119 protein-coding genes, 1 tRNA gene and 1 pseudogene (2 of these 121 only partly in view) are annotated in these 111,840 nt (G+C 71.2%); 60 read left to right on the top strand and 61 right to left on the bottom strand.

Features of this window, described 5'->3' with window-relative positions:
• From pyrE to OQ02_RS02445, 5 genes are all read left to right on the top strand, one after another.
• Nucleotides 1–38, top strand: partial view of an orotate phosphoribosyltransferase gene (pyrE, locus tag OQ02_RS02465; RefSeq protein ID WP_033436492.1) — the end only. 517 nt of this gene lie to the left of the window's left edge; the window shows 38 of its 555 coding nt (coding positions 518–555); the start codon falls outside the window, past its left edge; its stop codon occupies nt 36–38.
• Between the two features lies 1 nt (nt 39).
• Nucleotides 40–729, top strand: coding sequence for a hypothetical protein (locus OQ02_RS02460; protein ID WP_033436491.1), 690 nt, complete (start codon nt 40–42; stop codon nt 727–729).
• Nucleotides 730–806: 77 nt separating this feature from the next.
• Nucleotides 807–1,196 carry a DUF2784 domain-containing protein gene (locus OQ02_RS02455; protein ID WP_033436490.1) on the top strand — a complete coding sequence of 130 codons (390 nt, stop codon included), beginning with the start codon at nt 807–809 and terminating at the stop codon, nt 1,194–1,196.
• A gap of 36 nt (nt 1,197–1,232) precedes the next feature.
• Nucleotides 1,233–1,925 (top strand): TrmH family RNA methyltransferase, encoded by a 693-nt coding sequence (locus OQ02_RS02450; protein WP_033436489.1) that lies wholly within the window; start codon nt 1,233–1,235, stop codon nt 1,923–1,925.
• Nucleotides 1,926–1,950: 25 nt separating this feature from the next.
• Nucleotides 1,951–3,030: a glycoside hydrolase family 76 protein gene (locus OQ02_RS02445; protein ID WP_033436488.1), complete on the top strand. Its 1,080-nt coding sequence runs from the start codon at nt 1,951–1,953 to the stop codon at nt 3,028–3,030.
• Here the strand turns inward: OQ02_RS02445 and OQ02_RS02440 are convergent.
• A complete protein-coding gene (locus OQ02_RS02440) occupies nt 3,011–3,781 on the bottom strand; it encodes a sugar phosphate isomerase/epimerase family protein (protein ID WP_033436487.1) in 771 nt (256 codons plus the stop codon). The two genes, OQ02_RS02445 and OQ02_RS02440, sit on opposite strands and share 20 nt — an antisense overlap.
• 28 nt (nt 3,782–3,809) lie before the next feature.
• Nucleotides 3,810–4,766: a LacI family DNA-binding transcriptional regulator gene (locus tag OQ02_RS02435; protein WP_033436486.1), complete on the bottom strand. Its 957-nt coding sequence runs from the start codon at nt 4,764–4,766 to the stop codon at nt 3,810–3,812.
• Nucleotides 4,767–4,843: 77 nt separating this feature from the next.
• On the opposite strand from OQ02_RS02435, the gene OQ02_RS02430 reads away from it, so the two are divergent.
• Entirely contained in the window at nt 4,844–5,665 is an 822-nt protein-coding gene (locus tag OQ02_RS02430; RefSeq protein ID WP_033436485.1) for a PfkB family carbohydrate kinase, read from the top strand.
• Nucleotides 5,647–6,282, top strand: a complete 636-nt coding sequence (locus OQ02_RS02425; RefSeq protein ID WP_231499837.1) for a nucleoside/nucleotide kinase family protein — start codon at nt 5,647–5,649, stop codon at nt 6,280–6,282. The genes OQ02_RS02430 and OQ02_RS02425 overlap by 19 nt, the downstream gene beginning before the upstream one ends.
• 39 nt (nt 6,283–6,321) lie before the next feature.
• Here the strand turns inward: OQ02_RS02425 and OQ02_RS02420 are convergent, their stop codons facing one another.
• Nucleotides 6,322–6,993 carry a DedA family protein gene (locus tag OQ02_RS02420; RefSeq protein ID WP_033436483.1) on the bottom strand — a complete coding sequence of 224 codons (672 nt, stop codon included), beginning with the start codon at nt 6,991–6,993 and terminating at the stop codon, nt 6,322–6,324.
• A gap of 139 nt (nt 6,994–7,132) precedes the next feature.
• Here OQ02_RS02420 and OQ02_RS02415 point away from each other — a divergent pair, with 139 nt between their 5' ends.
• On the top strand, nt 7,133–8,512 hold the full coding sequence (locus OQ02_RS02415) for an FAD-binding oxidoreductase (protein WP_033436482.1): 1,380 nt from the start codon (nt 7,133–7,135) through the stop codon (nt 8,510–8,512).
• Here the strand turns inward: OQ02_RS02415 and OQ02_RS02410 are convergent.
• The 5 genes from OQ02_RS02410 to OQ02_RS02390 form a co-directional block, all read right to left on the bottom strand.
• On the bottom strand, nt 8,509–9,246 hold the full coding sequence (locus tag OQ02_RS02410; protein WP_033436481.1) for a DedA family protein: 738 nt from the start codon (nt 9,244–9,246) through the stop codon (nt 8,509–8,511). The genes OQ02_RS02415 and OQ02_RS02410 overlap by 4 nt on opposite strands.
• A 10-nt stretch (nt 9,247–9,256) precedes the next feature.
• Nucleotides 9,257–9,442, bottom strand: a complete 186-nt coding sequence (locus OQ02_RS02405) for a hypothetical protein (RefSeq protein ID WP_033436480.1) — start codon at nt 9,440–9,442, stop codon at nt 9,257–9,259.
• Between the two features lie 12 nt (nt 9,443–9,454).
• Nucleotides 9,455–10,639, bottom strand: coding sequence for an N-acetylglucosamine-6-phosphate deacetylase (gene nagA, locus OQ02_RS02400; RefSeq protein ID WP_033436479.1), 1,185 nt, complete (start codon nt 10,637–10,639; stop codon nt 9,455–9,457).
• On the bottom strand, nt 10,636–11,541 hold the full coding sequence (locus OQ02_RS02395; protein WP_033436478.1) for an ROK family protein: 906 nt from the start codon (nt 11,539–11,541) through the stop codon (nt 10,636–10,638). The genes nagA and OQ02_RS02395 overlap by 4 nt, the downstream gene beginning before the upstream one ends.
• A 225-nt stretch (nt 11,542–11,766) precedes the next feature.
• The gene (locus OQ02_RS02390; protein WP_051771554.1) at nt 11,767–12,345 is read right to left on the bottom strand and encodes a SigE family RNA polymerase sigma factor; all 579 of its coding nucleotides are present in this window, start codon (nt 12,343–12,345) and stop codon (nt 11,767–11,769) included.
• Between the two features lie 66 nt (nt 12,346–12,411).
• On the opposite strand from OQ02_RS02390, the gene OQ02_RS02385 reads away from it, so the two are divergent.
• Nucleotides 12,412–12,690, top strand: a complete 279-nt coding sequence (locus OQ02_RS02385) for a YciI family protein (protein ID WP_033436477.1) — start codon at nt 12,412–12,414, stop codon at nt 12,688–12,690.
• A 24-nt stretch (nt 12,691–12,714) separates the two neighbouring features.
• On the opposite strand, the gene OQ02_RS02380 is transcribed toward OQ02_RS02385, so the two are convergent.
• The 3 genes from OQ02_RS02380 to OQ02_RS02370 all read right to left on the bottom strand — a co-directional run bounded on the left by OQ02_RS02380 (nt 12,715) and on the right by OQ02_RS02370 (nt 14,995).
• Nucleotides 12,715–13,593 (bottom strand): SDR family oxidoreductase, encoded by an 879-nt coding sequence (locus OQ02_RS02380; protein WP_033436476.1) that lies wholly within the window; start codon nt 13,591–13,593, stop codon nt 12,715–12,717.
• A 71-nt stretch (nt 13,594–13,664) separates the two neighbouring features.
• Nucleotides 13,665–14,597 carry an aldo/keto reductase gene (locus tag OQ02_RS02375; protein WP_033436475.1) on the bottom strand — a complete coding sequence of 311 codons (933 nt, stop codon included), beginning with the start codon at nt 14,595–14,597 and terminating at the stop codon, nt 13,665–13,667.
• Nucleotides 14,598–14,710: 113 nt separating this feature from the next.
• Nucleotides 14,711–14,995 carry a DUF427 domain-containing protein gene (locus tag OQ02_RS02370; RefSeq protein WP_033436474.1) on the bottom strand — a complete coding sequence of 95 codons (285 nt, stop codon included), beginning with the start codon at nt 14,993–14,995 and terminating at the stop codon, nt 14,711–14,713.
• Nucleotides 14,996–15,089: 94 nt separating this feature from the next.
• Between OQ02_RS02370 and fbaA the strand changes: the two genes are divergently transcribed.
• Complete coding sequence (gene fbaA, locus OQ02_RS02365; protein ID WP_033436473.1) at nt 15,090–16,124, top strand: class II fructose-bisphosphate aldolase; 1,035 nt, start codon at nt 15,090–15,092, stop codon at nt 16,122–16,124.
• A gap of 61 nt (nt 16,125–16,185) precedes the next feature.
• Here the strand turns inward: fbaA and OQ02_RS02360 are convergent, their stop codons facing one another.
• Nucleotides 16,186–17,349 (bottom strand): serine hydrolase domain-containing protein, encoded by a 1,164-nt coding sequence (locus OQ02_RS02360; protein WP_033436472.1) that lies wholly within the window; start codon nt 17,347–17,349, stop codon nt 16,186–16,188.
• 62 nt (nt 17,350–17,411) lie between these two features.
• Nucleotides 17,412–18,530 carry a hypothetical protein gene (locus OQ02_RS02355; protein ID WP_033436471.1) on the bottom strand — a complete coding sequence of 373 codons (1,119 nt, stop codon included), beginning with the start codon at nt 18,528–18,530 and terminating at the stop codon, nt 17,412–17,414.
• Nucleotides 18,531–18,818: 288 nt separating this feature from the next.
• Between OQ02_RS02355 and OQ02_RS02350 the strand changes: the two genes are divergently transcribed.
• Together OQ02_RS02350 and OQ02_RS02345 are read left to right on the top strand one after the other, a co-directional pair.
• Entirely contained in the window at nt 18,819–19,226 is a 408-nt protein-coding gene (locus tag OQ02_RS02350) for a DUF3151 domain-containing protein (protein WP_033436470.1), read from the top strand.
• 13 nt (nt 19,227–19,239) lie between these two features.
• Nucleotides 19,240–20,304 (top strand): FUSC family protein, encoded by a 1,065-nt coding sequence (locus OQ02_RS02345; RefSeq protein WP_231499836.1) that lies wholly within the window; start codon nt 19,240–19,242, stop codon nt 20,302–20,304.
• A gap of 52 nt (nt 20,305–20,356) precedes the next feature.
• Here the strand turns inward: OQ02_RS02345 and OQ02_RS02340 are convergent, their stop codons facing one another.
• The 3 genes from OQ02_RS02340 to OQ02_RS02330 all read right to left on the bottom strand — a co-directional run bounded on the left by OQ02_RS02340 (nt 20,357) and on the right by OQ02_RS02330 (nt 22,006).
• The gene (locus tag OQ02_RS02340) at nt 20,357–20,605 is read right to left on the bottom strand and encodes a hypothetical protein (protein ID WP_033436469.1); all 249 of its coding nucleotides are present in this window, start codon (nt 20,603–20,605) and stop codon (nt 20,357–20,359) included.
• Between the two features lie 6 nt (nt 20,606–20,611).
• Nucleotides 20,612–21,268: an HNH endonuclease family protein gene (locus tag OQ02_RS02335; protein ID WP_033436468.1), complete on the bottom strand. Its 657-nt coding sequence runs from the start codon at nt 21,266–21,268 to the stop codon at nt 20,612–20,614.
• A gap of 108 nt (nt 21,269–21,376) precedes the next feature.
• Nucleotides 21,377–22,006 (bottom strand): hypothetical protein, encoded by a 630-nt coding sequence (locus OQ02_RS02330; protein ID WP_156076840.1) that lies wholly within the window; start codon nt 22,004–22,006, stop codon nt 21,377–21,379.
• Nucleotides 22,007–22,143: 137 nt separating this feature from the next.
• On the opposite strand from OQ02_RS02330, the gene OQ02_RS02325 reads away from it, so the two are divergent.
• Nucleotides 22,144–23,430 (top strand): adenylosuccinate synthase, encoded by a 1,287-nt coding sequence (locus tag OQ02_RS02325; RefSeq protein WP_033436467.1) that lies wholly within the window; start codon nt 22,144–22,146, stop codon nt 23,428–23,430.
• A gap of 366 nt (nt 23,431–23,796) precedes the next feature.
• Here the strand turns inward: OQ02_RS02325 and OQ02_RS02320 are convergent, their stop codons facing one another.
• Nucleotides 23,797–24,903, bottom strand: a complete 1,107-nt coding sequence (locus tag OQ02_RS02320) for a glycerophosphodiester phosphodiesterase (RefSeq protein ID WP_033436466.1) — start codon at nt 24,901–24,903, stop codon at nt 23,797–23,799.
• 124 nt (nt 24,904–25,027) lie between these two features.
• Nucleotides 25,028–26,581 (bottom strand): Na+/H+ antiporter, encoded by a 1,554-nt coding sequence (locus OQ02_RS02315; RefSeq protein ID WP_033436465.1) that lies wholly within the window; start codon nt 26,579–26,581, stop codon nt 25,028–25,030.
• A 28-nt stretch (nt 26,582–26,609) separates the two neighbouring features.
• Here OQ02_RS02315 and OQ02_RS02310 point away from each other — a divergent pair, with 28 nt between their 5' ends.
• From OQ02_RS02310 to OQ02_RS02250, 13 genes and pseudogenes are all read left to right on the top strand, one after another.
• Nucleotides 26,610–26,870 carry a UBP-type zinc finger domain-containing protein gene (locus tag OQ02_RS02310; protein ID WP_051771771.1) on the top strand — a complete coding sequence of 87 codons (261 nt, stop codon included), beginning with the start codon at nt 26,610–26,612 and terminating at the stop codon, nt 26,868–26,870.
• Between the two features lie 99 nt (nt 26,871–26,969).
• Nucleotides 26,970–28,967, top strand: a complete 1,998-nt coding sequence (locus OQ02_RS02305; RefSeq protein WP_033436947.1) for a TRAP transporter permease — start codon at nt 26,970–26,972, stop codon at nt 28,965–28,967.
• Nucleotides 28,948–29,940 (top strand): TAXI family TRAP transporter solute-binding subunit, encoded by a 993-nt coding sequence (locus OQ02_RS02300; RefSeq protein WP_033436464.1) that lies wholly within the window; start codon nt 28,948–28,950, stop codon nt 29,938–29,940. The genes OQ02_RS02305 and OQ02_RS02300 overlap by 20 nt, the downstream gene beginning before the upstream one ends.
• Before the next feature lie 28 nt (nt 29,941–29,968).
• The gene (gene purD / locus OQ02_RS02295) at nt 29,969–31,225 is read left to right on the top strand and encodes a phosphoribosylamine--glycine ligase (protein WP_033436463.1); all 1,257 of its coding nucleotides are present in this window, start codon (nt 29,969–29,971) and stop codon (nt 31,223–31,225) included.
• A 228-nt stretch (nt 31,226–31,453) separates the two neighbouring features.
• A complete protein-coding gene (locus OQ02_RS44680) occupies nt 31,454–31,870 on the top strand; it encodes a hypothetical protein (RefSeq protein ID WP_051771545.1) in 417 nt (138 codons plus the stop codon).
• On the top strand, nt 31,854–32,465 hold the full coding sequence (locus tag OQ02_RS44675) for a DUF3558 domain-containing protein (protein ID WP_033436462.1): 612 nt from the start codon (nt 31,854–31,856) through the stop codon (nt 32,463–32,465). Before OQ02_RS44680 ends, OQ02_RS44675 begins: the two co-directional genes overlap by 17 nt.
• 9 nt (nt 32,466–32,474) lie before the next feature.
• Complete coding sequence (locus tag OQ02_RS02280) at nt 32,475–33,758, top strand: PPE domain-containing protein (RefSeq protein WP_033436461.1); 1,284 nt, start codon at nt 32,475–32,477, stop codon at nt 33,756–33,758.
• 1 nt (nt 33,759) lies between these two features.
• On the top strand, nt 33,760–34,527 hold the full coding sequence (locus OQ02_RS02275; protein WP_033436460.1) for an ESX secretion-associated protein EspG: 768 nt from the start codon (nt 33,760–33,762) through the stop codon (nt 34,525–34,527).
• 104 nt (nt 34,528–34,631) lie between these two features.
• Nucleotides 34,632–35,198, top strand: a pseudogene (locus OQ02_RS47080) (ESX secretion-associated protein EspG); the annotation flags it as partial.
• A gap of 246 nt (nt 35,199–35,444) precedes the next feature.
• Nucleotides 35,445–35,699: a hypothetical protein gene (locus OQ02_RS45530; RefSeq protein WP_051771542.1), complete on the top strand. Its 255-nt coding sequence runs from the start codon at nt 35,445–35,447 to the stop codon at nt 35,697–35,699.
• 76 nt (nt 35,700–35,775) lie between these two features.
• Nucleotides 35,776–36,945: a pyridoxal phosphate-dependent aminotransferase gene (locus OQ02_RS02260; protein WP_033436459.1), complete on the top strand. Its 1,170-nt coding sequence runs from the start codon at nt 35,776–35,778 to the stop codon at nt 36,943–36,945.
• 67 nt (nt 36,946–37,012) lie between these two features.
• Entirely contained in the window at nt 37,013–37,186 is a 174-nt protein-coding gene (locus OQ02_RS44670; protein WP_033436458.1) for a hypothetical protein, read from the top strand.
• 70 nt (nt 37,187–37,256) lie between these two features.
• The gene (locus OQ02_RS02250) at nt 37,257–37,997 is read left to right on the top strand and encodes a potassium channel family protein (RefSeq protein ID WP_033436457.1); all 741 of its coding nucleotides are present in this window, start codon (nt 37,257–37,259) and stop codon (nt 37,995–37,997) included.
• Between the two features lie 4 nt (nt 37,998–38,001).
• Here the strand turns inward: OQ02_RS02250 and OQ02_RS02245 are convergent, their stop codons facing one another.
• On the bottom strand, nt 38,002–39,021 hold the full coding sequence (locus tag OQ02_RS02245; protein ID WP_033436456.1) for a threonine aldolase family protein: 1,020 nt from the start codon (nt 39,019–39,021) through the stop codon (nt 38,002–38,004).
• Nucleotides 39,022–39,174: 153 nt separating this feature from the next.
• Here OQ02_RS02245 and OQ02_RS02240 point away from each other — a divergent pair, with 153 nt between their 5' ends.
• From OQ02_RS02240 to purB, 7 genes are all read left to right on the top strand, one after another.
• Nucleotides 39,175–39,693: a SigE family RNA polymerase sigma factor gene (locus OQ02_RS02240; protein WP_033436455.1), complete on the top strand. Its 519-nt coding sequence runs from the start codon at nt 39,175–39,177 to the stop codon at nt 39,691–39,693.
• A gap of 14 nt (nt 39,694–39,707) precedes the next feature.
• Nucleotides 39,708–40,463: a hypothetical protein gene (locus OQ02_RS02235; RefSeq protein ID WP_033436454.1), complete on the top strand. Its 756-nt coding sequence runs from the start codon at nt 39,708–39,710 to the stop codon at nt 40,461–40,463.
• A gap of 96 nt (nt 40,464–40,559) precedes the next feature.
• A complete protein-coding gene (locus OQ02_RS02230) occupies nt 40,560–40,883 on the top strand; it encodes a DMT family transporter (protein ID WP_033436453.1) in 324 nt (107 codons plus the stop codon).
• 12 nt (nt 40,884–40,895) lie between these two features.
• Nucleotides 40,896–41,480 (top strand): TetR/AcrR family transcriptional regulator, encoded by a 585-nt coding sequence (locus OQ02_RS02225; RefSeq protein WP_033436452.1) that lies wholly within the window; start codon nt 40,896–40,898, stop codon nt 41,478–41,480.
• Nucleotides 41,481–41,525: 45 nt separating this feature from the next.
• Entirely contained in the window at nt 41,526–42,056 is a 531-nt protein-coding gene (locus OQ02_RS02220; protein ID WP_033436451.1) for an RNA polymerase sigma factor, read from the top strand.
• An 88-nt stretch (nt 42,057–42,144) separates the two neighbouring features.
• Nucleotides 42,145–42,936, top strand: a complete 792-nt coding sequence (locus OQ02_RS02215; RefSeq protein ID WP_033436450.1) for a hypothetical protein — start codon at nt 42,145–42,147, stop codon at nt 42,934–42,936.
• A 49-nt stretch (nt 42,937–42,985) separates the two neighbouring features.
• On the top strand, nt 42,986–44,419 hold the full coding sequence (purB, locus tag OQ02_RS02210; protein ID WP_033436449.1) for an adenylosuccinate lyase: 1,434 nt from the start codon (nt 42,986–42,988) through the stop codon (nt 44,417–44,419).
• Between the two features lie 343 nt (nt 44,420–44,762).
• Here purB and OQ02_RS02205 read toward each other — a convergent pair whose 3' ends face one another.
• From OQ02_RS02205 to OQ02_RS02190, 4 genes are all read right to left on the bottom strand, one after another.
• Nucleotides 44,763–45,203 carry a hypothetical protein gene (locus OQ02_RS02205; protein WP_033436448.1) on the bottom strand — a complete coding sequence of 147 codons (441 nt, stop codon included), beginning with the start codon at nt 45,201–45,203 and terminating at the stop codon, nt 44,763–44,765.
• 118 nt (nt 45,204–45,321) lie between these two features.
• Nucleotides 45,322–46,071: an amino acid ABC transporter ATP-binding protein gene (locus tag OQ02_RS02200; RefSeq protein WP_033436447.1), complete on the bottom strand. Its 750-nt coding sequence runs from the start codon at nt 46,069–46,071 to the stop codon at nt 45,322–45,324.
• A complete protein-coding gene (locus OQ02_RS02195; RefSeq protein WP_231499835.1) occupies nt 46,068–46,898 on the bottom strand; it encodes an amino acid ABC transporter permease in 831 nt (276 codons plus the stop codon). The genes OQ02_RS02200 and OQ02_RS02195 overlap by 4 nt, the downstream gene beginning before the upstream one ends.
• Nucleotides 46,895–47,749, bottom strand: a complete 855-nt coding sequence (locus OQ02_RS02190; RefSeq protein WP_033436446.1) for an ABC transporter substrate-binding protein — start codon at nt 47,747–47,749, stop codon at nt 46,895–46,897. The genes OQ02_RS02195 and OQ02_RS02190 overlap by 4 nt, the downstream gene beginning before the upstream one ends.
• 63 nt (nt 47,750–47,812) lie before the next feature.
• Between OQ02_RS02190 and OQ02_RS02185 the strand changes: the two genes are divergently transcribed.
• Together OQ02_RS02185 and OQ02_RS02180 are read left to right on the top strand one after the other, a co-directional pair.
• Nucleotides 47,813–48,703, top strand: a complete 891-nt coding sequence (locus tag OQ02_RS02185) for a phosphoribosylaminoimidazolesuccinocarboxamide synthase (protein WP_033436445.1) — start codon at nt 47,813–47,815, stop codon at nt 48,701–48,703.
• A gap of 107 nt (nt 48,704–48,810) precedes the next feature.
• Nucleotides 48,811–49,545, top strand: a complete 735-nt coding sequence (locus OQ02_RS02180; protein WP_033436444.1) for a DUF2334 domain-containing protein — start codon at nt 48,811–48,813, stop codon at nt 49,543–49,545.
• On the opposite strand, the gene OQ02_RS02175 is transcribed toward OQ02_RS02180, so the two are convergent.
• Both OQ02_RS02175 and OQ02_RS02170 read right to left on the bottom strand, forming a co-directional pair.
• Nucleotides 49,467–50,078 (bottom strand): MBL fold metallo-hydrolase, encoded by a 612-nt coding sequence (locus tag OQ02_RS02175; RefSeq protein ID WP_033436443.1) that lies wholly within the window; start codon nt 50,076–50,078, stop codon nt 49,467–49,469. The genes OQ02_RS02180 and OQ02_RS02175 overlap by 79 nt on opposite strands.
• A 50-nt stretch (nt 50,079–50,128) precedes the next feature.
• Nucleotides 50,129–51,100 (bottom strand): NAD-dependent epimerase/dehydratase family protein, encoded by a 972-nt coding sequence (locus tag OQ02_RS02170; RefSeq protein WP_033436942.1) that lies wholly within the window; start codon nt 51,098–51,100, stop codon nt 50,129–50,131.
• 150 nt (nt 51,101–51,250) lie between these two features.
• Between OQ02_RS02170 and OQ02_RS02165 the strand changes: the two genes are divergently transcribed.
• The 4 genes from OQ02_RS02165 to purL all read left to right on the top strand — a co-directional run bounded on the left by OQ02_RS02165 (nt 51,251) and on the right by purL (nt 55,187).
• Nucleotides 51,251–51,790 (top strand): hypothetical protein, encoded by a 540-nt coding sequence (locus OQ02_RS02165; protein WP_033436442.1) that lies wholly within the window; start codon nt 51,251–51,253, stop codon nt 51,788–51,790.
• A 228-nt stretch (nt 51,791–52,018) separates the two neighbouring features.
• Nucleotides 52,019–52,258: a phosphoribosylformylglycinamidine synthase subunit PurS gene (gene purS / locus OQ02_RS02160; RefSeq protein WP_033428368.1), complete on the top strand. Its 240-nt coding sequence runs from the start codon at nt 52,019–52,021 to the stop codon at nt 52,256–52,258.
• A complete protein-coding gene (purQ, locus tag OQ02_RS02155) occupies nt 52,255–52,926 on the top strand; it encodes a phosphoribosylformylglycinamidine synthase subunit PurQ (protein WP_033436441.1) in 672 nt (223 codons plus the stop codon). The genes purS and purQ overlap by 4 nt, the downstream gene beginning before the upstream one ends.
• A complete protein-coding gene (gene purL / locus OQ02_RS02150) occupies nt 52,926–55,187 on the top strand; it encodes a phosphoribosylformylglycinamidine synthase subunit PurL (RefSeq protein WP_033436440.1) in 2,262 nt (753 codons plus the stop codon). Before purQ ends, purL begins: the two co-directional genes overlap by 1 nt.
• 60 nt (nt 55,188–55,247) lie before the next feature.
• Here the strand turns inward: purL and OQ02_RS02145 are convergent, their stop codons facing one another.
• Nucleotides 55,248–56,042 carry a lysozyme gene (locus OQ02_RS02145; RefSeq protein ID WP_081915329.1) on the bottom strand — a complete coding sequence of 265 codons (795 nt, stop codon included), beginning with the start codon at nt 56,040–56,042 and terminating at the stop codon, nt 55,248–55,250.
• A 161-nt stretch (nt 56,043–56,203) separates the two neighbouring features.
• Nucleotides 56,204–57,058: an aldo/keto reductase gene (locus OQ02_RS02140; protein WP_033436439.1), complete on the bottom strand. Its 855-nt coding sequence runs from the start codon at nt 57,056–57,058 to the stop codon at nt 56,204–56,206.
• A 110-nt stretch (nt 57,059–57,168) separates the two neighbouring features.
• On the opposite strand from OQ02_RS02140, the gene OQ02_RS02135 reads away from it, so the two are divergent.
• Nucleotides 57,169–58,053, top strand: a complete 885-nt coding sequence (locus OQ02_RS02135) for a LysR family transcriptional regulator (RefSeq protein WP_033436438.1) — start codon at nt 57,169–57,171, stop codon at nt 58,051–58,053.
• Here OQ02_RS02135 and OQ02_RS02130 read toward each other — a convergent pair.
• Both OQ02_RS02130 and OQ02_RS02125 read right to left on the bottom strand, forming a co-directional pair.
• Nucleotides 57,997–58,977 (bottom strand): pentapeptide repeat-containing protein, encoded by a 981-nt coding sequence (locus OQ02_RS02130; RefSeq protein WP_051771539.1) that lies wholly within the window; start codon nt 58,975–58,977, stop codon nt 57,997–57,999. The two genes, OQ02_RS02135 and OQ02_RS02130, sit on opposite strands and share 57 nt — an antisense overlap.
• 1 nt (nt 58,978) lies before the next feature.
• Nucleotides 58,979–60,142, bottom strand: a complete 1,164-nt coding sequence (locus tag OQ02_RS02125; protein WP_442973565.1) for a pentapeptide repeat-containing protein — start codon at nt 60,140–60,142, stop codon at nt 58,979–58,981.
• 145 nt (nt 60,143–60,287) lie between these two features.
• On the opposite strand from OQ02_RS02125, the gene OQ02_RS02120 reads away from it, so the two are divergent.
• Together OQ02_RS02120 and OQ02_RS02115 are read left to right on the top strand one after the other, a co-directional pair.
• Nucleotides 60,288–61,109, top strand: a complete 822-nt coding sequence (locus OQ02_RS02120; protein WP_156076839.1) for an SAM-dependent methyltransferase — start codon at nt 60,288–60,290, stop codon at nt 61,107–61,109.
• An 84-nt stretch (nt 61,110–61,193) separates the two neighbouring features.
• Nucleotides 61,194–63,353, top strand: coding sequence for a putative bifunctional diguanylate cyclase/phosphodiesterase (locus OQ02_RS02115; protein WP_197043197.1), 2,160 nt, complete (start codon nt 61,194–61,196; stop codon nt 63,351–63,353).
• A gap of 27 nt (nt 63,354–63,380) precedes the next feature.
• On the opposite strand, the gene OQ02_RS02110 is transcribed toward OQ02_RS02115, so the two are convergent.
• Together OQ02_RS02110 and OQ02_RS02105 are read right to left on the bottom strand one after the other, a co-directional pair.
• Nucleotides 63,381–64,403, bottom strand: coding sequence for a glucose 1-dehydrogenase (locus tag OQ02_RS02110; protein WP_033436437.1), 1,023 nt, complete (start codon nt 64,401–64,403; stop codon nt 63,381–63,383).
• Nucleotides 64,400–66,247, bottom strand: a complete 1,848-nt coding sequence (locus OQ02_RS02105; RefSeq protein WP_033436436.1) for a glycoside hydrolase family 15 protein — start codon at nt 66,245–66,247, stop codon at nt 64,400–64,402. Before OQ02_RS02105 ends, OQ02_RS02110 begins: the two co-directional genes overlap by 4 nt.
• 120 nt (nt 66,248–66,367) lie before the next feature.
• On the opposite strand from OQ02_RS02105, the gene OQ02_RS40705 reads away from it, so the two are divergent.
• The 7 genes from OQ02_RS40705 to OQ02_RS02070 all read left to right on the top strand — a co-directional run bounded on the left by OQ02_RS40705 (nt 66,368) and on the right by OQ02_RS02070 (nt 70,866).
• Nucleotides 66,368–66,949, top strand: a complete 582-nt coding sequence (locus OQ02_RS40705; protein WP_051771536.1) for a DUF3558 domain-containing protein — start codon at nt 66,368–66,370, stop codon at nt 66,947–66,949.
• A gap of 104 nt (nt 66,950–67,053) precedes the next feature.
• On the top strand, nt 67,054–67,446 hold the full coding sequence (locus OQ02_RS02095; protein WP_033436435.1) for a hypothetical protein: 393 nt from the start codon (nt 67,054–67,056) through the stop codon (nt 67,444–67,446).
• An 83-nt stretch (nt 67,447–67,529) separates the two neighbouring features.
• Nucleotides 67,530–68,810 (top strand): PPE domain-containing protein, encoded by a 1,281-nt coding sequence (locus OQ02_RS02090; protein ID WP_033436434.1) that lies wholly within the window; start codon nt 67,530–67,532, stop codon nt 68,808–68,810.
• 73 nt (nt 68,811–68,883) lie between these two features.
• Nucleotides 68,884–69,690, top strand: a complete 807-nt coding sequence (locus tag OQ02_RS02085) for an ESX secretion-associated protein EspG (protein ID WP_033436433.1) — start codon at nt 68,884–68,886, stop codon at nt 69,688–69,690.
• Nucleotides 69,691–69,768: 78 nt separating this feature from the next.
• Entirely contained in the window at nt 69,769–70,116 is a 348-nt protein-coding gene (locus OQ02_RS02080) for a sterol carrier family protein (RefSeq protein ID WP_442973572.1), read from the top strand.
• A gap of 14 nt (nt 70,117–70,130) precedes the next feature.
• Nucleotides 70,131–70,472: a hypothetical protein gene (locus tag OQ02_RS02075; RefSeq protein ID WP_033436431.1), complete on the top strand. Its 342-nt coding sequence runs from the start codon at nt 70,131–70,133 to the stop codon at nt 70,470–70,472.
• Nucleotides 70,473–70,521: 49 nt separating this feature from the next.
• Nucleotides 70,522–70,866: a hypothetical protein gene (locus tag OQ02_RS02070; protein ID WP_033436430.1), complete on the top strand. Its 345-nt coding sequence runs from the start codon at nt 70,522–70,524 to the stop codon at nt 70,864–70,866.
• Nucleotides 70,867–70,870: 4 nt separating this feature from the next.
• On the opposite strand, the gene OQ02_RS02065 is transcribed toward OQ02_RS02070, so the two are convergent.
• The 5 genes from OQ02_RS02065 to clpB all read right to left on the bottom strand — a co-directional run bounded on the left by OQ02_RS02065 (nt 70,871) and on the right by clpB (nt 77,059).
• The gene (locus tag OQ02_RS02065; RefSeq protein WP_033436429.1) at nt 70,871–72,865 is read right to left on the bottom strand and encodes an alpha/beta hydrolase; all 1,995 of its coding nucleotides are present in this window, start codon (nt 72,863–72,865) and stop codon (nt 70,871–70,873) included.
• A complete protein-coding gene (locus tag OQ02_RS02060) occupies nt 72,862–73,167 on the bottom strand; it encodes a hypothetical protein (protein ID WP_231499834.1) in 306 nt (101 codons plus the stop codon). Before OQ02_RS02060 ends, OQ02_RS02065 begins: the two co-directional genes overlap by 4 nt.
• Nucleotides 73,168–73,285: 118 nt before the next feature.
• A complete protein-coding gene (locus OQ02_RS43525) occupies nt 73,286–73,537 on the bottom strand; it encodes a hypothetical protein (protein ID WP_156076838.1) in 252 nt (83 codons plus the stop codon).
• Between the two features lie 209 nt (nt 73,538–73,746).
• Entirely contained in the window at nt 73,747–74,391 is a 645-nt protein-coding gene (locus OQ02_RS02055) for a class I SAM-dependent DNA methyltransferase (protein ID WP_033436427.1), read from the bottom strand.
• Nucleotides 74,392–74,476: 85 nt separating this feature from the next.
• The gene (gene clpB, locus OQ02_RS02050) at nt 74,477–77,059 is read right to left on the bottom strand and encodes an ATP-dependent chaperone ClpB (protein ID WP_033436426.1); all 2,583 of its coding nucleotides are present in this window, start codon (nt 77,057–77,059) and stop codon (nt 74,477–74,479) included.
• Nucleotides 77,060–77,255: 196 nt separating this feature from the next.
• Here clpB and OQ02_RS02045 point away from each other — a divergent pair, with 196 nt between their 5' ends.
• Together OQ02_RS02045 and OQ02_RS02040 are read left to right on the top strand one after the other, a co-directional pair.
• Nucleotides 77,256–77,636: a VOC family protein gene (locus OQ02_RS02045; protein WP_033436425.1), complete on the top strand. Its 381-nt coding sequence runs from the start codon at nt 77,256–77,258 to the stop codon at nt 77,634–77,636.
• A 555-nt stretch (nt 77,637–78,191) separates the two neighbouring features.
• Nucleotides 78,192–79,295 carry an FAD-binding oxidoreductase gene (locus OQ02_RS02040; protein ID WP_033436424.1) on the top strand — a complete coding sequence of 368 codons (1,104 nt, stop codon included), beginning with the start codon at nt 78,192–78,194 and terminating at the stop codon, nt 79,293–79,295.
• A 368-nt stretch (nt 79,296–79,663) separates the two neighbouring features.
• Here OQ02_RS02040 and OQ02_RS02035 read toward each other — a convergent pair whose 3' ends face one another.
• The 5 genes from OQ02_RS02035 to dnaK form a co-directional block, all read right to left on the bottom strand.
• Entirely contained in the window at nt 79,664–80,341 is a 678-nt protein-coding gene (locus tag OQ02_RS02035) for an alpha/beta fold hydrolase (RefSeq protein WP_033436423.1), read from the bottom strand.
• Between the two features lie 119 nt (nt 80,342–80,460).
• Nucleotides 80,461–80,889, bottom strand: coding sequence for a heat shock protein transcriptional repressor HspR (locus OQ02_RS02030; RefSeq protein ID WP_033436422.1), 429 nt, complete (start codon nt 80,887–80,889; stop codon nt 80,461–80,463).
• Nucleotides 80,886–82,052, bottom strand: coding sequence for a molecular chaperone DnaJ (gene dnaJ, locus OQ02_RS02025; protein WP_033436421.1), 1,167 nt, complete (start codon nt 82,050–82,052; stop codon nt 80,886–80,888). Before dnaJ ends, OQ02_RS02030 begins: the two co-directional genes overlap by 4 nt.
• An 18-nt stretch (nt 82,053–82,070) precedes the next feature.
• Nucleotides 82,071–82,880 carry a nucleotide exchange factor GrpE gene (gene grpE / locus OQ02_RS02020; protein WP_033436420.1) on the bottom strand — a complete coding sequence of 270 codons (810 nt, stop codon included), beginning with the start codon at nt 82,878–82,880 and terminating at the stop codon, nt 82,071–82,073.
• Nucleotides 82,877–84,727, bottom strand: a complete 1,851-nt coding sequence (gene dnaK / locus OQ02_RS02015) for a molecular chaperone DnaK (RefSeq protein WP_033436419.1) — start codon at nt 84,725–84,727, stop codon at nt 82,877–82,879. The genes grpE and dnaK overlap by 4 nt, the downstream gene beginning before the upstream one ends.
• A gap of 167 nt (nt 84,728–84,894) precedes the next feature.
• Here dnaK and OQ02_RS43520 point away from each other — a divergent pair, with 167 nt between their 5' ends.
• Nucleotides 84,895–85,164: a hypothetical protein gene (locus tag OQ02_RS43520; protein WP_197043195.1), complete on the top strand. Its 270-nt coding sequence runs from the start codon at nt 84,895–84,897 to the stop codon at nt 85,162–85,164.
• A 105-nt stretch (nt 85,165–85,269) separates the two neighbouring features.
• Here the strand turns inward: OQ02_RS43520 and OQ02_RS02010 are convergent, their stop codons facing one another.
• The 4 genes from OQ02_RS02010 to OQ02_RS01995 all read right to left on the bottom strand — a co-directional run bounded on the left by OQ02_RS02010 (nt 85,270) and on the right by OQ02_RS01995 (nt 87,720).
• Nucleotides 85,270–86,061, bottom strand: a complete 792-nt coding sequence (locus OQ02_RS02010) for a DUF4097 family beta strand repeat-containing protein (RefSeq protein WP_197043194.1) — start codon at nt 86,059–86,061, stop codon at nt 85,270–85,272.
• 213 nt (nt 86,062–86,274) lie between these two features.
• Complete coding sequence (locus tag OQ02_RS02005) at nt 86,275–86,844, bottom strand: hypothetical protein (protein WP_033436418.1); 570 nt, start codon at nt 86,842–86,844, stop codon at nt 86,275–86,277.
• Nucleotides 86,845–86,867: 23 nt separating this feature from the next.
• Nucleotides 86,868–87,401 (bottom strand): TetR/AcrR family transcriptional regulator, encoded by a 534-nt coding sequence (locus tag OQ02_RS02000; RefSeq protein WP_033436417.1) that lies wholly within the window; start codon nt 87,399–87,401, stop codon nt 86,868–86,870.
• Nucleotides 87,388–87,720 carry a DMT family transporter gene (locus tag OQ02_RS01995; RefSeq protein ID WP_033436416.1) on the bottom strand — a complete coding sequence of 111 codons (333 nt, stop codon included), beginning with the start codon at nt 87,718–87,720 and terminating at the stop codon, nt 87,388–87,390. The genes OQ02_RS02000 and OQ02_RS01995 overlap by 14 nt, the downstream gene beginning before the upstream one ends.
• Before the next feature lie 139 nt (nt 87,721–87,859).
• Here OQ02_RS01995 and OQ02_RS01990 point away from each other — a divergent pair, with 139 nt between their 5' ends.
• The gene (locus tag OQ02_RS01990) at nt 87,860–90,133 is read left to right on the top strand and encodes a (Fe-S)-binding protein (RefSeq protein ID WP_033436415.1); all 2,274 of its coding nucleotides are present in this window, start codon (nt 87,860–87,862) and stop codon (nt 90,131–90,133) included.
• 98 nt (nt 90,134–90,231) lie between these two features.
• Here the strand turns inward: OQ02_RS01990 and OQ02_RS01985 are convergent, their stop codons facing one another.
• Nucleotides 90,232–90,609 (bottom strand): phage holin family protein, encoded by a 378-nt coding sequence (locus OQ02_RS01985; protein ID WP_033436414.1) that lies wholly within the window; start codon nt 90,607–90,609, stop codon nt 90,232–90,234.
• A 94-nt stretch (nt 90,610–90,703) separates the two neighbouring features.
• On the opposite strand from OQ02_RS01985, the gene OQ02_RS01980 reads away from it, so the two are divergent.
• Entirely contained in the window at nt 90,704–91,687 is a 984-nt protein-coding gene (locus OQ02_RS01980) for a cation diffusion facilitator family transporter (RefSeq protein WP_033436413.1), read from the top strand.
• Here OQ02_RS01980 and dcd read toward each other — a convergent pair.
• Nucleotides 91,684–92,265, bottom strand: coding sequence for a dCTP deaminase (gene dcd, locus OQ02_RS01975; protein WP_033436934.1), 582 nt, complete (start codon nt 92,263–92,265; stop codon nt 91,684–91,686). The genes OQ02_RS01980 and dcd overlap by 4 nt on opposite strands.
• Before the next feature lie 82 nt (nt 92,266–92,347).
• Between dcd and OQ02_RS01970 the strand changes: the two genes are divergently transcribed.
• Both OQ02_RS01970 and OQ02_RS01965 read left to right on the top strand, forming a co-directional pair.
• Nucleotides 92,348–92,418: transfer RNA gene (locus tag OQ02_RS01970), tRNA-Gly, on the top strand.
• Between the two features lie 146 nt (nt 92,419–92,564).
• Entirely contained in the window at nt 92,565–92,951 is a 387-nt protein-coding gene (locus OQ02_RS01965; protein ID WP_033436933.1) for a hypothetical protein, read from the top strand.
• A gap of 134 nt (nt 92,952–93,085) precedes the next feature.
• Here the strand turns inward: OQ02_RS01965 and OQ02_RS01960 are convergent, their stop codons facing one another.
• The 5 genes from OQ02_RS01960 to OQ02_RS01940 form a co-directional block, all read right to left on the bottom strand.
• The gene (locus tag OQ02_RS01960) at nt 93,086–93,484 is read right to left on the bottom strand and encodes a DUF5313 family protein (protein WP_033436412.1); all 399 of its coding nucleotides are present in this window, start codon (nt 93,482–93,484) and stop codon (nt 93,086–93,088) included.
• Nucleotides 93,481–93,930, bottom strand: coding sequence for a MarR family winged helix-turn-helix transcriptional regulator (locus OQ02_RS01955; protein ID WP_033436411.1), 450 nt, complete (start codon nt 93,928–93,930; stop codon nt 93,481–93,483). The genes OQ02_RS01960 and OQ02_RS01955 overlap by 4 nt, the downstream gene beginning before the upstream one ends.
• Before the next feature lie 57 nt (nt 93,931–93,987).
• Entirely contained in the window at nt 93,988–94,374 is a 387-nt protein-coding gene (locus OQ02_RS01950; protein WP_231499833.1) for a hypothetical protein, read from the bottom strand.
• A gap of 60 nt (nt 94,375–94,434) precedes the next feature.
• On the bottom strand, nt 94,435–95,247 hold the full coding sequence (locus OQ02_RS01945; protein WP_033436409.1) for a class I SAM-dependent methyltransferase: 813 nt from the start codon (nt 95,245–95,247) through the stop codon (nt 94,435–94,437).
• Between the two features lie 130 nt (nt 95,248–95,377).
• Nucleotides 95,378–96,892: a sodium:solute symporter family protein gene (locus OQ02_RS01940; protein WP_033436408.1), complete on the bottom strand. Its 1,515-nt coding sequence runs from the start codon at nt 96,890–96,892 to the stop codon at nt 95,378–95,380.
• 244 nt (nt 96,893–97,136) lie between these two features.
• Here OQ02_RS01940 and OQ02_RS01935 point away from each other — a divergent pair, with 244 nt between their 5' ends.
• Nucleotides 97,137–97,841 carry a response regulator transcription factor gene (locus OQ02_RS01935; protein WP_033436407.1) on the top strand — a complete coding sequence of 235 codons (705 nt, stop codon included), beginning with the start codon at nt 97,137–97,139 and terminating at the stop codon, nt 97,839–97,841.
• Between the two features lie 269 nt (nt 97,842–98,110).
• Nucleotides 98,111–99,949, top strand: a complete 1,839-nt coding sequence (locus tag OQ02_RS01930; RefSeq protein ID WP_033436932.1) for an acyl-CoA dehydrogenase — start codon at nt 98,111–98,113, stop codon at nt 99,947–99,949.
• A 77-nt stretch (nt 99,950–100,026) separates the two neighbouring features.
• Here the strand turns inward: OQ02_RS01930 and OQ02_RS01925 are convergent, their stop codons facing one another.
• The 7 genes from OQ02_RS01925 to OQ02_RS01895 all read right to left on the bottom strand — a co-directional run bounded on the left by OQ02_RS01925 (nt 100,027) and on the right by OQ02_RS01895 (nt 108,037).
• The gene (locus tag OQ02_RS01925; protein WP_063747003.1) at nt 100,027–100,836 is read right to left on the bottom strand and encodes a DUF1206 domain-containing protein; all 810 of its coding nucleotides are present in this window, start codon (nt 100,834–100,836) and stop codon (nt 100,027–100,029) included.
• 99 nt (nt 100,837–100,935) lie between these two features.
• Nucleotides 100,936–103,293: a VanW family protein gene (locus OQ02_RS01920; RefSeq protein WP_033436405.1), complete on the bottom strand. Its 2,358-nt coding sequence runs from the start codon at nt 103,291–103,293 to the stop codon at nt 100,936–100,938.
• A gap of 99 nt (nt 103,294–103,392) precedes the next feature.
• Nucleotides 103,393–103,686 carry a GroES family chaperonin gene (locus OQ02_RS01915; RefSeq protein WP_081915385.1) on the bottom strand — a complete coding sequence of 98 codons (294 nt, stop codon included), beginning with the start codon at nt 103,684–103,686 and terminating at the stop codon, nt 103,393–103,395.
• Nucleotides 103,687–103,722: 36 nt separating this feature from the next.
• Nucleotides 103,723–105,558: an NHL domain-containing thioredoxin family protein gene (locus OQ02_RS01910; protein ID WP_033436931.1), complete on the bottom strand. Its 1,836-nt coding sequence runs from the start codon at nt 105,556–105,558 to the stop codon at nt 103,723–103,725.
• Nucleotides 105,559–105,640: 82 nt separating this feature from the next.
• Nucleotides 105,641–106,018, bottom strand: a complete 378-nt coding sequence (locus OQ02_RS01905) for an NTP pyrophosphohydrolase (protein WP_033436403.1) — start codon at nt 106,016–106,018, stop codon at nt 105,641–105,643.
• A gap of 423 nt (nt 106,019–106,441) precedes the next feature.
• Nucleotides 106,442–106,588, bottom strand: coding sequence for a hypothetical protein (locus OQ02_RS44660; RefSeq protein WP_184926356.1), 147 nt, complete (start codon nt 106,586–106,588; stop codon nt 106,442–106,444).
• A 255-nt stretch (nt 106,589–106,843) separates the two neighbouring features.
• A complete protein-coding gene (locus OQ02_RS01895) occupies nt 106,844–108,037 on the bottom strand; it encodes an ATP-binding protein (RefSeq protein WP_033436401.1) in 1,194 nt (397 codons plus the stop codon).
• A 123-nt stretch (nt 108,038–108,160) separates the two neighbouring features.
• On the opposite strand from OQ02_RS01895, the gene OQ02_RS01890 reads away from it, so the two are divergent.
• A complete protein-coding gene (locus tag OQ02_RS01890) occupies nt 108,161–108,787 on the top strand; it encodes an SIMPL domain-containing protein (RefSeq protein WP_033436400.1) in 627 nt (208 codons plus the stop codon).
• A gap of 78 nt (nt 108,788–108,865) precedes the next feature.
• On the opposite strand, the gene OQ02_RS01885 is transcribed toward OQ02_RS01890, so the two are convergent.
• Both OQ02_RS01885 and OQ02_RS01880 read right to left on the bottom strand, forming a co-directional pair.
• A complete protein-coding gene (locus OQ02_RS01885; RefSeq protein WP_156076837.1) occupies nt 108,866–109,996 on the bottom strand; it encodes an OmpA family protein in 1,131 nt (376 codons plus the stop codon).
• Nucleotides 109,997–110,061: 65 nt separating this feature from the next.
• Nucleotides 110,062–111,330 (bottom strand): acetyl-CoA C-acetyltransferase, encoded by a 1,269-nt coding sequence (locus OQ02_RS01880; protein ID WP_033436398.1) that lies wholly within the window; start codon nt 111,328–111,330, stop codon nt 110,062–110,064.
• Nucleotides 111,331–111,417: 87 nt separating this feature from the next.
• Here OQ02_RS01880 and OQ02_RS01875 point away from each other — a divergent pair, with 87 nt between their 5' ends.
• On the top strand, nt 111,418–111,840 hold the beginning of the coding sequence (locus tag OQ02_RS01875; protein WP_033436930.1) for a 3-oxoacyl-ACP reductase. Its footprint extends 885 nt past the window's final position; 423 of the gene's 1,308 nt are visible here — the first part of the coding sequence; its start codon is at nt 111,418–111,420; its stop codon lies off the right edge, out of view.

Here is a 111,840-nt window from a genome sequence, read left to right as displayed (position 1 = left end):
GGTACCTGCTCGACCTCGCCGACCTGGGCCTGGCCTGACGTGCTCGCGCTGGTCCTGCTCCTGGTGATCATGGCGATCCTCGGTGCCGGGATCGCGGTGGGGCTGTCGCGCCGCAAGCGGAACCCGTTCACGAACCAGCAGTTCGTGAGCGAGTGGGAGCAGCGGATGCGGGCCCTGGAGGCATCCCTCGGCTGGCGGTTCGTGGCCGAGGACCAGGGGTTCCAGGAACGCGTGCCGCAGGTCGGCCGGATGCTGGAGGCCGACCGGAGCCGGGTGAAGTTCCAGCTCGTCGGCCACTGGCGCGGTGTGCCGGTGCTGGCCGTCGAGGTGGTGTTCCGCGCGGACAACGTGGTGACGTCGGAGTACCGGACCTACGCGGTGGTCGTGGTGCCGCGGCCGATGCCGGGGCCGTGGGTGCTGATCAGCCCGCGCAACGACACCGTGTGGGGCCTGTTCGAGCAGTTCGTGCCCAGCGGCGACCCGGCGTTCGACGAGCGCTACGAGGTGCGCCGGCGGAACCCGGCGTTCGCGTCGGCGCTGCTCGGCTCGGGCCTGCCGCAGGCGCTGCTGCACGACCCGCGGGCGAACGGGGTGGCGATCGCGTTCGACGAGCACAACCTCGCCGCCGCCGTGCCGGGCCCGCTGGTGCAGGCGCCGCTGGGCCACTTGGCCGACCTGCTGCTGGACGTGGCGGGCCGGGTGCCCTGGCAGGCACTGCCGCGCGGCTGACCGCTCCCTCGTCACACCCTCATATTTGAGGGGCATGTGATCGCTTGGCGGCCTACTCTGGGAACAGGGAGGTCGCTATGAACGCGCGCGCGTTGGCCGAGCTCGTCATGGTGGTTCACTTCGGGGTCCTGCTGTTCCTGGTCGTCGGCGGCTTCCTGGCCTGGCGGTGGCCGAAGCTGCTGCGCTTCCACCTGGCGATGGCGACCTGGGGCCTGCTGGTCGTGATGTTCCCGATCGCCTGCCCCCTCACCTGGCTGGAGAACACCCTGCGCACGGCCGCGGGCCGGCCACCGCTCGCGAGCGGCTTCATCGACACCTACATCGACGGCGTCCTGTACCCGGATTCCGCCGCGCGGCTGGTGCAGGTCGTGGTGGGGTTCGTCGTCGTCACGTCGTGGGTCGGTTACCACGTCAAGCGCCGCGCCGAGCAGAGCGCACCGGGCCACCGCGGCGCCGAGTCGGCCTGACTACGATCGCCCCGGTCTTCCAACGCCGGGGGTGACGTGGCCGAGCGAGTGATCCTCGAGGGGTTCCACGCGGTCAAGCACGCGGTCCGGTTCGGGGCCGCGGTCGGCCGGGTGGTGGTGCTGGACAAGGAGAAGGCGCTGGGCTTGGCCCGGTCGCACGCGCCCGACCTGGTCGGCGTGTTCGAGGAGCGGGCCGAGGTGGTGGACGCCGCCGGGTTCCTGCGGGTGGTCGGGCGGTCGCACCCGACGGGCGTCGGCGGGGTCGCCGAACGGCCGGGAACCCTCGACGTGGACCGGTCCGCGCCGTTGGTGCTGCTGGACAACCCGCGGAACCTGGGGAACTTCGGCGCGGTGATCCGGGTGGCCGCGGGGCTCGGCGCCGGCGGGGTCGTCTCGCTCGGCGACGTCGACCCGTGGCACCCGAACGTGCTGCGCGGCAGCGCGGGGCTGCACTTCGCGCTGCCGGTCGGCCGACTGGCGGGGATCGGGGACGTCGAGGGGACCGTGATCGCGTTCGACGCCGGCGGGCAGGAGCTGCGGGACGCGCGGATACCGGACGACGCGGTGCTGGCCTTCGGGTCGGAGCGGCACGGCCTGTCGGACGAGGTGCGGGCGCGGGCGGACCTGGTGGTGTCGTTGCCGATGCGGCCCAAGGTGTCCAGCTACAACCTGACCACCAGCGTCGCCATGGGCCTCTACCACTGGGAGCTGTTCCGGCGGGCTTCTTGAGCGATCCAGTGGGCAGGCTGGTGGCGTGACTACGCCGAAGCTCCACGCCGCCCGCGCGGGTGTCGCCGAACGTGCGGTCGAGTCCCGGCACCTGCGCCGGGTCTGGGGACTGCCGGGCACGGCCCTCGGCGTGGTCGGGTGGCCGGTCGACTGGCCTGGCCGGCTGCACGTCCGGTTCGGCTACTGGTGGCAGGCGCACCTGCTCGACTGCGTCCTCGACGCGCAGCTCCGCGCACCACGCGCGGCACGGGCGGCGCTGGTGAAGCGGCTCGTGCGCGGCATCCGGGTGCGCAACCTGGTCGGCTGGACCAACGACTACTACGACGACGTGGCGTGGCTCGGGCTCGCGCTGCTGCGCGCCGAGCGGGAAGCCGGGATCGCGAAGCCCAGGGCCGTCGCCGCCATCGCGGACCGGCTCCGCTCGGGCTGGACCGACCACGGCGGCGGCGGCATCTGGTGGAAGCGGAACGACGACTTCAAGAACGTACCGGCGAACGGCCCGGCGGCGATCCTGTTCGCCCGGCTCGGCGACCCGGCCGACCTCGGCCGCGCGAGGTCCGTCGTGGACTGGATCGAGGACAGCCTGGTGGACGGCGAGACCGGCCTGGCGTGGGACGGGCTGCACGTCCACCCCGACGGCTCGGTCCGGGAGATCGAGAAGAACACCTACACCTACTGCCAGGGCGTGCTGCTGGGCGCGTGCGTGGAGCTGGACTCCGCCCGCTACCGGGACGCGGCGGCGCGGATCGTCGGCGCGGTGGACAAGCACCTCGCCACCGACGGCGTCCTGCGCGGCCACGGCGGCGGTGACGGCGGCCTGTTCAGCGGCATCCTCACCCGGTACCTGGCCCAGGCGGCGCTGCGGCTCGACCGGCCGGAAGCGGCACGGGCGGCCGACATCGTGTTCAGCTCGGCCGAGGCGGTGTGGGCGAACCGGACCGCGGTGGTGGGCGGGCCGCTGTTCGGTCCGGAGTGGACGAAGCCGGCCGTCCGGCCCTCGCGCGGCGGACCGGAGCGGGACCTGTCCGTCCAGCTGGGCGGGTGGATGGCGTTGGAGGCCGCCGCCCTGCTGGAGCGCAGCGGGATCACGCCGCCGCGGCGCTGAGCCACCCCAGCAACGTCGCGGCGTCGGCCCGGAACGCCGCGGGCGAGTCGTCGGCGACGAACTCCAGCAACGCGAACCGGTCGACGCCGTCCCGGTCCAGCTCCCGCAGCAGGGGCGACCACAGGTCTTCGCGTGCGGCCAGCGGCAGCCGGTCGGACCAGCCGCCCGGACCCCACGAGAACACGTGCGCGGTCGTCAACGCGGGCAGCAGCGCCCGCACCTCCCGCACCGCGTCCGCCACGTCCTGCGCGCCGCCCGGCTGCCAGTACGGCACCACCGAACCGTGCCAGACCTCGGCGAACAGGCGCGTCGCGGAGTCCAGCGCGTCCGTCAACGTGTCCGGGTGGTACTCCAACGCCACGCGCACCCCCGCCGCCTCGGCCGCGTCCGCCGCCGCGCGGATCGCGTCGACCACGACAGCCCGCTGCCCGGCGGACGTGGTGGCCGACCCGGTGTTGCCCGCCCACACCCGGACCTGCGGCGCGCCCAGCTCCACGGCCGTCGCCAGCACCGCGTCCCACGCGGCCGGGTCCGTCACGCCCGCGCGGTAGTACGAGCCGTAGGAGGAGACGGTCAACCCGGCGTCCGCGCACCGCTGCCGCGCGTCCTTCGCCGCCACCAGGTCGTTCAGGGGGACGTGCACGTCACCGCCCCACTCGACGGCCTTGAGACGGCAGTCGAGCGCGAGCGCCACCACCTCGGGCACGGACAACGCGCGGAAAGTCACCGAGACCAGGCCGGGCAGCAGCACGCCGGCAACGCTACCCGTGACGAGGAGGTCAGTGGCAGCCGCAGGACCGGCGGTGCCGCAACGCCGGCGGCAGGCGGATCGTCTCCGGCGGCCGGGTCGGGTCCTCGATGCGCGCCAGCAGCAGCCGCACCGCCATCCGCCCGATCTCCTCCACCGGCTGCGCCATCGCGGTCAGCGGCGGGTCGACCAGCTCGGCCCACTCGACCTCGTCGTACGCCACCAGCGCCAGCTCCGACCCGATCCGCACGCCCCGCGCGCGAGCTGTCCGCAGCACGTCCATCAGCACCTGGTGGTCGCTCACCACCACGCCGGTGACGCGCCCGAGCAGCGGGTCGAGCGACGGCCGCACCAGCTCCTCGTCCCACGCCAACCCGGCCCGGCCGAGACCGAGCCGGTAGCCGAGCACGCGCTCGTCCGTGGTCGGCACGCCCGTCGGACCGCACACCAGGCCGATCCGCCGGTGCCCCAGCTCCGCGAGGTGCTTCACCAGCGTGGACGTGGCCTGCACGTTCTCCGGGCCGACCTGGTCGACCTCCTGCGCCACGGTGAGCCGGTCCACCAGCACGGTTGGCACGCCGAGCCGGCGCAGCTCGGGCAGCGCGGCCGAACCGGACGTCGGCGTGAGCAGCACACCGTCCACCCGGCGCGAGCGCAGCATCCGGACCGCCGCCTGCTCCGACTCGGCGGTGTCCCGGGTGTCGATCAGCACCAGCGTGTAGCCGGACCTGGTCGCCTCGCTCTCGATCGCGGCGATCAGCTCGGCGAAGTACGGGTGCGACACCAGCGACACCGCGAGGCCGAGCGACTTCGTGCCGCCCGTGACGAGCGAGCGCGCGATGGCGTCGCCGGTGTAGCCCGTCTCCTCGACGGCCTTCAGCACCCGTTCCCGGGTGGCGGTGGCGACCGACCTGGTCTCGTTGATCACGTGTGAGACCGTGGTGATGGAGACGCCGGCGAGACTGGCGACCTCCCGCATGGTGACCATGGACTCGTCCCCGTTCGGGCCGGCGCAAGCGATTGCGTGGGGACTTTACCTGGTAGGAGGGACGTGCCGTGGCTTCTGTGCTGTGTGTCGGGCTGACCACCGTGGACGTCAGCCAGCAGGTGGCGGAGTTCCCCGGGCCGGGGCAGAAGGTGCAGTCGCTTGGCGTGCACCTGGCTCCCGGCGGCCCGGCCGCGAACGCCGCCCGCGCCGTAGCCGCCCTCGGGCACCGCGCGGTGCTGCTGACCGCACTGGACGGTGAGCTGGGCGGGTTCGCGCGGTCCCGGCTGCACCCGGTGGAGGTGCACTCGGTCGGGGCCGGCCCGGCGTTGAGCATGGTCGTGGTGCGGGAGCGGGACGGCGAGCGGACCGTCGTCTCGCGCAACGCGGCGGAGTCCGGGCTCACCGGCGAGGTGGACCCGGCGCTGGTCGGAGCGGCCGACGTGGTGCTGGTGGACGGCCACCTCGGGCCGCTCGCCCTGCGAGCCGCCCACCTGGCGCGACGCGCGGGCGTGCCGGTGGTGCTGGACGCGGGCAGCTGGAAGCCCGTGCTGGACGACCTGCTGCCCCTGGTGGACGTCGCCGCGTGCTCGGCCTCCTTCGAGCTGTCCGAGGCCGAGGTGCACGACCGCGGCGTGCCGCTGGTGATCCGGACGAACGGACCGCGTCCCGTCACCTGGTCGCGCGGTGGTGCCACGGGCGCGCAACCGGTACCTGTTGTCGAGGCGCGCGACACCAACGGCGCGGGCGACGTGTGGCACGGCGCGCTGGCGGTCGCGGTCGCGCAGCGGATGGCGGTGGACGAAGCCGTCCGCTGGGCGAACGAGGTCGCCGCGGTGCGCGTGCGCCACACCGCGTTGGACTGGGTGGAGGAGCTGGGACGGTGGCAGGACAGCAGGTGAGGTTCGACGAGCTGGTCGAGCGCGCGCGGCGGCTGGTGGACACCGGTGAGCGCCGGCTGCTCGGCATCGGCGGCGCGCCGGGCTCGGGCAAGTCGACGTTGGCCCGCCGGCTGGTGGACGCGCTCGGCGAGGACGCCGTGCTGGTCGGGATGGACGGCTTCCACCTGGCACAGGCCGAGCTGGAACGGCTGGGCATCGCCGACCGGAAGGGCGCGCCGGACACGTTCGACATCCCCGGTTACGTCGACATGCTCGGCCGGTTGAAGGCGTGCGGGCCGGACGTCGTGTACGCGCCGGAGTTCCGCCGCGAGATCGAGGAGCCGATCGCCTGCGCGGTGCCGGTCGACCCCTCCGTGCCGCTGGTCGTCACCGAGGGCAACTACCTGCTGCTCCAGTACGACAAGTGGAAGCGCGTGCGGGTCGTGCTGGACGAGGCGTGGTTCCTGATGATCGACGAGGACCTGCGGGTGGCCCGGCTGATCGACCGGCACGTCCGCTACGGGCGGTCCGAGGAGGACGCCAGGGAACGCGTGATGCACGGGACGGACCACGTCAACGCGCTCATGGTGAACGCGTCGAAGTCCGCCGCCGACCTGCTGATCACGGAAGTGCTGTGACGTGCTGCGACGCCCGGCCGTGACGTGCTGTGACGCCCGTCAGCTCTGCCGGACGACGACCGCGTCCTCGTCCACCGGCTTCTTCATCTCCTGGCGGTAGCGGTAGAAGCCGTAGCCGGTGCCGCCGACGAAGAAGGCGATGCTGATGACCACGGCGGCCGTCTCCAGCCACGGCACGGCCGTCAGCAGCCCGGCGCCGTAGTAGCCGGCCAGGACCAGCGTCGGCACCCAGGCGATCGCGCCGAGGGTCGTGGCGAGCATGAACCGCTTCGGGTCCATCCGGGCCGCGCCGGCGATCATCGGCGCCAGCGTGCGCACCCACGGGATCCAGCGGGCCAGCACGATGGCCCAGAAGCCCCGCCGGTCCAGGAAGTCCCGGGCCTTCGCCAGGTTCTCCTTGTTGAGCACCTTGCCGCCGCGACGGGCGAGCAGTCGCGTCCCGGTGTGCCGGCCGATGTAGTAGCCGATCTGGTTGCCGACGACGGCCACGATGAGCGCGGCGAGCGACAGCAGCCAGGCCGACAGTTCACCGTCGTGCGACGCGAGCACCACACCGGCGGCGAACAGCAGCGAGTCACCCGGCAGGAACAGGCCGAAGATGAACGCGCACTCGAAGAAGATGAAGCTCAGCGTGATCAGCCACACGGCCAGCGGCCCTGCGGAATCCAGGTCGATGAACGCTGCTGCTTCGGTCGATGCGGACAACACCACAAGGGCAGCCTACGTGGGACCGCGGTGTCGACTGGGCGACATGGGGATAACGCGTTGCCGAAGCCTCGGCGTCGTGGCGCACCGTGCGGACCCGAACACGTACTGGAGTGATCGGCGGTTGCGGGGTTAGCGTGGGTGCATGGAGTCCCTGCTCGCCGAACTCCGCTCCGCCGTCGGCGCCGACGCGGTGCTGACCGACGTCGACGTCACCGCGAGCTACCGGCGCGACATGATGCCGCTGGCACCCCACGGGAGGCCGCTGGCCGTCGTGCTGCCGACGTCGACCGAGCAGGTGCAGGCGGTGGTCAGGGCGTGCGCGAAGGCCCGGACGCCGATCGTGCCGCGCGGGGCCGGCAGCGGCCTGTCCGGTGCGGCGAACGCCGTCGAGGGCTGCGTGGTCCTCGTGATGACGAAGATGAACGCCATCCTGGAGGTCGACCCGGACAACCGGCTGGCCGTGGTCGAGCCGGGGGTGGTGAACCTCCACCTGCGCGACGCGGTGGAGAAGCACGGGCTGTTCTACCCACCCGACCCGTCCAGCTACGACTGGTGCACGATCGGCGGGAACCTCTCCACCAACGCCGGCGGGCTGTGCTGCGTGAAGTACGGCGTGACCACCGACTCGGTGCTCGGGCTGGACGTGGTGCTCGCGGACGGCGAGCTGCTGCGGACCGGCCGGCGGACCGTCAAGGGCGTGGCCGGGTACGACCTGACCAAGCTGTTCGTCGGCAGCGAGGGCACCCTCGGCGTGATCACCCGCGCCACCCTGGCGCTGCGGCCGTTGCCGCAGGCCCCGGTGACGATGGTGGCCGCGTTCGGCAGCACGGCCGCCGCGGGTGTCGCGGTGAGCCGGGTGGTGACCGAGGGCATCGTGCCGTCGCTGATGGAGATCATGGACCGGACGTCCATCCTGGCCGTGGAGCAGTACCTCAAGACCGACCTGAACGCGGGCGCGGCGCTGCTGCTCTGCCAGTCGGACTCGGGCGGTGAGGCGGGGCGCCGGGAACTGGCGGCGATCGAGCAGGCGTGCGTGGCGGCGGGCGCGGACCTCGTCTACGCGACCGAGGACCTGGGCGAAGGCCGTGACCTGCTGACCGCGCGGCGGTCCGTGCTGACCGCGCTGGAGGTCTACGGCGCGTGGCTCACCGACGACGTGTGCGTGCCGCGGACCAGGATCGCCGACCTGATCGCCGGGTGCGAGCGGATCAGCGAGTCGGTCGGGCTGCGCATCGCCGTGGTCGGGCACGCCGGTGACGGCAACATGCACCCGACGATCGTCTACGACCCGTCGTCGGCGGACCAGTTCGCCGGTGCGCAGCGGGCGTTCGACGAGATCCTGGCGCTCGGGCTGGCGCTCGGCGGCACCATCACCGGCGAGCACGGCGTCGGCAAGATCAAGCGCGAGTGGCTGGCCAAGGAGATCGGGCCGGTCGGCCTGCGGGTCCACCGCGGGATCAAGCGCGCGTTGGACCCGGAGAACCTGTTCAACCCCGGCTCGATGTTCGAGCCGGACCGCTAGTCGATCCGCTTGATCTGCTGGGTCTCGTCCACCGCGGCGATGACCTGGGTGATGTCGGCCGCCTCCTGGGCGAGCAGCGACTTCTTCTCCCGCCGCGCCTTGATCACCTCGATGATGATCGGCACCACCGAGAGCAGCACGATCAGGATCAGCATCATCTCGAGGTTGTCGCGGACGAACTGGATCTGGCCGAGGAAGTAGCCCAGGACCGTGAGGCCCGCGGCCCACGCGACGCCGCCGATGAGCGAGTACGTGAAGTACTTGCGCGGGTCCATCCGGCCGACGCCCGCCATGGCGGTGATGAACGTCCGCACGATGGGCACGAACCGGGCCATCACGATCGCGCGGGCGCCGTACTTGTCGAAGAACTCGTGCGTCTTGTCGACGTACTCCTTCTTGAAGATCTTCGACTCGGGCTTGCTGAACAGCGCCGGGCCCGCCCGGTAGCCGATCCAGTAGCCGACCACGTTGCCCACCAGCGCGCACACCGTGAGCAGCAGGCACACCAGCCACAGCGGGTACTCCAGCAGCCCGGAGGCGACGAACAGCCCCGCGGTGAACAGCAGCGAGTCGCCGGGGAGGAAGAAGCCCACCAGCAGGCCGCACTCCGCGAAGATGATGAAGCACAACCCGATCAGCATGTAGGGCCCGAGCCCTTGGAGCAGGACCTGCGGGTCGAGCCAGTCCGGACCGAGGGCAACCGTGGAGGTGAGCGCGACCGTCACGGCGACCACGGTACAGGCCTCAACCGAGCGTGATTACCGCGACGACCGTGCCGGCCGCCAACCCCAGCAGCACCGCGAGCAGCAGCACCCACCCCGCGCCGAGCGACGGGCGGGCCTCGCGGACGGGCTGGTGGGGGTGCGCGCCGGAGCTGGTGGCCTGCGCGCGGAGGGCGTCGGCCACCAGCTTCTCGTGGTCATCGGGCACGTGGTCAGTCTGTCACTCTTTCGCCTGAACTCCCGCTCCACCGGCGGCCACCCACGCGCCGCGCGCCATGACCTCGCGCGGCTTCAACTCGGCGTCCAGCACCACGATGTCGGCCGCCAGACCCACCCGCAGCTCGCCGGTCGCGTCCTGGAGGCCGAGCAGCCGCGCCGGCCGGGTGGACGTGGCGTGCACGGCTTCCTCCACGGTGAGGCCGCACGACTGGACCGCGTTGCGGAAGGCGGCGTCCATCGTCAGCGTGCTGCCCGCGAGGGACGCGCCGCCGGCGAGCGTCGGCACGCCGTCCACCACCCGCACTTCGAGACCGCCGACGTCGTAGACGCCGTCGCCGACGCCCGCCGCCGCGATCGCGTCCGTGACCAGGACGGTCCGCCGCACGCCCGCGTGCCGCGCGGCCAGGCGGACCGCGGTCGGGTGCAGGTGCACCAGGTCGCAGATCAGCTCGACGGTGACGCGCTCGTCGTCCAGGAGCGCGCCGATCGGGCCGGGTTCGCGGTGGTGCAGGGGGCGCATCCCGTTGAACAGGTGGGTGGCGACGGTCGCGCCGGCCTCGACGGCCGGGCGGATCTGCGCCTCGGTGGCGTCGGTGTGGCCGATCGCGGCCAGGACGCCGCTGTCCACCAGGTGGCGGACCGCGTCGACGCCGTGTTCGAGCTCGGGCGCGACGGTGATCATCCGGACGGTGTCGTCGCCCGCGTCGAGCAGCCGGTCTATCGACGCCCGGTCCGGCGGGCACAGGATGGCCGGGTCGTGCGCGCCGCAGCGGGCGGCGGACAGGAACGGGCCTTCCAGGTGGATGCCGGCGACGACGCCGTCCCGCACGAGTTCGGTCAGCGCCTTGACCTGGTCGGCCAGTTCCGGGATCGGTCGGGACACCAGGCTGGCCAGCAGCGTGGTGGTGCCGTGCCGGCGGTGCGCGTTCGCCGCTTTGATCACCCGGGCCGGGTCGGCGCTGGTGAACGCCTCACCGCCGCCGCCGTGGCAGTGGATGTCCACGAAACCCGGTACCAGCCAGGCCCCGCCCACGTCCCGGGTCGGGCCGTCCGGCGCCACCCCGTCGCCGACGGCCGCGATCAGGCCGTCGCGCACCGCGACCCACCCCTGTTCGAGCACCCCGTCGGGCGTGACGACCCGACCACCGGTCAGGGTCACGTCCACGGGTCCACCCCACGTGCTCATCTGTCCTCCAGCATGTCGATGGCCAGCAGCGCGGCTCCGAGGCACCCGGCCTCGTCGCCCAACGCCGCCGGCCGCAGTTCCGGGCGTCGCTGGAACGTCGTCAGCTCGTCCAGTCGTCCACCCAGCGGGTCCGTCAGCAACGGACCCGCCAGTGCCAGGCCACCGCCCAGCACCACGGCCTCCGGTCCCAACAACGCGGCCAGCAGCAGGATGCCCTTCGCGAGCGCGTCCACGGCCTCGGTCCACACCGCCGCCGCGTCCGTGTCGCCCGAATCGAGCAGTCGGGCGACGTCCGCGGCGCCGTTGACGGGCCGGTTCGTGCGCCGGGTGTAGCGGCGGGCGATGGCCGCGCTGCTCGCCCTCGCCTCGACGCACCCCGTCTGCCCGCAGGCGCACGGGTCGCCGTGCCCGACGTCCACGTGCCCGATCTCGCCCGGCGCGGTGGAGATCCGGCCGTCCAGGACGAGCGCGGCGGCGATACCGGTGCCGATCGGCAGGATCACCGCGTTGCGCAGGCCCTTGGCGCTGCCCTGGCGGAGTTCGGCCAGGCCACCGGCGCGGACGTCCTGGCCGAAGGCGGTGGGCAGGTTCGTGGCCGCCTCCAGGCGTGTCCTGAACGGGTGGTTCCGCCAGCCCAGGTTCGCCGAGTAGACGCCGGTGCCGGCGGCTTCGTCCACGATGCCCGGCACGACCACGCCGATCGCGTCGACGGGGTGCTCGGAGGCGGCGCGCAGTTCGTCGACCAGGCCGGTGACGTCCTCGACCACGGCGTCCCCGCCGTGCCTGGTGGGACGTCGCTGCTGCTTCACCGGCCGCACCCCGGTGGGGGTGCCGGTGACCAGAGCGGCCTTGGTCTCGGTTCCGCCGACGTCGACGGCTATCACGTGTCTTGTGCGCGCCACGAGGACCGATAGTGCGGCATGCGACCGGCATTGGTCTATACCAAGTAGCGGATTGGGCTAGTCCAGTGAGGTCGCGCACGCCGTGGTAAGCGGTGCCGGAGACGTCCGGGCACGCCGGAGCGGGCGGTGCGTCGAGCGCGGGGAACACCGGACGAGGAACTGTCCGCAGCGCCCGCGTCCACGGCTGGGCGGCGCGGGGCAGGTGCTTGTGGGCCTACCGCTCGCTCAGCGACCGGCCATGATCTTCTGCAGGGCGTCCAGGGCCCGACTGGCGGTGCTCTTCACCGTGCCCTTGCTGATGCCGGTGGCCTCGGCGATCTCGGCTTCCGACAAGTCGCCGTAGTACCGCAGCACGAGCACCTCACGCTGCCTCGGCGGCAGCTGCGACAACGCCGCCACCACCGCCTGGTGCTCGGCGGTGAGCATGGCGAGGCTTTCCGCCGACCTGGCGTTGGCCACGTGCGGCGGGGTGTAGTCGCGGGCCGTCTTGCGCCGCCGGAGCACGCTGCGCGACCCGTTGACGACCGCCGTCCGCAGGTAGCCGACGGCCGCCTGCGCGTCCCGGAGGTTGGACCAGTTCCGGTGCAGGCCGGTGAACGCCTCCTGCACCACGTCCTCCGCCGTCGCCGGCTCGTCGACCAGCAGCAGCGCCAGCCTGACCAGCCGCATCCGGTGCTGGCGGTACAGGTCTTCCAAGGTCAGCGGGCCGGTCGGGGCCGGGGCCGCGCCGTCCTGGATGCGCAGGTTCGTCAGCGTGTCCTGGACACGCGCGATGCCACCGCTGTTCCCATCCGCACCGACCACGGAAGTGACGTTACCTCCTCGCCGGGTAGCTTCGGCGCGGCGCTGCACAACGGAGACGGGGTTTCGATGGCCAGGTTCGCGGTCGAGTTGGTTTACGGGGACGACGAGGACGCCCGGCTGGCGGTCCGGCCCGCGCACCGGGACTACCTGGCGACGCTGGTGGAACGGGGTGCGCTGCTCGTCTCGGGCCCCTACGCGGACCAGACCGGCGCCCTGCTGGTCTACGAGGCGGCGGACGAGGACGAGTTGCGCGAGATCCTCGCCGCCGACCCGTACACGTCCGCCGGCGTGATCGCCGAGACGCGCGTGCACGAGTGGCAGACGTTGCTGGGCACCTGGGTCTGACCAGCGGGGCCGGCCGGAGCCGGTCTAGGCGGCCGGGTCCGGGTCCTTCCTGACGGCGGCGGCGGCGGCACCGCCCGGTCCGACGAGGCCGGACGAATCGCGCTCCGCCATCTCGCGGTCGGCGGCGGGCAACGACTTGGGCGCCCGCCGTTCGACCGCCGCCGGGGTGAACGCCCGGAAGAACTTCAGGCCGCCGACCCAGCCCGGCACGTGCACCGCCTTGGACCGCCGGGTGATGGCCCGGACCACCGCCTTGCCGACGTCGGCGACCGGGTACTTCCGGCCCGCCAGTCCCGGCATGGCGCCGCGCAGCGGTCCGATCACCGGGTGCTTGTCGGCGCTGTCGACCATGTCGGTGGAGATCCACGAGAAGTACGCCACGCCGACGTCCACGCCCAGGTGCCGCACCTCGGCCCGCAGGCTGTCCGCGAACGCCTCGCAGCCCGCTTTCGCGGCGGAGTAGGCCGCGTTGCCCGGGATGTGCACGATCGCCGCCAGCGACGACACCACCATGCAGTAGCCCCGGCTCGCGATCAGGTGCGGCAGGCACGTCCGGACGGTCCGCCACACCCCGAGCAGGTTGACCTCGATGACCCGCTCGAACGCGGCCGGGTCCATCGAGCGGACGAAGCCCGTCGCGGCGATGCCCGCGTTGGCCAGGACGACGTCGATGCCCCCGTAGTGGTCGACCACCCCGTTCACGGCGGCCTCCAACGCCGCCCAGTCGGTGACGTCGGCCTCCCACGCCCTGCCGCCGCACTCCTCGGCGACCTCGCGCAGCCGATCGCCCTCCAGGCCGACCAGGGCGAGCTTCGCGCCCTTCGCGGCCAGGCGCCGCGCCACCTCCGCGCCGATGCCCCTCGCCGCGCCGGTGATCAGGACGACTTTGCCCGCAACGTCCACGGTGACCTCCTCAGGCTGCTGTGCCGGGAGGTCACCGTAACGCAACTTACCGCGAGTAAGCTACTGAAGAGTTAAATTCGGCTGGCGGTGGTCAGGGCCTCGACCTCGTCCGCCTTCAGCTCCAGGCTGAGGGCGGGCAGCAGGTCCGCGAGCTGGTCCGCCGTGCGCGCCGACGCGATGGGCGCGGCGACCGTCGGCTGCTCGGCCAGCCACGCCAGCGCGACCGCCGCCTGGGTGGTGCCGTGGTTGCCGGCGACCTCGTCCAGCGCGCCGAGGATGCGCAGGCCCCGTTCGTCCAGGTACTTCGAGGCGGCGGCGGCCCGCGCGCTCTCGACCTCGACGCCCGGCCGGTACTTGCCGGTCAGGAAGCCCTTCGCGAGGCCCCAGTACGGCGCGGAGGACAGGCCGTTGTCGGCGACCGCCCGGGACAGCTCGCCCTCGTAGGACCGGTCGACCAGGTTGTAGGCCTGCTGGAGCGCGACGAACCCGGCGAAGCCCTCGCGCTCGGCCACGGCGAGCGCGGACGTGAGGCGCTCGGCGGTGTAGTTGGACGCGGCGACGTGCCGGACCTTGCCCGCCCGCACCAGGCGGTCGAACGCGGCCAGGGTCTCCTCCTGCGGCGTGCCGGGGTCGTCCCGGTGCGCGTAGTAGAGGTCGATGTGGTCGACGCCCAGGCGGCGCAGGGAGTCCTCGGCGGAGCGCTCGATGGTGGCCGCCTTGAGGTCGTCCGCGCCGCGGAGCATGCCGACCTTCGTGGCGACGACGATCCCGTCGCGGTTGCCGCGGCTCGCGAGCCACTTGCCGATGATCGTCTCCGACTCGCCGCCGGAGTGGCCCTCGGCCCACGCCGAGTACGAGTCGGCGGTGTCCACGAAGTTGCCGCCGGCCCGCGCGTACCCGTCCAGCACGGCGAACGAGGTCTCCTGGTCGGCGGTCCACCCGAAGACGTTGCCACCCAGGCACAGGCGCGACACGTCGAGGTCGCTGGTTCCGAGTTTCGTCATGCCGCGAAGCTAGGTCCGGCGCCGCGCCGAGCCGAATGGAGCAGCCAGGACTAAATGCCGGCGCCGAGGTGCGGGCCGGCCGGGGTGAGGTCGGTCACAGGGTCCGGGGCCTCCTACTCGGAGACCTCGACGCCCTTCCAGAACGCGACGTGACCCTTGATGTTCGCCGCCGCCGGGCTGGGCTCCGGGTAGAACCACGCGGCGTCCGCGTTGTCCTCACCCTTCACGTGCAGCGTGTAGTAGCTAGCCGTGCCCTTCCAGGGGCAGACGGACGTGGTGTCCGAGGGCCTGAGGTACTGGGCGTGCACCGACTCCGGGGGGAAGTAGTGGTTCCCCTCCACCATCTCGGTCTTCTCACTCTCGGCGATGATCTCGCCGTTCCACCGCGCGGTCGCCATGGGACCACTATGCCGTTGATCGACTTCTCTCGCCGGGTGGTGCCCGTAGGATGCTGCCGACACCGCGTTCCGGGCACCCGAGGAGGACCCACCGATGCCCATCGCAACCCCCGAGGTCTACGCCGAGATGCTCGACCGCGCGAAGGCGAACGAGTTCGCCTACCCCGCGATCAACGTCACCTCGTCCGAGACCCTCAATGCGGCCCTGCGTGGTTTCGCAGAAGCCGAGAGCGACGGGATCATCCAGGTCTCGACCGGTGGTGCCGAGTTCGCCTCGGGCACCAAGGTCAAGGACATGGTGACCGGCGCGGTTGCGCTGGCGGAGTTCGCGCACGTGGTCGCCGAGAAGTACCCGGTGAACATCGCGCTGCACACCGACCACTGCCCCAAGGACAAGCTCGACGGCTACGTGCGCCCGCTCGTCGCGATCAGCCAGGAGCGGGTGGACCGCGGGCTCAACCCGCTGTTCCAGTCGCACATGTGGGACGGCTCGGCCGTGCCGCTCGACGAGAACCTGAAGATCGCGTCGGAGCTGCTGGACCTCACCGCCAAGGCGAAGATCATCCTCGAGATCGAGGTCGGTGTCGTCGGTGGCGAGGAGGACGGCGTCGCGCACGAGATCAACGACAAGCTGTACACCTCGCCCGAGGACTACCTGAAGACGGTGGACGCCCTCGGCGCCGGTGAGAAGGGCCGCTACCTGGTCGCGGCGACGTTCGGCAACGTGCACGGCGTGTACAAGCCGGGCAACGTGAAGCTGCGCCCGGAGATCCTGAAGCAGGGTCAGGACGTGGTGGCCGAGAAGCTGGGCCTGCCGGCCGGCTCCAAGCCGTTCGACCTGGTCTTCCACGGCGGCTCCGGCTCGCTGCTGGAGGAGATCCACGAGTCGCTGACGTACGGCGTGATCAAGATGAACATCGACACGGACACGCAGTACGCGTTCACCCGGCCGATCGTGAGTCACATGTTCTCGAACTACGACGGCGTGCTGAAGATCGACGGCGAGGTCGGCAACAAGAAGGCCTACGACCCGCGGTCCTACCTGAAGGCCGCCGAGCAGGGCATGGCCGCCCGCATCGCGCAGGCGTGCGAGCACCTGAAGTCGTCCGGCCGCATGATCGCGGGCTGACGAACGGTTCACGGCGAAGGCCTCCCCCCGGTGTTCCCGGAGGGAGGCCTTCCGCTTTTCGTCAGGAGTACATGCGGCAGACGGCGGCCTCGAAGAGAGCCTTTTCGGCTGCGGCGTTCTCGGGGGCGAAGAGTTTCATCCTCGTGGTGAGGACGGAGACGGTGCGGGTGCCGGTGCGGTCGGCGAAGTTGTAGCTGGAGTAGCCCGGCAGGCCGCCGGTGTGGCCCCAGACCGTGCCGCACGGGGTGCTGATCTCCATCACGCCGAGGCCGTAGCGGTCGGTGCCCTGGTCCTGCGGGACGGTCGAGAGCATGTCCCGCAACTGCTCCTGCGGGAGCAGCCGGCCGGAGAACAGGGCGGACTGGAAGCGCTGCCAGTCGCGGGCCGTCGACGTCATGCCGCCCGCCGCCCACGCCGGGCTGATGTCGATGCCGGTGACGTCCACGTGCTCGTCGTGCTCGGGACCGGCGAAACCGGTGCCCGGAGGCGTGCCGGGCGGCAGGTGCGGCGCCAGGTGCTCGGCGTCCGGCTCGTAGCCGTGCGCGTGGCGGCCGGGGAACGTCGCGTCGGTCGGCACGCGGGTGTCGGTGAGCCGGAGCGGCCGGAGGACGCGCTGCTCGACCAGGTCGGCGTAGGTCCGGCCGGACGCGCTCTCCAGGACCATGCCGGCGAGCGTGTAGTTCGTGTTGCTGTAGTCCCAGCGCTCGCCCGGTGCGAAGAGCGGCGGGTGCTCGGCGGCGACGGCGACCAGCTCGGCGGGCTGCCAGCGGTGCCGCTCCCGGCCGATGACGAGCGGCACCAACCTCGGGTCGTCGAGGAAGTCGTACAGGCCGCTGGTCTGCTTGAGCAGCATCTCGACGGTGATCGCACCGCCGTTCGGGACGGTGCCCGGCAGCCACTCCTCCACCGGGTCGGCCAGGGTCAGCGTGCCCTCCGCCACCAGCTGGAGGGCGATCGTCGCCGTCACCGTCTTCGTGTTCGAGGCCATCCGGAACTGGTCGGTCGGGCGCAGGCGGTGGTCCTGGGTGGTCCAGCGCGCCTGGCGGGCCAGCTCGGTGACCCGGCGCCCGTCGTCCACCCGGACGACGACCCCCGGCGCGCCCGCCGCGACCAGGCCGTCGGCGAGACCGGCGAGCCGGTCCGTCGCGGACGCCGTGACGGCGCCCGTGGTGAGCACCGCGGTGGCGGCGACGGCTGCCGTCGTGGTGCGCAGAAGTGTCCTCATCCGACTCCCCCGTTGGTTGATCCGAGGTGATCAATCCTTCGGGGAAGTCGGCTGCGGGTGAATCAGGCGGACACCAGTGACGGTGCGGGGGTCTTCCCCACCTTGACCCGGTCGGCCAGCAACCACAGGGCGGCGAGGACCACGAACGTCACGGCGGCCGACGGGTAGAGGATCGGCGGGGCGGCGTCCAACGCCTGCTGGGCCCGGATGCCGCCGTAACCGAGGCCGGTGACGGCAGCCGCACCGAGGATCGCGGCCACCGGCGCGGGCACCCGGCCCAGGTGGGCGGCGTCCACGGCGAAGCCGACGAGCACCAGGAACAGCGGCACGGCGGACAGCGGGAAGTCGGCGCCCGCGAGCAGCGGCCAGATTAGGCAGCGGTAGGCGACGTACCCGCCGGCGACCGCCGTCGCGGCCCACCTCATGCCGAGCGTGCGCCGTGCGAAGACCAGCACGAGGGCCGCCGCGACCAGGCCCCAGACCGGGTAGACCCAGTCCGGGATGGGCAGCGAGAACTGGACGATCGACTCGCGGTCGACCGGGCGGCCGATCTGGTCGGCGGCGAACTGGAGCAGGATCGGCTCGGCGTACGGGTCGCCGCGGTCCCACGAGGCGATCTCCAGCACGCCGTACTCCTGGTGCTGGTTCGGGAACCAGATGTTCTCCAGGAAGAAGAACCACAGCGCGGCCAGGCCGGGCACCCGCCACCGGCCCGCCGGGTACAGCTTGACCCACCCCCGGATCGCGCCGGCCAGCATGATCGCCGTGCCCAGGTACAGCAGGGCGTGCGACCCGCTCCACGACGTGATGTCCAGGCCGTTGATCCGGTGGTTGATCAGGTCGATGGGCAGCGCGACCAGGAAGACGCCGGTGCCCGCCTGCATCAGCCGCAACGCGGTCTTGTCCGCCCCGTAGCCGGTGTAGGTGTGGAACAGGGTCAACCCGACCACGATCACCGTGCCCAAGGTGTTGATCAGGTGCGGTGGCGCCAGTTCGTCGCGCAGCCACTTGAAGTGCCAGGCCACGTCCCACGACGAGCCGATCAGCTTCAGCAGCAGCCCGACCAGCCAGAGCTGGTAGAGCGCGGCGACGAGAGCCGGCGGCGTCTCGCGTCCCGGCTCGCCCCGCTCCCAGTACTGGTCGCGGAAACGCGCGACGCGTTCGGTTACCCCCGTGTTCACCCGCCCATGATGCGTCTCCTCGGAATCCCCTGGAAGGGTGACCCGCCCTGGTCTTTCCCTGAATGACCCCTAAGGGACGTTGATGACCAGGACATTTCCTCGTGGTTAATGCGAACGGGTGAGCTTCGTTGCCCTGAACGGCCGCACGCGGCAAGGTGCCGCCCTGAGAGTTCGCTGAGAACCCGAGGAGCACTTTCATGGGCAAGAAGGTCGTGGCCGGTGTCATCGTGACCGCGCTGGTGCTGGCGCTGTTCGCTGCCGTGGCCCGGGTCTTCCTAAGCTGACCACATGGACAACCTGCTCGGCCCCGAACCCACGTTGCTGCCAGACCGCCCGGAGGCGCAGGCCGCCGCCGAGGCGGGCACCGACCCGGCCAAGATCGTCCGCGCGTACCCCGACTTCAGCGAGGCCTGGGCGCTGCTCGCGGAGCGGGCGCTGCAGACCGGCGACCCGGTCGCCGCCTACGCGTACGCGCGCACCGGCTACCACCGCGGCCTCGACCAGCTGCGCCGCTCAGGCTGGAAGGGCCACGGCCCCGTGCCGTGGTCCCACCGCCCCAACCAGGGTTTCCTCCGCGCGCTCGCGGCCCTGGCGCGCGCGGCCGACGAGATCGGCGAGGCCGAGGAGCACGAGCGCTGCAAGAAGTTCCTCGGCGACAGCGACCCCTCGGCACCCGCCGCCCTCGGTCTGAGCTGACCGGGTGGGAGCCGTGCGCGACGAGGTCGCGCGCAGGCTGAAGCGGTGGCGGAGCACGGCCTTGCCGATCGGCCAGGCCGCGCTCGCCGCCGGTCTGTCCTGGTTGGTCGCCACCGACGTGGTCGGCCACGCGCACCCGTTCTTCGCGCCGATCGCCGCCGTCGTCTGCCTCGGCGTGTCACTGGGGCAGCGGCTGCGGCGCGTCGTCGAACTGGTCGTCGGCGTGTCGGTGGGCGTCGGCGTCGGTGACGTGCTGATCTCGCTGATCGGCTCGGGGCCGTGGCAGATCGCGCTCGTCGTGGCGCTCGCGATGTCCACGGCCGTGCTGCTGGACGGTGGCGCGGTGATCGCGCTCCAGTCCGGATCGTCGGCGGTGCTGGTGGCGACGCTGCTGCCGCCGAGCGCGGGCGGCGGGCTGGACCGGATGGTGGACGCGCTGATCGGCGGCCTGGTCGGGCTCGCGGTGACGGCGTTGCTGCCGGCGAACCCGCTGACCGTGGCGCAACGGCAGGCGAAGGTGGTGTTCGGCGAGCTGACCGAGGCGTTGCGGGGTGTGGCGACGGCGGTGGCCGACCACGACGCGGTGCAGGCCGCCGGGGTGCTGGCGCGGCTGCGGACCAGCCAGGACGCGGTGGACGAGTTCGCGTCGGCGCTGAAGACCGGTGGCGAGATCGCCACCATCGCCCCGATCCGCTGGCGCCGGCGGCACGAGCTGGGCCGGTACGAGACGGCCGCCGTGCCGGTGGACTACGCGCTGCGCAACACCAGGGTGCTCGCGCGGCGGGCGCTGGCGGCGTTGCGGGACGACGAGCGGATGCCGGCCGTGCTGCCCGCCGTGCTGCGGCAGTACGCGGCGGCGGTGGACGTGCTGCGCACCGAGCTGGCGCGCGGTGTCGAGCCGAAGCAGGCCCGTGCGGCGGTCCGGGACGCGGTGGCCTCGGCCACCACCGACGAGCTGGGCGGCGAGGGTTTCTCGACCAGGGTGGTGCTGGCCCAGGTCCGGTCGGTGGCGGTGGACCTGTTGCAGGCCACCGGTTTGTCCCGGGCGGAGGCAGCGGAATCGCTGCCTCCGTATTGATCGGCCGTGTCGGGTCGCCGCTGCTCCGCGGACGGCGGCGTTTGGTGGGGCGTCAGCCTTCCGGGCGGTTCAGGATGCCCAGCAGTACTGCGTGCACGGCATCGAGGTCGGCAGGGTCGGCCAGGTGGCATGACGCGCCCGTGATGGCGTACCACTCCTCCGCGCCCTCGTAGCGCACCGCCGCGCGCAGTTCGCCGTCGACCAGCGACGTGCGCAGCTCCAGGTCCCCGGTCACCACGCCGACCTCGTCGGTCATGACGCCACCGGGTCCGGCCACGAAGGGGGAAGAGCGGTCAGTCATCGGTCGTCAGCACCTCCCGAGCATGCTCTGCAAGGCAGACTTCTCCGCGGAGTTCACCGTCAAACCCCAGCGGTACTTCGAACGCGTCCACATCTTGGCGTAGGTGCACCAGTAGCCGCTCAGCGGCGGCTTCCACAACGCCGGGTCCTGGTCGCCCTTGGACTGGTTCACGTTGTCGGTGACCGCGATCAGCTGCGGGTTGCCCAGGTCGTTCGCGAACGACTGGCGGCGGGACGTGGTCCACGAGGACGCGCCGGAGCGCCACGCCTCGGCCAGCGGCACGACGTGGTCGATGTCCACATCGGACGCCAGGGTCCACGTCGCGCCGTCGTACGGGCTGTACCAGCGGCCGGAGGTGGCGGCGCAGCTGGAATCCGTGACCACGTTCGTGCCGTCGCGCTTGAGCACCGTCTCGCGCGTGTTGCAGGCGCCCGAGATGGTGATCCAGTGCGGGAACTTGTCCCGTGAGTAGCCCGTCATCGACCCCTCGGAGGCCACCCGGAGCGCGGCGAGCTCCGAGAGCGCGGTACTGGCGCTGGGGATGTTCGGCGGCGTCGCCTGCGCCGGGGAAGCCAGGCCGACCGCCAGCGCACCAGCCAGGAGCAGGGAAAGAGCCGGAAGTCGCACTGAGCGGAATCGCCCGGCTAAGTTGACCGTTGACATAATTCCGACCTTCCTAGTTGGAAGCTTTCGGAATTACCTTGGGTCAATCCTGCTTCGGTTACAACGCTTTCCAGTGACGCCTGAATGGCGAGGGAGAAAATTCCTCCGTCACTGGACCCCGCGGACCAATCGCAAATCCTCCGTGTGGCGGTACCAGGTCCACTTGCCCATCGGGCGCGGGTGCGGGATGCCGTCGGAGTCCACCTGCACGGGCAGGCAGCCGAGCTGGAACGCGCGCGCCGGCGTGCTGACCACCTTGCGGCCGAACAGCCGCTTGTGGATGACCCGCACGACGAGACCCGGTCCGCCGTCCGGGTCCGGCGTCACCTCCAGCCGGCTCGCCTGGCCGCGCAGCACCACGGTGTCGTCGCCGTAGCCGACCCCGCGCACCGGGCCGAGCGAGCCGAGGCCGACGAGCACACCGCCGACGTCGTCCCGGATGAGCGGCACCCGGTCGGCGTCACCGGACAGGGCGAGGTCCAGCGCGCGGCCCGGATCGGTCGGCAGGCCCCACAGCGCCGCCACCTCCGAACCGGGGTCGGTCGGCACGTACCCGAGCGGGACGTCGGCCAGGCGTTCGGTCCGCAGCAGCCGCAGCACCACGGCGTTGAGGTCCGCGTCCGTACCGTTGACGACGAGACGTTTGTCACCCGATTCGGCGAAAATCGGGTCCACTTCGGCCTTTCCCGGCCGTGCCGCCACCCGGCGGACCTCGAAACGGTCACCGTCAGTGATCATTGGCGACTGCGAGTTTCCGCAGGCCAGCACGATTCCGCGCACCATCATCTCCTGGTCTACCCTCAACAGCCGTCCACTGACGGCTAGGCCGTCGCAGGCATTCGGCTCTCTGTCCGTCCAACCGCTTGGAGTTTCACATGCCGGCCGTCGTGCTGATCGGTGCCCAGTGGGGCGATGAGGGCAAGGGCAAGGCAACGGACCTGCTCGGTGACCGGGTGCAGTGGGTCGTCCGGTACCAGGGCGGGAACAACGCGGGTCACACCGTGGTGCTGCCCGACGGGCAGAAGTTCGCCCTGCACCTGATTCCCTCCGGCATCCTCACCCCCGGCGTGACCAGCGTCATCGGCAACGGTGTCGTGGTCGACCCCGGCGTGCTGCTGGAGGAGCTGGCGGGCCTCGAGGAGCAGGGCGTCGACACGAGCAAGCTGCTCATCTCCGCGGACGCGCACCTGATCATGCCGTACCACGTGGCGATCGATAAGGTCACCGAGCGGTACCTGGGCAAGGCCAAGATCGGCACCACCGGTCGCGGCATCGGCCCGTGCTACCAGGACAAGATCGCCCGCGTCGGCGTGCGCGCGCAGGACCTGCTGGACGAGAAGATCCTCCGGCAGAAGGTCGAAGCGGCGCTGGACTTCAAGAACCAGGTGCTGGTCAAGGTCTACAACCGCAAGGCGCTCGACCCCGAGCAGGTGGTCGACAGCGTGCTGGAGCACGGCACCAGGTTCACCTCCCGGATCGCGGACACCCGCCTGCTGCTGAACCAGGCGCTGGAGCGCGGCGAGACGGTGCTGCTGGAGGGCTCGCAGGGCACGCTGCTCGACGTGGACCACGGCACCTACCCGTTCGTGACGTCGTCCAACCCGACCTCGGGCGGCGCGAGCGCCGGTTCCGGCATCGGGCCGACGAAGATCACCACGGTGATCGGCATCCTCAAGGCGTACACGACGCGGGTGGGCTCCGGTCCGTTCCCGACCGAGCTGAACGACGACATGGGCGAGCACCTGCGCAAGACCGGCGGCGAGTTCGGCGTGACGACCGGCCGGTCCCGGCGCACCGGCTGGTTCGACGCCGTGATCGCCCGGTACGCGGCGCGCGTCAACGGCATCACCGACTACTTCCTGACCAAGCTCGACGTGCTGTCCGGGCTGGAGAAGGTGCCGGTCTGCGTCGGCTACACGATCGACGGCGAGCGGGTCGACGAGATGCCGATGACGCAGACCGACGTGCACCACGCCGTGCCGGTGTACGAGGAGCTGCCGGGCTGGTTCGAGGACATCACGCACTGCCGCACGTACGAGGAGCTGCCCGCGAACGCCCGCGCGTACGTCGAGCACCTGGAGCAGATCTCCGGCGCCCGGATGTCCGCGATCGGCGTCGGGCCGGGCCGCGACCAGACGATCGTGCGGCACGACATCATCTGACCGACCGCTCCCGGGGCAATCCACTCGAAGCCTCCGATGCCGAAGCAATCGGCGTCGGAGGCTTCTTCATCATCCGGGACGCGTTGACTTCTCCCTGTCGTGGATCACAACTCGGACCCGCCTGATCAGCGCGTCCTCGTTCCTCTGTCCGCTGGGAGAAAACCGTGTCGGTTTCCACAGCGGTGTTGCCACGCGTCCGAAGTCCATTGTTCCGGCGCGGAGCCGTTGGCGGGGACCTGCGCGGAGCCGTCGGCAGCGGCGCGAGAACGCGAAATGCTCCGGCAGTCTGTCGGTCGGGGGTCCTGATCACCGGGGGACGTCCGCAGTCGCGCGGGCGTCCCCCGGTGATCGTGGTGGAACCGCGGATCAGCCGTTGCGGGCTTCGACGGCGGTGTCGGGGTTGTCGGCGAACACGCCGTCCAGCCCGGCCGCGTAGAACTTCGCGTACTCGCCGAACGCGTTGCCGTACGCGGCCGGGTCGGTCGACGTGCGGAAGTCGGCCGGCAGGAACGTGTTCTCGTTGCGGAACGTCCAGGCGTGCACGACCAGGCCCTGCGCGTGGGCGTCGCGGACGAGGGTGGTGGGCTGCTGGAGGTAGCCCGCCGCGTCACGGGGGATGACCAGGTCCTTCGCCGCGCCGACGCCGGACGCGTACGACCGGATCTCCCGCAGCCCCTCGACCGTCACCAGGTCGCGGTAGGTGCGCTTGTCGCCGGCCTTGACGAAGTCGTACGGCGCGCCCGACGAGTTGACCAGCTGCACCAGCGGCACCCGCAGCTTCGACTTGAGCTGCTTGAGGTTCGCCACCTCGAACGACTGCACGAACACCTTCGCGTTGGGCCGGTTGAGGCCCTTCCGGGTCAGCACGTCGACCAGGCGCTGCTCCAGCGGGAGCCCGATCTCCTGGAAGTACGTCGGGTGCTTGGTCTCCGGGTAGACGCCGATGTCACGCCCCAGCTCGCGGGACAGCCGGCGGGACAGGTCGACGACCTCCTCCAGCGTCGGCACCTCGAACCGGCCGTCGTAGAGCGTGTTGCGCGGCCGGGTCTGCGGGATGCGCTCCTTGGCCCGCAGGGTCTTCAGCTCGGCGAGCGTGAAGTCCTCGGTGAACCAGCCGGTGATCGGCGCGCCGTCGATGACCTTGGTGGCCTTGCGCGCGGCGAACTCCGGGTGCGCCGCCACGTCCGTGGTGCCGCCGATCTCGTTCTCGTGCCGCGCGACCAGCTCGCCGTCCTTGGTGACGACCAGGTCGGGCTCGACGTAGTCGGCGCCCATCCGCGCCGCCAGCTCGTACGCGGCCAGCGTGTGCTCGGGCCGGTACCCCGACGCGCCGCGGTGGCCGATCACCAGCGGGCCCTTGCGGGACGACGCCACGTCGGCGTCACCGCTCGCCGAAGCCGAGGGCAGCACCACCGCCGCCGCCGCCATCGCGAGCGCCGCGAGCACTGCCCCGACGATCTTCGTCCGCACCATCGACGACCTCCTCAGAGATTCCTGAACGCGCGGCAGCCTCGTCGCGCACCGCGACGTCCTGGTCACCGTAGGACGAAGCGCAGGCCACGTCACGGTGAACGAGTGGGGGCCGAAGTCCCGACCGTCACTCCCTGGATATGGCCGCTTCCTCCAGGTCGAGTTCGCGCAGGACCCGGTACAGCACCTCGTCGTCGATCTGCCCGTCGTCGCGGGCCTGGACGAACACCTTGCGCTCGGCCTCCAGCATCGTGCGGCGCAACCGCCGGTACGACGCGGCCGGGCTCTCGTCCTCCTGCCGGCCCAGCCGCTCCCACGCCGCGTTGCCCCGGTGCTCGGCCATGATCCGCAGCCGGTCCACGATGTGCTCCGGCGTGCCGCCCTCGCCGGCCATCACCTCGTCCAGGGTCCGCACCGCGGCCTGCGCGGCGGCGTGCTGCACCTGCGCCTCGGCCAGCGCGTCCGCCCGCTCCTCGTCGCCCCGGAACCCCAGCCGGCGGATCACGAGCGGCAGTGAGAGGCCCTGGATCAGCAGCGTGCCGACGGTGACCACGAACGCGCAGAACACGATCACGTCCCGACCGGGCAGGTCGAGCGGCAGCGCGCTCGCCGCGGCCAGCGACACCACGCCCCGCATCCCGGCCCACGACAGCACGGTCACGCCACGCCACCCCGGCGCCCGCTCGCGTTCCCTGATCCGCTTCGACAGCAGCCGCGGCAGGTACGCCGCCGGGTACATCCACACGAACCGCACGAGGATCGTCGCCGCCAGCACGGCCGCCGCCGCCCACAACAGCCCGGCGGTGATGTCCACGTCGCGCACCACGTTCTTCAGCTGCAAGCCGATCAGCGCGAACACGAACGACTCCAGCATCACGTCCACCGCCCGCCACACCGCCGTGTCCTGCAGGCGCGTGTAGTACGAGCTGCGCGGGGCGTGGTGCCCGATGTAGAGGCCGGCGACGACGACCGCGAGCACACCGGAGGCGTGGAACTCCTCGGCGAAGATGTACGCGCCGAACGGGACGAGCATCCCGAGCGCGCTCTCCGTCACGCCGTCGTCGAGCCGGTCCCGGACCCACCGCACGCCGAAGCCGATCACCAACCCGACCAGCACGCCACCGCCCGCGCTGATCACGAACGTGCGGGTGCCGTCGAACCAGGTGGCGGTGGCGCCCGCCGCGGCGGCCACGGCGACCTTGTACGCGGTCAGCGCGGTCGCGTCGTTGATCAGGCTCTCGCCGGTGAGCAGCGTCATCGTCCGGCGCGGCAGGTTGAGCCGCCGCCCGATCGCGACCGCCGCGACCGCGTCCGGCGGCGCCACCACCGCGCCCAGCACCAGGGCCGCCGGGATGGACAGGTCGGGCAGGACCAGGTGCGCCACCCAGCCCACGCCGAGCGTGGTGGCCAGCACCAGGCCGACCGCGAGCAGGCCGATCGGCCTCAGGTTCGCCCGGAAGTTGTGGAACGAGCTGTCCAGCGCCGCCGAGTAGAGCAGCGGAGGCAGCACCAGGATCAGCACCAGCTCGGGGTCGAGGGCGAACTCGGGCAGGCCGGGGATGAACGACACCGCCAGCCCGACGCCCACCAGCACCAGCGGCGCCGACCAGTTGAGGCGCTTGGCCCCGGCACCGACGAGCAGCGCGCCCACGAGCAACAGGAGCAGTTCCGGTCCGTGCATGCCGCAATCTTGCGTGATGATGGCCGGCATGACCTGTCCTCACGTGTCAGACCTGCCGCCGTCGGTCGACCCGGACGACCCCGAGGGCTGCGCGGACTGCCTCGCCGCGGGCGAGCGCAACTGGGCACACCTGCGGATCTGCCTCGGCTGCGGGCACGTGGCGTGCTGCGACTCCAGCCCGCGCCGGCACGCGACCGCGCACTTCTCCGCGTCCGGCCACCCCGTGATGCGGTCGTTCGAGCCGGGCGAGGACTGGCGCTGGTGCTACGTGGACTCACGGGTCGTCTGAACGTCTTTACAGTCCCTTTAGACGGTCGGTCTATGGCTGTGAGTCGCGACACAAGTAGCTTCGGGAGCGCTTGATCCAGCGCGACACGAAGGGGTGCGCGTGGCGACCAAACCACAGGTCGAAGTCGATGAACTGCTCGCCGAGCTGGACGAGGAGCGCCCGTCGCGCGCCTTGTCCCACCGGTGGGAGCTGGGCGTGTGGGTGGCGGGCTTCGCCATCGCGCTGCTCGTGCTCAAGCAGGTGTTCTGGCCGTTCAGCAAGGGCAGCCAGTACTACCTGGTGATCTTCCTGGCGGTCACGCTGCCGCTGGTCTTCCTCTGCTACCGGCCGCGCGGCCGGCGCGGCGAGGGCGACGACCCCGGTGTCGTGGACTGGGTGGCGGCGGCCCTCGCGTTCGTGGTGGGCGCCTACCCGCTGTTCGGCGGGTTCGACGCGTTCCTCGACCGGCAGGGGCAGCTGACCACGCTGGACGTGGTCGCCGGGTCGGTGCTGCTGGTGCTGATCCTGGAGGCGTGCCGGCGGACCACCGGCTGGGTGCTGCCGATCGTCTGCCTCGCGTTCATCGCGTTCGCGTACTACGGCGGGTTCCTGCCGCCGTCCTGGGCGATCTCGCACGCGGGCGTCGACTTCAGCCAGATCATCAGCGGCTTCTACAACGCCGCCACCGGGTTCTACGGGACACCGCTGGACGTCGCCGCCACCTACATCGTGCTGTTCACCATCTACGGCTCGGTGCTGAACGCGTCCGGCGCGGGTGCGTTCTTCGTGGACATCAGCTTCTCCGCGTTCCGCAAGTCCCGGACCGCGCCCGGTCGCACCGCCGCCACCGCCGGTTTCCTGCTCGGCACCGTGTCCGGCTCCGGCACCGCGACGACCGTGTCGCTGGGCGCGGTGACGTGGCCGATGCTGAAGAAGGCCGGCTACCCCAAGGAGAGCGCCGGCGGGCTGCTCGCCGCCTCCGGCATCGGGGCGATCCTGTCGCCGCCGACCCTGGGCGCGGCGGCGTTCATCATCGCCGAGTTCCTGGAGACGTCGTACCTCCAGGTGCTGATCTGGGCGATCCTGCCGACCCTGCTCTACTACCTGGGCATCGCGCTGGCCGTGGAGATCGACGCGCGGAAGTTCGGCGCCAAGCCGGTGGACATCGACTCGCCGAGCCCGTGGACGCTGCTCAAGCGCGGCGGGTACCACTTCCTGTCGCTCGCGGTGATCGTCGTGTTCCTCGCGCTGGACATCCCGGTGTTCTCGGCCGTCGTCTACGCGACGGGTGTGGCCGCGCTGTTCGCGCTGATCGCCAAGCGCGGGAACGTGCGGGAGTGGCTGCGGGCGATGGCGGACTCGCTGTCGGCGGGCGTGCGGTCGGCGTTGCCGGTGATCGCGGTGTGCGCGGCGGCGGGCGTCATCACGTCCACCATCACCAGGACCGGTCTCGGCCAGGAGCTGGCGTCGGCGCTGGTAAACCTCGCCGCCGCGATCTCGTCCGACCCGACCGTGGTCCTGTTCGTCACGGTGGTGCTGGCGGCGATCGCGGTGAGCCTGCTCGGGCTGGCCGTGCCGGTCACGGCGTCGTTCATCATCTCGTGGGTCATCATCGGGCCCGCGTTGATCGAGCTGGGCGTGGCGCGCGAGGAAGCGGCCATGTTCATCTTCTACTACGCGGTGTTGTCCGAGGTCACGCCGCCGACCGCGCTCGCCGCCGTGGCCGCCGCGGCCATCACCGGCGGCGACGTGATGAAGACGATGTGGCGGACGTGGAAGTACACGCTGCCCGCGTTCCTCGTGCCGCTGGCGTTCGTGCTGACCGACAACGGCGCCGGCCTGTTGCTCCGGACGTCGCTGGTCGACGCCCTGTGGGTGTTCGCGGTCTCCGCGCTGGGGGTGGCGGCGCTGGCCGTGGTCACCGGCGGGTGGCTGTTCCGCCGTGCCCGGTGGCCGGAGCGGGTGCTGTGCGCGCCCGCCGCCGTGGCCCTGCTCTACCTGCAACCCGTCACCATCGCCGTCGGCCTGGGCTTCCTCCTGGCCGCGGTCGCGGTGCACCTCGTCCTACCGAAGATCGTCAAACCGGGAAAGGAACAGCATGCGCAGCTGGACGCTTAAGGCCGCCGTAGGCGTGCTCTCGGTCGGCCTGCTCGCCGCCGGGTGCGGCGGCAAGCAGACACCCGCCGCGAGCAACGGCGACGCCGGCGGACCCGCCTGCGAGGCGGCGGACGGCCGGATCACCATCGCGACCGGCAACTCCGGCGGCGTGTACTACGTCGTCGGCGGCGGGTTGGCGAAGCTGATCAGCGACAACACCAAGCTCAAGGCCACCGCCGCGGAGACCGGCGCGTCCGTGCAGAACATCCAGCAGCTGGTCGCGGGCGACTACGACATGGCGTTCTCGCTGGCCGACACGGCGGCGGACGCGGTCGCGGGCAAGGGCGCGTTCGACGGCAAGCCGCAGAAGGTGCAGGCGCTGACCCGGCTCTACCCGAACTACACGCAGGTCCTCGTGCGGACCGACGCCGGGATCAACTCGGTGGCCGACATGCGCGGCAAGCGGATCTCCACCGGATCGCCCAAGTCCGGCACCGAGGTGATCGCCAACCGGCTGCTGACCGCGGCCGGGCTGAACCCGGAGACCGACGTCCAGGCGCAGCGGCTCGACCTGGCCAAGACCGCGGACGGGATGAAGGACGGCAGCATCGACGGGCTCGTGTGGTCCGGCGGCCTGCCCACCGCGCAGATCACCGACATCACCACGTCGTTGAAGGACAAGGTCAAGTTCATCGACATCACGCCGCAGCTCGACGCGTTGAAGAAGGTCAACGAGGTGTACGACCGGGGCACCATCCCGGCGACGACCTACGGGCAGCCCGAGGGCGTGGCGACGGTGGTCGTGCCGAACGTCCTGCTCGTCCGGGCGGACTTCCCGGAGGCCAACGCGTGCGCCGTCACCAAGCTCATCTACGCGAAGAAGGCGGAGCTGGAAGCGGTGCACCCGGCGGCCAAGGACATCCGCGAGGAGAAGGCCGGGATGACCGACCCGGTGCCGCTGCACCCCGGCTCGCTGGACGCACTGGGCGGATGACCGGTCGGGTCATCTAGGCTTCCGCACCGTGCGTGTCCTGGTCATCGGGTCTGGCGCCCGTGAACATGCCCTTGTCCTCGCTTTGTCGCGGGATCCTTCGGTGATCGCGTTGGCCTGCGCGCCGGGCAACGCCGGCATCGCCGGTGTCGCCGAGACGTACGGCGTCGACGTCACCGACGGGGCCGCCGTCGCGGCGCTGGCCAAGGAGTGGAACGCCGACCTGGTCGTGGTCGGGCCGGAGCAGCCCCTGGTGGCGGGTGCGGCGGACGCCGTGCGCGCCATCGGGATCCCCTGCTTCGGCCCGTCGGCCCCGGCGGCCCGGATCGAGGGGTCCAAGGCGTTCGCGAAGGACGTCATGACCGCCGCGGGCGTGCCGACGGCGACGTCCGAGGTGGTGGACAACCCGGCGCGGCTCGACTCGGCGCTGAACCGCTTCGGCCCGACGTGGGTCGTGAAGGACGACGGCCTGGCCGCGGGCAAGGGCGTGGTGGTCACGACCGACCGCGCCGTGGCCCGCGCGCACGCCATGACGCTGCTCGACCACGGTCACCCGGTGCTGCTGGAGTCGTTCCTGGACGGGCCGGAGGTGTCGCTGTTCTGCCTGGTGGACGGCGCCACCGTGGTCCCGCTGCTGCCCGCGCAGGACTTCAAGCGCGTCGGTGACGGCGACTCGGGCCCCAACACCGGCGGCATGGGCGCCTACAGCCCGTTGCCGTGGGCTTCACCTGATCTGGTGGACACCATCGTGTCGACCTGCGTGCAGCCGGTCGTGGACGAACTGGCGCGCCGCGACACCCCGTTCACCGGCCTGCTGTACGCGGGCCTGGCGCTGACCACCACCGGTCCGCAGGTCATCGAGTTCAACTGCCGGTTCGGCGACCCGGAGACCCAGGCCGTGCTGGCCCTGCTCCGGACGCCCCTGGCCGGCCTCTTCCACGCCGCGTCGACCGGTGCCCTCGGCGCCGCGCCCGCGCTGGACTGGGCCGAGGGCTACGCGGTGACGGTCGTGGTCGCCGCCGAGGGCTACCCGGGCCGTCCCCGCACGGGTGACGTGGTGACCGGCGCGGAGGCGGAAGGCGTGCTGCACGCCGGCACCCGTCGTCGCGAGGACGGCGCCGTCGTGTCCACCGGTGGTCGGGTCCTGTCGGTCGTCGGCACCGGCGCGACGCTGACCGACGCCCGCGCCGACGCCTACCGCCGGCTGGCGGGCGTCCACCTGACCGGCTCGCACCACCGCACCGACATCGCGTTGCGCGCGGCCAACGGCGAGATCGACGTTCCCTAGAACCCGCACGGCTCGGCGGTGATCCCGCCTGCGGCACCGCGACGGTCTTCCCGGTGGCGCAGGCGGGTCACGCGCCCGGCGGGAACCGTCGCGGAGGTTTCTTCGTCCAACCTCAGACCTGGTTCACGTGGTCGTTGGTAGCCTCGGACCGGGATCGAGCCGTTACCGACCGTACGGGGGTAGGACGTCGTGGAACAGGAGAGCGGCCTACTGGGAGCCGTCGCCGCCGTGGGGGGGACCATCGGCAAGGCGGTCGGCGACATGTTCGCGGCGGAGGAGCGACTGGGCCGGACGATGGCCTCCGGTCCCGGCTCCGGGCAGAAGTTCGAAGTCTCCAAGGAGACGGTGCTCCAGGCCGGCGCGATCATCAACGACCAGATCGACGCGCTGCGCAAGAGCTACCGCACGGCCCTTCGCGATCTCCGGGTACCGCCCGAAGGGCTCGACGACCTCAACAAGGACATCGCCGCGGCGTGGAACGACCGCCTGGTCGGGCGTGACGATTCGTACGCACCTCGCGTGGAGCAGTACATCGACAGCCTCATGGGTCTCGTCGAGCAGCTCCGCGGTGCCGCCAAGCAGTACGGCCACACCGAGGAAGAAGTCGAGGCGGCAATGGGGGCAGCGAGTGCGTCGCGGCAGTAAGGCCCTGATCACGACGATCGCCGCGGTGACGGTGCTGGCCGGTTGCACGGCCACGAACACCCCCGGCGATCCGCGCCCGCAGTCGACGGCCACCGCCGTTGCGCCGACTTCCGGCTCAGCCGAACCCACCGTTGACTTCCCGCCCAGGCCGGCGGAGATCGAGCTCGGTGGGATCAGCGACGCCTGCACGGCGTTGACCAAGGACCAGCAGCAGCAGTTGAAGATCGACGAGGCGATCAGCGAGCCGCAGGACGTGATCAAGGGCAAGGACTCGCCCGGCTGCAGCTTCCAGGCCAATTCGCGACCGCTGTTCAGCTACGAGGTCGCACTGGTCGCCGACGAGGGCGTGGACTACTGGGAGGACGGCGGCAACCTCGACGTCGTCCAGAAGTCCGTTGCCGGGTTCGGCGCGTACCAGATCACCCTCACCGGCACGACCACGGCTGACTGCGCGCTCGCGGTGGACGTGGCGGACGGGCAGCAGCTGTTCGTCTCCTTCCTGCCGATCGGCGACGGCTTCACCCAGGACCAGATGTGCCAGAACGCCGCCAAGGGCGCGGAACTGGCGCTGACGACACTGCGAACTCTGAAGTAAGGGGGAGGTATGGGCGGCTACCGACAGATCACCGACCACCGCTTCGAGGGGTACTCCAACGTCGGGTTGGCGGACCTGGTCACGCAATTCCAGACGAGTGACGCGGCGCAGAAGTTCAGCGACGCGTCGCACGCGCTGCGCCAGTTGGCCGCGAGCCTGGACGAGACCGACCAGACGTTGCGGACCGAGCTGAAGAAGCTCGGCATCGACTGGCAGGGCGCGGCCGGTGACAACGCCGGCGAGGCGGTCACCGTGTCGGCCGACGTGGCCACCGCCGGCACCGATGCGGCCCAGCAGAACTCGCAGGCGACGGCGGTCCAGGGTGCCACCTACAGCCACACCCGGAACGGGATGCCCGAGCCGGAGAAGTTGCGCGGTGACACGGACACCAACGTCGTGGACGACGTCGGCGGGTTCTTCGGGTACGAGACCGATCACGCCAAGGAGGTCAAGGCGACGGAGGCCGCGCGCGAGCAGGCGATCCGCGGGCTCGACCAGTACACCGATGCCAGCCGTGACGCGCTCGACCAGTACCAGGGCATGAACAAGCCGCCGCAGTTCGAGGTGACGACGGCTTCCAGCGTCAGCACGCCGGTCGCCCCCGTGGTCCAGCCCGGTGGCGGGGTGCCGGTGATCACCGGCGGCGTGCCCGGCGGGTTGCCGGCCGGCAACCCGGGGTACACGCCCGGTGTCCCGGTCGGTCCGACGCCGCAGTTGCCCGGTCAGCTGCCCGGCGGTTCCACCGGCACCCTGCCCGGTCCGACGGGTGTCCAGCCGGTCGTGCCGCCCACCGCGCTGGGCAAGGCCGTTCCGTCCAACCTCGGGTTGGGCTTGGGGCTCGGCCTGACCGCCGGGTTGGGCCTCGGCCTCGCGGCCACCCAGGCCCGTGGGCCGCGGTTGGTGCGCAACCCGTCCACGGCTGGGCCCGCGGGTGGCAAGGCGCCCGACGGTCCTGGCGGCGGCAAGGGCACCGGCGGCGGTACCGGCGGCGCCGGCGGCAAGGGTGGCGTTCCGGTGGCTCCCGGCGCGCTGACCGGCAAGCCCGGGATCTCCGCGACGATCGGCGCCATCGACCCCGACGAGCGCCTGCACGGCCGCGGCGGTGCTGGTGCCGCGGCGGGCAAGGCCGGTGCCGGCGCGTCGATGATGCAGCCCGCCGCGACCGCCAAGGGCGGGCCCGGCGAGGAGGACGGCGAGCACGTCCGCAAGTACGGCGTCGACTCCGACGACGTGTTCGGCGACGAGCGGATGGTCGTGCAGTCGGTCATCGGCGACGAGCACGAGAAGAAGTGAAGTGAGCGGCACGGTTGTCCTGTCCACGCTGGAGTTCGACGTCGCGTGGGAGGGGGAACGGCTCGCCCGGCGCAACGTCGCGCTGAACGTGCCGAGCCCCGGCATCACGCACACCGAGCGGGCCGTGCTGGTCGACCAGGCCTGGCACTCGCTCGCCGCGCGCGGGTTGGCGGAGAACCGGCGGCTGACGCCCGAGCTGGCCGACGCGTTCGCGCTGCTGGCCAACCCGCAGGTGTCGATCGACCTCTGGATCTGGGTCGACCGCCGCAAGATCAAAGGTCTTGCGGCGGCGGCCGGTGACGAGGGCATGCTCGCCGTGGTGGACGGTGACGAGGTGTGGCTGATCGAGTCGCGCGCCAGTGCGTTGGCCGAGGCGGCGGTGTCGGTGGCCGGTGACATGCCCGCCGGTCACGGCCGGTCCATCAGCCTGCCGAACGACATGCTGCGCACGGCGTCCGACGAGGCCGGTCGTGACGCCGAGAAACTGGTCCTCGCGTTGGAGCGGCACGGGTTGCCGTTGCACGAGGCGCAGGAGTTGGCCGGCATGTGCGACGGGATGGGCACCCGCGGCCAGTTCGGGGTCGAACGCGCCCAGCGCGGTGGGCCGCCCGTGCGCGCCGGCCGGGTGGTCGCGTGGCACGACACCCCGTCCGGTCGGTACCTGCACCAGGTGCGGCCCAGTTCGGACGGTCGCAGTTGGAGCACGATCACTCCGATCGACAACGCCCGGCTTGCAGGGTGCGTGTGGGAGTTGCTGCAAGAAGTTTGAGTTCCCCGGCAGATACGGAACCCGGGCGTCCTCCAGTACGTCTGTTCCGGTGCGGGCCTGGGGGGCCGGGAGCAACGCCCGCTGTCGTCCGGGAGTGACGTCTGGTGACCGAAGCGACCCTCAGCGCAACCGCGTTCCGCACCGCCTGGGAACACCTGGACCTCGGTGCCATGCCGATCGTCCTGCACGTCCAGGACGATCCGGCGCCGTGGAGCCACCTGACTGAGCTGGGACTGGCTCGCGGCGGTGAACTGGACCCGTGGCTGGGCGCGGTGTTCAAGCTCCTCGCCGGCCCGCCGCGCTCCGCCGACCTGCGGCTGGGCATCGGCAGATCGGCCGTACGAGCACTGGCCGCGTCGGTAGACAACACCGCGCTCGCCCCAGGCTCACCGACCGCCCGTGCCGTGACTGTTGGCGGCGCAAGGGCTGGCACCGCCGGACCGGTTGGCGGCAGCGGGTCAGCCAACACCGCGACGGCTTGGAGTGCCGGGTCGGGCACCGCCGGGTCGGTAGGTGGCGGAGGGTCGGCCAACGCCGCGTCAGTCGGCAGCGCCAGGTCCCTCATCGCAGGGTCGGTGAGCGGCAGCGGGTCTGCCAACGCCGGGTCTGCCAACGCCGGGTCTGCCAACGCCGGGTCTGCCAACGCCGGGTCGGCCAACGCCGGGTCGGCCAACACCGGGTCTGCAGGCCGTGCCGGGTCGGCCACCGCCGGATCGGTTGGCGTCAGCGGGTCTGCCATCGCCGGGTCTGGCACCGCCGGGTCGGTGGGTGGCGCCGGGTCCCTCATCGCAGGGCTGGTGGGCGGCAGCGGGTCTGCCAACGCCGGGTCTGCTGGGAGTGCTGAGGGTGGCACCGCCGGGTCAGCGGTCGGCAGTGGGTCGGGCGTCGGCAGGGCGGCTGGGGGTGGTGGGTCGCTGTTGGCGGTGCTCACCCGGGACGTCCTCACCGTGTGCGAAGTGGACGGCGACCTCGCCACGGCACTGGTCGGGCTGCTCCCGCGCCTGCCGGACGGCCGGGTCGGTGCGCCTGACCTCCGCGGCCAGTTCGGTGCCGCCGCGATCGACCGGAGTGGACGGCGGACGCGGGCGTCGGACGTGGTCGGCTTTCACGGTCCCACCGATCCCGACGTGCTCCGGGCGCGGGTCACCGCGCTGCTCGATCACCTCCTCTGAGGACGGTCCGCGTAGGACGGACGGGTTCGGGTGCGGGCGGCCGTCGGCCGGGACGGGGTCCATTAGCCTGACCGGCATGCTGAGTGTTTCCGGGCGGGCGGATGTGCCTCCGTTCCACGTCATGGAGGTGTTGTCCGCTGCGGCGCGGCGGCAGCGGACGGTGGGGGACGTGGTGTCGCTGGCGGCCGGTCAGCCGTCCAGCCCCGCACCCGCGCCCGTGCTGGAGGCCGCTCAGCGTGCCCTGAGGGAGCAGACCCTCGGGTACACCGAGCAGCTCGGGATCGTGGAGCTGCGCGAAGCCCTGGCGGGCCACTACTTCCGGCAGTACGGCCTGGAGATCTCGGCCGACGACGTCGTGGTGACGACCGGGTCGTCCGGGGCGTTCCTGCTGGGCTTCCTCGCTTCTTTCGAGGCCGGTGACCGGGTCGCGCTGGCCCGGCCCGGCTACCCGGCCTACCGCAACATCCTGCGGGCGTTGGGGTGTGAGGTGGTCGAACTGCCCTGCGGGCCGGAGACGCGCTTCCAGCCGACCGTGGCGATGTTGGACGACCTCGCGCGCGACACCGGGCCGCTGGACGGGCTGGTGGTGGCCAGTCCGGCCAACCCGACGGGCACGGTGCTGGCGCCGGACGAGCTGGCCGGGTTGGCCGGCTGGTGCACCGAGCACGGCGTCCGGTTGGTCAGCGACGAGATCTACCACGGCATCAGCTACGGCACGCCGCTCGCATGCGCCTGGGAGACCTCCTCCCGGGATTCCATCGTGGTCAACTCCTTCTCCAAGACGTTCGCGATGACCGGCTGGCGGTTGGGGTGGATGGTGCTCCCGGCCGACCTGCGCCGGGCGGTGGACCGGTTGACGGGCAACTTCACGCTCTGCCCGCCCGCCCTGGCCCAGCACGCGGCCGTCGCCGCGTTCGAGCCCGAGTCGTACGCGCAGACCGAACGCCTGGTCGAGGGGTACCGCCTCAACCGGGACGTGCTGCTCAAGGGCCTGGCCGACCTCGGCATCGACAAGGTCGCCCCCGCCGACGGCGCCTTCTACGCCTACGCCGACGTCTCGCACCTCACCGACGACTCGATGGACTTCTGCCGCCGCCTGCTGGACGACACCGGGGTCGCGATCGTGCCGGGCATCGACTTCGACCCGGTGCGCGGGCACGAGTACGTCCGGATGTCCTTCGCCGGCGCGGCTCACGACATCGAGGAGGCGCTGCGGCGGCTGGGGCCTTGGTTGTCGTCATCATGATGACTGTTGTACCCGTGATCGGCGGGGTCGGGGGGAACTGATCACGGATGCCACACGTTCGGGTGGCATGGTGCGAATAATCCTGTGGCTGCTCGCGGCGTGGCTCGTGATCACCGTGCTCGGCGCCGTCATCGAAGGCGTCTTCTGGCTCGCCATCGTCGGTGGCGTGCTGTTCCTCGGCACCGCCGCGTACGGCGCCATCAAGAGCGGCAAGCGCCCGAAGGGCATCAAAGGGCCCTGACGAGGCCTGATCGGGCCGGGATTTCCGCCCGGAGGTGGTAAATCGCCGACCGGGGACGCACCATGGGTCGGTGTTCGAGACCGATGACCGCCGCCTCGCCCGGTGGGAGCAGCGCGCCGAGTGGCCGCTGACCGCCCTAGCCGTCGTCTTCCTGCTCGTCTACGGCTGGCAGGTCCTCGACAACCGCGCGACCGCCGGCCTGCACGAGGTGCTGGAGGTCGTCCTCTGGCTGGTCTGGCTGGTGTTCGCGGTGGACTTCGCCGTCCGCCTGAAGCTCGCCGTCGACAAGCGGAAGTTCCTCGTCACCCACTGGTTCGACCTGCTCGCGGTGCTGTTGCCGATGGTCCGCCAGCTGCGGGTGCTGCGGCTGATCAGCGTCCTCAAGGTGCTCAACCGCCGGTTCTCGGGCAACTTCCGGAAACGCGTCGGCGTCTACGCCGCGGGCATCACCTTCCTGGTCGGCCTGTGCGCCTCCCTGGCCGTGCTGGACGCGGAGCGCAACCACCCGGACGCCACCATCACCACGTTCGGCGACGCCGCCTGGTGGACGCTCACGACGATCTCCACCGTCGGTTACGGCGACCGCTACCCCGTCACCTGGGAGGGGCGACTGGTCGCCGCACTGCTCATGGTCGGCGGCATCGCCCTGCTGGGTGTCATCACCGGCACGATCGCGTCCTGGCTGGTCGAGCGGATGAGCGGCGTGGAGGACTCGCTGGCCGACGCCGAGCAGGCCACGCTGGCCGAGCTCCGCCTGGTCCGGGCGGAGCTGGCCGAACTGCGCGAGGAGCTGCGGTCGGCGAAGACCTGAGGTCTCAGCTCGCCGACGCGATCCGCCGCAGGGCTTCCGCCACGTCCTCCGCCCGCAAGTCCCGGTGCAGCACGAACCGCACCTTGCCCGCCATCGGCCCGGCGTACACGCCCAGGTGGCGCAGCCCGGTCAACGTCACCTCCAGGTCCGGCACGCCGGCCAGCACGATGTTCGTCTCCGGCGGATCCACCTGCCAGCCCAGCTCCACCAGCCCCTGCGCCAGCGCGCGGGCGTTCACGTGGTCCTGCGCCAGGTCGTCGATCCGGTCGAGCCCCATCAGGCCCGCGGCGGCCAGCACACCGCCCTGCCGGACGCCGCCGCCGAGCATCTTCCGCACCCGCCGCGCCTCAACCACGAACGACGACGACCCGGCCACGACCGACCCGACCGGCGCGCCGAGCCCCTTGGACAGGCACACCTGCACCGTGTCGACGCCGACCGTCAGCGCCGCGGGTGGCAGGCCCAACGCCACGGCCGCGTTCCACAGCCGGGCGCCGTCCAGGTGGACCCGCAGCCCGGTCTCCCGCGCCGCCGACACCAGCAGGGCGTGCTCGTCGGGCTGCGTCACCGCCCCACCGGACGCGTTGTGCGTGTTCTCCAGGCACAAGAGCGTCGTGCGCAGCGTGTAGTACGGCCCGGACGTGCCCGCCGCCGCGCGCACCGCGTCCGGAGACGCCCGGCCGGGCCCGGCGTCGCACTCCAGCGGATGGGGCATGCCGCCCGCGATCCACGCGGCCGTGCCGAGTTCGTTGTCGAGCACGTGCGCCCCGCGAGGCGCCAGGAACCGGTCACCGGGACGCAGGTGCACGGTCAACGCGATGAGGTTGCCCATCGACCCCGACGGCACCCACAGGGCGGCTTCCACGCCCAACAGGTCCGCGACGCGCTCTTCGAGCAGCTTCATGGTGGGGTCGTGGTCGAGGACGTCGTCGGCGACGTCGGCCGCCGACATGGCGAGTCTCATGGCCTCGTCCGGCCGGGTGACGGTGTCGGAGCGGAAGTCGAGCGGTGCGAGCTGGGTCACGAATGGATCACATCACACCGGGCAAGCCCTGACCCGGTCGTGCCGGCGGTACCACGATGGGGGGTGACCCAAGTCTCCGGAAACGGGCGTGCAACCGTAAGCGCCATCGGTTCCGTCCGGTAAGTGCAAGCACGACGAGCGGAGAGAGTCCGCGTGGATCAGCGCGACGAGCAGGAGTTCGCGGAGTATTTCGTGGCTCGCCGGGAGGCCGTGCGCCGAACGGCGTTCCTGCTCTGTGGTGACTGGCACCGGGCGGACGACCTCGCGCAGACCGCGTTCGTCGCGTTGCACCGCAGGTGGCGCAAGGTCCGGGACAAGCAGGCCCTGGACGCCTACGTCCGCCGGACCCTGGTGCGCGCGGTGATCGACGAGTCGCGGCGGCCGTGGCGGCGGGAGCGCTTCGTGGACGAGGTCCCGGAGACGCCCTCGGGTGACGGTGAGATCGGGGACGCGGTCGCGACGCGCGAGGCACTGGTCGCGGGTTTGCGGCGGGTGCCACCACGTCAGCGGGCGGTGCTCGTGCTCAGGTTCCTGGAGGGCCTGGACGTCGCGGCGGCGGCCGAGGCGTTGGGGTGCTCCGAGGGCACGGTGAAGAGCCAGACCTCACGGGGACTGGAAGCCCTGCGCGAGGCGCTGGGCGACACGATCGAAGACTTGCGGCCGGCGTCGTGAGCAGGAGGAGGTAGGTGGACGAGCAGAAGCTCACGGAGCTGTTCCGCGACGCGGCCAGTGAAGCGCCGCCCCCGTCCTTCGACGTGGACGGCGTGCGGTCGGCGTCGGCACGGGCGACCGCGAAGCGGCGGTCGGCGATCGCGCTCGGCTCCACCATGGGTCTCGTGCTGGTGCTCGGCGGCATCGTCGCCACGACGGACCTCGTGCGGTCGGACTCGGCCGGCGACACCGCGGCGGTGGGTTCCTATCAGGGCGCCTCGTCCCCTAACGTCTCACCTTTCACCGCCGCCGAACCGGAGATGGTGCCGAAGGACGCGTCACCGGACCGGAGTGGCGGGATTCCGCCCAAGAGCATCCCCGAAGACCCGTCTACGCAGGGGGACGAGCCATCGGGGAGTGCCGACCCGCGGGTCGGCAGCGCCCAACGCGGGTGCGTTGAGGTGGACCGGGAGCTCGCCGTCGCCCTCGCCGACGAGCTCTCGGTCGCCAACCCGTCGCAGGCGGCGCCGGCGAGCGCGAACTGCCCGGCCGGGGCGCGCGGAGCGAGTTTCCTGGTCCGTGACGGCGCGGTGTACGGCACCGTGTCGGTGGTGGTCGCGCCGCTCGGCACGATGGGCCTGGTGCCGGACCGCACCTTCGAGTTCGCGAGCGCGAAGACGTCCGACGGCGAGGAGTTGTACGTGCTCAGCCAGGCGGCCGAGGGTTCGTCGGACGAGCCGTTCGCGGCCAGGTTGCCGGCGTTGGCGGAACGGCTCGCGGCGGGTCGCTGAGCCGCCCCGGCTCGCGGAGAGCGGGATCACCACCCGTTCTGGTACGTGCGTACCACTAACTTGGTACGCTCGTGCCGGAAGTGGGAGGTGGTCCGCGTGGCGTGGATCGTGCTCGTCGTGTCCGGGGTGTTCGAGGCCGGGTGGGCGATCTCGCTGAAGCTGTCGGACGGCTTCAGCAGGCTGTGGTGGTCGGTGTCCTTCGTCGTGCTCGCGCTGATCAGCTTCGCGGGCCTGGCCTGGGCGATGAAGCAGCTGCCCGCCGGACCGGCGTACGCGGTGTGGACCGGGATCGGCGCGGCGCTCACCGCCGTGGTCGGCATGGTCTGGCTCGGCGACGGCGTCAGCACGCTCAAGCTCGTCTCGATCGCCCTCATCGTCAGCGGTGTCGTCGGCCTCAACCTGGCCGGCGGCAGCCACTAGTACCTTCCCTGCATGACAGCCGCAACGCCCAAGGGCGAACGCCGGCGCCAGGCGCTGGTCGAAGCCGCCGCCGGCCTCCTGGTCGACGGCGGCTTCGACGCGATCCGGCACCGCGCCGTCGCCGAGCGCGCGGGCCTGCCACTGGCCTCCACCACGTACTACTTCGACTCGCTGGACGAGCTGGTCACCGCCGCGCTCGAGTTCCAGGGCAACGGCGAGCTGGCCTACGGCAAGGCCCGGCTGGACGAGCTGGACCCGCGCGAGTGCGGCGGCGACGCGTTCATCGAACTCGTGCTCGACCTGCTGCTCGGGCCGACGGGCGACCGCGACGCGGAGGCCGTGCTGCTGCGGTACGAGCGCCTGGTCGCCACCGGGCGGCGGCCCTACCTGCGGCCGTTGATGCGCAAGCTGTCCGGCGAGCTCCACTCCCTGCTGTTCGACATCTTCGCCCGCGCCGGCCAGCCGGTCAGCCGCGAACGCGTGGAGGAGCTGATCGCGCTGGTCGACGGCGCCGTGGTGAACGCCCTGATCGAGATCAGCCCCGACCCGCGGGCCGCCGCCCGGCGCATGCTCGGGAAGTCGATGCAACCCCGCTGACCTCCAACCGCGTTTGAAGGGGTGGAGGGCGCGGAAGGGGATCGAATGCGCAAGGCCGACGAGCAGGGCTTCCGTGAGTTCGCGGTGGGCCATGCCGCTTCGTTGCGGCGCACGGCGTACCTGTTCTGCGGCGACTGGCACATGGCCGAGGACCTGATGCAGGCCAGCCTGCTGAAGCTCTACCAGGCGTGGCACCGGATCGAGTGGCGGGACAACGCCTCGGCGTACGCCCGCAAGGTGCTGCTGCGCACGTGGCTGGACGAGAAGCGCAGACCGTGGCGGCGGGTGGAGCAGCGCGACGGCGAGGTGCCGGACGTCGCCGACTCGTCCGCCGACCCGGAGCGGTCGGGCGAGCGGCTGTGGGCGCGTGACCTGGTGCACGCGGCGTTGTTGCGCGTGCCGCCTCGGCAGCGGGCCGTGCTCGTGCTTCGGTACTTCGAGGACTTGCCGGTGAGCGAGGTCGCGGTGGCGATGGGGTGCACCGAGGGCACGGTCAAGAGCCAGACGTCGCGCGGGCTGGTGGCGCTGCGGGCGGCGGTCGAGCAACTGGAGCGCGGGGTGGTGGTGGCGTCATGAGCGAGCAGGCAGCCGGGTCGTTCGGCGCCGGGTCGTCCGGCGCGGCGTGCGTCGCTCGCGCCATGAAGGGTGTCGGGGAGGTGCGCGCATGAGCGAGGCGGATCTGAGGGAAGGACTGCTGGCGGCGATCGGTGACGAGCCGCCGCTGAACTTCGACGCGGACGAGTTGATCCGACGGGCCGAGCACGTGCGCCGGCGGCGTCGTGCGCTGGTGGCCGTGGCGGTGGCGACGCTCGCCCTCACCGGGACGGCGCTGTCCCTGCCCGGTGAGCTCGACCGGGGGCCGGGGATCGACGCAGCGCAAGGGCCGGTGTTGACGATCACGGCGGCGCCGTCCTCCCCCACGTCCACCAAACCTGTCCAGGTGACGCCGAAGTCGTTGTACGCGCCGGCGCCCAGCGCCCAGCTGTCGGCGGGCACCACGAAGTACCTCGCGACGTACCTGTCCGAGCGGTTCACCTCGGTCGTGCCGGGGGTGGAGGTCCTGAAGGTCGACTTCACCGAGCCGTACCCGCAGGACCGGGCGGGGTACCTCACCGGCGTCGTGCGCTTCCGCGACGACGTGGCCACCAGCGTGGTCGTCGTGCAGCTCAGCACGCCCCCGTTGCGGCTGACCCGCGAGGAGTACTGCGCCGTGTCCACCTGCGGCGCGGCGTTGCGGCAGGGGGACGGCACCTACCTGGAATCCGCGACGGTCACCGACCCGGAGTCGGACGTGACGTCCCGGACGGCGGTGCACTTCCGCAGCGACGGGTCGGTGGTGCAGGTCAGCGCCTACGACCACGACCCGATCACGGGCGGCGACCGGCGGTCCGAGGTGGCCCTGACCGCGGAGCAGTTGACGCTCCTGGCCGTGGACCCGCTGCTGCGGCTGTGGTGACGCGCTCCCCGGCGTCCGGCCCGCGGCCACGCCGAAATATCCTGGTCACGTGACGCCCAAGCCCCGCATCGCCAATGTCCTCGCCGGTCGCTACGCCTCCACGGAGCTGGCCACCCTGTGGTCCGCCGAGCACAAGATCGTGTTGGAGCGGCAGCTGTGGCTCGCGGTCCTGCGGGCGCAGGCCGAGCTCGGCGTCGACGTGCCGGCCGCGGCCGTCGCCGACTACGAGCGGGTGGTCGAGCAGGTCGACCTGGCGTCCATCGCCGAGCGCGAGCGGGTCACGCGGCACGACGTGAAGGCGCGCATCGAGGAGTTCAACGCGCTCGCCGGGCACGAGCACGTGCACAAGGGCATGACCTCGCGCGACCTCACCGAGAACGTCGAGCAGTTGCAGGTCCTGCGGTCCCTGGAGCACGTGCGCGGCAAGACGGCCGCCGTCCTGGCCCGCCTCGCGCGCCGTGCCGCGGAGCACACCGACCTCGTCATGGCGGGCCGCTCGCACAACGTCGCCGCCCAGGCCACCACGCTCGGCAAGCGCTTCGCGTCCGCCGCGGACGAGGTGCTGGTCGCGTTCCAGCGGCTGGACGAGCTGATCGCCCGCTACCCGCTGCGCGGCATCAAGGGGCCGGTCGGCACCGCCCAGGACATGCTCGACCTGGTCGGCGGCGACCGGGACAAGCTGGTGGAGCTGGAGCGGACCGTCGCGGGCCACCTCGGCTTCGAGAAGGTGCTGACCAGCGTCGGCCAGGTCTACCCGCGGTCGCTGGACTTCGACGTGGTCTCCGCGCTCGTGCAGCTGGCCGCGGGTCCGTCGTCGCTGGCCAAGACGATCCGGCTGATGGCGGGCCACGAGCTGGTCACCGAGGGCTTCAAGGCCGGTCAGGTCGGCTCCAGCGCGATGCCGCACAAGATGAACACCCGGTCGTGCGAGCGGGTGAACGGGTTCGCGGTGATCCTGCGCGGCTACCTGTCCATGGTCGGCGAGCTGTCGGGCGACCAGTGGAACGAGGGCGACGTCTCGTGCTCGGTGGTGCGCCGGGTCGCGCTGCCGGACGCGTTCTTCGCGTTCGACGGGCTGCTGGAGACGTTCCTCACGGTGCTGGACGAGTTCGGCGCGTACCCGGCGGTCGTCGCCCGCGAACTGGACCGCTACCTGCCGTTCCTGGCCACCACGAAGGTGCTGATGGGCGCGATCCGGGCGGGTGTCGGCCGGGAGACGGCGCACGAGGCCATCAAGGAGCACGCGGTCGCGGTGGCGTTGGCCATGCGCGAGCAGGGGCTGGCTCGGAACGACCTGCTGGACCGGCTCGCCGCCGACGACCGCCTGCCGCTGGACCGGGCCGCGCTCGACGCGCTGCTGGCCGACCGGCTGTCGTTCACCGGTGTGGCCGAGCACCAGGTCGCGGACGTGGTCCGGCAGGTGGAGGACGTGGTGGCGAAGCACCCCGCCGCGGCCGGCTACGCGCCCGAGCCGATCCTCTGACCGGTCGAGTCCGCTGGGCCTGCTGATCGACCGACAACGCTGGCTCACCGACCCTGGCGGCCCGCTGACCCTGGCGGCCCGCTGACCCTGGCGGCCCGCTGACCCTGGCGGCCCGCTAACCCGGCCGATCCGACTGACCTGGCCGACCCGACTGACCCCGCCGACCCGACTGACCCCGCCAGCCCGGCTGACCTCGCCGACCCGACTGACCTCGCCGACCCGACTGACCTGGCCGACCCAGCCGACCACGCCGACCCGACTGACCCGGCTGACCTCGCCGACCCGGCTGATCCGCCGACAACGCCAGCCCGCCGGCCTGTTCACCCGCAGGCCGGTCGGCCCGCTAGACCCGGTCCCAGATCAGCCAGCCCCGGCGGGTCTGCTTGCAGACCAGCTTGCGGCCCGCCGGATCGACCGCCCGCGCACCCTGCTCGTCGCACGGGAAGCCCTCCACTGCCACCTCGTCGTACTCGGGCGGCTCGGTGGTCGGCGGCTGGGTGGTCGGCTCGGGCACCGGCTGGACCTGCACCGGCGGCGGCGGGGGTGGTGGTGGCGGCTCCGTCGTCGCGGCCACGGTCGGCGCCAGGGTGGTCGTCGTCGGCTGGACCGAGATGTGGGCCACCGCCGGGATCGAGGTCGGCGTCGCGGACGCGGAACTGGAGATCGTCGGTATCACCACCGGCTCCGGGTTCGCCGACGGCTTGCCGCACGCGCCGATGAGCAGCAGCAGGAGCAGCCCGCCGCTCGCCGCGACGGGTGCCACGAATGCCTTCCGATGGACCACGGCAAGCAGAGTAGGGCCACTCGTCCGATACCCCAAGTGGCGTCCCCGAGTGGCCCAGTGCCGCCCCCTCCCGCCGACCCCTCCCGCGGGCGTCGAGCCAGGTCAGAGGCGAGCCGGGTCAGAGGCGACCGGCCTCGATGATCCTCCGCAGGAACTGCCGGGTCCGCGGGTGCACGGGTTCGCCGAGCACCTGCTCGGGCGGCCCCGACTCGACCAGCCGACCGCCGTCGAGGAACACCACCCGGTCCGCCACCTGCCGCGCGAACCCCATCTCGTGGGTCGCCATCAGGATCGTCCGGCCCGCCACCGCCAGCTCCCGGACCAGCGCCAACACCTCGCCGACCAGCTCCGGGTCCAACGCGCTGGTGATCTCGTCCAGCAGCAGCAGCCGCGGCGAGTAGGCCAACGCCCGCGCGATCGCCACCCGCTGCTGCTGCCCGCCGGACAACTGCTCGGGGAAGCTGCCGGCCCGGTCCGCGAGCCCGACCCGTTCGAGCAGTTCACGGGCGTTCTGCTCGGCCTGGTCACGCGGTACCTCGTGCACCACGCGCGGCGCGAGGGTGATGTTGTCCAGGACGCTCATGTGGGGGAACAGGTTGAACGCCTGGAACACGATGCCCATGCCGCGCCGGGCCACGTCGGCGTCCACCCGCGGGTCGGACACGTCCACGCCGTCGAGCAGCACCTGGCCGTCGTCCAACTCCTCCAGCAGGTTCACGCACCGCAGCAGCGTCGACTTGCCCGACCCGGACGATCCGATCACCGTCACGACCTCGTGCTCGCGCACGTCGAGGCTGATCCCGTCCAGCACCGTGTTCGCCCCGTAGCGCTTGACCACCTCGCGCACGCTGAGCACCGGCTCGGTCATCGTCCCCCCTCACGGCGTTGCGCCCGCCGGCCCATGGCGTCGGCGAACCGCGCCGTGGGCACCGCGAGCAGCACGAACAGCAACCCCGCCACCACGTACGGGGTGAAGTTGTACGCCCGCGCCTGCTCGATCTGCGCGGCGCGCACCGCGTCCACCGCGCCGAGCACCGAGATCAGCCCGCAGTCCTTCTGCAGCGCGACGAAGTCGTTCAGCAGCGCCGGCATCACCCGCCGCACGGCCTGCGGCAGCACCACCAGCCGCAGGGTCTTGCGCCGGCTGAGGCCGAGCGACCGGGCCGCCGCGAGCTGCGAGGGGTGGACCGACTCGATCCCGGCGCGGAACACCTCCGCCACGTACGCGGTGTACGTGAGCACCAGCGCCACCCCGCCGAGCACGACGAAGTCGTTGGGCACGCCGGTGAGCCGCAACGCGGGCAGGCCGAAGCCGACCAGGTACAGCAGGATGATCAACGGCAGGCCGCGGAACAGGTCCACGTACACCGTGGCCAGCGCGCGCAGCGGGAACCACACCGGGCCGCGCAAGGTCCGCAACGTCGCGATGCCCAGCGCGAGCACCAGGATCACCGCGCCGCACACCAGCAGCACGCGCAGGTTCAGCCAGAGCCCTTCGAGGATCGCGGGCAGCGAGCGCCACGCGATCTCGGCGTTGAAGAACGACTGCCGCACCCGCGGCCAGCCCGGCGCACCGGTGACGGTGAACACGGCGACGACGGCGAACACGGCGGTCGACAGCAGGGCGACCAGCGTGGACCGCCGCGAACGGGAACGCTTGTACGCCAGGCGTTCCCGCTGCAGCTCGCTCGTCACTTCAGCTCGGGTGCGGTGCCCGCGGCCGACAGCCATTCCCCTTCGATCTTGGCCAGCGTGCCGTCCGCACGCAGGTTCTCGACCGCCGTCGACACGCACGCGGTGAGCGGGCTGCCCTTGTCGAGCACGATGCCGAACTGCTCGGGCTTGCCGTCGCCGCGCGGGATCTGGCCGACGATCACGCCGTCCTCCAGTTCCGCGGACGTGATGTAGAACGCGGTCGGCAAATCCACCACGAGCGCGTCGATCTGCCCGGCGCGCAGCGCGGCCTTGGCGTCCTCGTTGGTGTTGTAGACCGCCACGTCCTCCTCCGGCTGGAGGCGCAGCGCGGCCTCGTAGCTGGTGGTCCCGACCTGCGCACCGACCTTGACCGACTTCAGCTCCGCCAGCGTCTTCACCGAGGCCGCCTTGGCCGACTTCAGCGTGATGACGACCTGGTCCACGTCGTAGTACGGCGCGGAGAAGTCGACCGCCTGCCTGCGCTCCTCGGTGATGGAGAACTCGTTCAGGTCCATGTCGTAGGTCTTCTTGCCCGGCTGGATGGCGGCGAGGAACGGCACCCGCGTCCACACCACGTCGGTCTTCGCGTAGCCGAGTTCCTCGGCCAGCGCGTAGGCGACGGCCGACTCGAAGCCCTTGCCGTTGGCCGGGTCGTCGTCCACGAACCACGGCTCGTACACCGGCTGGTCCGTGCCAAAGGTGATCTTGCCCGGGGTGAGCGTGGCGAGTTTGTCCTTCGTGCAGTCCACGCCGTCCACCTGGTTGGTCGGCGGCGCGGTCGTCTGGTCCGCGGGGGCGCAGGCCACCGCGAGGGCGGCGGTCACGGCGATCATGAGTCCGGGTGCACGCATGGCAGGAATCTTGCCCCAGGAGGGAAGAGGTACCCACGTACTGGGACAAGTACCCTTCGGACCGTGCCCAAGCTCGCTGAATACCGGCAGGTCGCCGCAGGCAAGGTCCGTCAGATCCACGAGGTGGACGACGAACTGCTGCTGTTCGTGGCGTCCGACCGGATCTCCGCCTTCGACCACGTGCTGACCACGGAGATCCCCGACAAGGGTCGGGTGCTCACCGCGATGAGCGTGTTCTGGTTCGAGAAGTTCGCGGACCTGGTGCCCAACCACCTGGTGGCGTGGGACGACCCGCGCATCCCCGCCGAGGTGCGCGGCCGGGCGCTGCTGGTGCGGCGGCTGGAGATGGTGCAGGTGGAGTGCGTGGCGCGCGGCTACCTGACCGGGTCCGGGATGGCCGAGTACCGGCAGACCGGGTCCGTGTGCGGGATCGACCTGCCGCCGGGCCTGGTCGAGGCGTCCGAGCTGACCCCGCCGATCTTCACCCCGGCGACCAAGGCCGAGCTGGGGTCGCACGACGAGAACGTGTCGTTCGCGCACGTCGAGGGGGCAGTGGGCGCTTCCCTGGCCGCCCGCCTGCGGGACGTCACGCTGGAGGTCTACGGCGCGGGGCGCGAGTACGCCCGGTCGCGTGGCGTGGTCCTGGCCGACACGAAGCTGGAGTTCGGGCTGGACCGGTCCGGGACGCTGGTGCTCGCGGACGAGGTGCTGACGCCGGACTCGTCGCGGTACTGGCCGGCGGACGTGTACGAGCCGGGGCACGCGCAGCCGTCGTTCGACAAGCAGTACGTGCGCGACTGGCTGACCTCGGACGCCTCCGGCTGGGACCGCGCGTCCGACACCCCGCCGCCACCGCTGCCGGACGACGTCGTCGCGGCCACCAGGACCCGGTACGTCGAGGCGTACGAGCGGATCAGCGGCCGTTCGTTCGCCGAGTGGCCCAGCCCGGAATGAGTCGAGGTCCGGAATGAGTCGAGGTCCGGCGTAAGTTCGCCGGTTCCGCATCGGCTCGTCACCTGGTCGTAGAGCGGCCGACACGCCGGTGGGGCGCACTGGACGGCATGGTCGCCGACCTCGTGGTTTCGCTGTCCGGCATCGGGCCGAGCACGCTCGCCCGGTGCGCCGACCTGACCGGAGAACTGGACCGGCGGCGGGTGCCGCTGTCGCTGCTCCTCGCGGCGCGCAAGGCCGTGCCCGGTGATGCGCTGACCTGGGTGCGCCGACGCGTGGCCGCGGGTGACGCCCTGGTCCTGCACGGTTTCGACCACCAGCCCGACCCGACGCACCGGGCGGTGTCGCTGCGTCGGCGGGCCGAGTTCTCCGCGCTGCCCGCGCACGAGGCAGGCCTGCGGCTGGTCGCCGCGCGGACCGCGTTGGGACGGCTCGGGCTGGCCACCGATCTGTTCGCGCCGCCGGGCTGGCTGGCGTCACCGGGCACGGTGGTCGCGTTGCGCCGGCACCGGTTCGGGGTGTGCGCGGACATGGCGGGCGTGCGTGACCTGCGCACCGGTGCGGTGCGGCCGGGCCGGGTGCGGATGGTCAGCGAGCACTGGAGCTACCTGCTCGGCGTCGGCAGGGCGGCCCGGCGCGGCGGGCTGGTGCGGATCGGGGTGGACGCCGCGTCGCTCGACCACATCGGGCAGCGCGAGGTGCTGCTGGAGGCCGTCGACCTGGCGCTGCACCACGGCGCCTCCCCGGTGACCTACGACTCGGTGACCTACAGCTCGACCGCCTCGCCCCGGGGCAGCACGACGACCTCCACGCCGTCCGGCGCGGTGCCCTTGAGGACGCGGTAGAAGATCTCGGTCTTCGCGAGGATCGCCTCGTGGATCGGCACCGCCTTGCGCGGACCGACCGCGGCCAGGAAGTCCGCCGCGTCGGACACCTTCATCCACGGTGCGGCGGTGGGCAGGCCGAGGACGTCAATGCGCTGGTCGGGCACGGTCAGCGAGTCGCCGGGGTGGTAGAACGCGCCGTGGTCGACCAGGTAGCCGACGTTCAGCGGCCGTTCGATGGTCGGGTGCACGACCTCGTGCGGCGCGTCGACGACGTTCACGGCGGTGTTGCCGAGGTCGAGGGCGTCTCCGGGCTTGACGACCTCCGCGCCGTCGAGGTCGAACGGCGCGATCAGCCGTGCTCCGGGGTTCGCCGCGCGCAGGCCGGGCAGCTTCCCGGTGTCGACGTGGTCCGGGTGGTCGTGCGTGATCAGGATCGCGTCCAGGTCCTCGACCTGCTCGAACCCCGTCGAGAACGTGCCGGGGTCGAACAGCAGCCGGGACTCGCCGGTGTCGACCAGCAGGCACGAGTGTCCGAAGTGGATGATCAGCATGGGGTGGACCTCCTCTTCGCGTCGTTCTACCCGGGTGGGCGTGCGGGCGCTCAGCCGACGGCAAGCAGGAGCGCGTCCTCCACGTCCGGTGTCAGCCCCGCGCGGCGGGTGCGGTCGGGGCCGAGGGCGCGTTCGTGCTCCAGCGTGTCCAGCGCCGTGTCGGCCGTGGGGCGGACCCGGAGACCGGCGGCCATCGCCGGGCCCGCGTCGCGGAACATCATCGCGCGGTGGGTCGGTGGCAGCCAGAGCGGCAGTGATCGCGGTCCGACCCAGGGCGCGACGCCGTGCTGCTGGAGGACGGGCTCGGGGATGCGGACCAGCTCGGTGCCCTGCGGCGCCACCGCGCCCGCGATCTCGCCGAGGACCAGGGACAGCGGGTTGGCCGGGCCGATGGCGTCATAGGTGCCGGTGACGCGGCGTTCGGCGGCGTCGACGATCCAGGCGGCGAGGTCGCGCACGTCGATGTGCTGGGCGGGCTGGTCGGGCGCGTCGGGGACGGCGACCCGGCCGCCCTGCGCGAGCCGGTTGGGCCAGTAGCCGAACCGGTCGCTCGGGTCGCCGGGGCCGGTGATGAGGCCGGCGCGGACGATGAAGGCGCGGCCGTCGAGCGCGTCGCGGACGGCGTTCTCACCGGCGACCTTGACCGCGCCGTAGCGGTCGGACGACATCGGCGCGTCGGCGTCGTCTTCGAGCGGGTCGAGGGTCGCGGTGGTGCCGGGCGCGGAGTGGTCGGCGTAGACGGAACAACTGGAGATGAAGGTCCAGTGGTCGGCGGTGACCGATCTCAGCGCGTCGCGGACCCAGGTCACCGACATCTTGGCCACGTCGACGACCGCGTCGAAGTGCGAGCCGACCAGCGGGCCGAGCCCGACGTTCCGGTCGACGGCGACGTGCGTCGCGCCGTCGGGCACCCGCCCCGACTCCCCGCGCGCCGCGCAGACCACCTGGTGCCCGCGCCGCACCGCCTCGACGGCAGTCGCCTTGCTGAGGAAAACCGTGCCACCGAGCACCAGGATGCGCATGATCCCCACCCTGCGGTGCGCCCGCCCCCGCCGCCACCGCGTCCGCCGACAGCGAACGGCCTGGTGTGCCCGGTGGTACCACCGGGGCGGCCGAACACACGTTCGGGCGGAATCGCTTCGGACGACCCGGCCACGTGCCGATACCCGGCCGTGAGTGTGCACGCCTTTGTCGACGAATCCCGCCGCAACGACACGTATTACCTGGCGGCCGCTATCGTCCAACCCCAAGATCTGAAGCGCCTGCGGTCGCAGTTGCGCGGCCTGCTGTTTCCCGGACAGCGGGAACTGCACTTCTACAAAGAGAAGCCCGCACGCCGCAAGCTGCTGTTGTCGAACGTGGTCGAGTTCGGCGTCCGCGTCGACATCTACCGGGGGAGCTGCGGCCGAAGTGAGGAACGCGCTCGGCAGGAGTGCCTGGCGAGGTTGACGGAAGACCTGCTCGATATCGATGGTCGCCGCTTGGTCTTGGACAGCCGTGAGGCGCGTGATGCACACGACGAACTGACCATCCGCCGCGCTTTGGGCAAGCGCGCCCGCGAGACCGGGCTCGTCTACGAGCACTTCACCAGCACCGCCGAACCGTTGCTCTGGCTGGCGGACATCGCAGGCTGGTGCCACGGTGCCGGCGGCGACTGGGCTCGACGGGCCGCGCCCATGATCGGTTCGGTGATCAGGCTCGACTGGCCGTAGATAGCGCGAAGCGCGGCCGCCGACCGTCCGGAGGGGGACCGCGCTCACTTCCTCGGCTTACGGGCCGAAGCTGAGATCAGGCTAGCAGGAACCCACCCCACAACGCGGCATCACAATCGGGTGAATCGAGGTGAACGTGTGCCGCCCGCCACCTGTGAAGTTGATGAACACCCAGGTCAGGTAGGCTCCGCGAGTACCGCCAGCCCTCCTAGCTTGGAGCAGCCTGTCGTGGCCCGAGTCGTCGTCGACGTCATGCCGAAGCCCGAAATCCTCGACCCGCAAGGACAGGCGGTGGCCAACGCGCTGCCCCGTCTCGGGTTCGACGGAATCACCAGTGTCCGCCAGGGCAAGCACTTCGAGTTGGAGGTCGCCGACGACGTCGACGACGCCACACTCGCCAAGATCGCCGAGACCTTCCTCGCCAACCCGGTCATCGAGGACTGGGTCGTGAGGCGGGTAGAGGCATGAGGGTCGGGGTCATCACGTTCCCCGGCACGCTGGACGACGTCGACGCGGCCCGCGCGGTCGGGTACGCGGGCGGGGAGGCGGTCAAACTCTGGCACGCCGACCACGACCTGAAGGACGTCGACGCGGTCATCGTGCCCGGTGGGTTCTCCTACGGCGACTACCTGCGCTGCGGCGCGATCGCCCGGTTCGCCCCGGTCATGCAGGAAGTGGTCGACGCGGCGAAGAAGGGCATGCCGGTCCTCGGCATCTGCAACGGCTTCCAGATCCTGTGCGAGGCCCACCTGCTGCCCGGCGCGCTCATCCGCAACCACAAGCTGCACTTCGTGTGCCGCGACCAGTGGCTGAAGGTCGAGAACAACGCCACGGCGTGGACGTCCCGCTACGACAACGGCGCGGAGATCCTCGTCCCGCTCAAGTCCGGCGAGGGCGGCTACCAGGCCGACCAGTCCACTTTGGACGAACTCGAGGGCGAGGGTCGCGTGGTCTTCCGCTACGTCGGCGAGAACCCGAACGGCTCGCGCAACGACATCGCCGGCATCACCAGCGCCAACGGCCGCGTCGTCGGCCTGATGCCGCACCCCGAGCACGCGATCGACGCGCTCACCGGGCCCACCGACGACGGGCTCGGCATGTTCCTGTCCCTCGTCGACTCGGTGGTGAAGGCCTGATGACCGTCGACACCGTCAAGAACGCGGAGAGCACGCCCGACCAGGAGCAGCCCTACAAGGAGCTGGGCCTGAAGGACGACGAGTACGCCCGCATCAAGGACATCCTGGGCCGCCGCCCCACGGACGCCGAGCTGGCCATGTACTCGGTGATGTGGAGCGAGCACTGCTCCTACAAGTCGTCCAAGGTGCACCTCAAGTACTTCAGCGACACCACGACCGACGAGATGCGCGAGAAGATGCTCGCGGGCATCGGCGAGAACGCGGGCGTCGTCGACATCGGCGACGGCTGGGCGATCACGTTCAAGGCCGAGAGCCACAACCACCCGTCCTACGTCGAGCCGTACCAGGGCGCGGCGACGGGCGTGGGCGGCATCGTGCGGGACATCCTGGCGATGGGCGCGCGCCCGCTGGCCGTGATGGACCCGCTGCGGTTCGGGCCGGCCGACGCGCCGGACACCCGCCGGGTGCTGCCGGGCATCGTGGCCGGCGTCGGTGGCTACGGCAACTGCCTCGGCCTGCCGAACATCGGCGGCGAGGTCGTGTTCGACGCGACGTACGCGGGAAACCCGCTGGTCAACGCCCTGTGCGTGGGTGCGATGCGGGTCGAGGACCTGCACCTGGCGCACGCCTCGGGCACCGGCAACAAGGTCATCCTGTTCGGCGCGCGGACCGGTCTCGACGGCATCGGCGGCGTGTCCGTGCTGGCGTCCGAGACCTTCGACGACTCGGCGGGCAAGCGCAAGAAGCTGCCGAGCGTGCAGGTGGGCGACCCGTTCACCGAGAAGGTCCTGATCGAGTGCTGCCTGGAGCTGTTCGCCGAGCGCATCGTGGTCGGCATCCAGGACCTTGGCGGCGCGGGCCTGGCGTGCGCGACGTCGGAGCTGGCCAGCGCCGGTGACGGCGGCATGCACGTCTACCTGGACCGGGTGCCGTTGCGCGCCACCGGGATGACGCCGGCGGAGATCCTGTCCAGCGAGTCGCAGGAGCGCATGTGCGCGGTCGTGCGGCCGGAGGACCTGGACGCGTTCATGGCGGTCTGCGCGAAGTGGGACGTCATCGCCACCGAGATCGGCGAGGTCACCGAGGGCGACCGGCTGGTCATCACCTGGCACGACGAGGTCGTGCTGGACGTGCCGCCGCGCACCGTCGCGCACGAGGGTCCGGTGTACAACCGGCCGATCGAGCGCCCGGCCGACCAGGACGCGCTCCAGGCGGACACGCCGGACGGGCTCCCGAAGCCCGCGCGGGAAGAGCTGCTCGACCTGGTCAAGACGATGGCGGCGTCGCCGAACCTGGCGTCGAAGCGGTGGGTCACCCAGCAGTACGACCGCTACGTGCGCGGCGGAACGGTGCTCTCGCAGCCGGCCGACTCGGGCATGATCCGGATCGACGAGACCACCAACCGGGGCGTGGCGCTGTCCACGGACTGCAACGGCCGCTACGCCAAGCTCGACCCGTACGCGGGCGCGCAGCTGGCGCTGGCCGAGGCGTACCGGAACGTGTCGACCACGGGCGCGACGCCGGTGGCGGTCACCAACTGCCTGAACTTCGGCTCGCCCGAGGACCCGGCGGTGATGTGGCAGTTCGAGCAGGCCGTGAAGGGCCTGGCGGACGGGTGCGTCGAGCTGGGCATCCCGGTGACCGGCGGCAACGTCAGCTTCTACAACCAGACCGGTGCCACGGCGATCCTGCCGACGCCGGTCGTCGGCGTGCTGGGCGTGATCGACGACGTCCGCCGCCGGATCCCCACCGGGATCGGCGCCGAGGCGGGCGAGACGCTGCTGCTGCTCGGCGAGACGCACGCGGAGTTCGGCGGCTCGGAGTGGGCGCACGTCGTGCACGGCCACCTGGGCGGCCTGCCGCCGAAGGTGGACCTCCAGCGGGAGAAGCTGCTGGGCGAGGTGCTGGTGGCGGGTTCGCGTGACGGCATGCTGTCCGCCGCGCACGACCTGTCCGACGGCGGTCTGGCGCAGGCGCTCGTGGAGACGTGCCTGATCGGCGAGGTCGGCGCCCGGGTCTTCCTGGAGGCCGACCTGTTCACCGAGCTGTTCAGCGAGTCGACGGGCCGCGTGCTGGTCGCCGTGCCGCGCACGGAGGAGCTGCGGTTCACCGACATGTGCACCGCGCGCGGTCTGCCGTGGCGCAAGGTCGGCGTGGTGGACCCGGAGTCCGACGCGCTGGAGGTCCAGGAGCTGGGTTCGCTGCCGCTGGCCGAGCTGCGCGAGGCCTGGGAGGGCACCCTCCCCGCTCTGTTCGACTGAGTCCGGGGTGGTTGGTCGGGAAGTGCGAACCGGCACTTCCCGACCAACCCGCCGGGAACGTCAGCCGTTGGCCAGGGCCTGGAGACGGTCGTAGGCGCCGTTGAACTGGTTCTGGTCGATCGGCGAGGACGAGTACTGCCAGAACGTGTAGTACCCCCACGCGTAGGGCAGCGTGCCGACGCTGGACGAGTAGCGCGCGATCCACAGCGGGTTCGTCGAGCTGAAGTCGCCGCTCACGCACTGGCTCCACCAGCTGGTGGACGTGTAGATGACCGGCCAGCGGCCGGTGCGGTAGTGGTAGCGGTCGCTGAACGACCGGATCCACGACGTCATGCTCGCCTTGGACAGCCCGTAGCAGGTCGAGCCGTAAGGGTTGTACTCCATGTCCAGCGCGCCGGGCAGGGTCTTCCCGTCACGCGACCAGCCGCCGCCGTTGTTGACGAAGAAGTCGGCCTGGGTCGAGCCGGCGGAGCGGTCCGGCAGCGCGAAGTGGTACGAGCCGCGGATCATGCCGATGTTGTAGGAGCCGTTGTACTGCTGGGCGAAGTACGGGTTGCGGTAGGTGGTGCTCTCGGTGGCCTTGACGTAGGCGAACCGCTTGCCCTGGCCCCACCAGTAGCCCCAGTCGACGTTCCCCTGGTGGCCGCTGACGTCGATGCCGTACACGACGGCCTGGGCGCCGGGGTCGGTGTTGATCACGATCCGCTGGTCGCCGCGTCCTTCGTGCTTGGCGATCTGCGAACCCATGGCGTGGTCCTCGACGACGGGCGCGGCCTGAGCGGTGCCGGCTAAGCCGGGCAGCGCCATGCCGATGGTCGCCAGGAGGATGGTGGCGGAGCGTGCGAGCTTCTTCATGGGTCACTCCTTGAGCCAGTGCAGGGTGTTGACTCGTTGGGCAGTGTGCTGCACCTCTAACCAAATCGCCAAGCTTTATGTGAATTGGTCACGAAAACGGAGCAACCCCGACCGGCCCAGTGCAACTCCACGTCGTCGTACCCGCGCGCTGCCGCCTGCCGTCAGGGTGTCGGTACGTCCAAACGCCCCAGTTCCTCCTCGGACAGCTCCAGGTGCACCGCGTCGGCCGAGTCGGCGATGCTCGCGGGCCGCGACGAGCCGGGGATCGGCACCACCTGCGGCGCCTTGGCCAGCATCCACGCCAGGCACACCTGCTGCGGGCTGACGCCGTGCGCCCGCGCGACCTCGGCGAACGCGGTGAACCGCGCACCCAGCTCACCGGCCGCGCTGATGCCGCCCAGCGGGCTCCACGGCAGGAACGCGATGTCCAGTTCGGCGCACAGCTCCAACTCCGGCTCGCTGGACCGGAAGGCGGGCGAGAACTGGTTCTGCACGCTCGCCAGCCGTCCGCCGAGGATCTCGTCCGCCTGCCGGATCTGCGCCGGGTCGAAGTTCGACACGCCCGCGAGCTTGATCTTGCCCGCGTCCAGCAGCTCGGCCAGCGCGCCGACCGACTCGGCGATCGGGACGGCCGGGTCGGGCCGGTGGAACTGGTACAGGTCGATCGCGTCCACGCCCAGCCGGCGCAACGACGCGTCGCACGCCGCCTTCAGGTACTCCGGGCGCCCGTTCAGGCCCCAGCTGCCGTCGGACGTGCGGGTGTGGCCGCCCTTGGTGGCGACCATGACGCCGTCGACGCCCTTCAGGGCCTCGGCGATCAGCTCCTCGTTGTGCCCGAAGTCGCTGTCGTCGGCCGAGTACGCGTCGGCCGTGTCGATCAGGGTCACGCCCTTGTCGATCGCGGTGCGGATGGTGTCGATCGACCGGGCGCGGTCCGGGCGGCCTTCGAGCGACATCGGCATCGCGCCCAAGCCGATGGCGCTGACCTCGACTCCTCCGATTCGGCGAGTCAGCATCTGGCACTACCTCCGTCTGTGGGCTCCTTGTGCACCACCAGCTTGAGCGGTACCCATTAAGCTGTCCAACAGAAGGACCTGATGCCATTCAGCAGTATGGGTGATGAATCGTGGAGCTCCGCCAGCTTGAGTACTTCGTGGCCGTGGCCGAGGAGTGCCACTTCACCCGCGCCGCCCGGCGCATGCACGTCGCCCAATCGGGGCTCTCCGCGTCGATCCGGGCGCTGGAGGTCGAGCTGGGCGCGCCGCTGTTCGTGCGCAGCACGCGCCAGGTGGAGCTGACCCAGGCCGGCCGGGCTCTGCTGGTCGAGGCACGCCGGGCGCTGGGCACGATCGACGCGGCCCGTGACGCGGTGGCGGCGGTCCAAGGGCTGCTGCGCGGCACGTTGGCCGTCGGCAGCATCCAGTGCCTGCACGCCGTCCACCTGCCCGCCGTGCTGGCCAGGTTCCACGAGCTGCACCCCGGCGTGGAACTCCGGCTGCGCCAGGCCGGTTCCGGTGAGCTGGTCGACCTCGTCCGCGCCGGGCGGCTGGACCTCGCGTTCGTCACGTCCGGCCGGACGGGTGACGACCTGAAGGTGTCCACCCTGTCCAGCGAGCCGCTGGTGCTGGCGTGCGCGCCCGAGCTGCCGCTGGCGGGACGCGAGTCGGTGCGGCTCGCCGAGCTGGCCGGTCAGCCGTTCGTGGACTTCAACCCCGACTGGGGCACCCGCGACGACGTGGACCGCGCGCTCGCCACCGCGGGGGTGGACCGCAAGGTCGCGGTCGAGGTCAACGACGTGCACTCGCTGCTGGACTTCGTCGGCTTCGGCCTCGGTGTCGCGCTGGTGCCCCGGTCGTTCGCCGGCAAGCAGACCCGCGCGGTGTTCGTGGACCTGGTCGACGCCCCGACGGCCGAGACCGCCGTGGTCACCGCGCCGACCGTGAGCGCCGCCGCGTCAGTCCTGCTGGACATGGTCGTCGAGGCGGGCCGGGGCCTGCCCGTCGCCGGTTAGCCGCCAGCCCTGCGGGTCGACCCGGAACGCGGTGCCCGCCAGCACCTCCAGGTCGCCGACCTGCTTCGGCGGTCGCGGCGCGACGTGCAGGAACGTGCCGACCTTCGCGCCCGTGACGTCCACTTCCAGCGTGAACGCGGTGTCCTGGAACGAGATGCCGCCGGCGAACCGGCCGTCCCGGAGGTCCACCCGGCCGTGGAACGTGGCGCCGGAGAACAGCGCGGGCTTGGTCAGCTCGACCTCGCGGAACGCGGTGATCCCGTAGAACTGGGCCCGCCGGGCGACGAGCCGGCCGAACCGGCGGCCCTCCAACCGGAAGTAGAAGAGCTTCGCCGCCGTCAGGTCCAGCTGGTACTGGGTCTCGTCCGGGTCGCTGCCCCACGGCAGCAGGTCCGTGATGAGCCGCTGCGCGGTCATCCGGACCGTCATCTCCTGGTCGTCCTCCGGCTTCACGACGCGCTTCTTGCCGACGTACGCCTGGTCCGGGTCCTCGGGCTTCTCCGTCAGCGACGGGTGGTCGAACGGCCGCCGCAGGTAGGCGCACAGCACGCTCAGCACGGTCTGCTTGTACCTCGGCGTGGTGCCGGCCAGCCCGGCCAGCACGTGCATCGCACCCACCCTGACCTGGTCCGCGTCGTTGCCCAGCAGCTCGATCGCGCGGGCGAAACGCTCGTCGGCGACCTTCTCGCTCTCCAGCCCGAGCCGTTCGCCCTCCAGCTCGTGCCGCGCCTCCTCGGTGCGCCGCCGCCGGTCGTTGAGCCACAGCGCGTACAGCGCGACGATCGCGCCACCGGCCAGCCCGCCGGTCTTGATCGCCTCCGCCTTGGGCTGCTTCGGGTCGACCACGATCAGCACGGCGGTCGTCGCGATCGTCACGAGGATCGCGGCGAGCACGCTCGCGACCAACAACCATCGTCCGCGCACGTCAGCTCCTGACCAGTCCGGCGCCGTCGTCGCGGCGCTCCACCACCCAGCCGTCGGGCAGGACGTTCTCGTGCTCCAGCGACACGTACATGGCGTGCGTGCGCGCCACCGCGGGTTTCCCCAGGTCGAGCTTGACGCCGCCGGTGAACCGGGCGCCCTCGAAGTCGATCGGCTCGGCGAACTCGCAGCCCTCGAAGCTCACCGGCCCGGTGAACCCGACCCCGGCGAACTTGTTCGGGCCGAGGAACCTCGTCGCGCTGTAGTCGGTGTTCTCGTGGCCGGTGAACCGGCTGAACCACGCCTTGCCGTGGAAGACCACGTGGTGCAGGTAGAGCCGGCCGTGGCTCGTGGCGTCGGTGAACCACGCGCCGCCGTGCACGACCGCGTGGTGGAACGAGTTCGACTCCCGGAGGTCCGCCGCGCGCAGGACCAGGTTGCCGACCTGGCGGTGGGAGATGTCGAAGTACTCCAGGTACGCCCGGGTCAGGTCGAGGTCGTAGTGCGGGGTGGTCTCGCCGTCGGCCGGCTTCGCGTCGTCGTGGGGCAGCAGGTCGGCGATCAACCGCTGGGCGGTGAGCCGGACCTCCAGCTCGCGCTCGTCCCCGGTCTTCGGCCCGGCGGAGTCCTCCTCGGCGGAGTCCTCCTCGGCGAACGGCCGCCGCAGGTACGCGCACAGCACGTCGAGCACGGTCTGCGTGTACTCGGGCCGCGACCGGGCCAGGCCGGCCAGGGCGTGCATCGCCCCCACCCGCACCTGCTCGGCGTCGTGCCCGAGCAGTTCAATCGATCGGGCGAACCGTTCGTCGGCGACCCGCGACCGGTCGTGGTCGGCCCGGGCGTCCTCCAGCCGCTGCCGGGCGACCTCGATCTGCTGGCGGGCCACCTCGATCCGCTGCCGCTCCTCGTCGGTGCGCCGCCGCCGGTCGTTCAGCCAGAGCGCGTACAGCGCCACCAGCGCACCGCCCGCGAGCCCGCCGGTCTTGATCGCCTCGTTCTTCGGCGCGGTGGGGTCGACCACGACCAACCAGCCCGCGACCAGCATGAACGCCCCGATGGTGCCGGCCAGCGTCGGCACGAGGAGGCTGCCCTTGCGGAGGTGCTGCACGACCAGCAGCACGACCGCGACCACCACGACGACCGCGCCCGCGATCCACAGGTACCCCACAAGGCGGTCATTCTTCCCGGTGATCACGCTCGGAAGGGCTGATTCGGAACTCGCGGTGACGGGACGGTGTGATAACTCACCGGATTGGCCCATGATGGGCGTGTCACCGCAACGGTGGGACACGAGTGGGGTCGAGGAGAGACAGGTGGACAGCGTGGAGCGGCCGACCTGGGCACCAGGCGACATCGACTTGAGCCGCCCGAGCATCGCGCGGGTCTACGACTACTGGCTGGGTGGCGCGCACAACTTCGCCGTCGACCGGGCCGTGGGCGACAAGGTGCTGGCCGACGTGCCGGTGCTCAAGAGCGTGATCCTCAACCACCGCGCGTTCCTGCGCCGGGCGGTCCGGTTCATGCTGGGGCAGGGCATCCGGCAGTTCCTCGACCTGGGCTCGGGCATCCCCACGGTCGGCAACGTGCACGAGATCGCGCAGGCCGCCGACCCGACCGCCCGCGTGGTGTACGTCGACATGGACCCGGTCGCGGTCGCGCACAGCCGGGCCATCCTCACCGGGAACGAGCTGGTCGGCGTGCTCCAGACCGACGTGCGGGACGCGCGGCAGGTGCTGCAGTCGCCCGAGGTGCAGGGCCTGCTGGACTTCGACCGGCCGATCGGCGTGCTGATGGTCGCGCTGCTGCACTTCGTGCCGGACTCCGAGGACCCGAACGGCATGGTCGCCGACTACCGCGACGCCCTCCCGCCCGGCAGCCACCTGGCCATCTCGCACGCCGGGTACGAGGAAGGCGAGTGGAATCCCGCCTGGGACGACGCGAAGACGACGTACAACCGCGGCGTCAGCGAGATGCGGTACCGCAAGAAGCGCGAGGTCGAGGACCTGTTCGACGGGTTCGGCCTGGTGGAGCCCGGTGTGGCGCGGCTGCCGCTGTGGCATCCCGAGTCGCCGGACGACGTGGACGAGGGCGCCGCGCACTTCCTCGGCTTCGGCGGCGTCGGGCGGAGGCCGTGATGGCCGGCTTGAACGGGAACGTCGCTGTCGACCCCGGTCGGCGACCGGCCGTATCCTCTCGGTTGTGGCGGTAGGCCGGCGGACATGACGGAACAGGTTGACCATCGGGTGGCAGCACCGGGCCGATCGAACCTCGACCCCGCCGTACTGGCCGGGGCGGAGGCCTTCGCCCGCACCTGGGCCACCGCGGTGATCGGCAGCAGCTACGTTCCGATGACCAGGGCCGAGGTCGCCGACCACCTCCAGGCGTTGACCGAGGTGCTGGTGCACGCGCTGCACGCCACCCCGTTCCGCACCGCGCCCGGGTACGAGATCGGCGCACGGCTGGTCGAGGCGCACTTCACCGGCACGGACACGCTCGGCCGCACCGTCCAGCTGCTCGGCGACGACCTGCTGGGCGAGCTGGGCATCCGGCCGGACGAGCTGATGCGGTCCCGGCTGGCGGCGTTGCAGGGCGCGTTGGCCGCCGGATACGCGCGTGCGCTGCGCGAACGGACGTTGGCCGAGCAGGAGGCGATCCGGGCGGCCGTGCTCGACGCCCGCGACCAGGCCGAAGCCGCTCTGCGCGCGTCCGAGGCGCGGTTCCGGGCGATGTTCACCGAGGCCGCGATCGGCATCGGTATCGCCGACATCGAGGGCCGCATCCTCGACGTGAACCAGGCGTTGCAGGACATGCTCGGGTTCAGCGTCGAGGAGATGCGGCAGTACAACATCCGCGACCTGATGCACCCGGAGGACGGCGGCAGCGTCTGGCGGCTGTACGACCAGCTCACCGCGGGCGAGTGCGACCACTACCGGGCCGAGAAGCGGTTCCGCCGGGCCGACGGCGAGCAGGTGTGGACGCACCTGACCCTGTCGCTGGTGCGCGACGACCACGGCGAGCCGCAGTACCAGGTGGCGATGATCGAGGACGTCACCGACCGCCACCTGCTGCAGAACCGGCTGCGCTACCAGGCGTTGCACGACCCGCTGACCGGCCTGCCGAACCGGGCGCTGTTCCTGGAACGCCTCGGCCGCGTGTTCAACAACAAGGCGCGCCACCGCGCCGGCCTGTGCTACCTGGACCTCGACGGGTTCAAGGTGATCAACGACAGCCTCGGCCACGACATCGGCGACCAGCTGCTGGTCGAGGTCGGCCGGCGGCTGGACCACTCGGTGTCCGGTGAGGGCAAGCTGGTCGCGCGGATGGGCGGCGACGAGTTCGTCATCCTGGTGGAGGGCTCGAAGAACACCCAGGACATCGTCGACGTCGCCGACCGGGTGCTGCGCGAGCTGGAGTCGCCGATCCGGATCGGCGGGCACGAGCTGACCGTGTCGGCGTCGATCGGCATCGTGGAGCGCTCGCTGTCCGGCACCACCGCGGCCGACCTGATGCGCGACGCGGACATCACGCTGTACTGGGCGAAGGCGGACGGCAAGTCCCGCTGGGCGCTCTACAACCCGGAGCGCAACGCCAAGGAGGTCGCCCGGTTCACGCTGTCCGCGACGATGCCGGCGGCGTTGGAGCGGGACGAGTTCTACGTGGACTACCAGCCTCTGGTGCGGCTGGAGGACAGCACGGTCGTGGGTGTGGAAGCGCTGGTGCGCTGGCAGCACCCGGAGTTCGGGCGGCTCGCGCCGGACCGGTTCATCGAGCTGGCCGAGGAGACCGGGCTGATCGTCCCCCTCGGGCGGTGGGTGCTGCGGCGGGCGTGCGAGCAGGCGCGGCGGTGGCGGGCCGAGTTCGGCGAGTCGGCGCCGTTCGTCAGCGTGAACCTGGCGGTGCGCCAGTCCCGCGACCCGGAGCTGGTGCGCGACGTGAAGCGGATCCTGGACGAGTGCGCGCTGCCGCCCCACCAGCTGCAGCTCGAACTGACCGAGAGCGCGATCATGGGCACCGCCGACGAGCCGCTGGAGGCGCTGCGGGCGTTGTCGGACATGGGCGTCCGGATCGCGATCGACGACTTCGGCACCGGCTACTCGAACCTGGCGTACCTGAAGCACCTGCCGGTGCACGAGCTGAAGATCGCGGGCTCGTTCATGGAAGGGCTGCGCGCGGCGGACGAAGAGGACGCGGTGGACGTCCAGATCGTGTCCACGCTGGTGCAGCTGGCCCACGCGTTGCAGCTCGGCGTCACCGCGGAGGGCGTGGAGACGCCGGCGCAGGCCAAGCGCCTGCACCGGATCGGCTGCGACACCGGCCAGGGCTGGTTCTTCGCCAAGCCCATGAAGCCGGAGTCGATCGACGAGCTGCTGCGCCGTTGACCGGGTCGCCGTGCCGTCGAACGCGGGTCAGGTCAGGTCCACGACCACCTTCACGTCGTCCTTCTCCTTCGCCAGCGCGTCGGTGAACCGGTCCAGCGGCACGCGCCGGGTGATCAGGCCGTTCAGCCACGGCCGGCTGGCGTCGGACAGCGCCTCGGCCGCCGCGACGTAGTCGGGCAGGCCCGCGTTGACCGTGCCGACGACCGCCTTGTTGCCCAGCACCATCCCGTCGAACACGCTCGGGTCCAGCGGCACGGGGTCGTGCTCGCCCGAGATGCCCGCCAGCACCGTGACGGACGCCCGCCGCGCGCACTCCCAGATCAGCCGGGCCACCCCCGTGCACTCGATGGCCACGTCGACGTCGGCCTTCACGTCCGCCAGGTCCGAGTAGTACGTCGCGCCCAACGTGGTGACCAGGTCCGGTTTGCGGCCCTCGGTGACCCGGTCGACCACGTGCACCTCCAGGCCGCGCTGCACGCCCAGCAACGCCGCCAGCAGCCCGATCGGCCCGGCGCCGGTGATCAACGCCGAGCGCACCGGCAGGTGGGACCGCTCGGCGACCGCCGACGCCTGCGCCCACGCCTTGGCCACCACGGACGCGGGCTCGGTCAGCACACCGGCGTCACCGAGCGTCGGGTCGAGCTTCACCGCGAACTTCGGCGGCACGGTCCAGCGCTGCATCCCGTAGCCGTCGATCTCCTTGATGCCGCGCTCGGTGTACTTGCCGTTGCGGCAGAAGTCCCACGCGTCGACGGCGCACGCCGGGCACGGCTCCGGGTCCGGCCGGCGCACCACACCGGCGACCAGGTCACCGGGCGCGAAGTCCGGCGTCGGGCTGCTGATCACCCGGCCCAGCGACTCGTGGAACGGCACGATGGCGTCCCTGCCGGGCGGCAGCCACCCGAAACCGTCCCGGATGATCTCCACGTCGGTGCCGCACATGCCCACCAGCAGGCCCTCGACCAGCAGTTCGTCCGGGCGGTCCGGATCGTCGCGGTCGACCACCCGGCTCGCCTCCGGCTTGCCCGGCACGACCTCCGCCGCCCTCACGCCGCACCGCCCCGGTGCCGCTCGTCACGGGTGTGCCCGCCGAACAGCACGGCCGCGCTGTTCACCAGCGCCAGGTGGCTGAACGCCTGAGGGAAGTTGCCGCACATCCGCCCGGTCCCCGCGTCGTACTCCTCGGCCAACAGCCCCACGTCGTTGCACAGGTCCACCAGCCGGTCGTACATCGCCACCGCCTCCTCGCGCCGCCCGGCCAACGCGAGCGCGTCGACGTACCAGAACGAGCACGCCAGGAAGCTTCCCTCCACACCGGCCAATCCGTCCACTTCGGACTCGCCGACCTCCGTCTCGTACCGGTCGACCAGGTCGCCCCGCTTGAGCACACCGGCGATCGCGTCCAGCGTGCCGAGCACCCGCGGGTCGTCACCGGGCAGGAAGCCCACCGCCGGGATCAGCAACGTGGCCGCGTCCAGCGCCGTCCCGCCGTAGTACTGGGTGAACGCGCCCAGCGAGGCGTTCCAGCCCTTCGCCAGCACCTCGGCGTGCACCGCCTCGCGCAGCTCGCGCCACCGGTCCACCGGGCCGGGCAGGTCGAACTCCTCCACCGCCCGCACCGCCCGGTCGAACGCCACCCACAACATCACCCGGGAGTGGGTGAAGTGCCGGTCCGGCCCGCGCACCTCCCACAACCCCTTGTCGGGCTGCTCCCACACCTTCTCCAGGTGCCGCATCATGCCGCGCTGCATCGCCCACGAGTCCGGCGTCTCGCCCAGCCCGCGCTCCCGCGCCAGGTGCAGGGCGTCCATGACCTCGCCGTACACGTCCAGCTGCAACTGCCGGTAGGCCGCGTTGCCGACCCGCACCGGCTTCGCGCCCCGGTACCCCGGCAGCCAGTCGACCTCCCACTCGACCAGGTGCCGCTCACCGCCGATCCCGTACATGATCTGGAGGTCCGCCGGATCGCCCGCCACGGCGCGCACCAGCCACCTCCGCCACGCCGCGGCCTCGTCCGTGCAGCCGAAGTTGTCCAGCGCCAGCAGGGTGAACGTCGCGTCGCGCAGCCAGCAGTACCGGTAGTCCCAGTTGCGCTCACCGCCGAACGTCTCCGGCAGCGACGTCGTCGGCGCGGCCACGATCCCGCCCGTCGGCGCGTACGACAGGCCCTTCAACGTGATCAGCGACCGGCGCACGACGTCCGCGTGCGGCCCGTCGTACCCGATCTTCGACGACCAGGCCAGCCAGAACGCCTCGGACCGCGCCACCTCGGCCACCGCGTCCACCGGCGCGGGCGGCTCGTCCGGCGAGTAGGCGAACTCCATCACCCACGACAGCCGCTGGCCCGCGGAGACGGTGAACACCGCCTCGTGCGCCCGCCGGCCCTGCACCCGGAACGGCAGCCGGTCGCCGTACAGCGCCACCGCCGACGGCCCGGCGAGCGCGACGATGCACTCCTGCCCGTCCCGCTCACCTCGTCGCACCCACGGCACCGAGTCGGCGTAGGCGAACCGCAGCACCCACCGCAACGTCATCTCGACCTGCCCGGACACGCCCTCCACGACCCGCACCACGCGCGTGTCGGCGTCCCAGTGCTCCTGTTCGGGGGGCATGGTGTCGATCAGCCGCACCACGCCGTCGACGGTCTCGAACTCGGTCTCCAGCACCAGGCTGCCGTCCCGGTAGGACCGCCGCACCGACACCACCTCGCCCGTCGGCGCGATCCGCCAGTGCCCGTCGTCCTCGGTGCCCAGCAACCGCGAGAAGCAGGACGGCGAGTCGAATCGCGGCATGCACAGCCAGTCGATCGACCCGTCCAACCCCACCAGAGCCGCCGTCCGCAGATCCGACAGCAGCGCGTAGTCCTCGATCCGTCCCGGTCCGGTGTCTCCCACCCGTCGAGGCTACGGTTCCGGGCACCGTCCCGGCAGCGTGAACGGCCGGTGGTGCGGGTTACGGGTCGGTTCCTCCGCAATGCGCCTTACGGGTGACCCCGATCCGATACGTTGGGGCACATGCGCCGTGTCGTGCCGCTCATCGCCGCTCTGGCCCTGCTCGGGGGCTGTTCGCAGACCACTGGCGGGTCCGCGACCCCCGGCGGCTCGGATTCCACGCCCACCGAGCAGACGTCGGGCTCGGCCAAGCCGACGTCGGCCGCGAAAGAGCCGGCGAAGCGGCCGAAGACGGTGAACATCGCCGACATCGACCCGTGCAGCCTGCTGACCGACGCGCAGCGCGCCGAGTTCGGCCTCGACCGCCCGCCCAGGCAGAGCGAAGAGGTGCCGGGCCAGAACGGCTGCACGATCAGCCGTGAAGACCGCAAGTACTTCGCCGGCGTCACGGCGGACACCACGGCGGGCATCGACGACTACGCCAAGGCCGCCGGCAAGGTGACCAAGCTGGAGGTCGGCGGGTTCCCCGCGCTGATGGTCGAGGCGACCACCCAGCTGGGGCTCAGCTGTTCCATCGCGGTGGACGTCTCGGACGGCCAGGTGCTGGACGTGAGCGCCAACAGCGTCAACGAGACGGACCTGCCGGGCCTGTGCCAGATCGTCCAGCCGATCGCGGCGGCCGTCGTGACCAACCTGGACAAGTAGAACCAGGTCGTTGTCGGGAACCGACGACCGTTGTCGGACATCAGAGCTAAAGTCGTCCCAAATACACACGCTGGGGTTCGTGCAGCACTGAGGAGGGGTGTGCCGTGTTCATCGCGGATGGTGGTGGCGGAGGATCGACGCCGACGATGCTGCCCGATTACAGCGGAGCGCAGCGCAAGTTGAGCGTCGAGCCCTCGGCGATCCCGGACGCGCGCAAGGTGTTCTCGGACGCGCTGGACCGCCTCGAAGAGAAGCTGCGGCCGGCGCTGCACCAGCTCAAGGCCCGACCGTGGGCCGGCGACCCGGTGAGTTCGGAGACCGCCGAGCGGTTCAACCAGGACACGTTCGAAGCAGGCGACTCGGCCGCCCTGGCTGCCCTCATCGCCTACCGCGACCAGCTCAAGGGCGTGGTCGACCAGCTCACCGCCATCGAAGCCGACTACCGGCGCGTCGAAGGCGACAACACCGCGTCCTGGGGACGCGTCAACAACGGCTGACCTGCTGACCTACGCACCCGAGGGGGGCGAGCACTATGGGTGACCACCGCTGGCGCGGGTATGCCCACCCCGATCTGCACCGCATGATCAACGAAGGTCCGGGCGTTGCGGCGTCCCGGCCGCTGGAGGACTCCTGGAAGGGGTTGTCCGAGGCCCTGAGCGAGATCGACGCGTCGATCCAGGCGGGGCTGGGCAAGCTCGGCGCGAGCTGGGAGGGCGAGACCTCCGACACCGCCCAGGCCTCGCTGTCGCCGCTCGCCGCGTGGGCCGAGGACGCCCAGCGGAGCTCGGGCACGATGGAGACGTCCGCCCAGTTGCAGGGCGACTACATCGCGAACGCCCGCAAGGAGATGCCGGAGCCGCTGCCGGTGACGACCGAGGCGCCGTCCGTCGGCGACAAGATCCTCGGCGGGCTGACCGGCCCGGTCGGCATGATGCACGTCATCCAGCAGCAGCAGGACCACGAGCGGCAGGAAGCGGCGCAGGACAACGCCGAGGCCAAGGCCGTCGAGGTGATGAACAACTACCAGTCCAGCAGCGAGTGGAACGCCGACACGCTGGGCAAGTTCGTCCCGCCGCCGAAGGTCGTGATCGACACCCCGCCGCCGGCGGGCGCGGGCGAGTACAACAACACGAGCGCGAACTACAACAGCACGCCGACGTGGACGCCGCCGAGCGACAAGGGCGGCACCACGAGCACGTCGTGGGCGCCCCCGCCGACCGGCACGCCCGTCGCACCGGTCAACCAGATCGGCACCGGCGGCACCACCCACACCTCGTGGGTCGCGCCGCCGACCGGTCTGCCGACGACGCCTCCGCCGCCGCTCACCCCGCCGGTGAACCAGCCCGTCCCCACGCCCAAGCCGCCGATGCTCCCGCCCCCGCTCTGGACCCAGCCGCGGCCCCCGGGCGGCGGCCAGCAGGTTCCGCCGCGGGGTCCGACCGTGCCCGGCCAGGGACCGCGTCCCGGCCTGCCGACCGGTCGCGGGCCCGGTATGCCGGGCATGCCCGGTGGCCCCGGCGGTCCCAACGGCCCGGGCGGGATGCGCGGCGGTATGCCGGGTATGCCCGTAATGCCCGGTGGTCCTGGTGGTCCCGGCGGTAGCAACCCGGCCGGTGTGCCCGGTCGCGGTGGCATGCCGGGTGCCGGCGGGTTCGGTCCCGGCGCGGGTGGCCCCGGTGCCGCCGGTCGTCCGGGTGCGGGCGGCGCGGGCATGGCCGGTGGCGCGGCCGGCGCCCAGGGCGGCAACGGCGAGGACGACATCGAGCACAAGGCAGCCGACTACCTGGTCGAGACGAACGACGTGTTCGGCGACGACCGGCTCGTCGCGCCGCCGGTGATCGGCGAAGCGCCGCAGCAGTGATCGTCCGGTGCACGGGCTCGCGTCGATTCCGGCGCGGGCCCGTTGTCCGGTGTTCAGGGGACGGGGATATCGGGTGACGTATTTCGGGGGGCCCGCCGAGCGGGAGCCGATCGAGCTCGCCGCCGAGGAGTTCGACGTGCTCTGGGAGCGCCTGGACCTGGGGCAGATGCCGCTGGTCATCAAGGTGCCGTCACCGGGCAAGACCCACCAGGAGCGCGCCGACCTGGAGCGACGGGTGTGGGCGAACATCGGTGCGCGGGGGCTCGGCGGACCGACCGGCCTGCACCCCGAGCTGGACTACCTGCTGCGGCTGTTCTCCCGGCCCGAGCGCGAGGTCGACGGTCGCGTGTGGATCGGCAAGAGCGTGCGGGTGCTGGGCGTGGCGAACGGCGACTTCGGTGCGGTGGCCACGTTGACGGAGAACCGGCTCACGTTCCAGCGCGCCGCGGGCGGCGGCCTGCCGTCGGCCGTGCTGGGCGCGCTGCCCGCGCACCCCGCCGGTTCCGGGCACTCGGTGACGATGCCCAGCGCCGACCTCGAGGCGGCGGTCAAGAAGTCCGACGGTTCGCCGAAGAGCCTGGAGAAGTCGTTGCGGGAGTACGGCGTGCGGCAGGAGGACGCCGTCACGCTGGTGAAGATGTTCACCGGGCTCGTGCACACGGGGAACTTCGGCGCGGCGGCCCGGGACAAGTACGGCAAGCGGTGCCGGCCGGACCGCGTGGTCGCGTTCTTCGACACGGAGGAAGGACGCTACCTCCAGCAGCGGCGTGCGTCGAACGGCTCGGAGCCGTGGAGCACGTTCACCCCGACCGATTCCCGGCGGCTGGTGCACCAGCTGGAGGAACTGCTCGGCGAAGCCGTGCGCTCCGCGCAGATCTGACCCCTCTGTCCACTGTGGACAGTGGCGGTCGGGCGTTAACCTGAGCGGGTGCCGTCCAAACCCGTAGACCCCCACGAGATGCGCGCCGCCGTCGAGGCCGTGCTGCCCTGGCTCGCCGGCGAGTCGGACCAGCCGTCCCGCCCGGCACTCGCCGCGGCCGTGCGGCTGACCCTGCGGACGCTGGAGCAGATCGCACCGGGCCGCAGCGTGGAGGTGAGGGTCCCCCCGTTCGCCGCCGTGCAGTGCGTGGCAGGGCCCCGCCACACCCGTGGCACGCCACCGAACGTGATCGAAACCGACCCGCGCACGTGGCTGGAACTGGCCGTGGGTCGGCTGGCGTGGACGGCAGCCGTCGATGCGGCCAGGGTCACCGCGTCCGGCAGCCGGGCCGATCTCTCAACCCTCCTCCCGGTCCTCCGCTTCTAGCTAAGCTCGATCGCGTGAAGGTGCTCAAGGCGTGTGCCGTGGTCCTCGCGGTCGGAACCGTCCTCGCCGGTTGCGGCAGCAGCGAGTGGTCGGGCGAGATCCGGTTCAAGGTCGTCCGCGTGAATCCGGCCTACGAGTCGATGGGCGAGACCAAGCCGCCGTACGTGAACCTGGAAATCGACCAGGATCAGGTGGACTCGATCGAGCAGATCACCAAGAACGCCGCCGACCTCGATCAATTCCCCGAGGGGATCAAGGTCGGCGACCTCGTGGTGTGCTCCGTGCGCCAGTCGGACAAGAGCGGCTTCGACCAGGAAGGCGTCCAGACCGACGTCGGTCCGTGCCGAGCGGCCTGACTGCCGGAAGCCGGCTTCGGCTGATCCCCATCTGGTTAAGCTCGATCGCGTGAAGGTGCTCAAGGCGTGTGCCGTGGTCCTCGCGGTCGGAACCGTCCTCGTCGGTTGCGGTGGCAGCGAGTGGTCCGGTCAGGTCCGGTTCAAGGTCACCGAGGTCAAGCCGGACGAGACCCTCGTTTCCGGTGCGACATGGCCCGGCCGGGTGTCCCTGGACTTGGACCAGGAACAACCGGCCGATGCCGCGCCGATCACCGCCGCCTGGGCGAAGCTCACCGACGTCCCGTCCGGCACCGCCATCGGCGACGTGCTGGTCTGCACCGTGAACGAGCGCGACGACAGCAAATTCGACGATGCCGAACCGGTGCGGGAGATCGGTCCGTGCCAGAAGCCGTGAGCCGCTAGAACCAGGACCCGACGGTGCTGTCCCACACGTCGCCGGCGCCCTCCCACACGTCCCGCCCGAACTCGGTCACGTCACCGACGGCCCCGACGACCACGTCGCCGGCGTCGTTGAGGACTTCCTTGCCCGTGTTGAGCAGCCCGGTGCCCGCGTCGGACCAGTTGCCGTTCCACGCGTCCCGACCGGCGTTGTAGAGCCCGGTGCCCGCGTCGACCGCCAGGTCCGCCGCGCCGACGGCCGTGCCGCTGACGAGGTCGACCGCCGGGCCGACGACCGGGATGTTCGAGCCGGGCAGCGACGGGCCGAGCGGGTTCTCGTCCCAGCCCTGTTCGGTCACGGAAGCACCGTCGCCGGTCGCGATCCGGGCCAGGTTCTGCACCGACTCCGAGCCCGGTGCGTAGTACTGCGAGTGCGCACCCAGCAGGGAGGTTCCGTCGGTGGTACCGAATGTTCTGGCACCGAACCGGTCGTCGTACGGGCCGGTCGAAGAGCCGTCCTCGGTGAACCAGTCCGAACTCGTGCCCTGCACGACCGGGTCGTGCTCGGTGGCGCCGACGTACACGTGACCGGGGCCGGCCGAGAGCTGGTCGACGTTCGACGCGCCGACACCCGGTGAGCCGACGAACGCGATGTCGTCCGCCGCCAGGCCGTTCATGCCCGCGTAGCCCACAGTCGTGGAGCCGTAGGAGTGGCCGATCACGGTCACGTGCGGGTCGTTGCCCGCCGCCTCTGCGGCGGCGCGGTAGCCGTTGACGTCGGCGACGAGGTTCGCGCCGCCCTCACGTGCCTGCGCCGGGTTGTCGACCTCGCCGATGGCCCAACCGGGTGCGTCGTAGCCGAGCCACTGGATGGTGGCGTTGCCGTCGGCGCCCATCGCGTCACGGAGGTTCGCTGCCTGGGAGACGGAGAAGCTGTCGAGCGTCGAGCCGGTGCCGGGAACCGCGATCGCGAGGTTGTTCGCCGTGTCCGGGTTGCCGTATGCGATGGCCGTCGCACCATCACCGCGCGGACCGTACGGATCCCAGGCCAGGATCCGGACGTCCGGCCTGCCTTCGGCGTTGAGCCAGCCCTTGTCCTTGGCCAGCTGTTCCGCGTTGTCGATGCTCTTCTGCACCTTCTCGGCGTTCTCCGCCTTGGTGGCCGCCTCCTGGCGCTGCTCGCTGAGCGACGCGTACTGCGAGTCGTTCATGAGCTTGGTCATGTCGTCGGAGTTCTCGGGGTCGAGCCCCAACTCCTCCGCGCGCGCGGCCATCTGCGCATCCAGCTGATCGCGCTGCTCGCCGAATCGCTGGGCATCGTCCACGATCCGGGCCCGGTTGGCCTGGTCGAGGACTTCGGACGGGAGGCCGCGGAGTTGGCCCAGTTCCTGGAAGTTGGTGCGCAGCAGTTCCGCCTGCTGCTCCGGCGTCAACGACTTCCACCACGCGGCGACCTGCTTGGGGTCGGTACCCGGCGCCGGCACGGTGGCGTTGGTGCGGGTGGCGGCGACGGCGGTGCTCCAGCCGGCGTCCTTGCCCGCCGTCTCCTCGAAGCCGGGCCGGACGGTGGTGAGCGCGCTCGCGTACGACCGCAGCACACCTTCGTAGCTGCTCTTGACGGTGTTCAGCTGCTGGTTGACCCGGTTGGCCAGGTCACGGGTCTGCGCCTCGTCCAACGCGGGCGAGCGACCACGCCAGAAGTCGATCAGCTGGTCCGCGCTGCCGCGCATCTGCGTGTACGCACGGGAAGCGGCCTGGACGATGTCCGCGCCCGCACCGAGCCGTTCACCGGCCACGGTCGCGGACTTCACGGACAGCTCGGCACGGGCGCCGAAACTGGTCGCCGTGTCGCCCTGCCAGCTGGACGTCGCCGTGGTGCCACCGCTCGACACGGCATCGCCCGCGCGGCTGACGGCGCTCATCGCACCGGTGATGGGGTCGGAGGCGGCGGCGACCCGGCCGGCGTCGCCCGCGGCCAGTTGGCCGTACAGGACCTCGGGGTCGGTGTAGCTCACGCCATGCCCCCTTCGATGCCGCGGAACGAGCTGGTCGAGTCGTCGTCGGCGCGCTGGTAGGTGTCGGCGTTCTCGTTGAGCCCGTCGCCGGCGTCGCGGTACCAGGCGCTGCCACGGCGCAGGTCGTCCGACTGCTCACCGGACCACTTGGCCAGCGCGTCGACGAACTCCGCCGCCGCGGGCACCTGCCCCAGCGCGTCGGCGTCCAGCCTGAGCATCGAGATCAGCTCAGCACCGTCCCCTGCCGCGTCCGCGCCGTCGTGGAACTGCTTCGACGCCGCCCGCAACGTCTCTGGTTGCACACCGAACACGATTTCCCACCCTCCGTGCCGCTAGCCGCTCCGAGTGCGACGCGCGTTCACCCTCTTCGGTTCCCTCGCCCCACCGGCCAAAAGGGTCGATTTTCTCCCCCCTTGGTGATCACTCGAAGGGGATCTTGCCGGCGTCGAACGCCAGTTCGACCATTGACACATGACAACCGCGGCCTTCACGCCGGAAATCGTGCCCATCCCGGCCCTCCGCCGACCCGTCGTCTGGGCCCTCGACCTCCTGATCCGGATGCTGAGCCGGTCGACACCCCGTGCGCGCCACCGCATGCCGTCGCCGGTCAAACTCCGCTTGCAGCAATGGAAGTGCCGCGTCGTCGGCCTCCCCTTCCGGCCACAGCGACACCGGTGGCCGATCATCCCGACCCCGCCCCGGACACCCATGCCCGACCCGCCGCGCCTCGTCGGCTGGAACGCCTTCCGCACGGTGACCCGAACGGCCCAGTGCGACGTCTTCGAGGAATTCACCAACAACGTCCACGTCAACCGACTGGCACCAGCCGCCTACGCCGCCTTCGACTGGCCCGTCAGCCGGCAGCCGGCGACCGGCCGGCCCTACGCGAGTCGGCGCGCGAAGATGATCGCGGACGGTTTGGCCTCGTCCGGGTCGAGCAGCGTCTGGGCCTCCACGGCGAACCCGGCGTCGCGCAGCCACGCGCTCACCGGTTCGGGCCGGCGGCGGTGAACGTGGACGTTCATCGGGAGGCCGCCGTAGCCCTCCGTCTTCAGGTTCGACCCGTCGCCGACGTGGAACCCGAGCAGCAGCGGCCCGCCGGGACGCAGCGCGCGCCGGAAGTGCCCGAGCGCCGTCGGGACCTCGTCGTCCGGCACGTGGATCAACGACCACCACGCGAGCAGGCCCGCCACCGATTCGTCGGCGAGGTCCAGGTCCGTCATCGAACCGACCTCGAACCGCAGGTCGGGGTGGTCACGCCGAGCCGCCGCGATCATCCCCGGCGACAGGTCGATGCCGAAGGCGTCAACCCCCAGCCCGCGCAGGTGCGCGGTGACGTGCCCGGGACCGCAGCCCACGTCCGCCACCGGCCCACCACCGGCCGCCTCCACCACCTCGGCGAACAACGCCAGGGCCGACCTCAGGTGCGGGTACCGGCCCAGGCCGTCGCGCAGCATGTCGGCATAGCTGTCCGCGACCGTGTCGTAGGACGTTCGGGTGTCGGCCAACCAGCCATCCACGCTCATGGCCGACACCGTATCCGCCGATCACCGCCTCCGAGCGAGGCCTTCGATCACGGCCTTCGATCACGGCCCGGGACGCGCCCCGACCTCACACCCGGCCGACGATCAGGCCGGACTGGTCGTCCAGCACGTCGACCCGCACCGCGTCACCGTCCCGCACGTCACCGGCCAGCAACTCCTTCGCGAGCTGATCACCGATCGACGACTGCACCAGCCGCCGCAACGGCCGCGCCCCGTACACCGGGTCGAACCCGTTCAACGCCAACCACTCGCGCGCCGCCGGGGTGACCTCCAGGGTCAGCCTGCGCTGCGCCAGGCGGCGGGCGAGGCGCTCGACCTGGATCTCCACGATCGACGTCAACTCCTCGGTGGCCAGCGAGCGGAACACCACCACGTCGTCCAGCCGGTTCAGGAACTCCGGCTTGAAGTGGGTCCGGACCACCGACATCACCGCGTCGACGCGCTGCCGCTCGTCCAGGTTGGCGTCCGCTATGGCGTGCGACCCGAGGTTCGACGTCAGCACCAGGATCGTGTTGCGGAAGTCGACCGTGCGGCCCTGGCCGTCGGTGAGCCTGCCGTCGTCCAACACCTGGAGCAGCACGTCGAACACGTCCGGGTGGGCCTTCTCGACCTCGTCCAGCAGCACCACCGAGTACGGGCGGCGGCGCACCGACTCGGTCAGCTGACCGCCCTGGTCGTACCCGACGTAACCGGGGGGCGCGCCGACGAGCCGGGCCACCGAGTGCTTCTCGGAGTACTCGCTCATGTCGATCCGGATCATCGCCCGCTCGTCGTCGAACAGGAACTCCGCCAGCGCCTTGGCCAGCTCCGTCTTGCCGACGCCCGTCGGGCCGAGGAACAGGAACGAGCCGGTCGGCCGGTCCGGGTCCGCCACGCCCGCGCGCGTCCGCCGGACCGCGTCCGACACCACCCGCACCGCCTCGGCCTGGCCGACCACGCGCTTGGCCAGCTCGTCCTCCATGCGCAGCAGCTTCGCCGTCTCGCCTTCCAGCAGCCGGCCCGCCGGGATGCCCGTCCACGCGGAGACCACGTCGGCCACGTCGTCCGGGCCGACCTCCTCCTTCAGCATCACGGCGGCGTCCTGCGTGGTGCGGGTGGCCGCCTCCAGCTCCTTCTCCAACGCCGGGATGCGCCCGTACCGCAGCTCGGCGGCCCGGCCGAGGTCACCGTCCCGCTCGGCCCGCTCCGACTCGCCGCGCAGCTGCTCCAACTGCTCCTTCAGGTCGCGGACCTTCTCGATCGAGCCCTTCTCGTTCTGCCAGCGCGCGGTCAGGCCGGCCAGCGTCTCGCGCTGCTCGGCCAGCTCGGCGCGCAGCGCGGCGAGGCGTTCCACCGAGGCCGCGTCCGACTCCTTGGCCAGCGCCATCTCCTCGATCTCCAGCCGGCGCACCGCGCGTTCGACCTCGTCGATCTCGACCGGCCGGGAGTCGATCTCCATGCGCAGCCGGGACGCCGACTCGTCCACCAGGTCGATCGCCTTGTCCGGGAGGAAGCGGGCGGTGATGTACCGGTCGGAGAGGGTGGCGGCGGCGACCAGGGCGGCGTCGGTGATGCGCACGCCGTGGTGCACCTCGTACCGGTCCTTCAGGCCGCGGAGGATGCCGATGGTGTCCTCGACGGACGGCTCGCCGACGAAGACCTGCTGGAAGCGGCGCTCCAGGGCGGCGTCCTTCTCGATGTGCTCGCGGTACTCGTCCAACGTGGTCGCGCCGACCATCCGCAGCTCGCCGCGGGCCAGCATCGGCTTGATCATGTTGCCCGCGTCCATCGCGGACTCGCCGGTCGCGCCCGCGCCGACGATCGTGTGCAGCTCGTCGATGAACGTGACGACCTGGCCGGCCGAGTCGGTGATCTCCTTCAGCACGGCCTTCAGGCGTTCCTCGAACTCGCCCCGGTACTTCGCGCCCGCCACCATCGAGCCGAGGTCCAGCGCGACGACCTTCTTGCCGCGAAGGCTCTCGGGCACGTCGCCCGCGATGATCCGCTGGGCCAGGCCCTCGACGATGGCGGTCTTGCCGACGCCGGGCTCGCCGATCAGCACGGGGTTGTTCTTCGTGCGGCGGGAGAGGACCTGCACGACGCGGCGGATCTCGGTGTTCCGGCCGATGACCGGGTCCAGTTCGCCCTTGCGGGCGCGTTCGGTCAGGTCGACGCCGTACTTCTCCAGCGCCTTGTAGGTGCTCTCCGGGTCGGGGCTGGTGACCCGCGCCGAGCCGCGGACCTTGCCGAACGCCTCCTTGAGGGATTCGGGGGTCGCGCCGTGGCGGCGCAGCAGGTCGGCGATCTGACCGCCGTGGTGGGAGAGGCCGACGAGCAGGTGCTCGGTGGACACGTACTCGTCACCCATCTCGGTGGCGAGTTCCTGCGCCTTGCCCAGCACCCGGGCCGCGTCGCGGGAGAACTGGGGCGCGGACACGGAGGACCCGCTGGCCGCGGGCAGGCCCCTGGCGATCTGGTCCAGTTCCTTGTGCACCTGGGTCGGGTCCGCGCCGACGGCGGACAGGAGGGGCGCGGTCAGGCCGTCGCCCTGGGCCAGGAGGGCGCCGAGGAGGTGGACCGGGCCGACGTCGGGATTGCCCGCGATGGTCGCCGCCTGCACGGCGGCCGACACGGCCTGCTGGGTCTTCGTGGTCGGGTTGAAAGCGTCCATTCCTCACCTCGGTCGGTGTTCGTGCGCGCGTCGGCCGGTGTTCGGCACCAGCCATCATCCCGCTCAACGTCAGAAAAGTTGAGTCAGTTCCGCTCAACCCGGTGGAAGTGTGTGGCGTGGGCCACCGCCTGGCAACCGGGGCGGCGGCCGGGAAACGCGGGTGCAGCGGACCGGGCTCACCCATGAGGATCGGTGCATGAGTTCACTTGTGCACCACATCACGGTCGACTGCGGGGACGCGTACGCCCTGGCGGCGTTCTGGAGCCAGGTCACCGGTCGGCCGATGAGCGACGAAGACCAGCCGGGCGACCCCGAAGTCCTCATCGAACTGGCGGAAGGGCCGGGGCTGCTGTTCATCGAGGTCCCCGAGGGCAAGACCGTCAAGAACCGGGTTCACCTCGACCTCCAGGCCGACACCACTCGGGATGCCGAAGTGGAGCGGCTGCTCGGGATCGGGGCGACCCTGGTCGACGACCAGCGCCGGCCCAACGGTCGCGGGTGGGTCGTGCTGGCCGATCCGGAGGGCAACGAGTTCTGCGTCGAACTCAGCGCAGCGGAGCGTGCCGCGCTCTCCTGACGCACGTCACCCACATGTCGCAACCGGTTGTCCACACCGGTGCCTGAGTTGTCCACAATCCGCAGGTGAGCATCCACAGGCCGGTGCGGCAGCCCGCACTTCGCCGGTCCGCCGGCCGCCACTGGGGTGAAACGTCCCGCCGTCGCGTGCCGACGGCGGGACGTGCCTCTCCACCGGGACGTCCGAAGGGCTGACGGAAGCGGTTCGAAACGCGGTGCGTGTGCGGGTTCGTGCGCGGTGCGTGGGCAGGCCGTTCACCGGGGAGTGGGCTCCGAGCAGCGAGTTAGGTATACGTGGAGGGGAATGCCCACTCTTCCGCAGGAGCAACATGTGACCGTCTGTAACCACACTGCACTCGAAGGTGGCATCAAGGAGCCGACCGGCCAGTTGGCGGGTTAGTGTCCCCTCGTCGGGGATGGAAGCTTGACGAGGACGTAGCGCCCTTGCTGGCGCCGCCAGAAACGTGGAGACTGCGCCCGGACCATGACTGCGAACGCTGTGTTGAGCCCCATCCCGAGCCCCCCACACCGCGAACCTCCTCCTGGTGTCACCGCTATGGTGCGGATGATCCGGGAGAGCTTCGCGGTGGTGGAGCCGCGCTCGGACGAGGTTGCGAAGTTCTTCTACGGCATGCTCTTCAGCCTCGCGCCTGAGACCCGTGAGATGTTCCCCGCGAACATGGAGGTCCAGCGGAGCCGGCTGCTGCGTGCACTGGTCCACGTCGTGCAGATGGTGGACCGCCCGGACGACCTGATCCCGTTCCTGCGCCAACTCGGCCGCGACCACCGCAAGTTCGGTGTCGTCAACGTGCACTACGAGTCGGTCGGCATGGCGCTGCTGTCGGCGGTGAAGAAGTTCGCCGGGCCGGCGTGGACGCCGCAGGTCGAGATGGCCTGGGCCGAGGCGTACACGATCATGGCGCGGGCCATGCAGGAGGCCGCGGCGGCCGACGACGGCCCCGCGTTCTGGCACGCGACCGTGCTGGAGCACCAGCGGGTGAGCTGGGACCTGGCCGTGGTGCGGCTGCAGCCGGATCACCCCGTCGGGTACCACGCCGGTCAGTACGTGAGCGTGGAGACGCCGCAACGCGCGCGGCTGTGGCGGTACTACTCGCCCGCCAACGCGCCGCGCGACGACGGCATCATCGAGTTCCACATCCGGTCGGTCGAAGGCGGGTGGGTGAGCCGGTCGATCGTCGGGCACACGCAGCCCGGTGACGTGTGGCGCATCGGTCCGCCGATGGGCCGGCTGAGCGTCGACCGCAAGAGCGGGCGGGACGTGCTGATGGTCGCCGGAGGTACCGGCGTGGCGCCGATGCACGCGATCATCGACGAGATGGCGCAGTGGGGCGAGAACCCGCGCGTGCACCTGTTCATGGGTGGGCGGACGCGGGAGGACCTGTACGACCTGGACAACCTCCAGCGGTTCGCCATGACCAATCCTTGGCTGACCGTCGTGCCGGTGCTGGAGTCGGACCCGGGGGCGCGAAGTGTCGAACAGGGCACCCTCGCCGACGTGGTCACGCGCTACGGGGCGTGGGAGGAACGGGACGTGCTGGTGTGCGGCTCGCCGTCGATGATCCGCGCGACGGTGTCGCGGATGCTCGTCGCCGGCACGCCACTGGACCGGATCAAGTACGACCCCTTCACCCTGGACTGACCCGACCACGCAGGCTCCTCCTCGGCTGACCTGGCCACGCAGGCAGCTGCGGTTGACCCGGCACGCCGGTGTCACAAGCCACGCCGGGCCGTTCCGCCACGCGGTCCAGGCGCCGCACGGTCCAGGCGCCGCACGGTCCAGGCGTCGCACGGTCCAGGCGTCGCGCATTCCGGCGTCGCACGGTCCAGGTGTCGAAGATCCGGGCGTCGCGCGTCCAGGCGTCGAGGGTCGCGCGTCCAGGCGTCCAGGGTCCCGGCGAGCCGTGCCGTCCGTCGCGCGTATTCAGGCGAGCCGCGCGTTCAGGCGGGACCCGGGTTCAGCCGGGACGCGGGTTCAGCCGGGACGCGGGTTCAGCCAGCGACGCGGGTTCAGACCGGTCCCGACCACGCCGCGCCGAGCACCGCCGCCAGGGTATCGGGCCTGCTGGTCTGCGGGCAGTGGCCGCCGTCGACCTCGATCGCCTCGACCCCGAGCCGTTCCCGCGCCGCACGGCGCATCCAGGACGGGCGGAGGGTGCGGTCTTCGCGGGGGAGGACGTAGGTGGACGGGAGGTCCGGCAGCTCGTGCACCTCGCGGTACGTCGCGGCGGGGTAGAACAGGCGGAGGGACCGCAGGCCGGCACGCACCCCGGCCAGGTCGCAGTCGTGGAACAGGAAGTGCGAGGCGACCACCGGGTCGGCGGTGGGTGGGTCGGTGAGGGCGCGCCACTCCGGGTTGAACATCTCACCGGTGTCGGCGGCGAGCTCGTCGGCCAGGCACATCGGGCCGGGGATCATCGCAGCGATCCAGGCCAGGTGGGACGCGGCGAGGGCGCGGGCGATGGCGGGCATCACCAGGCCGGCGCCGGAGTGGCCGACCAGGACGGGCGCGAGCATGTCGCCTGCCTGCGCACGGGCGATCGCCGCGTAGTCGACGGCGCGCAGCTCGGGCTGGTCGGTGGGCAGGTCCACGGCGACCGTGCGGTGGCCGCGGCGGTGGAGCAGGTCTTGTACGGGGCGCCAGGCGGCGGGCGACTGGGTGGTGCCGTGCACGAAGACGTAGTCCACGGGCTCCAGTGTGGCCGGGGGTTTCGCGTCGCGGGGTTCCTCATGGTTTAACCGAGTAACGGGAACGGTGTTTCCGTACATATTTCGGCCATGATCACCCCATTGGGCGACGCCTCCGCTCAGCGCTTGGAGTTCGGTTTCCAGACCACCAGTGCCGTCTCGTGGCGCACGGGGACCAGGTCGCGGCGGTACGACGCGTGGACGGACGCGGCGGCGTGCTCGGCGGCGGCCATGGCGGACGCGAGCTGTTCGGCCAGCTCGTTCACCTGCGTCCGCAGCGCGCCGACCTCGTTCTCCAGCTCGATGATCCGCTTGATGCCGGCGAGGTTCACGCCGTCCTCCTGGGAGAGGCGCTGCACCTCCCGCAGCAGCACGATGTCCCGCATCGAATACCGACGCCCACCGCCGGAAGTGCGGCCCGGCGACACCAGACCCAGCCGGTCGTACGACCGGAGGGTCTGGGCGTGCAGGCCGGACAACTGGGCCGCCACGGAGATGACGAAGAACGGGGTGTCCTCGTCGGTGCCGGGCGGGAACGGGAAGCTCACACCGACCTCTTCTCCAACAGGGCGTTGAGCTCGGCGCGCGGGTCGTGCTCCGCCGTCGCCGACGCGTAGTTCTCCAACGCCTCCCGGGCAGCGGCGTCCATGTTGTTCGGCACCGCCACGGTCAGCGTGATGAGCAGGTCGCCGACCTGGCCGTCGCGCTTGGCGATGCCCTTCGCCTTGGCCCGCAGCACCCGGCCACTGGCCGTGCCCGCGGGAACCTTCAAGGTCACCTTGCCCTCAAGCGTGGGCACGGTCAACGTCGTGCCGAGCGCCAGCTCGGGGAAGGTCACCGGCACGTTCAGGGTCAGGTCGTTGCCCGACCGCCCGAACAGCGGGTGCGGGTTGACGTGGACGCGCACGAACAGGTCGCCGTTCGGCCCGTTGTTGCGCCCCGGTTCACCCTGCCCGGCCAGCCTGATCCGCTGACCGTCGTCCACGCCCGAGGGGATGCGGATGGTCAGCGTGCGGCTCTTCGTGCTCACGCCGTCGCCGCCGCACTCCGGGCACGGGTCGTCCACGATCCGCCCGGTGCCCCGGCAGTCGGTGCACGGCTCGGAGAACGCGAACGCACCCTGGCTGCGGGTCACCAGGCCGGCGCCACCGCAGTTCGCGCAGGTCCGCGCCGTCGTGCCGGGACGTGCGCCGGAACCCGAACAGGTGCCGCACGCCGCCGGGCTGGACAGGCGCATGGGCACGGTCGCGCCCTTGACGGCCTCGGTGAAGTCGATCCGCACGTCGGTTTCGACGTCTTCGCCGCGTCGCGGTCTGGTCGCCGACGCGGACGCCCCGGCCCGGCGGTTGAACAGGCCGCCGAGCAGGTCGCCGAGCCCGCCCGCGCCGCCGGGCGGCTGCCCGCCCTGACGGCCGAACAGGTCGCCGACGTCGAACCCGCCGGTGCCGAACCCGCCGGGGAACCCGCCGCCTCCGGAGAAGAGGCGGCGGGCCTCGTCGTACTGCTTGCGCTTCGAGGTGTCCGACAGCACGCCGTAAGCCTCGGACACCGCTTTGAACCGCGTCTCGGCCTTGGCGTCACCGGGGTTGGCGTCGGGGTGAAGTTCCCGGGCCAACTTCCGGTACGACTTCTTGATGTCGTCGGCCGAGGCGTCGGAGGTGACGCCCAGCTCGCGGTAGAAGTCCTTCTCGATCCAGTCACGAGCGCTCACGGACGCCGCCCCCCTTCATCAACCCTGCTGGTGCTGCTCTTCGGCGGACTTCTCGGCGGACTTCTCGGCGGACGTCGCCGCTGACTCGTCGGCGGGCTCCTCGACCGGCTGGGCCGCGGACTCGACGACGGGCTCGGCGGCCGGTTCGTGATCGGTCACCGCGACCAGCGCGGGCCGCAGCACGCGCTCGCCGAACCGGTAGCCGCGGCGGAGCACGGCGGTGACGGTCGGCCCGCTGACGTCCGGGGACGTGCTGTGCTGCACGGCCTCGTGGACGGACGGGTCGAACTCCTCACCCTCGTGCCCGAACGGCACCAGGCCGGTGCCGTGCAGCGCGCCGACCAGCTTGTCGGCCACCGCCTTGAACGCGCCGGTGAGGTCACCGTGCGCGCCGGCCCGCTCGATGTCGTCCAGCACGGACAGCAGCTCGCCGGCCACCTGCGCCTTGGCGGTGTTGATCACGACTTCGCGGTCGCGGTCGACGCGCTTGCGGTAGTTGGCGTACTCCGCGGTCAACCGCTGGAGGTCGGCGGTCCGCTCGTCGAGCTGCGACTTCAGCTCGACGCTCGGGTCGTCGGCCACGGCCTGCTCCGCCAGGTCGGGGGCGGAGTGCTTGCCACCACCCGCCGGGCCGGGCGCCTCGCCGGGCTCCGAGAGCGAGCCCGACACGGACTCGGTCTCGGGCTCGGCACCGGATTCCGCACCAGACTGTGCGTCCGACTCGACCGGCGTGTCCTCGGGGGACGGGGTGCGCATCTCACCGGTGTCCGGGTCGACGCGCCTGCGGTCGCGCACCACGACGTGGGGCTGTTCCTCGGGCTGGGTCACTTCTTCTCGTCCTCGTCGACGATCTCCGCGTCCACCACGTCGTCGGCCTTGGGCGCGTCACCGGTGGGCGCACCACCGGCGGCACCGGCCGCGTCGCCCGTGGGCGCGTTGGCGTACAGGGACTGGCCGATGGCCTGGGACTCCGTGGCCAGCTTCTCCACCGCGGCGCGGATCTTGGCGATGTCCTCGCCCTTCAGCGCCTCGGTGGTCTCGGCGACGGCCGCGGTGACCTTCTCCTTGACCTCGGCCGGGATCTTGTCCTCGTTCTCCTTGAGGACCTTCTCCGTCTGGTAGACCAGCGTCTCGGCCTGGTTGCGGACCTCGGCCTCGTCGCGGCGGCGCTTGTCCTCCTCGGCGTGCGCCTCGGCGTCCTTGATCATCCGGTCGATGTCGTCCTTCGGCAGCGCGGAGCCGCCGGTGATCGTCATCCGCTGCTCCTTGCCCGTGCCCATGTCCTTCGCGGACACGTGCACGATGCCGTTCGCGTCGATGTCGAAGGTGACCTCGATCTGCGGGACGCCGCGCGGCGCGGGCGGCAGGCCGGTCAGCTCGAACATGCCGAGCTTCTTGTTGTCCCGGGCGAACTCGCGCTCGCCCTGGAAGACCTGGATCTGCACGGACGGCTGGTTGTCGTCGGCGGTGGTGAAGATCTCCGAGCGCTTGGTCGGGATCGTCGTGTTCCGCTCGATGAGCTTGGTCATCACGCCGCCCTTGGTCTCGATGCCCAGGGACAGCGGGGTGACGTCGAGCAGCAGGACGTCCTTGACCTCGCCCTTCAGCACACCGGCCTGGAGGGCGGCGCCGATCGCGACGACCTCGTCCGGGTTGACGCCCTTGTTCGGCTCACGGCCGCCGGTCAGCTCCTTGACCAGCTCGGCCACCGCGGGCATGCGGGTGGAGCCACCCACGAGCACCACGTGGTCGATGTCGCCGACGCTGACGCCGGCGTCCTTGATCACGTTGTTGAACGGCGCGCGGGTGCGCTCCAGCAGGTCGTTGGTGATGCGCTGGAACTCGGCGCGCGACAGCGTCTCGTCCATGAACAGCGGGTTCTTGTCCGAGTCCACGGTGATGTAGGGCAGGTTGATGGAGGCGTTGTTCGAGCTGGACAGCTCGATCTTGGCCTTCTCGGCTGCCTCGCGGATGCGCTGCAACGCCATCTTGTCCTTGGTCAGGTCGATGCCGTTGGTCTGCTTGAACCGCTCGACCAGCCAGTCGACGATGCGCTGGTCCCAGTCGTCGCCACCGAGGTGGTTGTCACCGGAGGTCGCCTTGACCTCGACCACGCCCTCGGCCAGCTCGAGCAGCGAGACGTCGAACGTGCCGCCACCGAGGTCGAAGACAAGGATGGTCTGCTCCTTGTCGCCCTTGTCGAGGCCGTAGGCCAGGGCGGCGGAGGTGGGCTCGTTGACGATGCGCAGCACGTTGAGGCCCGCGATCTGGCCGGCCTCCTTGGTGGCCTGGCGCTGCGAGTCCTCGAAGTAGGCCGGGACGGTGATCACCGCGTCGGTGATCTCCTCGCCCAGGTACGCCTCGGCGTCGCGCTTGAGCTTCATCAGCACGCGCGCGCTGATCTCCTGGGGGGTGTACTGCTTGCCGTCGATGTCCTCGGTCTTCCAGTCCAGGCCGATGTGGCGCTTGACGGACCGGATGGTGCGGTCGACGTTGGTCACCGCCTGGTTCTTGGCGGGCTGACCGGTGAGCACTTCGCCGTTCTTGGCGAAGGCCACGATGGACGGGGTGGTACGCGACCCTTCGGAGTTGGCGATCACCGTCGGCTCGCCACCCTCGAGAACGGCGACGACGGAGTTGGTCGTCCCAAGGTCGATGCCGACCGCTCGCGCCATTGGATTCCTCCTGGTAGTGCGTGTGTGAGAGCCCCGCGTTGAGCGGCACCGGCTCAAGTTTGCCAGTTGCGGCGGACTTGAGTCCACTCGGCTCAATCTTTCTGCCTGTCCAACGGCCGGGGGCGTTCCGGTGTTCCCGTGACGGCGTGATCCGGGACACTCGTGGCGTGGACTCACCTGCCGACATGACGGTCGCCGTCACCCGGTCGATGCAGGAGTGCACAGGTCGCACGCTGGGCGAATGGGTCGCGCTGGTCGAGGGGACGTCACTCGATCCAGTGGACCGGAAGGCCGTCTGGGCGTGGCTGCGGGACGTGCTGCGGCCGATGTTCGCGTGCCGTTCGTGCGGGGACGGCAGTTCGCGGCGGTGCGGGCGTTGGCGTCGCGGGTCGACCTGGGGCTGCGGTTCACGACCGCGCCGGACAGCGCCCGGTTGACGCGGGCGGCCCCGGCCAGTCGACCCACAAGGTGTCGCTGACCGGGGCGGACGAGGTGTACGGAGAGGTGGAGGCGTTGCTGCCGGCGGCGTACGAGCAGAACGCCTAGGCGGCGCGCAGCGTCACGTCGCCGCTGCCGGAGCGGAGGACCAGTTCGACGGAGGCGCTCGGGTCGTCGGTGATCTCGACTTCCTGGTCACCGCTGTCCGCGACCACGTTCACCTTGTAGGCGCCCTTCGGGACCTTGACGGTGAGGTTGCCGCTGCCCGACTCGGCGCGCACCGAGACCGCGGCGGCCGTGTGCACCTCCACGTCACCGGAGCTGCTGTCGACCGTCACCGCGCCGCGCATGTCCGCCAGCCGGGCGTTGCCGGAGTGGATCAGGGTCTGGGAGTCGCCGCCGACGCCGGCCACGTCCAGGTCCCCCGAGCCGATGTCGACGCGGACCACGCCGGCGACGTCGCGCACCGTCGCGTTGCCGGAACCGATCTCGACCTCGACCTCGGCCACGCCTTCGAGGCGGACGTCACCGGAGTCGTTGGTGCCGGTGATCCGGACGTCCTTCGAGGGGACCGTGACCTCGTAGTCCACCGAGCAGTTGTGGCCGCAGCCGTCGAGGACCAGGGTGGAACCCTCCGTGCGGTGGCTGACGCCCTCGGGCTTCTCCCTGTCCTTGGGGTAGCGGACGTGCCGCCGGACCTCGGTGTCGCCGCCGCCACCACCGGCGCGGCTGCGGACGAGGACGTCGCCCGCGCCGTTCTGCAGCCGGACCTCGGTCACCTGACCGGTCACCGAGTGCTGGTCGTCGAAGCCCGACTGGACGAGCTGCACGCACGACGTGAGCGCCACCGCCGCCGCCACCGCCACGACGGCCGCCAACGCGATCCGCTTTACCACCACTGCCCCCTCAAGCCTCACTGTTGTCGAGGTTCAAGGTAGGCGGGCCCGGCCGGCCGCCACACCAGGAAGACCCCCGACCCCGTACGGGGGCTGGCCCTACCCCCGAGCTCAGCCCCGGCCGGACGACTCGCGGGGTTCTGAACGTAGGACACGGGTGTTCTGGAGGTAGGACTCACGGGTTCTGGGGGTAGGACTCACTGGGGGGTGGGGTCAGGCGAGGGATTCGACGACGGTGCGGAGGGCGGGGGCGGAGCGGGCCGGGTCGCTGAGGAAGCGCTGCGAGGCGATCACGTGGGTCTCGGTCATCCGCTCCCACACCAAGCCCTGCACGGGCACCTCCGTGATCACCAGGCGGAACGGCTTCACGTACCGCCCGATCCGGTCCTCCACGCCGCGCACGACCTCGCCGATCGGCAGCGCGCCCCGCGACTGCACGTGCCGCTGCCCGTACTCCACCGCAGCCGCGCCGAGGGCCTGCACGGCGGTCCGCAGCCCCGGTCGGATCTGCAACGACGCGCCGGCCGGGTCGTCCGGCGCGCCACCCGGCAGGTCGGCGCGGGCGTGGTCGAGCACGTCCGCCCACCAGCCCAGCCACTCCTCGGCCGCCGCGACGCGGTCGACGCCCGACGGCACCACCACCGGCACCGACGGGTCGAGTCCGGGTAGTTCGGGCACGGTGTCGACCGAGAGCGCGAGCGTGTCGCGGATGAACAGCGCGGTGTTGACCGCCTGACTCGTCCCGTGCGACACCTGCCACGACTCACGACCGGCGAACCTCATGCCACCAGTGTCCCGCGTGAAGGTCATCCGCCGGGCATCAGAAGGGACACAACGGGCTCCAAATCCTGCGCCATTGGGGGGAAATCCGCGATCAACGCCTGGATCAGCAGCCCGTCGAGGCCCGCGAGGAGCGCGCGCAGCGCCACCGGGTCGCACGGGCCGGCGACGTCAGCCATGAGCGAGATCCACCGCCGCGCCGCCGGCCGCAACTCGGGTCGGCGGGCCGCCAGGAGGTACAGCTCGTACTCGGCGAGCGTCCGCCCGCGGTGCGCGCCGGCGGCGTCCGCGATGAACCGCGCCACCGCCGCCGGTGTCAGGTCCACGCTGCGGAAGCTGGTGGCCATCTGGTCGGCCGACCACGTCAGCGTCGCGATCAGCAGGTCGTCCAGCGTCGCGTAGTAGTAGGTGGGCGACGTCGGCGGCACGCCCGCCTCGCGCGCCACGGACCGGTGGCTCACCCCGGCCACGCCGTCCCGTTCGACGACCCTCAGCGTGGCTTCGAGGATCGCCTGCCGACGCCGGTCGCCGCGCGCCCGCCGGCCGTCAGGCGCCCGCACCGCTGCCCAGTTCGATGGCCACCACCCCGGCGATCACGAGGACCAGCCCGACCACCGTGGTGGCGTTCAGCGGCTCCTTGAACAGCACGACCCCGATCCCCGCGACGGCCGCGATCCCGAACGCGCACCAGATCGCGTACGCCACGCCGATCGGCATCCCGAGTTGCAGCACCTTCGCCAGCGCCCCGAACGCGATCACGTACCCCACGACGACCACCGCGGACGGGATCGGCTTGCTGAAGCCCTCGGACAACTTGAGCGAGACAGTGGCGGTGACCTCGCCGATGATCGCCACTGCCAGCGCCAGGTACACGAGCACGCGCCCACCTCAACAAGTTGAACGTTCGTCCCACAAGTCTACCGCTCGTATGTGATCGGCCACGTCCAAGTGGTTACCGGTCAGTAATCGGGCGTAGGCTGCCGCTCCAGGAGAACGGACGAGAAAGGCCGCCACCACAATGGGAGCCCTCCAGCTCACCCTCGGCGCCATCGGCGTCGCCGTCAGCGTGTACGCCTGGGGCCTGTTCGTCGCCGGTGTCCTGCGGATGATCAGGATCATCCGACTGGGGCAGCCCGACGCGACCCGCAACGGGCCGTTCGTGCCCCGCATGCGCACCCTGATCGTGGAGTTCGCCGCGCACACCAGGATGGCCAAGCTCCGCAAGGTCGCGCCCTGGCACTGGATGGTGATGTGGGGCTTCCTGATCGGCTCCGCGGCGCTGTTCGAGGCCTACGGCGAGGTCTTCTACCCCGGCTTCCACTGGCCGATCATCGGCTCCTGGCCGCTCTGGTCGCTGCTGGTCGAACTGCTCGGCCTCGGCACCGTGGCCGGCGGTGTGGCCCTGGCGGTCATCCGCCAGCTCAACCACCCGCGCCGCGCCGACCGGCTGTCCCGGTTCGCGGGCTCCGACTTCAAGGCCGCGTACTTCGTCGAAGCGGTCGTGATCATCGAGGGCCTCGGCATCATCGGCGTGAAGGCCTTCAAGCAGTCCTCCGGCCTGGAGGACCCGCCGCTGTGGTCGTCGTTCGTGACCGCGCCGCTGGCCGAGATCCTGCCCTCGAACCCGGACTGGGTCTCGATCATGGCGGTCATCAAGCTGCTGTCCGCCATGGTCTGGCTGGTCGTGGTGGCGAAGAACCTGACCATGGGCGTCGCGTGGCACCGGTTCAGCGCGTTCTTCAACATCTACTTCAAGCGCGAGGACGACGGCGGCGTCGCGCTCGGCGCGCTGAAGCCGATGATGAGCGGCGGCAAGGTCCTCGACCTGGAGGAAGCCGACCCCGACAAGGACGTGTTCGGCGTCGGCAAGGTCGAGGACTTCTCCTGGAAGGGCTGGCTGGACTTCAGCACCTGCACCGAGTGCGGTCGCTGCCAGTCCCAGTGCCCGGCGTGGAACACCGGCAAGCCGCTGTCCCCGAAGCTCCTCATCACCCAGCTCCGCGACCACGCCTACGCCAAGGCCCCGTACCTGCTCGCCGGCGGCAGCAAGGACATGGCGGGCGACGAGGTCGGCCTGACCGGCGACAAGTACGAGGACTACAAGAAGCGCCTCGAATCGATCGACGTGCTGGCGATGGCCGAGTCGGAGCGCCCGCTGGTCGGCAGCGCGGACGAGCTGGGCGTCATCGACCCCGAGGTGCTGTGGTCCTGCACCTCGTGCGGCGCGTGCGTCGAGCAGTGCCCGGTGGACATCGAGCACGTCGACCACATCGTCGACATGCGCCGCTACCAGGTGCTGATCGAGTCGAACTTCCCGTCCGAGCTGGGCGGCATGTTCAAGAACCTGGAGAACAAGGGCAACCCGTGGGGCCAGAACGCCAAGGACCGCCTGGCGTGGACCGAAGGCCTGGACTTCGACGTGCCGGTGTTCGACGGCGAGCTGGGTGACGCCGAGTACCTGTTCTGGGTCGGCTGCGCGGGCGCGTTCGAGGACCGGGCGAAGAAGACCACCCGGGCGGTGGCCGAGCTGCTGCACACCGCGGACGTCAAGTACACCGTGCTGGGGCCGGAGGAGACCTGCACCGGCGACCCGGCGCGGCGCGCGGGCAACGAGTTCCTGTTCCAGATGCTGGCGCAGCAGAACGTCGAGGTGCTGAACACGGTCTTCGACGGTCGCGGACCGGGTCAGCGCAAGATCGTCGTGACGTGCGCGCACTGCTTCAACACGCTGGCCAACGAGTACCCGCAGGTGGGCGGCACGTTCGAGGTCGTGCACCACACGCAGTTGCTCAACAAGCTGGTGCGCGAGCGGAGGCTGGTGCCGGTGGCGGAGGTCGCGGAGGACATCACCTACCACGACCCGTGCTACCTGGGCCGGCACAACAAGATCTACGAGGCGCCGCGCGAGCTGGTCGGCGCTTCGGGTGCGACGCTGCGGGAGATGCCGCGCCACGGCGACCGCTCCATGTGCTGCGGCGCCGGTGGCGCCCGCATGTGGATGGAGGAGCGGATCGGCAAGCGCATCAACCTCGACCGGGTGGACGAGGCGCTGGGCACCGCGCCGTCGAAGATCGCGACGGGCTGCCCGTTCTGCCGGGTCATGTTGACCGATGGTGTGACGGCGCGGCAGAACGAGGGCGCGGCGGGCTCGCACGTCGAGGTCGTCGACGTGGCGCAGCTGCTGCTGACGTCCGTGCGCCGGGGCAAGGCCCTGGAGCGCGGCGACGTGCCGACGGACGAGTCCGCCACCGGCACCCCGCTGCCGAACGAGGACAAGGCGTCGTCCAGCTAGTCCCTTGTGGCCGGTCGCTTGTGGACGACGACGCCCCTCGGTCCTGTTCGGACCGAGGGGCGTCGTCGTGTTCCGGGTTCCGGGGATCGATCCGGGTTTCAGTCGGTGATGCGGTCGTAGACGAGGTTCAGGACCCAGCTCGTCAGGGCCACGATGATCGCGCCCCAGAACGCGGGCCAGAAGCCGCTGACGTCGAACGGCAGGCCGAGCTCGTTCGCCAGCCAGCCGGTGAGCCAGAACAGCAGCGCGTTCACGATCAGGCCGATGAGACCCAGCGTGACCAGGTAGAACAGGCAGCCGAAGAACTTCACCAGCGGCTTGACCACCGCGTTGACCAGGCCGAAGAGCAGCGCGACGCCGATCAGCGTGCCGATCTTCGCCGGGGTCGACGCGCCCGGTTCCAGGTCGATGCCCGGAATGAGCGTGGCGACCCAGACCGCCACCGCCGTCAGCAGTACGTGCACCAAAATGCCCATGCCGCAGGCTAACGGTGGCGGCGGCCGTCCAAAAGGGTCGGACGCGACGGCGGCATGTCGCGCGGGACGTGCCGTTCCGCCCTAACGTCGGGCCATGGCACCTGACCGGTCGAAGGGCGGCGACAGCGCGGTCACCGTCCTGCTCGCCCTGGCGGTGAACCTGGCCATCGCGGTGATGAAGGCGATCGCCGGGGTGATCACCGGGTCGGCGGCGATGATGTCGGAGGCGGCGCACTCGGTCGCCGACACGTTCACCGAGGCCCTGCTGCTGACGGCGCTGCGCCGCTCCGCCCGGCCCGCCGACCGCAGGCACCCGTTCGGGTATGGGAAGGACCGGTACTTCTGGTCGCTGCTCGCGGCGGTGTCGATCTTCGTTTCGGGGGCGGTGTTCGCGTTCTACGAAGGCTTCCGGACCGTGTTCGGCGCGCCGGAGGAGCAGAACAGCCCGGTGGTCGGGTACGTCGTGCTGGCCGTCGCATTCGCGCTGGAGTCGGTGTCGTGGACGCAGGCCGTGCGGCAGGTGCGGCGGGAGGCGCGGGCACAGGAGCGGTCGGTGCTCGCGTACCTGCGGGTGTCGGACGACCCGACGGTGAAGACGGTGTTCCTGGAGGACTCGGCCGCGCTGGTCGGGCTGCTGCTGGCGTTCGGCGGGCTGGGGCTGCACCACGTGACCGGGTCGTCGGTGTGGGACGGCGTGGCGTCGTTGGCGATCGGGGTGCTGCTCGCGTTCGCCGCGTACACGTTGGCGTCGACCAACCGGGGGCTGCTGATCGGCAGGCAGGCCGACCCGGTGCTGGTGCGGGCGGTGTGGTCGGAGCTGCGGGCGGCGCCGGAGGTCGAGCAGGTGGTGGACCTGCTGACGATGGCCGTCGGCACGGACCGGGTGCTGGTGTGCGCGCGGATCGACTTCGACGACTCGCTCGGTGCGGCCGACCTGGAGCGGGCGTGCGTCCGGATCGACGCCGAACTCCGCGCCGCGCACGCCGAGCTGGACGAGGTGTTCCTGGAGCCGGTGCCGCGGAACGACCCGGAGCTGCGGTCGCGCGTGCTGGCCAGGTACGGGGAGCTGGAGCTCTAGCGCTGGGTGTCGGTGCGGTGGAAGTTGAGGTAGGCGCGTGACGGCGTCGGCCCGCGCTGGCCCTGGTAGCGGGAGCCGGCCTGCGCCGAGCCGTACGGGAACTCGGCCGCGCTGCTGAGCCGGAAGAGGCACAGCTGGCCGATCTTCATGCCGGGCCAGAGGGTGATCGGCAGGTTGGCCACGTTCGACAGCTCGAGCGTGATGTGGCCCGAGAAGCCGGGGTCGATGAAGCCGGCGGTGGAGTGGGTGAGGAGGCCGAGGCGGCCGAGCGACGACTTGCCCTCGAGCCGGCCCGCCAGGTCGTCCGGGAGGGTGACCAGCTCGAACGTCGAGCCGAGCACGAACTCGCCCGGGTGGAGCACGAACGGCTCGTCGTCGGCCGGCTCGACCAGCGAGGTGAGGTCGTCCTGCTGCATCGCCGGGTCGATGTGCGTGTACCGGGTGTTGTTGAAGACGCGGAAGAAGCGGTCCAGCCGGACGTCGATGCTGGACGGCTGCACCATGACGTCGTCGAACGGCTCCAGCACCAACCGGCCGGACTCGACCTCTTTGCGCAGATCACGGTCACTTAGCAGCACGGGCACAGCCTATGGGTGGGCCGATCGGGGCACGGGCGGTGGGTGGTCGGGTGGGGTCTGTGTATGATCGGGCACGCAACACGCGGGTGTAGTTCATTGGTAGAACGACAGCTTCCCAAGCTGTAGAGGCGGGTTCGATTCCCGTCACCCGCTCAGCGCACGAAGGCCCAGGTCAGCGCCGGTAAGCCGGTTGACCTGGGCCTTCGTCGTAGTCGGGCCAGGACGTCACCGCACTGGTCCACGTGCGGTTGATCGACCGGGACTACGGCACCCGAGTCGTCCGCGCCACAATCGGGTGCGTGGAGCGAACGGTGTACGTGCGGTTCCAGGGGACGGTCCGGCATGAGCGCGGGTTCTTGCCGGGGGTGTTCTGGTTGGTCAACGGGCTGGCGCGGGACGGGGTGCTGACCGACGGGCAGGAGCGGTTCCGGCGGGACAACAACGCCTGGTTCGACGCGGCCTACACGACGCCCTCGCACGTCGACCCGACCGTCTACGACCGGGAGCTGAACCCCGGCGCGGTGGCGTGGTTCAAGTCGTCGGCCCGGCACCTGATCGAGCGGGTCGACGGGTACCTGGAGATCCTGGCCGCGCACGGGGTGGCGTGCGAGCGGGTCGAGTCGTGCGATCCCGGTCGGGTCGTCTACGAGGACGAGCACCAGGTCGTCGTGGTGCCGCACGGTTAGTGACGGCGGCGCAGCCACGAGTCCGACCGACCCGAGGACGTGCAGAGGTCGGCCGGCAGCTCCACCGCGTGCGCGGCGGCTTGGTCGGGTGGGGTGGCGGGGCAGTGGCACCAGCAGGCGACCGGCCCCGGCGGTCAGGACCCGTTTTCCGTCGAGCGCCACACCTGCTCGTAGCGCTCCTGGTCCCGCTTCGTCCGCTCCTTGCGCACCGCCGCCGCCGCGCCCGCCGGGTAGCCGTACTTCGTCATCCGGTGGTCGGTGCTCTCGATCGCGTACGACACCCCGAAGTACACGCCCACCACGAGCCCCAACGACCCGCACGCGATCGCCAGCGGCAACGGGGAACCCAGGCCCAGCACCAGCGCCAGCGTGATGGCCACCGTCAACGGCAGCACCTGGAGGAACATCCGGACCGCGAACCAGACCAGCCACGACGGCTTCGTCGCCTGCCGGAACACCCACTCGCGGTGGTGCCGGGGCAGCCTGCCGCCGAGCAGGTACCAGGCGCGCAGTGGCAGGCCGGGCCGGTTCACGTCCGCTCCGTCGCGGCGATCACCCTGGTCAGCACCGAGTGCAGGTCGCGCAACTCGTCCAGCGACATGCCCAGCCGCTCCACCACCGCGGGCGGGATGGCCAACGCCTGCTCGCGCAGCGCCGCGCCGGCCTCGGTCAGCGTCACGGCGAGCAGCCGCTCGTCCGCCGCGTCCCTCGCCCTCGTCACGTACCCGATCGCCTCCAGCCGCTTGAGCAGCGGCGACAGCGTCGCGGGCTCCAACGCCAGCAACCGGCTCAGCTCCTTCACCGACAGGGGCGCGCGGCCCCACAGCGCGAGCATCACCAGGTACTGCGGGTGGGTGAGGCCCATGGGCTCCAACAGCGGTCGGTAGAGCGCGACCACGTTCCTGGACGCGATGGACAACGCGAAGCAGACCTGCCGTTCCAGGGCCAGCGGGTCCTCGACGTTTTGTGCACTAATCATTAGTACGCACACTACGCCGTGGGCAGTGGTTCCCGGGTGCGACGATCCCCACAGCCGTCAGCGGGCTTCCAGCTCCGCCCAACCACCGCCACGCGCCAGCACGGCACGCACGTCGGCCGCGTGCTCGACCACGCCCGCGAGATCGCTGTGCAGCAGCGCCGCCCGGTCCGCGTCCACCGGCAGCACGTCGTCCCGCCACAAATCCAGCGGCAGGCTCACCACGAACACGACCGAGTCGACCAGCCGCAGCACCGCCGCCGCCTGGTCACCGGCGCACGCGCCCCGGATCCCGTCGCACTCGGCCAGCACTTCCCGCAACCCGCCCAAGGCCGCCGCCGGCGTGCCGTCCCACTCGGCCGGGGGCCACAGCCGGCTGGTCAGCGCCAGCCACAGCCGCCACCCGGCGGCCGACTCGGCCTCGTCCTGCGGTCGCCAACCGTCCACGCACCCCACTGTGCGGGCGGGATCGGGTGCCCGCACAGCGGAGATGACCGATCCCACAGATCAACGGGTAGGCGTCACCTGCGCGACCGACCGCGCGACGGTGATCACGTGGGGCGACGCGCCGAGGACGGACTCCTCCTGCTCGACTTGCCGCGACGCCCACAGCAGGTAGTCGAGCCGGTCCGGGTCGGCGTAGACGGCGTCCAGGGCGGCGTTCGACTGCAGCCCCGCCGCGCCTTCCACGGCGAACGTCCCGACCACGTCCAGCCCTGCCTCGCGTGCTTCTTCGGCAGCCTCGCCTGAACGGTGGAAGTACGCGGTAGTGAACCAGACCGTGTCCGCCGGCGGCAGGTGGTGGCCGGTCTCCAACGCGTGCGCCACGACGTCCCGGTACCGCGAGTCCTGCACGAACTCGCGGCGCAGCCCGTCGAGCAGCGACGCGAACCGCCCGATCACGGCACCCAGCACAACCCCGCCGGGCCGCACCACGCGCAGCGCCTCGCGCCACGCCCGCAGCCGGTCTTCCCGCGTCGTCAGGTGGTAGAGCGGGCCGAGCAGCAGCACCACGTCGAACGGTCCGTCGACCGGCAGGTCACGGGCGTCACCGACGACGGCGGACACCCCGGGCAACGCGCCGGCCGCCTCCACGTGCGACGGCACGGGGTCGACCACGAGCACGTCGTGCCCGTCCTCCGCCAACCACGCCGCGTGCACGCCGGCCGCCCCGCCGACGTCCAGCACCCGACTCCGCTCACCGGCGAACCGCCGCACGATGTCCTGCGTCCGCAGGAACTCCAGCCGGCCGGTCCCGCCGGCGCGCAGCCGGTCCTCTTCCAGGCCTCGGTCGTAGAACTCCCTGATCTCCCGGTCCATCTTCCGACTGTATGAACGGGCGCAATCGCTTTCCGGCCCACGAATTCGCCCTCGACGCCACTGTGCGGACGGGGTTCGAGCCCCGTCCGCACAGTGGGGATGACCGGTCCCGCCGATCACCGGGGAGGCGTCACGCGCGGGCGGACACCTTCTCCTCGTCGGGGTCGGACCGCAGCGAGTCGACCAGCTCGTCCCGGTCGGCCGACGGCTCGGGCTTCAGCACGAGCCCGACCACCAGGTACAGCACGAGGGACAGGAGCAGCGGCCAAGACACGATCACCGCCTGCGTGACGAACTCGACCTTGTTCTGCTGCATCACGTACAGCACGGCCCACGTGCCGAGGCCGCCGATCACCGAGGCCTTCGCGGCGGTCGGCCCGACCTTCCGGAACCACGGCAGCATGCCGAGCATCAGCGGGATGGCGATCGGCCCCATCGTGGCCGCCACCAGCGCGATCACGACCTTGAGCACGAACCCCTTGGTGTCCGCGGTCAGCGCGATCGTCATGCTCAGCCCGATGAACGCGAACGTGGTGATCCGCGCCAGCTGCAGCTGCGCGGGCTCGCTGAGCCGCGTCACGCCCTTCCACAGCCTGGGCAGCATGTCCCGCGTGATGACCGCGGAGATCACGTTGGCGTCCGACGACACCATCGCCATGGTGTGCGAGAAGAAACCCGCCAGCACCAGGCCGATCATGCCCGCCGGCAGCATCATCTTGCCCATCTCGACGTACGCCTGCTCGGCGTTGCCCTCCATGCCCGGCACGATCAGCGGCGCCGCCCACATCGGGAAGAACAGCACCAGCGGCCAGACCAGCCACAGCACGCTGGACAGCAGCGCGGAGCGCTTGGCGGCGGCACCCGTCGGCGCGGCCATGTAGCGCTGCGCCAGGTTCCACATGCCGCCGTTGTACTCCAGCGTCTTGATCAGGAACAGCGCCATGAAGAAGATCAGCGTGTACTGGCCGGACAGCGGCTCGGAGTGCGTTTCGGGCAGCTGGTCCCAGATCTTCCACATGAAGTCGATGCCGCCGAAGTGCGCGGCGACCGCGACGAACATGGCGATGCCGGCCACGCCCTGGATGATGAACTGGCCGAAGTCGGTCAGCGCGTCCGCCCACAGGCCGCCGAGCACCGAGTAGACCATCGTGACGGCGCCGACGATCGTGATGCCGAGCCAGATCGGGACGCCCGCGAAGCCCTGGAGCAGCAGCGAGACGGCGACCCACTTGGCCGCGATGTCCACCACCTTCAGCGCCGCGCCCGCCCACGCCATGATCTGCTGCGTCGGCACGTCGTAGCGGCGGGCGAGGTACTCCAGCGGCGACTTGACGCCGTGCTTGGAGCGCAGCCGGTTCCACGCGCCCGCCCAGAGGAACGCGCCGATGCCGACGCCGAGCCCGATCGTCAGCGCCCACCAGATGTAGACGGTCAACCCGAGGCGGTAGGCCTCGGCGGCGAAGGCCACGAACATGACCGCGCTGTAGCCCGACATGTGGTGCGAGATGCCGGACAACCACCAGGGCATCTTGCCGCCCGCGGTGAAGAAGTCGGCGATGTTCTTGATCCGCCCGCGTGACCAGTAGCCGATCGCCACCATCACGAAGAAGTACCCACCGACGACGACCCAGTCGAGGGTGTCCATGAGGCCTCCACGAGTGCTCGGCCCACGGGTGGCAGCGCTTGGAGTCCGGCGGCGGCGCGCGGCGTCCCACATGGGTGTGTGACGTACGTCTTACGAGGCCGTTGCCTCTGATGGAAGGCGGTGGACGGTCATTGAGTCACATTCGTGACTGTTGTTCATATACGTGACCGGTGGAGCCGCGAATTTACGGAAAGTAGTTCGGCCAACCCGCGTCATGGCCGGTTCCCCGGGGGGTCGCACCGATATGCGAACCGTTCTCAACGCGCGCCAGCTCACGCCCAGCGCCGAGCGGCGAGGCCCTGGGCCGGGGATCGCCCTGGTCGACCCACTGCCCCTGTTCCGCGAGGGGCTGGCCGCCGTGGTGCGGCGAACACCGGCCATGCACTGGCTGGGCGCGACGGGACACCTGACCACGGCGGTGCGGATGCACGAGCGGCTGCGGCCGGACGTGCTGCTGGTCGACTCGATGCTCGACCCGCACGGCCACCTGGCGACCCTGCTGACCGGCAACGACTCGTCCTTGGTGGTCATCTCGCTGGTGCGGGAACCGCACCGCAACGCGAAGTTCGTGCGCGCGACGCTGTCGGCCGGGGCGCGCGGGCTGGTGCCGAGGTCCGGCGAGATCGGCGAGGTGATGCAGGCCATCACCCGCGCGCACCTGGACCGGCCGTACCTGGACCCGACCCTCGCGCCGTTCGCCACCGGGATCACGCCGACGGCCGAGGCCGGCACGCGGCGGTCGCTGTCACGCCGGGAGTACGAGGTGCTGCACCTGATCGCGGACGGGCTGGAGAACCAGGCCGTGGCGAGCGAGCTGTACGTGTCGGTGGAAACCGTGCGGACGCACGTGAAGAACATCCTCCGCAAGCTCCGCGCCCGCGACCGCACCCACGCCGTGTCCCTCGCCTACCAGTCGGGGCTGCTGTCCGGCGGTGTGCTCCAAATCTGAGGCTTGCTCCAAACCCGAGGCGTCCCGAACCCTGAAAGCCCGGTTGCCCGGCAGCCCGTTCGCCCGTGCCCGACACCGCCCGGGTGAAGCTCCCCGGGCGCGAACCGCCTGCTCCGGCAACGCGAACCTTCCTCGCGAAACCCCGCAGCTCACGCCCGTCGGGTTCACCACAACCCGGCCACCGGCCTTGCCGAGGTTACTGACAGGTAATACCCTGTTGTTACCGGTCAGTAGGGGACCGCCCCGACCAGCATGGAGTGAGCGACGAGATGGGTCACTACAAGAGCAACGTCCGGGACCTCGAGTTCAACCTCTTCGAGGTCTTCAACGTGCAGGACCACCTCGGCACGGGGCCGTTCGAGCAGTCCGACGAGGACACCGCGCGCGGCGTGCTTGCCGAGCTCAACAACCTGGCGGTCGGGCCGCTGGCGGACTCCTTCGCCGACTCCGACCGCAACCCCCCAGTCTTCGACCCGAAGACCCACTCGGCAACGCTGCCGGAATCGTTCAAGAAGTCCTACCAGACCCTCTGGGACGGTGAGTGGTACCGCCTCGGCCTGCCGAACGAGCTGGGCGGTTTCGGCATCCCGCCGTCGGTCCAGTGGGCGGCGTCCGAGCTGATCCTCGGCTCCAACCCGGCCGCCTACATGTACCTGGCCGGCCCGAGCTTCGCCTCGGTCGTCCACCAGAACGGCACCGAGCAGCAGCGGCGCTGGGCCGAGATCATGATCGAGCGCGGCTGGGGCGCCACCATGGTGCTGACCGAGCCGGACGCCGGTTCGGACGTCGGCGCGGGCCGCACCAAGGCCACCCTCCAGGACGACGGCACGTGGCACATCGACGGCGTGAAGCGGTTCATCACGTCCGGCGACCAGGACATGACCGAGAACATCATGCACCTGGTCCTCGCCCGCCCCGAGGGGCCCGGCATCGACCCGAGGCCCGGCACCAAGGGCCTGTCGCTCTTCCTCGTCCCCAAGTGGCACTTCGACCCGGAGACCGGTGAGTCGACCGGCGAGCGCAACGGCGCCTTCGTCACCAACGTCGAGCACAAGATGGGCCTCAAGGTCTCCACCACGTGCGAGCTGACGTTCGGCCAGCACGGCGTCCCGGCCAAGGGCTGGCTGCTCGGCGAGGTGCACGACGGCATCGCGCAGATGTTCCAGGTCATCGAGTACGCCCGCATGATGGTCGGCACGAAGGCCATCGCCACCCTCTCCACCGGCTACCTGAACGCGCTGTCCTACGCCAAGGAACGCGTCCAGAGCGCCGACCTGACCCGGATGACGGACAAGACCGCGCCGCGCGTCACGATCACCAACCACCCGGACGTGCGCCGCAGCCTGATGCTGCAGAAGGCGTACACCGAGGGCCTGCGCGCGGTCTACCTGTACACGGCCACGCAGCAGGACAAGATCGCGCTGGGCGTCCCGGACAAGGAGCTGGCGGAGAAGGTCAACGACCTGCTGCTGCCGATCGTCAAGGGCGTCGGCTCGGAGCGCGCGTACGAGCAGCTGGCGCAGTCGCTCCAGACGCTCGGCGGCTCCGGCTTCCTGCAGGAGTACCCGATCGAGCAGTACATCCGGGACTCCAAGATCGACTCGCTGTACGAGGGCACCACCGCCATCCAGTCGCTGGACTTCTTCTTCCGGAAGATCATCCGGGACAAGGGCCAGGCGCTGGCCTTCCTGAACGGCGAGATCCAGACGTTCCTGGACAACGAGGCCGGCAACGGTCGCCTCAAGGAGGAGCGCGCGCTCCTCAAGCAGGGCCTGGAAGACCTCCAGGGCATGCTCGGCACGATGGTCGGCTTCCTGACCAGCTCGCAGGAGGATGTCCGGAACCTGTACAAGGTCGGCCAGAACACCGTCCGCCTCCTGATGACGGCGGGCGACGTGCTGGTGGGCTGGCTCCTGCTGCGCCAGGCCGACGTGGCGCTGGGCAAGCTCGACGGCCAGGTCTCGGCCAAGGACAAGGCGTTCTACGAGGGCAAGGTCGCGGTGGCGTCGTTCTTCGCCAAGTCCGTGCTGCCCGAGCTGACCGCGCGTCGCAAGATCGCCGAGGCCACCGACAACTCCCTGATGGACATCGACGAGGCCGCTTTCTAAGCGCTCTGCGAAGCCGAAGGGCGGCACCCCGGACGTCGGGGGTGCCGCCCTTCGGCTTTGGTGCCAACCGGTCCCGATCAGCCCTTGTGCGCCCTCGCGGCGGCGAAGCAGTACGCGCCGAAGCCGAGGAAGCCGACCGCGATCAGGGCCAGCGCGAACAGGCCGTACGGCTGCGCGGCCAACGTGTGCAGCGCCTTGTCCATCCCGCCGGACTCGGACGGGTCGGCGTTCACCGCGGCGAACGCGACCAGGATCCCGATGAGGACGTACGACGCGCCCTTGCCGATCCAGCCGATCCGGCCCAGCCGCTCGACCAGGCCCCGGCTGCCGTCGGGCAGCTCCGACATGTCCAAGTCGTCCTCGAAGGACTTCTTCACGCCCTTGCGCGCCACGGCCACCCCGAGCCCCAGCACGAACAACGCGACCGCACCGACCAGTACCTGCCCGAACGGCAGCGCCAGCACCCGAGCCGTCCACGTCTGGGACTGCTCGGTGGAGTTGCTCTGCGACGACCCGGTCGCGTAGCCGATCGCCGCGATCCCGATGACCGTGCCCGTGATCGCGCGCCCGACCGAGCCGCACTTGCGGTAGAGGCGTTTGCGCTTCTTGGCGACCCACCCGTACCCGGACACCGCCATGGTGAGCTGCCAGCCGGCGAACGCGAACAGGCCGATCGCCACCACCCACAGCAGGACCGGGCCGACCGCGGTCTGGGCGAGGGACGACACCGCGCCCTTCTGGTCGGTCCGCTTCCCCGCGTCACCGAACGCCACCTGCGCCGTCAGCACCGCCAGCAGCACGTGGACCAACCCGTAGCAGACCATCCCGGCGCGCCCCAGCAGCTGCACGGCGGGATGTCTTCGCACCTCTTGCCCAGTGGTAGACACGAACGGGTGATACCCCGTCGTGGCCACCGCGAACCGCGTCAGCCCGGACCGTCGGCCGGTCGGGCCAGCCGGTCCAGGCCAGCCGGTCGGGCCGGCCGGTCAGCCCGTCGGCGGCGTCTCCGGCTTCGGCTCGCAGACGATCTTGTGCGACGGGTCGTACCGGACCGTCCGGCTCTCCGAGCGGCTCACGCCGGTGCGCCGGTCGGTGATGGTGCGGGTGTCGGTCACCGAGAAGCCCGGCGCGCCGTTGCTCGCCGAGCACGGCTGGGTGGAGACCTTCCGCTCCTCCGGCTGCGTGTGGTTGAACTCGGCGCTGGTCGAGCCGGTGACGTCGTAGTTCTTGGTGCCCCACAGGACGATCTTGAGCGACGACGGCGTCCAGATCGTCTGGATCGCCACGCCCGTCTCGTCCGGGTTGGTGAACCTGATGTCGATCACGCTGTTGCCCGCCGGGTCCTGGAACACGGTGGCCTCGCGCCCCTTGGGGTACCGCGAGATCCAGTAGCTGTGCTCCTTGTGGCCCGCGTCCTTCATGCCCGCGTAGTAGTAGGCGTTGTAGAGCGTCGTGGCGAACTGCGAGATGCCGCCGCCGACCGCGCGGCCGGGGATGCCGTTCTCGATGATGCCCGCGTCGACGTAGCCCTGCGCCCGACCGCGCGGGCCGGTGTAGCCGTTGAGGCTGAACGTCTCGCCTGGCTTCACGATCGCGCCGTTGACCTTCTCGGCCACCGTGCGGATGTTGATGCCGGAGTCTGCGGCGAAGCCACCGGTCTGGAACTCGCCGATGACCTCCTTGATGCCCATCTTGTTCGCCTGCTCGGTGGTCACCTTGGCGGGCGTGTGCTTGTACTCGGCCTTGATCGCGCGGTCGTTGTCGCGCTTCAGCACGTCCATCACCGTGGTCAGGGACTTGTCCCAGTCGACGCCGAGCCCGTCGACCGACTCCTTGACGGTGGGCCGGCCGCTCTCGAACACGATCTCGGCGTCCTTGCCCTCCTTCTCCGTCTCCTTGAGCTGCGGACCGGCGTGCTCGACGACCTTCGCGTTGTCGACCTTCGCGGTCAGGCTGCCGTCGTCGGCGGGCTCGAACACCAGCACGGTGGCCAGGTGCTCGGGCGTGAGCGTCGCGTCCTTGCCCTCGCCGAGGATGATCAGCGGCGCGGCGGTGGCGGGCTTGGCGACCTCTTCGAGGGCCTTCTGCACGCCCTCCTTGGTCGTCTTGACCGGGGTGGTGGCCACCGGCAGCTCGATCGTGCCGCCGCCCGCCCAGTCGGCGAGCAGCTTCTCCGACGAGCCGGGCACGTCCAGCTTCTGGCCCTGCTTGGGCTCGACCGCGACCGGCGTGGCGCCTTCGAACCGGATGGCGCCCTCGGCCGGCTCGTGGTCGGTGGTGGTGCGCAGACCCTCCAGCGCGGCGGCGAGCTTGCCCTCGTCGCTGCGGGTGGCGAAGCCGACCTCGCGGGAGGTGAAGAAGGAGGTGACGCGGGTGATCGGGGACAGCGGCTGGGTGCCCGCGCGGTCCAGCGTGGCGGTCCAGTCGAGCTCCAGGCCGGCCGCCTTCGGGTCGATCTCGGTGTCCACGTCGCCCGCGCGCGCCTTCACCGGCGCGGCCAGGCGGGGGCCGATCTCGTCGCGCAGCTTCTGCTCGGCGTCGTCGCGGCTCATGCCGCCGACGTCCACGCCCGCGACGGACACGCCGCGCGGCACGTCACCGCCGGAGATCAGGATGTCCAGGCCGTAGAGGAGGACCATCACGCCGAGCACGGCGGCGGCGATCAGGCCGCCCTTGCGCAGGCGCTTGCGGCGGGCGTCGGCCTCGTCGCCCTCCGTGCCGCTGTCAACCATCACCGGGCCGTAGACGGTGGCGTCCGGTTCCGGGCCGCCCACCGGCGCGGCGAACACCGTGGTGGCCTCGGAGGGCGACGGCGGCCGGTTGAAGCCACCGGGCGGGGTGTTCGCGGGCCGGTTGACACCGCCGGGCGGCGTGTTCGACGGGCGGTCGAAACCACCGGGCGGGGTGCCGGGCGGCCGGCCGAAACCACCGGGCGGGGTGTTGATCGCGCGGGTCTGCTCCGCGGCGGACGGCGGCGTGAGAGCGCGCGTCTGATCACCGGCCGGGTTGATCGCCTGGGTGGCGTCCGCGTTCCCGGCGGGCGGGTTGTGCTGCGCGTTGCGCGTCGGGTGCTGCTGCGTCACGTCATGAGAGACGCCGGGGGCAGCCGCCGCGTTGTCGTGGTCCGGCGAGGAAGTCGTCACGTTTCGGACGGTCGGGGCCGGGTCGGTGTCCACGTCCGGCTCGTCCTGCGGCCACGCGGTGTCCTCCTGCGGCCACTCGGCCTCGTCGACCGAGCCCGCCGGGATCATCGTCGTCCGCTCCGAAGCGGTGCCCGACGGGCGGACCGGCTTCATCGCCGTGGTCCGCTCAGCGTCGTACTCCGGTCGCTGGTTCTCCGGCACCGCTCCCCCTCTTGCTCTCCGCAAGGTCCTGGGACTGCTTACCCGACCGTCGTCACACGCAGGTCACGGGCGGGCGGATCACAGGTCTCACCACAGTTGTCACAGGTAGAGCCCGGTCCCGTGATCCGTCCGCTCGGTCGCGGTGGCGTGCACGTCGCGTTCCCGCATGACCAGGTAGGTCTGACCCTGCACCTCGACCTCGAACTGGTCGTCCGGGTTGAACAGCACCCGGTCGCCGACCTTGATGTGCCGCACGTTCGTGCCGACACCGTGCACGTCTCCCCAGGCCAGCCGCTTCGCCATCTGGGCCGTCGCGGGGATCACGATGCCACCGCTGCTGCGACGTTCGCCGTCTTCCGGCGAGATCCGCACCATCACGCGGTCGTGCAGCATCTGGATCTCGAGCTTGACATCGGGCACCGGCAGAGTCTAGTTGTCGTGGTCGAGGCCACCCATCATCAGGGGTAGCCGATGCGGCCCGTCCCTTACCACACGGACCGGAACGCCCCAGTCCTGGCGGGCCAGCTTGCACACCGGGTGCTCGACCGCCGGGTCGTCCGTGCAGCTCGCGGCCTGGGCGACGACGTGCAGCACGCCTTCGGTGAAGCCCTCGGCGATGCGCAGCGCGCGGACCAGGTCGGTGCCGACGCCCGCGCCCGACTCCAGCAGCCCAGGCGGGGAGCTGGTGACCTCCAGGCGGGTGGACGGGCCGAACCGGTCGTCCAGCTTCTGGCCGGTCGGCGGGGTGAAGACGACGGCGAGTTCGAGGTCGCCCGGCGCGATCTCGGACGGTGGCCGGCGGACCTTGTGCGCGTCGCCGCTGACCAGCTTCGTGCCGGGCGCGACGGGGCGTTCGAGGCGGTGCGCGGCGGAGGCGACGACGACCAGCTCGCCGTCCACCAGGACCGCGTCGGACGGCTCGGCGATGTCGGTGGCCAGGGTGGACACCTCTCCGGTCGCCGGGTCGTAGCGGCGGATCGCGCCGTTGTAGGTGTCGGCGATGGCGATCTGGCCGCCGGGGAGGACCGTGACGCCCAAGGGGTGCTGGAGGAGCGCCTGGTCGGCCGGGCCGTCGCGGTGGCCGAAGTCGAACAGGCCCTTGCCGATGGCGGTGTGGACGGTGCGGTCGGCGTCCAGGCGGCGCAGGGCGGACGTTTCCGAGTCGACCAGCCAGAGCGTGTCGCCGTCGGCCGCGAGGCCCGAGGTCTGGGCGAAGAACGCCTGGTCGGCCGGGCCGTCGTTGAGGCCTTCGACGGTGGTGCCGGCGAGGCGTTCGAGGCGGCGCTCCAGCGGCTTGAACAGGCCGAGGGTGTGGTTGCCGGCGAGGGCGATGACGACGCCTCCGGCGGGTTCCCACCAGGCGACGTCCCAGGGGCTGGTGAGGTGGACCTCGTCGGCCGGGCCGTCGGTGACGCCGTCGCGCCACTGCTCGCCGGTGCCCGCGACGGTGGTGACCTCGCCGGTGTCCAGGTCGAGGCCGCGCAGGAGGTGGTTGACGGTGTCGGCGACGACGGCGTGGTAGCCGACCTGCTTCGCGACGTGGTCGGGGAGGAGCGCGATGCCGGCCGGTTCGGAGAAGGTGGGGTTCGCGCCGTCCTGCCGGCCGCGCTCGCCGGTGCCGATGCGCCTGATCACGGTCTCGCCGTCGAGGTCGAGCTCGACCAGGCCGTGGTGCGCGGAGTCGCTGACCAGGAGGGTGTTGTCGCCGGTCAGGACGGCCTTCGCGGGGAACCGGAGTTCAGTCGCCTTCGGCGGCGGCGCGACGTACGGGCCGTCGCCGCGGTGGAGGGTGCCCTTGGCGTCGTGCTCGGCGACGACCTCGGAGACGATCTGCCGCAGCGCGTCCAGGTGGCCCTCACCGGCGGCGACGTGCACGACGTAGCCCTCGGGGTCGACCAGCACGAGCGTCGGCCAGGCCTTCACCGCGTAGTTCTGCCACGTCGTCAGCTCGGGGTCGTCGAGCACGGCGTGCTCCACGGCGTACCGCTCGACGGCCGCTTCGAGGGCTTCGGGCTCGGCCTCGTGGACGAACTTGGGCGAGTGGACGCCGATGGTGACCAGGACGTCGGCGAACTCGGCTTCGAGGGGGCGCAGCTCGTCGAGGACGTGCAGGCAGTTGATGCAGCAGAAGGACCAGAAGTCCAGCAGCACGACCTTGCCCCGAAGGTCGCTGAGCCTGATCTCCCGGCCACCCGTGTTCAGCCAGCCCCGGCCCACCAGCTCGGGGGCGCGGACACGGGCGCGGCGGCGTTGAGCGGTCGTCACGTCGGGAGTCAACACGACTCGCACACCGACCTATTTCCCGGTCCACCAGCTGGGACGCGTGGCTGGACCGGGAAGGGCACGCTCAACGGGGACGGCGGACGGTGCGGGGGCCGAGGACGGTGGCGGCGAGGGCCGTGACGCGGTCGCGGAGGGCGCGGTCGGCGGTGATCACGGTGCAGGGGCGGTCCGGGTTGGCGCGGACCACGTCCACGATCGCGTCGTCGCCGGAACCGGTGGCCGGGACGACGCGGACGCCGGGGACCGACTCGACGTGCCGGGCCTTGCCCTCGACCACCATGACCACGTCCAGCGGGCCGGGGAGGGTCGGCAGGCCTTGTTCGGCGACCTCCACCAGGTCGTCGCGCAGGCGGGTGGCGGCGCCGGCCCGGTCGCGCCACCAGCCGTCCGGGACGGAGCCGACGACGTTGGCCGCGTCCACGACCAGGAGCGGGGACGTCATCGGGTCATGCTCTCAGCAAACGCACAAGAAACTGTCAGACCCCGGTGGCACGATGGTGTTGTCCACATGGGGGACGGAACAACCATCCAGGGGGAGCTAGTGATGATCAGGGGTGCCCGCAGAACGGACTGCACCTGGAACGGCTCGGCCACGGTCAAGTAGCCGGCGCATGGGAAACCCCGCGGTGCTGCCAGGTCGGGGGTCCGACAGCATCGCGGGGTCATCTGAAACATCGATACACGATCGTGGACTGTTACATCACCCATAGGGTGTGACGCAGATCACGTTTCGAATGATGTGACGAGACCCTGCCGCGCGGGAGGTGCGGCAGGGTCTCGTCGTTCCCTTCGACGGCGTGCGGACGACGGGGCGGCACACCCGGTGTCGATCGGGTGGTCGTCACGCGCGCCGGTGGGTCACCCCTCAGCGGAGGGACGACACCTGGGCCTGGGCGATGGCCATCAGCTCGTGCCGCATGGCCGGGGTGGACGCCATGTCGATCGCGCGGGCGACAGCCTTGCGGTTGCGAGCCTCGACACGACGAGCGCGGAGCTTCGCAGTGAAGTTCATCGGGGGTTCATCCCTCTCAAAGTTCTTCTTGGTGGTGTGCCTCAAGTATGCACCCACCACGGCTCTCGCGCACCCGATTTTCCGGTGAGGTGCCGCACATGCCGACGAATCATCGGTCTTTACCGCAACAGCCCCGTTGATTCGCCTGGCGTACACCTGTTGGGCCGGACGCGCTCAGGCCGACTCTCTAGCGTGCGCGCTAGACCACGCAATGCGACCACAGCTAGCGAACAACCGCAGGTCAGCCGCCTGACGTCAGTCCTCACGCCCGAGCAGGAACCGACCGAAGTGCGGCACGGTGAACGCGATCTGCCCGCGTTCGGCCGAGTACACGAGCCCCTTCTTGATCAGGCTGTCCCGCGCCGGCGACAACGACGACGGCTTGCGCCCCAGGTGGTCCGCCACCTGCGCCGTGTTCACGCCCGCGTCCTTGCCGTCGGTCAGCTCCGCCATCGCCCGCAGGTACTCCCGCTCGGCCGGCGTCGCCCGCTCGTACCGCGACCCGAAGAACCCGACCGCCAGCTCGGCGTCCGCCTCCGGCGCGGCCACCGCCACGTCCATCGCGGTGATCGGGTCGGCGGGCGCCGCGTCCCACGCAGCCTTGCCGTAGGCCTGGATGAAGTACGGGTAGCCGCCCGACGCGTCGAACAGCGCGTCCAACGCCTCCGGCTCGATCCCGGCCTCCTCGCGGTCGACCGGCGCCAGCACCGCCCGGTCCGCGTCCTCCCGGGACAGCCGGTCGATCCGCACGTACCGGAACAGCCGCTCCGAGTACGACTTGGACGCCGACAGCACGGCGGGCAGGTGCGGCAGCCCGGCGCCGACCACGACCAGCGGCGCACCGGACTGCGACAGCTCGTGGCAGGCCGCGCACAGCGCCGAGATGTCGTCCGCCCGCACGTCCTGCATCTCGTCGATCAGCAGCGCCACCCCGGTGCCGACGTCCTGCGCCAGCTCGGCGACCTCGGTGAACAGCTCCACCAGGTCGATCTCGATGTCACCGGAGTCCGCCCGGCCGACCGCCGCCGGCACGTCGATCCCCGGCTGCCACCGGTCGCGCAGCTTCGCGTCCTCGGGATTGGCCCGCAGCGCGAACGCCTTCAGCACCCCGAGCACCGCCTCCACCCGTTCCGGCGCACGGTGCCGCACGGCCAGGTCGCGGATCGCCCGGTGCAACGCCGCCGACAACGGCCGCCGCAGCCCCGCCTCCGGCCGTGCCTCGATCTTCCCCGCGCCCCACCCGCGCTTGACCGCCATCGACCGCAGCTCGCCGAGCAGCACCGTCTTGCCGACGCCGCGCAGCCCGGTGAGCACGAGACTGCGTTCCGGCCGACCGCGCGCCACCCGTTCGAGCACCACCTCGAACGCGCCGACTTCCTTGTCGCGCCCCGCCAGCTCAGGTGGCCGTTGACCGGCACCGGGGGCGAACGGGTTGCGCACCGGGTCCATCCTCGGACGGTATCGAGGTGTCTACGACCGATCCAATACTCAGGCCGTGTCGCCCTGTATTCGGTCGTCTAGGGAAAAATGTAGACCGAGTTATCGAGCCCGATCACCGGTAGCGTCGGCGTCATGGCTGAGGTGGTGACGAAGGGCGTCGGCAAGGTCGAGCGGACCGCCGACCGGGCCGAGGTGAACGTGAGCTTCGAGACGACGGGCTCGACGCGCAACGAGGCGGTGGACGCGCTGACCGCGCGGGTCGCCGGGGTGGAGCCCGCGTTCGAACGGCCGGGCGTCGAGGTCCGGTCGCGGCAGCTGAACGTGCACGACAACTGGGACGGCAGGCGCCGCTCCGGCAGCCGTGCCGCGCAGAACTACCTGATCCGGGTCGACGACGTCGCCGGCCTCGACGACCTGCTGGCCGCTCTCGTGGTCGCCGAGCCGACGTGGCTCAACGGGCCGACGTGGCAGGTCAAGGACGACGCGGACGCCGTCCGTGAGGCGCAGCGCGAGGCCGTGGTGGACGCGCGCCGCCGTGCCGAGGGGTACGCGGAAGCCCTCGGCGCACGGCTCGGCCCGCTCCAGCGGCTGACCGACGGCGACGCCGAGATGTGGGCGGCCGAGTCGAACCGGGTGATGGCGGCCGGTTTCGGCGGCGGCTCGCCCGGCGTGCCGCCGCAGATGGACCAGCTCAACCTGGAGGCCCAGCAGATCGTGGTCACGGTCCGCTGCACGGCCACCTGGACGCTCCTCGACTGACCTCCGCCGCGTTCCGAGCGTTGAATTCAGGGGTTCCGAACGTAGGACACGGTCGTTCGGAACGTAGGACTCTCGGGGTCAGCTGCTGGTTCGGGGTTCGACCAGTTCGACCGCCACGGCGCGGTTGCGGGCGGCGGCGGCCGGGATCAGCTCGCCCGAGCCGTCCACGTCGACGGCCAGCGGTGACGTGAAACCGGCGCCGATCACCTCGACGAACGCGGACCGGCTCACGCCGAGGTCGACCAGCTCGGCCACCACCCGCCGGCCACGCCGCTGGGTCAGGTCCAACGCCGCCTCGATCGACGACGAGGTGGCCGTGCGCACGATGACCCGCGCGGTGGTGCGGCCGTCGAACTTCTTCGCCACGTCCTCCAGCACCTCACGCGCGCCGGGCGCGAGCTGGTCGGTGCCCGCCTTGAACAGCACCGCAGTGGGGATGTGCACCAAAGCGTCCTGGTGCACGACCTCGCCGATGTCCACCGCCGGCACCTCGCCGCGGCCGATGGACGCACGGCCGGGCACCGGCTCCGTGTCGTGGGTGCAGCTCTTCGCGTCGAACTTCGCGCAGATGCCCATCCACAGCTCGACCAACGCCTCCTTCGCACCCTGCGGCAGCGGCTTCTGCGCGCCCGTCACCTGCCCGAGCCCGGAGAAGATCACGTCCTTGCCGGTCAGCTCGGGCAGCGCGTCGTCCGGCACCGACGCGACCACCGCGGACACGTCGAAGTCGAGCCCGAGCCGGGTCAGGTCGATCGGGTCGGTGGTCTGCAACCCGCTGGTCTGCAGCACGAGCAGGGCCGGTCCCTCCGCCGAGGCCATGTCCGCGAGCACGGCCAGCGGGTCGAGCCGGGGACTGGTGCCGCCGACCTGCGCGAGCTCCCCGGTCAACCGGTTCAGGTTCTGCTCGAAGCCGAGGCGGCGCAGGGCCGAGTCGCTCTCCACCTCGTTCCCGTCTCGAACGGTGAAGTCCTCGTCCGAGTACGCGCCGCCGGCGGCGTCACCCTGCCGGTAGACGACGACCCTGGTCACGCCCTTGTCGACGGCTTCCGACAGCCGGTCGACCACCGTGCTGGTGAGCTCGACCCGCGGTTCGTTGGCCGAGGCGGTGACGCCGATGCGAATGGTGGTGGATTCGCGGGACGTCTCCCCGCAGGCAGCACAGGATGCCGCCACAAGCACGACTGCGGCGAAGAGCCGTGAGTGGTTCATGCATTTGGAAACGGAATGAGCACCCGATGCGTTACTGCTAACACCCGTTCGGAGTAATGAACGGCCTAGCGCTCCACGATCGCAGTAACGCCCTGACCACCCGCTGCACAGATCGAGATCAGCCCGCGGCCCGTTCCGCGCTCGGCCAGGAGCTTCGCCAGCGTCGCCACGATCCGCCCTCCGGTGGCCGCGAACGGGTGCCCGGCGGCCAGCGACGAGCCGTTGACGTTCAGCTTCGACCGGTCGATCGCGCCGAGCGGGCCGTCCAGCCCGAGCCTGCCCTTGCAGAAGTCCGCGTCCTCCCACGCCTTCAGCGTCGCCAGCACCTGGGACGCGAACGCCTCGTGGATCTCGTAGAAGTCGAAGTCCCGCAGCGCCAACCCGGCCCGCGCGAGCATCCGCGGCACGGCGTAGGCGGGTGCCATCAGCAGTCCCTCGCCGCCGTGCACGTAGTCGACCGCGGCCGTCTCGGTGAACGTGAGGTGGGCAAGGACCGGGAGGTTCCGCGCGGCGGCCCACTCGTCGGACGCCAGCAGCACGGCCGACGCGCCGTCCGTGAGCGGCGTGGAGTTGCCGGCGGTCATCGTCGCGCCCTCACCGCGGCCGAACGCCGGCTTCAGCCTGGCCAGCTTCTCGACGGACGAGTCCGGCCTGAGGTTCTGGTCCCTGGTGAGCCCCTGGAACGGCGTGACCAGGTCGTCGAAGAACCCGCGCTCGTACGCGGCGGCGAGGTTGCGGTGGCTGGCGGCGGCCAGTTCGTCCTGGTCCTCGCGCGCGATCCCCCACTCCCGAGCGGTGATCGCGGCGTGCTCGCCCATGGACAGGCCGGTGCGCGGCTCGCCGTTGCGCGGCACGTCCGGCACCACGTGCTTCGGGCGCAGCTTCAACGCCGCCTTGACCTTCGCACCGACGCTCCGGGCCCGGTTGAACTCCAGCAGCACGCCGCGCAGGTCCTCGTTCACGCCGATCGGCGCGTCGCTGGTGGTGTCGACGCCGCCCGCGATGCCGACGTCGATCTGGCCGAGCGCGATCTTGTTGGCCACCGCGATCACGGCCTGGAGGCCGGTGCCGCACGCCTGCTGCACGTCGTAGGCCGGCGTCTCGGCGGACAGCCGGCTGCCCAGCACGGCCTCGCGGACCAGGTTGAAGTCGCGGCTGTGCTTGAGCACCGCGCCCGCGACCACCTCGCCGAGCCGTTCGCCCTGGAGCCCGAACCGGCTGACCAGCCCGTCCAGGGTGGCGGTGAGCATGTCCTGGTTCGACGCTGTGGCGTAGGGGCCGTTCGAGCGGGCGAAGGGGATGCGGTTGCCGCCGAGGATGGCTACACGGGCCATGTCGTCCTCCAGGTGGTGGGCGTGGTGGGAGCAATGTTACCTACTCGTCAGTAGACTTACCCTTAAGTAGGGAGTGTGATGGTGCGCATGGATCGGTACCAGTCGTTCGCCAGGTCCGCCCTCGGGCGGTTCGTCGTGGGCAAGGTGGGGTTGCCCGACCCGTACCCGCTGCGTCGCCACGCACCCGACCAGCCTCCGCTCGACGGGCCCGTGCTGCTCGGTGGGAGTGGTCGGCTGGTGGAGCCGGTCGGCGCGGCGGTGAAGTCGATGGGGTTGCACCTGGTCGCCTCGGCTGACCGGTACGGGGCGCTGGTGTTCGACGCGTCCGGGATCGACTCGGTCGAGCGGTTGCGCGAGCTGCACGCGTTCTTCCACCCGGTGATCCGGTCGCTCGGGCCGTGCGGGCGGGTGGTCGTCCTCGGCACGCCGCCCGAGCAGGCCGAGTCGCAGATCGCGCAGCGCGCGCTGGAGGGGTTCACGCGGAGCGTCGGCAAGGAGCTGAAGCGGGGC

The organism is Saccharothrix sp. NRRL B-16314 (genome assembly GCF_000716595.1).
Lineage (GTDB): Bacteria > Actinomycetota > Actinomycetes > Mycobacteriales > Pseudonocardiaceae > Actinosynnema.
This window is presented reverse-complemented; position numbering and strand designations above follow the sequence as displayed.

Excerpts from the sequence above, each read along its gene's own strand:
- OQ02_RS02455 (WP_033436490.1), top strand. The coding sequence starts at position 807 with ATGAACGCGCGCGCGTTGGCCGAGCTCGTCATGGTGGTTCACTTCGGG.
- OQ02_RS02435 (WP_033436486.1), bottom strand. The coding sequence starts at position 4,766 with ATGGTCACCATGCGGGAGGTCGCCAGTCTCGCCGGCGTCTCCATCACC.
- OQ02_RS02415 (WP_033436482.1), top strand. The coding sequence starts at position 7,133 with ATGGAGTCCCTGCTCGCCGAACTCCGCTCCGCCGTCGGCGCCGACGCG.
- nagA (WP_033436479.1), bottom strand. The coding sequence starts at position 10,639 with ATGAGCACGTGGGGTGGACCCGTGGACGTGACCCTGACCGGTGGTCGG.
- OQ02_RS02385 (WP_033436477.1), top strand. The coding sequence starts at position 12,412 with ATGGCCAGGTTCGCGGTCGAGTTGGTTTACGGGGACGACGAGGACGCC.
- OQ02_RS02375 (WP_033436475.1), bottom strand. The coding sequence starts at position 14,597 with ATGACGAAACTCGGAACCAGCGACCTCGACGTGTCGCGCCTGTGCCTG.
- OQ02_RS02370 (WP_033436474.1), bottom strand. The coding sequence starts at position 14,995 with ATGGCGACCGCGCGGTGGAACGGCGAGATCATCGCCGAGAGTGAGAAG.
- fbaA (WP_033436473.1), top strand. The coding sequence starts at position 15,090 with ATGCCCATCGCAACCCCCGAGGTCTACGCCGAGATGCTCGACCGCGCG.
- OQ02_RS02360 (WP_033436472.1), bottom strand. The coding sequence starts at position 17,349 with ATGAGGACACTTCTGCGCACCACGACGGCAGCCGTCGCCGCCACCGCG.
- OQ02_RS02350 (WP_033436470.1), top strand. The coding sequence starts at position 18,819 with ATGGACAACCTGCTCGGCCCCGAACCCACGTTGCTGCCAGACCGCCCG.
- OQ02_RS02340 (WP_033436469.1), bottom strand. The coding sequence starts at position 20,605 with ATGACTGACCGCTCTTCCCCCTTCGTGGCCGGACCCGGTGGCGTCATG.
- OQ02_RS02335 (WP_033436468.1), bottom strand. The coding sequence starts at position 21,268 with ATGTCAACGGTCAACTTAGCCGGGCGATTCCGCTCAGTGCGACTTCCG.
- OQ02_RS02330 (WP_156076840.1), bottom strand. The coding sequence starts at position 22,006 with ATGATCACTGACGGTGACCGTTTCGAGGTCCGCCGGGTGGCGGCACGG.
- OQ02_RS02325 (WP_033436467.1), top strand. The coding sequence starts at position 22,144 with ATGCCGGCCGTCGTGCTGATCGGTGCCCAGTGGGGCGATGAGGGCAAG.
- OQ02_RS02320 (WP_033436466.1), bottom strand. The coding sequence starts at position 24,903 with ATGGTGCGGACGAAGATCGTCGGGGCAGTGCTCGCGGCGCTCGCGATG.
- OQ02_RS02315 (WP_033436465.1), bottom strand. The coding sequence starts at position 26,581 with ATGCACGGACCGGAACTGCTCCTGTTGCTCGTGGGCGCGCTGCTCGTC.
- OQ02_RS02310 (WP_051771771.1), top strand. The coding sequence starts at position 26,610 with ATGACCTGTCCTCACGTGTCAGACCTGCCGCCGTCGGTCGACCCGGAC.
- OQ02_RS02300 (WP_033436464.1), top strand. The coding sequence starts at position 28,948 with ATGCGCAGCTGGACGCTTAAGGCCGCCGTAGGCGTGCTCTCGGTCGGC.
- OQ02_RS02280 (WP_033436461.1), top strand. The coding sequence starts at position 32,475 with ATGGGCGGCTACCGACAGATCACCGACCACCGCTTCGAGGGGTACTCC.
- OQ02_RS02260 (WP_033436459.1), top strand. The coding sequence starts at position 35,776 with ATGCTGAGTGTTTCCGGGCGGGCGGATGTGCCTCCGTTCCACGTCATG.
- OQ02_RS44670 (WP_033436458.1), top strand. The coding sequence starts at position 37,013 with ATGGTGCGAATAATCCTGTGGCTGCTCGCGGCGTGGCTCGTGATCACC.
- OQ02_RS02225 (WP_033436452.1), top strand. The coding sequence starts at position 40,896 with ATGACAGCCGCAACGCCCAAGGGCGAACGCCGGCGCCAGGCGCTGGTC.
- OQ02_RS02220 (WP_033436451.1), top strand. The coding sequence starts at position 41,526 with ATGCGCAAGGCCGACGAGCAGGGCTTCCGTGAGTTCGCGGTGGGCCAT.
- OQ02_RS02215 (WP_033436450.1), top strand. The coding sequence starts at position 42,145 with ATGAGCGAGGCGGATCTGAGGGAAGGACTGCTGGCGGCGATCGGTGAC.
- OQ02_RS02200 (WP_033436447.1), bottom strand. The coding sequence starts at position 46,071 with ATGACCGAGCCGGTGCTCAGCGTGCGCGAGGTGGTCAAGCGCTACGGG.
- OQ02_RS02190 (WP_033436446.1), bottom strand. The coding sequence starts at position 47,749 with ATGCGTGCACCCGGACTCATGATCGCCGTGACCGCCGCCCTCGCGGTG.
- OQ02_RS02180 (WP_033436444.1), top strand. The coding sequence starts at position 48,811 with ATGGTCGCCGACCTCGTGGTTTCGCTGTCCGGCATCGGGCCGAGCACG.
- OQ02_RS02175 (WP_033436443.1), bottom strand. The coding sequence starts at position 50,078 with ATGCTGATCATCCACTTCGGACACTCGTGCCTGCTGGTCGACACCGGC.
- OQ02_RS02170 (WP_033436942.1), bottom strand. The coding sequence starts at position 51,100 with ATGCGCATCCTGGTGCTCGGTGGCACGGTTTTCCTCAGCAAGGCGACT.
- purQ (WP_033436441.1), top strand. The coding sequence starts at position 52,255 with ATGAGGGTCGGGGTCATCACGTTCCCCGGCACGCTGGACGACGTCGAC.
- purL (WP_033436440.1), top strand. The coding sequence starts at position 52,926 with ATGACCGTCGACACCGTCAAGAACGCGGAGAGCACGCCCGACCAGGAG.
- OQ02_RS02145 (WP_081915329.1), bottom strand. The coding sequence starts at position 56,042 with ATGAAGAAGCTCGCACGCTCCGCCACCATCCTCCTGGCGACCATCGGC.
- OQ02_RS02140 (WP_033436439.1), bottom strand. The coding sequence starts at position 57,058 with ATGCTGACTCGCCGAATCGGAGGAGTCGAGGTCAGCGCCATCGGCTTG.
- OQ02_RS02115 (WP_197043197.1), top strand. The coding sequence starts at position 61,194 with ATGACGGAACAGGTTGACCATCGGGTGGCAGCACCGGGCCGATCGAAC.
- OQ02_RS40705 (WP_051771536.1), top strand. The coding sequence starts at position 66,368 with ATGCGCCGTGTCGTGCCGCTCATCGCCGCTCTGGCCCTGCTCGGGGGC.
- OQ02_RS02090 (WP_033436434.1), top strand. The coding sequence starts at position 67,530 with ATGATCAACGAAGGTCCGGGCGTTGCGGCGTCCCGGCCGCTGGAGGAC.
- OQ02_RS02080 (WP_442973572.1), top strand. The coding sequence starts at position 69,769 with ATGCGCGCCGCCGTCGAGGCCGTGCTGCCCTGGCTCGCCGGCGAGTCG.
- OQ02_RS02055 (WP_033436427.1), bottom strand. The coding sequence starts at position 74,391 with ATGAGCGTGGATGGCTGGTTGGCCGACACCCGAACGTCCTACGACACG.
- clpB (WP_033436426.1), bottom strand. The coding sequence starts at position 77,059 with ATGGACGCTTTCAACCCGACCACGAAGACCCAGCAGGCCGTGTCGGCC.
- OQ02_RS02045 (WP_033436425.1), top strand. The coding sequence starts at position 77,256 with ATGAGTTCACTTGTGCACCACATCACGGTCGACTGCGGGGACGCGTAC.
- OQ02_RS02040 (WP_033436424.1), top strand. The coding sequence starts at position 78,192 with ATGGTGCGGATGATCCGGGAGAGCTTCGCGGTGGTGGAGCCGCGCTCG.
- dnaK (WP_033436419.1), bottom strand. The coding sequence starts at position 84,727 with ATGGCGCGAGCGGTCGGCATCGACCTTGGGACGACCAACTCCGTCGTC.
- OQ02_RS02005 (WP_033436418.1), bottom strand. The coding sequence starts at position 86,844 with ATGAGGTTCGCCGGTCGTGAGTCGTGGCAGGTGTCGCACGGGACGAGT.
- OQ02_RS01990 (WP_033436415.1), top strand. The coding sequence starts at position 87,860 with ATGGGAGCCCTCCAGCTCACCCTCGGCGCCATCGGCGTCGCCGTCAGC.
- OQ02_RS01985 (WP_033436414.1), bottom strand. The coding sequence starts at position 90,609 with ATGGGCATTTTGGTGCACGTACTGCTGACGGCGGTGGCGGTCTGGGTC.
- OQ02_RS01980 (WP_033436413.1), top strand. The coding sequence starts at position 90,704 with ATGGCACCTGACCGGTCGAAGGGCGGCGACAGCGCGGTCACCGTCCTG.
- OQ02_RS01955 (WP_033436411.1), bottom strand. The coding sequence starts at position 93,930 with ATGATTAGTGCACAAAACGTCGAGGACCCGCTGGCCCTGGAACGGCAG.
- OQ02_RS01945 (WP_033436409.1), bottom strand. The coding sequence starts at position 95,247 with ATGGACCGGGAGATCAGGGAGTTCTACGACCGAGGCCTGGAAGAGGAC.
- OQ02_RS01940 (WP_033436408.1), bottom strand. The coding sequence starts at position 96,892 with ATGGACACCCTCGACTGGGTCGTCGTCGGTGGGTACTTCTTCGTGATG.
- OQ02_RS01935 (WP_033436407.1), top strand. The coding sequence starts at position 97,137 with ATGCGAACCGTTCTCAACGCGCGCCAGCTCACGCCCAGCGCCGAGCGG.
- OQ02_RS01930 (WP_033436932.1), top strand. The coding sequence starts at position 98,111 with ATGGGTCACTACAAGAGCAACGTCCGGGACCTCGAGTTCAACCTCTTC.
- OQ02_RS01915 (WP_081915385.1), bottom strand. The coding sequence starts at position 103,686 with ATGCTGCACGACCGCGTGATGGTGCGGATCTCGCCGGAAGACGGCGAA.
- OQ02_RS01905 (WP_033436403.1), bottom strand. The coding sequence starts at position 106,018 with ATGACGTCCCCGCTCCTGGTCGTGGACGCGGCCAACGTCGTCGGCTCC.
- OQ02_RS44660 (WP_184926356.1), bottom strand. The coding sequence starts at position 106,588 with ATGAACTTCACTGCGAAGCTCCGCGCTCGTCGTGTCGAGGCTCGCAAC.
- OQ02_RS01895 (WP_033436401.1), bottom strand. The coding sequence starts at position 108,037 with ATGGACCCGGTGCGCAACCCGTTCGCCCCCGGTGCCGGTCAACGGCCA.
- OQ02_RS01890 (WP_033436400.1), top strand. The coding sequence starts at position 108,161 with ATGGCTGAGGTGGTGACGAAGGGCGTCGGCAAGGTCGAGCGGACCGCC.
- OQ02_RS01885 (WP_156076837.1), bottom strand. The coding sequence starts at position 109,996 with ATGAACCACTCACGGCTCTTCGCCGCAGTCGTGCTTGTGGCGGCATCC.
- OQ02_RS01880 (WP_033436398.1), bottom strand. The coding sequence starts at position 111,330 with ATGGCCCGTGTAGCCATCCTCGGCGGCAACCGCATCCCCTTCGCCCGC.